The sequence below is a fragment of the Pseudarthrobacter sp. AG30 genome (assembly GCF_003116525.1).
In the GTDB taxonomy this organism is placed as follows: domain Bacteria; phylum Actinomycetota; class Actinomycetes; order Actinomycetales; family Micrococcaceae; genus Arthrobacter.
Window position 1 is genome coordinate 1 of record NZ_QEHL01000005.1, and the last position, 115,343, is coordinate 115,343.

Here is a 115,343-nt window from a genome sequence, read left to right on the forward strand (position 1 = left end):
TCCTACTACATATCGTCTAGCCTTGTCAGGCATACCCCTCCGGCGAATCGAGGCAGATATGCAGACAAACCCCAGGCTAAACATCAGGCAGGTCCCCTGGTCCAATCCCGTGGGCGCTGATCTTCGCCGCGCCCAGCAGGCCGAACTCGACGCCCGCTTTGGCCGGCCGGACCACGAACCCGGCCCGCCGCCGTCGGGCGCCGACTGCGCCGTCTTCCTGGTGGCCTATGACAAGGGCTCGGGACAGCCCGTGGGCTGCGGCGGGCTGCGGCTCCTGGACGGATCGACGGCGGAGATCAAAAGGCTCTACGTCCTGCCCTACACGCGCGGTTCGGGCGTCGCCAGCTCCATCCTGGCGGCCCTGGAGGCAGAGGCCTTCAAGCAGGGCATCACGCGCATCAAGGCGGAAGCCGGCTCGGCCCAGCCCGACGGAAGGAATTTCTACGAAAATTCCGGCTTTGAGGCGATTCCAAATTTTGGGCCCTATATCGGGGTGCAGCACTCTTACTGCTACGCCAAGAGCATCAACGCCCGCAGCGCCGCCCACACGGCCATGGCCTAGGACCGGCATGATCACCATGCAAGCCGTCCTCACCATCGAGGAGATCGCCTCCGTCAACCTGAACGCATCCGGCAAACCCGCACCGCACGGTTACACGGAGACCACCTACGACCGCAACCGGATCCCCACCCACCGCCTCACGGATACGCTGCAGCAGGACTGAGCCGGGCGGCGAGGTTGAGCAGGCGGTCCCGGAAGGGTTGGGCACCGTCCGCCAGAGCCACCTTCATCATCGCCGCGGACCCTAGGCTAAGGGCGCGCGTCCGCAGCCGGCGCTGCCGGTCGTAGGCGGCGAGCGCCTTTTCCCGCGGCAGGCTGTTCAGCAGATCCGCCAGGACCACGGCGTCCACCAGCGATTCACAGGCGCCCCGGCCGAGGTTGGGCGTCATGGCATGCGCCGCGTCCCCTACCAGCACCGCCGCACCGCTGACATAGGACCGCAATGGGGGCACAGTCCAGATCCTTTGGGCCAACGAAAGCTCCGGACTCGCGGCGGCCAGCACCTGCCGGATGGCGGGTGCGTGGTCCGCAAAGCGCCGCCTGGCCTGCGTGAGCGCCTCTTCCACGTCGATTCCCGTGGGGCCGAGCGTTGACCGCCAGCTCCCGTACCAGTTGGTTCCCCCGGGGGCGGCGGCAATGCCGAACAGGTCGCCCCGCCCCCAATACTCCCCCACCTCGCCGGCTTCTACCGGGGACGGAATGGTGCCGCGGACAGCGAGGGCGGAAGTCAGCCTGGCATCCGATGCAGTGCCCCACACTTCGCGGCGGACCACGCTGTGCACCCCGTCGGCACCCACCAGCAGCCCGTCCACCGGAGGCAATTGCCGCACATGGCAAGCCACCCTGCGGACGGTTCCGGGCACGGCTCCATTCAGCAGCCGCAACAGGTCCACCCGGGAAATGCCGAACAACTCCCCGCCCCGGACGGTGACCCAGGGCTTGCCTGCGGCATTGCGGATGGACCCGTTTCCCAGCACCGGGCTGACCGCACGCGCCCCGGCCAGGACCCCCACCCGCGCCAGCGCACGCTGCGCATTGGGCCACATGGCCAGCACGGCGCCCACCGTGGGCAGTTCGGGGCGCTTCTCGAATATGGACACGTCATAGCGTGAAGGGTCCAGGCTGGCCGCCAGGGCCAGGCCCGCGATGCCGCCGCCCACGATCGAGATCGCTTCCATGCAGGCAATTTTACTACTTTTGTAGTGGCATGGAAGAGGCACTTACACTGGGCGCATGCCTGACCGCCGCACGGAACTGATGGATGCCGCCCTGGGGGTGGTTGCGAACAAGGGAATGAAAGGCCTGACCCATCGCGCCGTCGACGCCGCCGCCGGACTCCCGGAAGGCACCACGTCCAACTACTTCCGGAGCCGGGCAGCCCTCGTGGAGGCCGCGCTGGACCGCCTCCTGCAGCTTGACGCCGGACTGCTGCGGGAGGCCGGTCCGGCCGGACCGCCGCCGGGCATTCCGGAACTGGCGGACCAGCTGGCCGCCATGGTGCTCGCCCTGGCCCGGCAGCACGCCGGCCTCACGCGGGCGCGGCTGGCCCTGTCGCTGGACCGGCCCGAGGCGGTGACCGCCGGCCACTACCTGCTGGTGGGCGGGTTGGAGCAGGCCCTGGATGGTTTGGGAGTGGCGGGCGCAGCAAGGCGGGCGCAGGACGTCGCCGACTACGCCGACGGCCTGTTGCTCCACCTGCTCACCGTCCGCCGGGACCAGCAGCCCGACGTGGCCGCAACCGCAGCGGCGATCCGCCGCCTGCTGGCCCCGTAAAGCGGGCCCGGCAGTCCGTCGTCGTCCTCCCTGGCCCCTAGGACGCGCCGGGCCAGCCTGTGTACGCCTCGGCAAGGTAGGCCATGCCGTGCCGCGATGAAACCACGGAATTCAGTTCGCCAAGCTGGCGGGCCCGGGAGAAGTCGTCGGCGTCCGCGGGGGTGTGCAGCATGGTGGTCATCCAGTACGAGAACTGCTGCGCCTTCCAGACCCGGTCCAGGGCGCGGTCGCTGTAGGTGTCCAGCAGGTGTCCCGATCCGGAGTTGTAGTGGCTGTCCAGCCCCTCGAAGAGGACCTTGACGTCGTTGATGGCCAGGTTCAGGCCCTTGGCTCCGGTGGGCGGCACAGTGTGTGCGGCATCCCCGGCGAGGAACAGGTTGCCGTGGCGCATGGGGGTGTGGACGAAGCTGCGGAACGGCAGGACCATCTTCTCGATGACCGGGCCCTCCTTGAGCTCGAAGCCGTTCCCGTTGACGCGGCTCCGGAATTCGGCCCAGATCCGGTCATCGTCCCACTCCGCCACGTTCTCCTTGGGATCACACTGGAAATACATCCGCTGGACCGTCTCCGTACGCTGGCTGATCAGGGCGAAGCCGTTGGCCGAGTTGGCGTAGATCAGTTCGTCGGAACTGCGGGGAGCCTCGGCCAGGATGCCGAACCATGCGAACGGGTACTCGTGGAAGTACCACTTGCGGTGGGCCTCCGGGATCTGGAACCGGCAGTGGCTGCGGGAGCCGTCGGCACCCACCAGGAAATCCGCCTGGATCTCGAATTCAACGCCTTCGGCGTCGGTAAACCAGACCTTCGGGCTGCCTTCCAGGTCATGGACGGAGGTGTCGGTGACGCTGAAGCGGACGTCGCCGCCGTCGTCCTTCCTCCGCGCGGCGAGGTCGAGGAAGACGTCCGTCTGCGGGTAGAGCCAGACGGACTCGCCCACGAGGTCCTTGAAGTCGACGCGGTGGCTCTCGCCATTGAACCGCAGTTCGATGCCATCGTGCCGGTCGCCCTCGCGCAGCACACGGTCCGAAACCCCGCTGTCCACCAGCAGATTCACAGTGCCGTGCTCCAGGATTCCGGCGCGGACGGTGTGGGCGATCTCCTCGTGGCTGCGGACCTCAATGACCGTTGACTCGATGCCTGCCTTCGCCAGGAGATGGGACAGCATCAGCCCTGCCGGACCGCCTCCCATGATGGCCACTTGGGTGGTGATGGTTTTTCGTGCCATGGCTGCGTCTCGCTTCGCTGCGGGTCCCGCCACGGGCGGCACCGGATCGTTTGTCTGCCATCAGTGTGGGGGAAGCCGGGTGACCGGCGTTACAGAAATTCCGTTGAATGGCTCAGGCGTCCGCAAGTTGCCGGGCGATGCCCCGGGCAGCCGTTTGCAGGGCCGGAACCAGAGCCTGCAGGCGCATCTCCTGCAGGGGCACCACGACACCCAGTGAGGCTACGGCCCGCTGCCGGCGGTCCAGCACGGGCACCGCGATTCCCCAGGTGCCCGCATCCACTACGCCTTTCAGTTGCGCAAAGCCCTGATGGGCGGCCTCGGCCAGCAGCGCCCGCACGTCGGCCGCAGCCAGCCTTCCCTCGGGATCGGTGAACTGGCCCAGGTACTCCTGCTGCATGGCCTTGTCCTGGTGGGCCATCAGTGCCAGTCCGGCGGACGAGATATGGATGGGCATCCTCCCCGCCACCTGGGCCCGGTTGGCCACCGAGCCGCGCCGTGACAGGCGCTCCACAAAGAGGGCCTCCCAGCCATCGAGCACTGCCAGGTTCACGTTTTGGTTCAGCACCTGCTGGATGTCCTCCATGAACGGCATGGCTGCCTGCCGGAGCGCCAGCGCCGGCGAGGCACGGTTCACCAGTTCCCACAGCCGGAGTCCAGGCCGCACCATCCCGCCGGGAGCAGTCTCCAGCAGTCCGTGACCTGCCAGCTGGCCCACCAGCCGGTGGGTAGTGGTCAGCGGAAGGCCTGCCCGGCCGGCAAGGTCAGACAACTGGAGGGCATTGACATCCTGGGGAAACGCGGAGATCAGCCGCACGATCCGGTCCACCACGGAGTCGCCGGACGGGGAGTTGGCCAGCGTGAACACCTGCTTCCATTGAATGGGAAAAGTTGTCCCAGATTACACCCGATAGTGATACAAACCTCACTGGGGATGCGGGCAATGCCGCGCACCCACGACCGGCAAAGCAGTCTGCCGCTCAAAACTCCTGGAAGATACACCGAGGTATTTCTATGTCATTTGCGCCATCCCAGCACCGTTCCACGTGGCCGGTCTGGCTTTGCTGGCTGGCCATGGTTCTGGACGGTTTTGACCTGGTGGTTTTGGGCACCGTCATTCCCACACTCATCAAGACCCATGACCTTGGCTTCGACGCGGTGGGCGCCACCTTGGCCGCCACAATCTCACTGGTGGGCGTTGGCGCCGGTGCCCTGTTCATCGCCCCGCTGTCCGACCGCTTTGGCCGGCGCCGCCTCCTGGTGGCCTGCGTCCTGTGGTTTTCGATCTTCACCATCGCCGTGGTGTTCGCACCCAACGTGGCGGTGTTCTGCGCCTTCCGGCTTCTTGCCGGGCTGGGACTGGGCGCCTGCCTCCCGGCCGCCTTGGCCTACATGAACGACTACGCCCCGGCAGGTACCGCCGGAAAGTCGACCACCCGGACCATGACCGGCTACCACGCCGGCGCTGTGGCCACGGCCTTCCTTGCCCTGCTGCTGATCCCGGACTGGCGGATGATGTTCATCGTGGGCGGACTCGCAGGCTTCGCCCTGGCACCCTTCCTGTGGTTCAAGCTCCCCGAAACCCTTCCCCCGGCTGAGGCAGGAACCGAACCGGCCGCAGCCCGCACCGGTTTCCGGGACCTGGCACGGAAGCCCTACCCACTGGTGGCGCTGGCCATCGCGGCGGCGTCCTTCATGGGGTTGCTCCTGGTCTACGGCCTGAACACCTGGCTTCCGCAGCTGATGGCCGGCGCCGGGTACACCGTCAGCACCGGCCTGGTCCTCCTGCTGGTCCTCAACGTGGGGGCCGTGGTGGGCCTGGTGATCGCAGGGATCCTGGCCGACAAGCACGGCACCAAGCGTGTGGTGCTGCTGTGGTTCGGACTCTCTGCGGTTTTCCTGGCTGTCCTGAGCGTCAAGATCCAGAATGAACTGCTGCTCAACGCGGCAGTCTTTGTCACCGGCGTGTTCGTCTTCAGCGCACAGGTACTGGTTTACGCATGGGTCAGCCAGCTGTTCCCGGCAACCCTCCGTGCTACAGCCCTCGGCTTCGCCGCCGGCGTGGGCCGGCTCGGCGCGATCATGGGCCCTGCCGTCACCGGCACGCTGGTGGCTGCCAACATCGCCTATCCCTGGGGCTTCTACGTCTTTGCGGCTGCTGCCGCGATTGCCGTGGTGGCGCTGGTGACGGTGCCGCACGCCATCGCTGCGGTCCGGGCAGAAGCGGTCCCGGAAGCATCAGCCACCGAACGTCCGTAACGCGTCACCGTCCGCCCCTGCCCCTGGTGCAGGGGCAGGCACAAGGCGGTCAGGCCGTCGTCGAACGCTGCCTGAGGCGGCGCCACGCGCCGGGCGCCAGCACCACGGCAATGCCGACGGCGGCACCGATGACGGTTTCGATGATGCGGTCGCGCAGCAAAAGGGTTGGCGATGCCGGCACCACCAGCAGCGTTGACACCAGCGCCAGGGGCGTAACGAACACCTGGGCCAGCAGGTACTGGCGGAGGATGAACATTTCGGCGCCGAACTGGCACAGCGCCATGACGAGCACGGTCTGCCAGGGTTGCAGGCCGAGCAGCAGGACGGCGGCCAGCACCGCGAGGCCCAGGACGGTGCCGATGATCCTTTGGATGCCCCGGCGGACCCGGTGCCGCGTGGAGTGGCCCACCAGGGGCACCACCGCCGCCACCATGGCCCAATAGTTGTGGCCGAATCCCAGGCGGCTGCCGGCCCACGTGGCCAGTGACCCGGCAAGTCCGGCGGCCACCAGGTAACCGAAGCCTTCAAGCCGGGCCGCACGCTTCTCTGCGGGGGTACGGCGGATCGGGGCCGGCCGGGTCCAGGGGGTCCGGCGGCTGGGAAGGATCCGGGCCGAGAAGCCGATGAGCAGGGCGAACACGGTGGTGAGGACGGCCACCAGCATCCCCTGCCACAGCGGCGGCTGGTTGGGAATGGAAGCGATGGCGGCAAAGGCGAAGATGTGGAAGAGGGACCCGGCGGGGCGAAGCCGCAACCAGGAGCTAGCCACCGAGCAGGCCCCGGCAACCAGGGTGGTGGCCAGGACCAGCAGCCAGGTGGTGGTGGCGCGGTCAAGACCCCAGGCGGATTCCATTCGTGCGGCGAGCGCCGCCAGGATGATCACCAGCAACATCAGCAGTCCGGCCCGCAACTGCAACACGAATCGGACCGCGTGCGGCTCGCCGCGGCCGTAGATGCCCGTGAACGCCCCGAAGGACGCGAAGATTGCCAGGTCCAGCCGGCCCAGGAGCACCAAGGTAATCAGCGGCACGAACACACCGACAGCGCACCTCAAGGCAGGATGGTGGTCCTTGTTGCCGGGACCAATGCTGAACATCTCGGCAAACAACTTCACGTGGGCAGCGCCTTCCTTGGGGGTGGATTCTGACGGGCGGCCGCGCTGACGTTCCTGATAAATCCTACGGTGCGGGACCCGGAAGGCCCCTGGCACGTTCCCATGAATGGAATCAGGAGGCAACGCGGCGGAAACAGCACCCGGTGATGCTTGAGTCATGAAGCGCCCTCCGCACAACACGCCCGCGGCCGACCTGAGCTGCGAGGTCTGCGGCCGGATGCCCGAGCCGCCCAAGGCGCGGCTCACCGTTGCCAACGTGGCCGTAATGCTGCCCATCGAGCTGCTGGTCCACGCCCTGGTGGTGGAGACCCACCTTCCCTACGTGGCCAAGGTCCTGGTGCTGACCCTGACGGCCACAGTCCTGGTGATTTGGGTGGCCGAACCGTCGGCGGCGAGGATCCTGCGCAGCTGGCTCCATGCGCCGGCACTGCGGCACCGCCGCCAGCTGGCGGCGGCCCCGTCGCTGTGGCGGGCACGGACACTGCTGGCGGACCAGCCCGGTTCGCTGCAGAGGATGACCCGGGCACTGGCCCGGCTGGATGCCAACATCCTGGGCCTGCACGTGCACCCCGCCCCGGCCGGCGTCCTGGACGAGTTCGTCCTCGCGGTCCCGGGCGAGGTGGGCGAGCGCGAGCTGCTGGCAGCCCTGCACGACGGCGGCGGCAGCCGTCCGCACGTATGGCCCACCACGTCCCTGGCCATGGCGGACGGGCAGACGAAGGCGCTCAGCCTCGCGGCGCGGATCGCTGCCGCGCCGGACGAACTCCCCTTGGCGGTGGCCGAGCTGCTGCATGCGCAGATCGTGCCGCCACAGGACGCCGGGTCACCGGCCGACGACGGGACGCGCCTGAAGATCCCCACGGCCTGGCAGGGGCCCATCACCTTTTCCCGGCCAGGTGAGCCGTTCACTCCGGCCGAATCCGCACGGGCCCACCGCCTCGCCGAGCTGGCCGAAACCCTGTCCCACCGCCCCGCGGGTTCCTCCCCCTAGCCGTCGAGACCGTGCGGGCACCAGTCACAATCCGTTCGGAGGAGCCGCGGAACGCTGTCGGGCAAAAAACCCTTGACAGTGGCGGGAGTCACTTCTAACTTTATTTTTGGGATCCCAAATTGGGATCCCAAAATCGAATCCTCCCCATTCGTGAACTTCCCCGTGAAGGAGAAGCTGTGTCCGTCCCAAACACTGAAACAACGGCGCCATCCGCCGAATCCGCATCCCAAACCACCCAGCCCCGAAAGGACGGACTGCAACGGCGCAGCTCCGTCCGGTGGCGGCTCTTCCTGCTGCTCCTGGTCCTCGTGTCCGTCAACTACATCGACCGCGGCTCCATCTCCGTGGCCTTGCCCATCATCCAAAAGGAATTCAACCTCGCCCCCGAACTGGTGGGCCTGCTGCTGTCCGCCTTCTTCTGGACCTACGCCCTGATGCAGGTTCCCGTGGGCTGGCTGATCGACAAGTTCGGCCCGCGCAAGGTCATGACCGCCTCCTGCATCGGCTGGGGCGCGGCCACGGCAGCGTCCGGCATGGCCGGCGGTTTCCTGAGCATGTTCATCGCCCGGCTTGGAATCGGCGTGACCGAGGCCGGCGTCATGCCGGCCGGGGGCAAGCTCAACGCCATCTGGATGCACCGGTCCGAACGCGGCCGCGGCGCCACCATCCTGGACGCCGGCGCACCCCTGGGTGCCGGGCTTGGCGGCATCATCATTGCCGGCCTCATTGCCACCACCGGCAGCTGGCGCTGGTCCTTCGTGATAGCCGGCGCCGCCACCGTCCTCATGGGACTCGCCGTCTGGTGGTACGTCCGGGACAACCCGCGGGAACACCGTGCCGTCAACGAAGCCGAAGCGTCCTACATCGAAGCCTCGCACGCCGCCGAGGACGCCGAAGCCACCCTGGACGGCAGCACGGGCAAACGCGGCCTCCTCCCGTACCTGAAGTTCCGCTCCTTCTGGGCCATGTGCCTGGGCTGGCTCGGATTCAACGGAGTCTTCTACGGCCTGCTGACCTGGGGGCCGCTGTACCTGGCCCAAGCCAAGGGCTTCGACCTGAAGACCATCGGCTGGTCCACCCTGGTGATCTTCGGCGCCGGGTTCGTCGGAGAAATCATCGGCGGCACCATCGCCGACAAATGGCGGGCCTCCGGCGCCTCCGCAAACCTGGTCATGCGCACCCTCCTGGGCATCTCCAGCGCCATCGTCGTAGCGGGTCTGGTAGGCGTCACCGTGGTCCCCGACGCCACCACCGCCGTCGTGCTGCTCTCCGTGGTCCTGTTCTTCCTGCGCTGGGTGGGCCTGTTCTGGAGCATTCCGTCCATCCTCGGCGGACGCACCAACGCCGGGGTCCTGGGCGGCGCCATGAACCTCAGTGGCAACATCTCCGGCTTCGTGACCCCCATCGTCGTCGGCCTGATCGTCGGGGCCACCGGCTCCTACACCTGGGCGCTGCTGTACTTTGTCGGTTCCGCGGTGATCATGGGCGCATCGGTCCTCACCCTGAACTACAACAAGCGGCTTCCTGTCTAAGCTGGCCCTCGCAGGGAAACTTGCAAACCACGCCCCCGCAGCCGGGAGCAGTGCCATACAAGAATCGAAAATGGAGCACCATGCTGACCGCAGAAGAGACCCAGGACAAGGACCGCCCCCTCCGCGAGACTGTCCGGGACACCCTCCGCACCCGCATTTTCGAAGGGCACTACGCTCCCGGCACGCGGCTGGTGGAACGCGACCTCGCCGCCGAATTCTCCGTGTCCCGCCTGCCGGTCCGCGAAGCCCTCCGCATGCTCCGGCAGGAAGGCCTCATCAGCGACCGCGGGGCCCGCGGGGCGGAAGTCAGCAGCCTCAGCCCCAAGGATGTTGAGGACCTCTTCGATGTCCGCCAGTCCCTCGAGGTGCTGGCCTGCCGGCTCGCCGCGCGCCGCGCCACCGCTGAAGACCTGGCCTACCTTAAGGGGCTGCTGGACAACGCAGAGGCTTTCCTTGCCAAGGGCGCGGTGATGGAAGCGCACCGCTCCAACAGCGAGTTCCACGACGCCATCACCGGGATTGCGGACAACAACTTCCTCAAATCGGCCCTGGAACCCCTGCAGGGCCGGATGCACTGGCTGTTCCGGCACGTCAGCGACCTGCCCGAACTGATCCGCGAACACCGGGAGCTCTACGCCGCCATTGCCAGCGGCGACCCCGACCGGGCGGCCGCCCAATCCGCCTCCCACATCGGAAAGTACCGGGAACAGTTCCCCGAGGACTTCCAGAAAACCGAACCAGAATTCCACCGGAAGAGAAAATGAAACTCCTGGTCATCAACCCCAACATCAGCGCCGACGTCACGGCCCTGATCGAATCCGAGGCGCACCGCTCCGCAGCCCCTGGCACCGAACTGCTGGTGCGGACCGCCGGCCACGGCGTCGAATACATCGAAACCCGGTTCGAAGCCCTCATCGCCGCCGGGGCCGTCGCCGAAATCGTCGCCGAGCACACCCGCCCCGGCGCGGACCCGGTTGACGCCATCGTGATGGCAGCCTTCGGCGACCCCGGCATGCCCGCCTTGAAGGAATTGGCGGACGTCCCGGTCATCGGCATCACCGAGGCCGCACTCTGCGCGGCGGCGCTGCAGGGCCACCGGTTCTCCATCATCGCCATCTCGGACCGGATCAAGCCCTGGTACCGCGAGTGCGTGGAACGCTTCGGGCTCGCCGGCCGGCTGGCCTCCATCCGTTCCATCAACGACTCCCTCACCAGCATCGGCTCGGTCCAGCAGGACTTCAAGGAAACCCTGCTGGCACTTAGCCGGCAGGCCGTGGCGGAGGACGGCGCCGACGTCGTCATCCTCGCCGGCGCCCCGCTGGCAGGACTCGCCCGCGACCTCAAGGGGCAGATCCCCGTGCCGGTGGTTGACGGCATCTCCGCCGGGATCCGCATGGCCGAGGCGGTGGCCGGGCTGCAGTCCGGATCGCACCGCGCCGGCGCGTTCGCCCCTCCCCCGGCGAAAGACCGAAAAGGCCTCTCCGGCAGCCTGGACGCAGCCCTTGCGGCCCGCCAGGAGCACGCCGGCGCGCCCCAGCCTGCCGCCTAAAGCCAGACACCATACCCACAAGGAGGACACCGATGTCCCACCAGCCAGAACTCGTCATTGCCAACGCCACAATCGTCAACAGCCATGGCCGCCAGGCCGCCCACATCGTGGTGCAGGAGGGCCGCATCGCCGCCCTCATCGACGTTGACCAGCCGGTCCCCGCCGCCGGCCGCACCATCGACGCCGCCGGCAAACTTGTCATCCCCGGCGGCGTTGACGGACACTGCCACGTCGCCCAGGTCACCGGACGCTTCCGTACCCTTGACGACTTCCGGACCACGTCCACCGCGGCACTGTGGGGCGGTACCACCACCATCATCGACTTCGGCATCCCCCGGGACGCCCAGGAGACCCCGCTCGCCGCCGCCCTGCACAAGAAGGAACTCGCCACCGAATCCCGGTGCGACGTCGCCCTCCACGGCGCGGTGGTCGCCTGGGACGAAACCATCCCCTGGCAGCTGGAGCAGCTTGCCGCCGAGGGCGTCCGCTCCGTGAAGATGTACACCACCAACCGCGGCACCACCATGGCTGACGGGGACACCATCCTGAAGGTCATGCGGGAGCTGGTCCGGCTGGACGGCCTGGCCTACATCCACGCCGAACACGATCCCATCATCGCCGACTGCACCGAACAGCAAGCCCAGGACGGCCGGATTGGGATCGAACACCTGCACCGGACACGCCCTGAGCTGGCCGAGGAGATCTCGGTGAAGGAAACCCTGGCCATGGCCGGATACACCGGCGCACCCGTGTACTTTGTCCATCAATCCACGCCCGGGGCGGTGGACCTGGTGAGCGAAGCCCGCTCCCGGGGACTGGAGACGTTCTCCGAGACCTGCCCGCACTACGTCACCTTGGACGACACTGTCTACGCGTCCGCCTTCCCGGAATGGTTCGCCTGCTGCCCGCCCATGCGCAGCCCGGAAACCGTGGCCGCGCTCAAGGAGCGGCTGGCGTCCGGGGCCATCCACACCATGTCCTCCGACCACTCCTGCTACGACCTGTCCCAGAAGCGCGAGCGCACCGATGACGTGCGCGCCATGCCGCACGGGCTGCCCGGCGTGGAGACCCGGATGCCGGTGACGTTCACCGCGATGACCTCCGCCGGTGCCTCCGTGGAGCAGTTCGTCGAGGCCTTCGCGGCCGGCCCTGCCCGCATCAACGCGGTCCCCGGCAAAGGCCGCATCGCCGAGGGATTCGACGCCGACCTGGTGGTTTTCGACCCCGCCGAGGAACGGACGGTGGATGGCGCCGCCTTGCACATGGGGACGGATTTCTCGCCCTTCGACGGACAGGCACTCACCGGCTGGCCCGCCGTCGTGGTTTCCAACGGCCGGGTGGTGCTGGACGCGGACGGCTTCCACGATCCCGGCCCCGCAGGCCGGTTCATCAACCGCAACGGCTTCCGCGAGCACCAGTCCCTTTCCGCCGGCGCGGCGCACGCCGCCGCCCTCTAGGAGTTCCCATGCCTGCATCCACACGTCCCCGCCGGATCGGCATGATCGTGCCGTCCTCCAACACCTGCCTGGAGCCGCAGACCTACCGGATCCTCGGTGGCCGCAGCGACGTCACGGTCCACTTCACCCGCATTCCCGTCACCCGGATCGCCCTGGACGACTCCGCCAACCGCCAGTTCGACCCCGCCGTCATGCGGGAGGCCGCACGGCTGCTGGCGACGGCGGACGTGGACGTCATCGCCTGGAACGGCACCTCGGGGTCGTGGCTGGGTTCGGCGCACGACCGGGAGCTGGCGGCGGAAATTACCGGCGCCACGGGCGTCCCGGCCACCACCTCCACGCTGGCCTACCTTGAGGCGTTCCGGGCCTTCGGCACTGAACGGATCGGCCTGTTCACGCCGTATACAGGCGATGTGAACCACCAGGTCATCGCCTCCTACGAGCGCGAAGGCATTAAGACCGTGGACCACCGGGCGCTCGGGCTCAGCAACAACGAGTCGTTCGCCAGGGTCACGGACGCGGAGATGCTGCCGGGATCGCGGGAACTCGCCGCCGCCGCGCCCGACGCCCTGGTGTACCTGTGCACCAACCTCTACGGCGCCAACATCACCGCCGAGATCGAGGAGAGCACCGGCGTCCCGGTCCTTGACTCCGTGGCGGTCACCCTCTGGCACGCCCTGAAACTGGCGGGTGCTCCGCTGCTGGACCCGCGCTGGGGCAGGCTCCTGGCCTAGCCGGCCTGACCCGCCGGGCGCTTACATCCGCAGGGTCAGGGCTCCGGGCTCGATGCTCATCAGCACGTGCTTGCCCTCACCCTCGTGGTCCCCGTCCAGTTGGTAGTCGTCCTTGTGCTCCAGGGTGATCTCAACCGTCTTGCCCTGGAAATACTCCACCGCCGTATCCCGGTTCCGGCCCTTGCCGATGATGCCGGCCAGCACGGACAGCCAGCCGAGCTTGCCGTGGTGGGGTGCCAGGACCGCGATGTCCAGCAGGCCGTCGTCGATCTTGGCGTCGGGGAAGATCTCCACGCCGCCCTGGACCTTGCCGCAGTTGCCCACCATCACGCTGCGCACGCCGCGGTGCATCACGGTCTTGCCGTCAATCGCCAGGGTGGCCTTCACGGGCTTTCCGGGCAGGTTCCGGATGCCGGCGTCCACGTAGGCCAGCCACCCCACCTTGTCCTTGAGGTCCTCGTTGGTGTCGCCCATGATGGTGGCGTCGTAGCCCAGGCCCGCCATGACCAGGAAGAGCTGGTCATGGTCCGGATCGCTCCGCTTGGCGCGGACCACGTCGATCTTCCGTTCGGCGCCGGTCAGGGCGCCGGCCATGGCGCCGTCGTAATCGGTCACGTCCATGCCCAGGTTGCGTGCCAGCAGGTTCCCGGTCCCCAGGGGGAGCAGGCCCATGGGCGTATCACCGCCGGCCAGGACCTCGGCGACGCAGCGCACGGTACCGTCGCCGCCGGCCGCGATGACGAGGTCCGCCCCTTGAGCCAGGGCTTCCTTTGCCTGCCCGACGCCGGGGTCCTCCTTGGTGGTCTCCAGCCAGATGGGCTCGCCCCAGCCGTTCTCGACGCAGTGCTTGGCCACCAGGCCGCGCACGTCGAAGTCCACCGGCTTGGCAGGATTGACAATGATGGCGGCACGTTTGGGCGAAGTGGAGCTGGCGTCAGTCATGGCGTCCTCTGGTGGGGTGGAAAGCAAGCAGGCTGTTGAGAGAAGAGTAACCCGAAGCGGCTGCAGTTCCGCGCCTACAGTGCCTTGACGGCGCCCAGCACCTGGGCCAGGGACTCCTTGGCGTCGCCGAACAGCAGGGACGTCTGCGGCTCGAACAGGAGTTCATTCTCGATGCCGGCGAACCCCGGGCGCATGGAACGCTTCAGGAACACCACCTGCCGCGCTTCCGCCACCTCCAGGATGGGCATCCCGTAGATCGGCGACCCGGAGGATGTCTTGGCCGCCGGGTTGACCACGTCATTGGCACCCACCACCAGGGCGACGTCGGTGGTCTTGAACTCCGGGTTGATCTCGCCCATTTCCTTGAGCGATTCGTAGGGAACGTTGGCTTCCGCCAGCAGCACGTTCATGTGGCCGGGCATGCGGCCGGCCACCGGGTGGATGGCGAAGTCCACCTGGATGCCCCGGGCTTCCAGGGCCAGCGCCAGTTCGGCGGCGGTGTGCTGCCCCTGCGCCACGGCCAGGCCGTAGCCGGGAACAATGATCACGCGCTGGGCGTAGCCCAGCAGGACCGCCACGTCCTCCGGCGAGGAGGATCGGACCGGACGCTCGCTCACTGCCGTGGATCCCGCCGTCGACCCTCCGCGGAAGGCGCCAAACAGGATGCCCGCGACGCTCCGGCCCATGGCCGCCGCCATGGCGCGGGTGAGGATGGTGCCCGAGGCGCCCACCAGCGTGCCGGCCACCACCAGCAGGACGTTGCCGAGCACCACGCCGGACGCCGCGACGGCCAGGCCGGTGAAGGCGTTGAGCAGCGAGATGACGATGGGCACGTCCGCGCCGCCCACGGGCAGGACCAGCAGGACGCCGGCGGCCAGGCCCAGGACCAGCAGCAGGACCGCAAGGGGCAGCGACCCGGAAACGACGACGGCGATGCCGGAGGCCACCGCCGCCAGCAGCACCACCGACATCACCACGGGCAGCCCGTAGAACACCACGGGCCGGGTGGTCATCAGCTCCTGCAGCTTGGCGAACGTGATGCCCGAGCCGGCGAACGAAACGGCCCCCACCAGGAGCGTGAAACCGATGGCCACGCGGACCCACGGTTCCCCCGCATGGCCCAGCTCGAGGAGGGCCACCAGCGCGGCAGCGCCGCCCCCCACCCCGTTGAACAGGGCCACCAGCTGCGGCATCTGCGTCATCCTGACCCGCCGCGCCACGGGAGCGGCGACGGCGGAGCCCACCACGATCGCGCCCAGGATCCACGGGATGTTCTCGAGCCGGGCGGACAGGAAGACGGTCACGACGGCGATCACGGCACCCAGGGCGCCCACCAGGTTTCCGCGGCGGGCGGTGCGCGGCGAGCTCAGTCCGCGCAGCGCCAGGATGAAGAAGACCGCTGCGGCCAGGTACAGCAGGGCGGTCCAGACGGGATCGAGGATGCTCATTTGCTGCCGCCCTTGGCTTGCCCGGCATCCTTTTTCGCATGGAACATGTGCAGCATCCGGTCCGTCACCACGAACCCGCCCACCAGGTTCGCGGTGGCGAGGACCACCGCGAGCAGTGCCACCGCCAGGACCCACGGGTCTGCCGCCTGGCCGGCCACGATGATGGCACCCACCAGGATGATCCCGTGGATGGCATTCGCGCCGGACATCAGCGGCGTGTGGAGGGTGCTGGAGACCTTGGACACCACCTCGAAGCCGACGAACACTGCCAGTACGGTAATGGTCAGCAGGGCTGTCCCGTCCATCAGAGTGCTCCGTCCTGCCGGGCCGTGGCGGCTGCGCCGGTCCGTGCGGCCAGCAATGCGGCGGTGGGCTGGTGCCGCACCACGCCGCCGTGGGTCAGGCAGGCTCCGGCCACCACTTCGTCGTCGAAATCCAGGGCCAGCGCGCCGTCCCGCACCATCAGGGCCAGCAGGTTGGCCACGTTCTTGGCGTACAGGCGGGAGGCGTCGGACGCCATCGCGGAGGCCGGGTCCTTCAGGCCCACCAGGGTAATCTGCCCGGACCCGTCAGCGGTGGGGATGGGGATGTCCTGGCCGGGCACGGATCCCTCCACGTTTCCGCCGGACTCCGCGGCGAGGTCGACGACGACCGATCCGGGGCGCATGCCCTGCACCATCTCGCGGGTCACCAGGAGGGGCGCGGGACGGCCCGGGACGGCCGCCGTCGTGATCAAAACGTCCGATTGGGCGACGTGCGGGGCCAGCAGCTGGCGCTGCCTGGTGCCGGCATCGGAGCTCAGCTGCCGCGCGTAGCCGCCGGCCGCTTCCGCGGTTTCAAGGTCCAGCCGGATGAAGGTGCCCCCCATGGAAGCCACCTCGTCAGCGGAGGCGGGCCGGATGTCGTTGGCGAACACCCGCGCCCCCAGCCGCTTTGCCGTCCCGATGGCCTGCAGTCCCGCCACGCCCGCTCCGAGGACCAGGACGCGCGCCGGCGGGATGGTCCCGGCGGCGGTCATGTACAGCGGGAAGAACCGCGGCAGCCGGATGGCCGCTTCGAGCACGCAGCGGTAGCCGGCCACCAGCGCCTGCGAGGTCAGCGCATCCATGGACTGGGCCCGGGAAATGCGGGGCACCAGCTCCAGGGCGAAGGAGGTGACGCCGTTGTCCGCGAGCGCCTGCACCGTGGGCAGTTCGGACGACGGCGACCCGAGCCCCACAGCCACCGCTTCCCGTTTCAAGGCGGCAGCGGTGTCCGGGTCCAGCGGTCGGACGTGGCCCAGGATGTCGAGGGCGCCGTGGTCCAGTTCCGCGACGATCTCCGCGCCCGCCTGCCGGTAGTCATGGTCGGAGTGGCCCGCGGCCGTCCCGGCCCCGGTTTCGAGCAGGACGTCCAGGCCCATTCCGGTCAACTGCCTGACGGTGTCGGGGGTGGCGGCCACGCGCCGCTCGCCCTCCCGGCGTTCCCGCGGAATGCCCAGTTTCACCCGCTGCCTCCTCTTCCTGAAGGGCGTGGCAGCGGCTCTGCTGCACGCAGTTGGCTTGAGTCTAGAGCCCTGCGCGCCGCGGCGGGAGTAGGGTGGCCGGCTTGGATGGCAAACAGTTACCTCGCGGCAGCGCCCGCCGACCCGCCGTAATCCAGGGCGATCCGCCGCGTGGCTTCCAGCAACTCGGGGAGGACTGTCGCCTCGATGTCCTGGCCTGCGGCTCGGCGCGTCTGCATTCACCCCGCTGCGTGAACTCGGCAACCCGGTCAGGTAGACCCCGGACTGCCCGGACCCGCAGCGAAAAGCGAGGCCGACGACGGGACGCAACTCCCGCCGTCGGCCTTACCTTTGCGGGCCGGACGCCCTACTGGCCGGCAGCACCGGTGGGCGCGGCGGTTGGCGCGGCAGCACCGTTGTTGCCGTTGCGGCGGCCCTGGCCGGGCGTTTGGGTGCCGGGGGTGTCGCCGGCACCGGCCCCGGCACGGCCGTTGGTTCCCTGGAAGTTGCCCACGTTTGTCCGGCCGGCCCGGGCGCCGAGGTCAAGCTGCTTCTGCACCATCGAGCCGCCGAAGAATCCGGCCACCACCAGCAGTACGCAGACCAGGACTTTCGTGGTGCGGCCGGGCGTGTACCGCTTCCTGGGAATGAAGGGTTCGTCGTCGGCGGGGACTTCGGCCGGCTGGTCCCGGAACGGCCCGTGGTCCTCGCCGGGGGCGGTCAGGGGAACGGGCAGCGCTTCGGTGGCTGCGTCGGTGTCCGGGGTGTATGGGCTGGAGCTGTTCACGGGTTTCCTATTCATAGCGGAGGGCATCGATGGGCCGCAGCTTCGCGGCCTTGTTGGCGGGGTAGACCCCAAAAACCAGTCCAATGACGGCTGACACCGCCAGGGACAGCCAGACTGTCCAGGCCTGCACCTCGGGCTGGACGCCGAGCACGGGGAACGCGCTGCCCGCGAAGCCGACGGCGATCCCGGCGACCCCGCCGATGACCGAAATCACCAGGGATTCGATCAGGAACTGCGTCACGATACTGCCCCGGGACGCGCCGATGGCCTTCCTGATGCCGATCTCCCGGGTCCGTTCCGTCACGGTGACCAGCATGATGTTCATGACGCCGATGCCGCCGACCAGGAGGCTGATGGCAGCCACCGCGCCCAGCAGGATGGTCAGTGTTTGGGTGGTGTTGGTGGCGGTGGTGAGTATCTGCGCCTGGTTGCGGACCTGGTAGTCCCGGTTGGTGGAGTCGACGTGGTGGCGGGCGTCCAGGATCATCTGGATCTCGTTTTGGGCTTGGTTCATGACGTCCGCGGAGGCCGCCTGCACCGTAATGGACGCGAGGGTGGGCGCATAGCCGGTGAACTTGTTCTGCGCGGCGGAGAACGGCACCACCACGATGTCGTCGGGATCGTTCAGGCCGGTGGACCCCTTGACCGCGAGCACGCCGGACACCGTGAAATTTTGGCCGTTCAGCTGGATGGTCTGGCCCACCGCGGAAGCGGTGGTGGCGCCGAAGAGATCACTGGCCACCGTATTTCCGATGACGGCCACCGGGTTCCCTGCCTGCTGGTCGGCTTCGGTGAAAGACGCCCCTGACGCCATGGCGCTGTTGGTGATATCGAAGTACGAGGACGTGGTCCCGAGGAAGCTGGCAACGGAGTGGGTGGCGCTGGTGTACGTTGCCGTGACGCCCTGCGCCTGGACGATCGGCGCCGTGCGGGCCACATCGGGGGCCAGGACTGCATCCGTGAGGGCGTGCTCGTCCTCGAGGGTGAGGTTGGTGCTGCGTGTACGGCTTGCCCCCGCCTGGCCGCCGGTACTGCGGCCGCCCACGCTGGTGGACCGGCTGACGGTGAGGACGTTGGTGCCCAGCTTGCCGATCTGGGCTTTGATGTTGTTGCTGGTCCCCGCACCGACCGCAAGCAGGATGATGACGGCGGCAATGCCGATCAGGATCCCCAGCGTGGTGAGGACGGAACGCATTTTGTTGGCGGCCACCCCGGACAGGGCGAAGCGCGCCGATTCGAGGAGGTTCACGGCGCCACCGCGAAGGTTCCTGCGGGTACCGGCTGCTGCCGGACATCGGAGACGATCCGGCCGTCCTGCATCCGCACCACCCTGCCGGCCCGCTCGGCGACATCCATTTCGTGCGTGATCATCACGATGGTCCGCCCGCTGGCGTGCAGGTTCCCGAAAAGGTCCAGGATCTCGGCCGAGGACCGCGAGTCCAGCGCCCCCGTGGGCTCATCGGCCAGCAGGAGGACGGGGTTGGTCACCAAGGCCCTCGCAATGGCCACGCGCTGCTGCTGGCCGCCGGAGAGCTGCGACGGCTTGTGGCCGGCGCGGCTGGACAACCCCACGGTATCGAGCATGGCCAGTGCGCGGCTGCGCCGCTCGTGGCGTCCCACCTTGGCGTAGGCGAGCGGCATGGCCACATTGTCCACCGCCCGGGTCCTGGAGATCAGGTTGAAGTTCTGGAACACGAAGCCGATCTTGCGGTTGCGGATCTGGGCCTGCTGGTACTCGTCCAGTTCCCGGGTATTGATGCCGTCCAGGTGGTAGCTTCCGGTGCTGGGCGCGTCGAGGCAGCCGATGATGTTCATCATCGTGGACTTCCCGGAACCCGAGGCTCCGATGATGGCCACGAAGTCGCCCCGCTCGATCGCGATGTCCACGGCGTCCAGCGCGCGCACCTCTGCCTCACCCTTGCCGTAGACCTTGCTGACGCCGGACAGTTCGATGACGGCTGCCACGGTCACTGGCCGCCGTTCCGGGTGCCGCCGCCGCGGGTGCCCGCGCCGCCCAGGCCGCCGGCGCCGAATCCGCCTCCGGTGGAGGTGCTGCCGCTGTCAAGCGTGCCGGAAATAGCCGGAAGCTCCACCTGGTCCCCGTCGGCCAGACCGGTCAGGACCTGGGTGCGCCCGTTGGCGCTGATCCCGGTGGTGACCGTCACCGGCGTCGGGGTGCCGTTCTTGAGGACGTTGACCGTTTGCCGGTTCCCCGTGGTGGTGATGGCGAGGCTGGGCACCACCAGGGCGTCGTCGGCCGTGGCGGTGGTGACCGAAATGTTGGCGCTCTGGCCCAGGCGCAGTCCGGCAGGCGGGTTGGCGATGGAGACCGTCACCGGATAGGTGACCACGCCGTTGGTGGTGCTTGAGGTCTGGGCTATGGAAACCACCTTGCCGGTGACGGGTGGGGCGGCAGGATCCTGGGCCAGGGCGGGGAAGGTGAACTGGGCCGTCTGGTCCGGCTTCATGCTGGTGACATCGGACTCGGAGAACCCGGCCACCACCTGCAGGTGGCCGGTGTCGCTGATGGTGACCAGGCCACTGCCGGAGCTTGACCCGGCGGAGGACGCTGCCCCGGAGGACGCGGACGTGGCCGCTCCGGTGCCCCCGCTGGCGGCGGACCCTGACGACGCTGCCGGGGACCCCGAGGAGGATCCCGTCAGCGCACCGGCCGTTGCGGTGACCGACGTGACGGTTCCGGTCACCGGCGAGGTCAGGTTGCACGCGGCGAGGTTCGCTTTGTCCGTCTCGACGGCGAGCTGGGCACTGGTGACATTGGTCCCCCCTGCCGAGGCCGCCGCGTTTTGGGCATTGCCCAGGGCAGTGGTGGCGGAGGCAACCTGCTGCTTGTCCTTGAGCTGTGTGGAGGCGGCTTGGTTCTGCGCCTGGGTCAGCGCGGCCTGGTCCTTGGCCAGCTGGTTCTGGGCCGCCGCCACAGGGTCCGTCCAGTTGGCAGGCTTCGGGGTGGGGGCGGGCACTGCCTGGGAGGCGGTCACGGCAGCGTTGTCGGCATCCACGGCTTTCTGGGCCGCGGCCACCGCAGCGGACTGCTGGGAGGAGTCCAGGCCGGCGGACTGCTGGGCGTTCACCAGGCTCTGGTTCGCCGATGCCACCTGCCCGGCGGCGGATACCTGCTGCTGGTTGGCCTGTGCCGTCACCGAATCCAGCTGGGCTTGGGCCGCGTTCAGGGCGTTCTGGGCGTTGGTGGGATCAATGGACACGAGCAACTGCCCGGCAGTCACCTGCTGGCCCAATGTCGCTGCCACCGATTGGATCACGCCGCTGCAGTTCTGGGCGCTGACCACCGTGGTGGTTTGCGGGGCGACATTACCCGAGGCTGTGGCCACCGAAGAAATGGCCGCCTTGCCCACCGTTACCGTGCGCGCGGCCGCCGACGGGGTGGTGGAGCCAGCCGCCGTGGCCGTGAGGTAGGTGCCTGCGCCGAGGGCGAGAATGACGGCGCCCAGGCCCAGGTTGATAACAAGGGATTTTGAGGTCATGGCTGGACCTTAAAAGGGGCACCTGAAGAAATGCCGTGAAAATGGTGGGAGCGGGGCGCTGGGGACCTTTTGTGTCGTCCCGCTCCGGGAGCGGCTGTGTGAGAATAGGCGGAATTTACACATCACCCATTTTGGGGGACCCATGTCAGAGCGCGCAGATTTCGATTCCACACCGTCCGGCCGGGAGGGTGGGCATGGAGCTCGACTACCGCAGTACGGCCAGACATCTTCCGACGCGTGGGTACCTCCTGCGGAGCATTTTCAGCCCCCGCTCCCGCAACCGGCCGCACGGGAAGATGTGGTGCGCGGGGCTGTCCATGCCCTTGCGGCCGTACCCGTTGGCGTAGTGGCGTGGCTGGTGCTGTGGAACATGGGCTGGGTGGCCTCCATCGTCGCGCTCATCGCCGCTTCCCTGGCTGCCCGGTTGTACGTCCTCGGAACAGGGGGACTGATCAGCCGGCGGGGCGCCTGGGTTGTTGCGGTCGTGACCGTTGGGACCGTGCTGCTGGCGTTTTGGGGCGGCATGCTGGTAGACGCGGCGAAGTTCCTTGGCGGCGGCTCTCCGCTGACAATGCTGGCGGATGCCGAAACCTGGGATCTCCTGTTCTTCAACCTGGCCACCAACCGCGAACTCGTTGACGGGTACGGCGGCGATTTCCTGATGGCCCTGCTGTTCAGCGGGCTGGGCTGCTTCTTCACGCTCCGCCGGCTGTTCGCACAGACCCGGACCAGCTAATTCCCTCTTAACCGCGGGCGGTGAGATCGGCGGAAATGAGTTTCGCCGTCGCCACGATTTCGCGTGCCACGGAAGCCAGGTAGGCGTCCCGGTCCGGTTTGGCGTCCACCGACTGGGCCTGCAGGGACACGTTGACCGCCGCGACCACCTTGGAACCGTCATAGACGGGGGCAGCCACGGACATCAGGCCCAGCTCAAGCTCCTGGTCCAGCAGGCACCAGCCTTGGGCCCGGACGGTCTCCAGCACGGCCAGCAGCTCCGGGACGCTGCCCAGGGCGCGGGGGGTGAGCGGCTTGACGTCGGCCGCCGCCAGGTAGGCCTTGAGGTCCGACGCCGGCAGGTGCGCCAGCAGGACGCGGCCCATCGACGTGGCGTACGCCGGGAAGCGGGTGCCCACCGTGATGCCGATGGTCATGATGCGGCGGGTGGTCACCCGGGCGATGTAGGCAATGTCCGTACCGTCCAGCACCGCGGCGGAGGTCGACTCGCCCAGCTTCAGGGAGAGCTCCTCGAGGTGCGGCTGGGCCAGCTGCGGCAGTGACAGCCCGGAAAGGTACGCGTATCCCAGCTGGAGCACCTTGGCCGTCAGCGCGAACGTCTTCCCGTCGGTCCGCACGTAGCCCAGTTCCACCAGGGTGTGCAGGAACCTGCGAGCGGTGGCCCGGGTCAGGCCGGTGCGGGACGCGACCTCGGTGAGCGTCATGACGGGACGCTCGGCGTCGAAGGCGCGGATCACGGCCAGGCCGCGGGCCAGCGACTGGACGTACTGGTCGCTGGCCTGCGGTGTGGCCTGGGTGTCTGTGCGGACGGCGTCGGTCATGGTTCCCAATCCTAGGGCTGTCCTCAGGCAGCCGCGGCCTTGAGGGGGACGGGGAGGAGTTCCTGGAGTTCTTCGAGGGTGCAGCCGAAGGTTTCGCGGACGGTGACGCCCTCGGGGCCGGTGAGGAAGACGCCCTTGTCGGTGTAGACGCGGGTGACGCAGCCGACGCCGGTGACCGGGTAGGTGCAGGCCTCGACGATTTTGGAGGCGCCATCGCGGGTGAGGAGGGTCATCATGACGAAGACGTCCTTCGCGCCGGTGGCCAGGTCCATGGCGCCGCCGACGGCGGGGATTGCCCCGGGTGCCCCGGTGTGCCAGTTGGCGAGGTCACCGGTGGCCGAGACCTGGAAGGCGCCCAGGACGCAGATGTCCAGGTGCCCGCCGCGCATGATCGCGAAGGAATCGGCGTGGTGGAAGTACGAGGCGCCGGGCAGTTCGGTGACCGGGATCTTGCCCGCGTTGATGAGGTCCTCGTCAATCTCCCCGCCCGTGGCTTCGGGTCCCATGCCGAGCATCCCGTTCTCGGTGTGGAGGGTGATGTTCTGTTCCTCGGTGAGGTAGTTGGACACCAGGGTGGGCTGGCCGATCCCGAGGTTCACGAACGAGCCCGGGGCGATGTCGCGGGCCACGAGCCGGGCCAGGTCATCACGGCCCAGGGGCGTCTCGGACGTCTTGATGCTGGTTTCGGTGAGGCTCATCTCAGGCCACCTTTTCTGCTGCGCTGCCGCTGCGGGCAACTTTTACCACGGTGTTGACGTAAATGCCGGGGGTGACCACGTTTTCCGGGTCCAGCCCGCCGGTGGGGACAATCTCGGAGACCTGGACGATGGTGTGCTTCGCCGCCGCGGCCATGATGGGGCCGAAGTTCCGGGCCGTCTTCCGGTACACCAGGTTGCCCTTCCCGTCCGCCTTCAGCGCCTTGATGAGGGCGACGTCGGCGTGGATGGGGGTCTCGAAGACCTGCCCACGGCCGTCGATGATGCGGGTTTCCTTACCCTCGGCCAGCATGGTGCCGTACCCGGTGGGCGTGAAGAACCCGCCGATCCCGGCCCCGGCGGCACGGATGCGTTCGGCCAGGTTGCCCTGAGGCACCAACTCCAGCTCAATCTCCCCGGCCTTGTACTTGGCATCGAAGTGCCACGAATCAGACTGCCGCGGGAAGGAGCAGATCATCTTCCGCACCCGGCCTTCCTTGATGAGCAGGGCCAAGCCCTGGTCGCCCTGGCCGGCGTTGTTGTTCACCACGGTCAGGTCCGTGGCCCCGCACTCCAGCAGCGCATCGATCAGTTCGAACGGCTGCCCGGCGTTGCCGAACCCGCCGATCATCACGGTGGAACCGTCCTTGATCCCGGCCACGGCCTCCTGGACCGAATCAACAAAAGTCAGCATTACTGGTCCTTTCCAGCGGTCACGTTCTCAAGTATCACGGCCAGGCCCTGGCCCACGCCGATGCAGATCGCGGCCACACCCCAGCGTTCGCCGGAGGCCTGCAGGGACCGGGCCAGGGTGCCCAGGATCCGGGTGCCGGAAGCACCCAGCGGGTGCCCCATGGCGATCGCCCCACCCTGCCGGTTCACGATTCCGGGGTCAATCCCCCAGGCATTGATGCAGGCCAGGGACTGCGCAGCAAAGGCTTCGTTAAGTTCGACGGCGCCCACCTGGTCCCAGCCGATCCCCGCCTTCGCGAGGGCCTTGTTCGCCGCCTCGACGGGTGCGTAGCCGAAGAACTGCGGATCGTTCGCGTGCGCGCCGCGGCCCGCGATCCGGGCCAGCGGGTCCAGCCCCAGCAGCCCGGCGGCCGCCTCGGACCCGATCCAGGCCGCGGAGGCGCCGTCGGACAGCGGGGATGCGTTCCCCGCAGTGACCGTGCCGTCCTCTGCCCGGAACACCGTCTTCAACCCGGCAAGTTTCTCGGCCGACGAACCGGCGCGGATCCCTTCGTCCCGCACCAGGTCCGTCCCGGGCACCGGGGCGACCAGGTTGTCGTAAAACCCCTCATCCCAGGCCGCGGCGGAGAGATTGTGCGAGGCAGCGGCGAACTCGTCCTGCGCCTCGCGGGTCACCCCGTACTTTTCGCGGAGCCGCTCGGTGGCCTCACCCAGGGAGATGGTCCACTCCTTCGGCATGGCCTTGTTCACCAGCCGCCACCCGAGGGTGGTGGAGGCCAGGGTCATGTCCCCGGCCGGGTAGGGCTTTTCCGTCTTGGGCAGCACCCACGGGGCACGGGACATCGACTCGGCCCCGCCCACGAGCATCAGGTCGGCGTCGCCGGCGTTGATTTGGCGGGACGCGATGATCGCCGCGTCCAGGGATGAACCGCAGAGCCTGTTGACCGTTGTGCCCGGGATGGACACCGGCAGCCCGGCCAGGAGGGTTCCCATCCGGGCGATGTTGCGGTTTTCCTCGCCCGCGCCGTTGGCGTTGCCGAACACCACCTCATCAATCCGCTCGGGATCAAGCCCGGGTGCCCGCTTCACGGATTCCTTGATCACGTGCGCGGCAAGGTCATCCGGCCGGACCCCGGCGAGGCCGGAACCGAACTTGCCGAAGGGGGTGCGCACGGCGTCGTACACAAATGCCTGGTTCATGACGGGGCATCCATTTCTTTGAAGACCTGCTGGGCAGTCTTGAAGGCGGTATTGGCGGAGGGAACTCCGCAGTAGATGGCGGTCTGCAGCAAAATTTCCTTGATTTCGTCCCTGCTGAGGCCGTTCCGAAGGGCGGCGCGGATGTGCATGGCCAGCTCCTCCCAGTGCCCGTGGGCCACCATGGCAGTGATGGTGACTGCGGAACGCATCTGCCGGGACAGTCCGGGCCGGGTCCAGATGCCGCCCCAGGCGATCCGGGTGATCATGTCCTGGAAGTCGTTGGTGAACTCATCTTTGTTGGCGTTGGCCCGGTCCACGTGCGCGTCGCCGAGCACTTCGCGCCGGACCACCATGCCGCCGTCGTAAATTTCCTGGCTGGTGGCGCCGGGCTGGACCACGCCGTGGCGCTCCAGGCCGGCGCGCTCGGCGGCGCTCATTTGGCGGCCTCCCGTGTTTCGGCCCAGCTGATCAGGCTGCGCATCAGGTCGGCCACGTGGGCGGGGGCTTCCGCGGGAGCGAGGTGCGAGATGCCTTCCACCGTCACGGCGGTGGCAGTGCCGCCCCCGGCGGTGATGCCGGTGGCCACTTCGTCCGCCATGTCCGGCGTGGCCACGGCGTCCAGCGCACCGGCAATGACCTGGGTGGGGACGGATATGCCGCCGAGTTCACCGCGCACGTCGAAGGCTGCCAGAGCTTCGCAGCAGAAAGCGTAGCTGAAGCGGTCGGCATCGCGCAGTGAATGCAGGAGCCGGCTGCTGAACTCCGGTTCGCGGTCCATGAAGCCGGGGGCGAACCACCGTTGGGCGGAGCCCTGGATCATCACGGGCGTGCCCTGGGTGCGGACCGTTTCGGCGCGCTCCAGCCAGGCTTCCGGGGTGCCGATCTTCGCGCCGCTGTTCTGTACGGAGAGGCTCTTGAGCCGTTCACCGTGCTGGATCCCGAGCTGCAGGCCCACCGCGCCGCCCAGGGAGACACCCGCGTAGTGGAACGCCTCGTCCGGGGCGATGGAATCCACCAGGTCCACAACGGCGTCAGCCAGGGCAGCGACGTCGAAGGGTTCCGTTGCGGCCGGTGAGACGCCGTGCCCGGGCAGGTCCCAGGCCACCACGTCGTAGTCGTTGCCGAGCAGGGACGCCGCCCGGTTCCAGAGGATGGATGATGTGCCCAGGGAAGGACCGACCACCAGCAGGGGGTGGTCACCCAAGGGTCGCTGGGGTGAGAGCAGCGCTGCTTTGACGGCCGGTTTAGCCACGGGAAGCTCCGTTCGCGTTGGGGGAAACATGGTCTGGGAAAGATGCCAGGATGCGGCGGGCAATCTCCGCCGCCTGGCCAAGGTAGCTGGCGGGGTCCAGAAGCTCTTCCAGCCGTGCGTCAGGAACGACGGCGGCGGGAACGGCTTCGCGGAGCAGCTTCCGGTAGGTGGCGGCCTGCCCAGCGGGGGGCTCCTGCAGCGTTTGGTCCACCACGTCCTGCAGTTGCTGCTTGCCGCTTCGGCCGTCCTTCTCCTCCAGCAGCGGAGCCACGGCAGCGTTCACGCCCTCGGCCAGCAGCAGCGGTCCGGCAAGGTCCAGGTTGCGGCGCATGGCGTCCGGGAAAACCCGCAGCCCTTCGGCAAGTTCGCGGATATGGCCGGCGGCCCCGAGGGTAAGGGCCAGCAGCTGCCGGAGAGCCGGCCACTCGGTGTGCCAGGCCCCGTCCGGGCGTTCGTCGTTGAAGGTGGCGGCGGCCAGGTGCAGCTGGGCAGCCAGTTGCGGTGCCTGCAGCGCGGCGCTGCGGACCAGGACGGACAGCACGGGGTTCTGTTTTTGCGGCATGGCGGAGGACACGCCGCGGCCGGCGGCCCGCGGCTCGGCCAGCTCGGCTACTTCCGGACGGCTCAGGAACAGGACGTCCGCGGCGATCTTGCCAAAGGCGTCCAGCACGGACGCCAGGGCGTGCCCCAGGGACGTGACGGCCAGGCGGTTGGTGTGCCAGGGAGCCGGCGCGGGGGCCAGGCCGAGCTGGGCTGCCAGGGCATCGGCCAAGGTAAACGGGGTGGCGGTGGAGCCCTCCGTCAGCACTGTTCCGGCAGCAAGCGTTCCCGCCGCCCCGCCGAACTGGACCGGGAACTCCAGGCCTTCCAGCTGCCGGCCTGCGGCGGCCACGCCCTGGAACCACTGCGCGGCCCGGAGCCCGAAGGTATACGGAAGCGAATGCTGCGTCAGGCTCCTGCCCACGCACAGCGTCTGCGCATGCTGCTCCGCCAGGGCGGCGAGCGCCGCCGCGGTGCCTTTCAGGTCGGCCAGCACGGCATGGACGGTGTTGCGGGCCACCAGCATCAGGGCGGTATCCAGCACGTCCTGGCTGGTCAGGGAGGTATGGACGGCTTTCCCGGCACCAATCCCGGCGCTGTCCAGCGCGGCCACCTTCTTCCGGAGGTCCGCCACCAGCGGAATGACCGGGTTGCCGCCGCCCTGGGCACGCAGCGCGATGTCGGCAAGGTCGTATCGCCCTGACTCGGCAGCGGAAGCCACGACGGCGGCAGAACCGCCAGGTGTCAGGCCGGCCCGTTGCAGTACGGCTGCCCAGCCCGATTCGACGGCGAGGATCGCCGCCAGCACTGCCCGGTCCCCCGTCAGCGCCGCCACCAACGGTGACGCTGATACGGGACTGAGCAGGCCGGCGTCGGCCTCTTCCGCGAAGGCGCGCAGATCTCCCGGGGCGGCGTTGGTCACTGGAAGTCCAGGAAGACCGTCTCGCCCTCGCCCTGGAGGCGGATGTCCCAGGTGAGGCCACCGTCAGGGTCGCGGCGGGCGATGAGCGTCTTGCGGCGCTCCGGATCCAGCGAGCTGAGCAGGGGATCCTTGGCCAGCGCCTCGGCGTCCTCAGGCAGGTAGATGCGGGTGAACAGCCGGTTGGTCAGGCCGCGGGCAAAGAGCGCCACGGAGATGAACGGCGCCGCGCCCGGTTTGGTGGGGCCGGGGTTGACCGTGGTGAACGTGAAAACGCCGGAGTTGCCCACGGCGCCGCGGCCCCACCCGGTGAAGGTGTAGCCGTCACGGACAAGGGAACCGGTGCGCTGGACGACGTTGCCCTTGGCATCGGGCTGCCAGATTTCCAGGATGGCGTCCGGGACGGTGTGGCCGGCACCGTCGTAAACGGTGCCCTGGAGGCGGATGGAGCCGGGCGAGCCGGGTGCCAGGAGCTCGTTGTCCTTCTCGAACGGAAGCGCATAGCCATAGAAGGGGCCAACGGTCTGGCCCGGGGTGGGAACAAGTTTGGTGCTCATTTTCCTACTCTCCTGCCTCGTCACTACTGTCGCCTGCTGTACCGAACGCTTCGTTTTCGGTCCAGGTCCGCTTGGGCCCGGTCAGGACGATGTCCCAGTTGTACCCCAGCGCCCATTCGGGCTCGGTGAGGCTGTGGTCGTAGGTGGCCACCAGCCGGTCGCGGGCGTCCTGGTCCACGATGGTCTGGTAGATCGGGTCCAGCGGGAAGAGCTGGTCGCCGGGGAAGTACATCTGGGTGATGATGCGCTGGGTGAACTCGGTGCCGAACAGCGAGAAGTGGATGTGCGCCGGGCGCCACGCGTTCAGGTGGTTCTTCCAGGGGTAGGCACCGGGCTTGATGGTAACGAACCGGTACGAGCCGTCCGGGCCCGTGATGCAGCGGCCGATGCCCGTGAAGTTGGGGTCGATCGGGGCCGGGTGCTGGTCACGCTTGTGGATGTACCGGCCTGAGGAGTTGGCCTGCCAGATCTCCACCAGCTGGCCCGCCACCGGACGGCCCTCGCCGTCCAGGACCTTGCCGGAGACGATGATCCGCTCACCCAGGGGTTCGCCGTTGTGCTGGATGGTCAGGTCGGACTCCAGGGCGTGCACGTCCTGGTGCCCGAACGCCGGCGAATACAGCTCAATGGTTTCGGGGTCGGCGTGCTGCAGGCTCTTGGTGGGGTGGCGCAGGATGCTGCTGCGGTACGGCGGGTAGTCCAGCCGCGGCTGGGTCTCAGGCAGGCCGCCGTCCTTCAATGCCCGCTGGTATGCCTCGCCGATGGCGTGGATCTCTGCGCTGAGGTCCGCCTGCGATTCGATGGCCTTGTCCAGTGGCTGGTGGGCAGCCTTCGGTTCGGCCGGGGGCACGAGTTCCTCCGACTCCAGCTCCGCGGTGATGTCTTCCGGCATGGCTGGCTCCTTTCTCATCTGTTGGGTTTGCAGTGTCTGTGGTCTGGGTTGGCTCACGTGCGGTGCAGTGAGTCGTACTGAACCGCGTGGCGCACCGGGGCGTTGGGGGCGCCGTAACCGTCGTAGCTGCCGCGGCGTTCCACCATTTCGAAGAACACGCTGCCCACGGTGGCGGTGTAGAAATGCAGGAATTCCCCGTCCGCGTCCCGGTCGAAGAGCAGGTTGAGTTCCTGCAGCGTGGCCAGGAATCCGGGTTCAAGGTCGAACCGGGCGTCCAGGTCCTCGTAGTAGTTGGCGGGGATCTGCAGGAACTCGAGGCCCTTGTCGCGCGCGGCGCGGGCCGTGGCCACGAGGTCGTCCACGGCGAAGGCGATGTGTTCCTGGTACGTTTTCTGGCCGTGCGCCTGCTGCACCGGGGCGAGGTTGAGCACCAGCCGCACCGCTCCGTTGGAGGTCTGCATGACCTGCGAGCGCACCAGGCCGCTGGGGCTGGGCACCTCGGCGAACGGCTGGGGCTCCAAGGCCAGGGCGCTGGTATAGAAGAGGACAGCCTCGTCGAAGTGCTGCCACGGCTGGGCGAGGTTGACGTGGTCAATCACGGCCCGGGCTCCCGCGGAGGGGTGTTCGAGGCCTTCGCCGAACTCGTGGGTCCAGGCGGCGGTGCCGTCCGGGCTGCCCTGGCAGAGGAAGATTTCGGTGGAGTCCGGGGCGGCGATGCCCTGGAAGACTTCCTCGTCCGCCTGGACCTTGCGGGCCACCACGGGGGCCTTGAGCTGCTGGGCCCGGGCCGAGGCAATCACGGGGGAATCGACGTCGAACCCCAGCGCGGCGATGGCGGGTTCGGCGTGCGAGGCCGCCTGTTCATTGATGATCACGCGGGCCTGGCCCATGCTCCAGAGCTGGACGTCCTTGGTGCGGTGCCGCCCCTCGAACGCGAAGCCGAGCTGGCCCAGGAGCTTCTCCAGCTGCGCGGTATCGTCCGCCTTGACCTCGGCGAAGTTGAACCCGGCCGGTTCGTTGACCTTGGGCAGGGTGGCCAGTTCCATGGGATACCGACGGCGGGGCGCGGCTCCGTTGCTTGGTGCGCCTTCGGTGCCGGCCGCGGGGGCGTCAGCGAGCCAGTTGGCGCTCTGTTCCTCCAGCCAGATCAGCGACCGCATGGCGTCGACGGCCGTGCGGTCAACGTCGGACTGCCGGAAGACGTCGTTGAAGACCTCCAGGGAAACCGGGCCGGTGTACCCGGCACGGACCACGTGGCCCATGAACTTGGCCAGCTCGAACTGCCCCTCGCCCGGGAAAACCCGGTAGTGGCGGCTCCAGGACAGCACGTCCATGGAGAGTTTGGGGGCGTCGGCCACCTGGACGAAAAAGATCTTCTCCGGGTTGAAGGCTTCGATGTGGGAGGTGTCCCAGTCCCGGGAGAGGATGTGGAAGGAGTCCAGGCAGGTCCCCAGGTTGGGGTGGTCCACGGTCTCCACCAGCCGGTAGGCGTGCTCGTAGTCGTTGACGTACTTGCCCCAGGCGAGTGCCTCGTACGCCACCTTGACGCCGTGGTCCCCGGCCAGCTGTGCCAACTCGGCGAGCTGTTCGGCACGCAGGCCGTCGTCGTCGATGGTGGCCGTGGCAACGTTGGAGCACACCAGGATGGTGTCCATGCCCAGGCGGGACATGAGCTTGAACTTCGCCTCCGCGCGCCGAAGGTTGGCCTTGAGCAGGTCCGGGGCGACGCCGTCGAAGTCCCGGAACGGCTGGTAAAGGTCCAGGCCGAGGCCAAGGTCGGCCGCCATTTTCTGCACGTCCTCCGGGCTGAGGGGCGACGTGACCAGGTCCTGCTCAAAAATCTCGATGCCGTCGAACCCGGCGATCGCGCAGGCCTGCATCTTTTCCTTCAGCGTCCCGGACAGGCAGACCGTGGCGATTCCCGTACGCATCAGGCTGCCACCTCCTCGGCGGCTACAAGCTCCAGGAAGTGTGCCCGCATCCGGTCCGGGTCCGCGTCCTGGCCGGTGAAGATCCGGAAGGCATCCGCTGCCTGTCCCACGGCCATCCGGCCGCCGTCCAGGACCTCGCAGCCCTTGGCGCGGGCCCCACGGACCAGTTCGGTCTCGATGGGACGGTAGACGATGTCCGCCACCCAGTGGCGTTGCTCCAGCAGGCCCAGGTCCAGCGGGAGGCCTGGGTGGGCGGCCATTCCCACGGGGGTGCAGTGCACCAGCCCGTCGGCCAGCGGCATCAGCCGCGGCAGGTCCGCCGGCGTGCCTGACGTGATGGTGCTGTCCGGGAAGAAGCCCTGCAGCTCGGCGGCCCGGGCAGCTGCCCGGGCAGGGTCCATGTCCACGAGGTCAAGGGTCCGCACGCCGGCGGTGAGCAGGGCATAGGCGACGGCGGATCCGGCGCCGCCGGCGCCCAGCTGCACGACGCGGTCCAGGCGGGCTCCGGGGAGGCCGGATGCCAGGGCGGCGGCGAAACCGGAGAAATCGGTGTTGTGCCCGATGAAGCGGCCGTCCCGGATGACCACGGTGTTGACGGCACCCAGGCGGCGGGCGTCCGGGGAGACCTCATCCAGGTGTTCCAGGACGAGCTGCTTGCACGGGTGGGTGATGTTCAGGCCGTTGAAGCCCAGGGTGCGTGCGCTCTGCAGGATGGTGCCGACGGATTCGCCGGACAAGCCCAGATCGAGGAGGTCAATGGGCCGGTAGAGGTAGCGCAGGCCCTGCACGTCCCCTTCGCGTTCATGCATGGGAGGGGTGAGTGATGGCGTGACGCCGTCTCCGACCAGTCCCACGAGGTAGGACTCAGTTCGATGACTCATCCGTGCAGCTCCTTTGGTAACGGCACCGGAGAGCTGCCTCCACGCGGGGAGCGGCTTGTCCGGTGACAGGGATTACAGTACAGCAGTTGTTCACCTTGCGCACTCTAGTTCGAGATACGAACATTTTGATGGCTTGCAGGGTTGGTTGGCGCGGCTCGAGGCGGTCAGCCGCGCTGGGGCAGGCGGTCAGCCAGCTCTGCGGCCGCCTCCTGCAGGACGGGAACGTGCGCCTCCAGCTCTTCAAGGCTGAGGCGGAACACGGGGACTGCCGTGGCCAATGAGGCGAAGGCGTGCCCTTGGCTGTTGAGCAGCGGGACGGCCACGGCGCGCATGCCGGCCTCATTCTCCTCGTCCATGACCGCGTAGCCGCGGCGGCGCACTTCGTCGATTTCCCTGCGGAAGGCATCGCGGTCCGTGATGGAACGTTCGGTGAGGGCTTCCAGCGGAAGCTCCAAGAGCAGCCGCTCGCGTTCCGCATCGTCGGCGAAAGCCACCAGGGCCTTCCCCACGGCAGTGGTGGAGAGTGAGCCCAGGTGGCCGGGGTCGCTGGTGACCCGGAAGATCTGCGGGCCGTCCACCTTGCTGACCGTCAGGTGGTGGAGGCCGTCGCGGACACTGAGGATGGTGGCCTCCCCCGTCCGCTCGGTCACCCGCCGCAGGATGGGCAGGGCGGTGCCGGCGAAGCCGTGATGGTTGGAGACCCGCTGGCCGAGCTGGAAGATCCGCAAGCCCAGGTGGTAGCGGCGGCCCTCCGGCTCATAATCAACGAAACCGTCGCGCGCCAGCGACCCCAGCAGCCTGTACGTTGTGCTGAACGGCAGCTCCGCGCGCCGCGAGATTTCGGCGGCGCTTGCACCGCGGGGTTCATCCCCCAGGAGGACCAGCAGGCTGAGGGCCTTGCCCACCATGTCCGGGCGCTCGGCCGCCTTGGTGGCGGCCTTGGGTTCGGGAGGCAGGGCATTGACGGGCGCTTGGTCGGGGACAGTCGGGCCGGGAACAGTGGATTCGTCGTCGGCCACTGTGGCTTGGTTCACACTCATGTTTCGATGTTGCCACAATGTGAGAGCTATTTCTAGATCGTGAGTATTTTCTTGACAAGTGACTGCGCTCACAGTCATAGTTTCTGTATCGCAAAAGTAGCTCTCACCATGTGGCTACGAATTGCCGGGTCTTTCCGGACTCCAGCCGCATCGCGCCGCCCGCACCCAGGCAGCGGCGGCTGCGACCACCAGATCCATCCGCGACAATGTCGTCACACCAAAGGAACACCATGAGCCAGACACTTCCGTCCGCCGGGGCGGGTGCCCTCACCTCCGGCGGGACGCCCAAGAAGGCAGCCCTTGCCAGCTTCCTCGGCAGCGCCGTCGAGTATTACGACTTCTTCATCTTCGGCTCCGCAGCCGCACTGATCTTTCCCAAGGTCTTCTTCCCCGACGCCGACACGAATGCCGCGATCATGTCCTTTGCGACCTTCGGCTTCGCCTACGTGGCCCGGCCGGTGGGCGCCATCATCCTGGGCCACTTCGGCGACCGCGTGGGCCGCCGCAAGGTACTGATGTTTACGCTGTTGCTGATGGGCGCCTCCACCTTCGTGATCGGCTGCCTGCCGGACTTCAAGACCGTCGGCTGGTGGGCTCCCGTCCTTCTGGTGCTCGCCCGCCTCTGCCAGGGCCTCTCGGCCGCAGGCGAGCAAGCCGGCGCCTCCTCCATGACGCTCGAGCACGCCCCGGACAACCGCCGCTCCTTCTTTACCTCATGGACCCTTACCGGCACCCAAGGCGGCCAAATCCTCGCCGCACTCGTCTTTATCCCCGTCCTGGCCCTGCCGGACGAGATCAAGTTCGGCATCGGCTGGCGCATCCCGTTCTGGCTCAGCGCCGTCGTGGTGGTTGTGGCGTTCCTGATCCGGCGCACCCTGCACGAACCGCCCGCCTTCGAAGAAGCCCGCAAGACCGCCCAGATCGCCAAGCTGCCCGTCGCCGACCTGCTCAAGGGCCACTGGCGCGACGTCCTCCGCGTCATCTGCTGCGCGTTCATCGCCGCCGTGTCCACAGTGTTCGGCACGCTTGCCATCAGCTACGCCAAGACCGTGGCCGGCGTCGACGGCACCACCACCCTGTGGCTCGTGGTGGGTGCAAACCTGGTGGCCCTGGGCACGCAGCCGCTCTTCGGGATGCTGGCGGACAAGATCGGCCGCAAGCCCGTCTTCATCTACGGCGCCGTGGCCAGCGCACTCCTCACCCCGGTGTTCCTGCTCAGCCTGGAGTCCGGCAGCATCCCCTTGATGTTCCTGGCCGCCATTGGCTACTTCTCCGGAGGCTACGCGGCAGCCAACGCCGTCTGGCCATCCTTCTACGCCGAGATGTTCAGCACCAAAGTCCGCTTCTCCGGCCTGGCCATCGGCACGCAGCTCGGCTTCCTGATGGCAGGCTTCGCCCCCGCCATCGTTGCGGCCATGGGCGGCATCCAGCCCGGCGGCTGGGTTCAGATCTCCGTCTTCACCGGCATCATCTGCGCCATCGCGGCCGTCTCGGCCCTGACTGCCAGGGAGTCCTTCCGCACCCCCACCAGGCTGCTGGGCGTGAAATAGGCGCCGAAAGCGTCACACCAGCCCGGTTTTAGAGCCGGAAAGCCCGCCATTCCCCCAAGGGCGGGCTTTCCTTTGATAATGGTGGGCTGCTTCCGCAGCAGTCTGCTACGGCCGGCCTGTCTCCAGCACCGAAGCGAGGTCGAAGTTCACCGGCTCCTCGAGCTGGGCGTAGGTACAGGATTCCGGGTCCCGGTCCGGGCGCCAGCGATTGAACTGCGCGGTGTGCCGGAACCTCTCGCCCTCCATGTGGTCGTAGCGGACTTCCACCACGAGCTCGGGCCGCAGGGGAATGAAGGACAGGTCCTTGCCGGCGCTCCAGCGGCTGCCCTCGGCGCTCCGCGGCGTCCGCTCACCCTCCTCCTGCTTGGCCCAGGCCCACGGGTGGTGGTCGAAGTCCGTCACCAGCGGCTGGAGCTCGTCGAACAATTCCTTGCGCCGCTTCATCGGGAAGGCGCCGATCACGCCCACGCTGGCCAGGCCGCCGTCGTCCTTGTACAAGCCCAGCAGCAGGGAACCGATGGCGTCGGGCCCGCTCTTGTGGAGCCGGTAGCCGGCCACCACGCAGTCAGCGGTCCGTTCGTGCTTGACCTTGAACATCACGCGCTTGTCAGGTTCGTAGCGGCCCTCCAGCCGCTTGGCCACGATACCGTCCAGGCCCGCCCCCTCGAACTGCTCAAACCACTGCGCGGCGGTGTCCTTGTCCGTAGTGGCTGCCGTCAGGTGGACGGGCGCGCTGCTGCCCGCGAGCGCCTTCTCCAGGGCTGCCCGCCGCTCCGAGAACGGCCGGCCGGTGTAGTCGTCATCACCCAGGGCCAGGAGGTCGAACGCCACGAAGGAGGCAGGTGTCTGCTGGGCCAGCAGCTTCACCCGGCTGGCGGCGGGGTGGATGCGCTGCTGCAGGGTATCGAAATCGAGCCGGTCTCCGGAGGCGCCCACCAGGATGATCTCGCCGTCCACCACGCAGCGGGGCGGCAGGTTCTCCTTCAGGGCGGCCACCAGTTCCGGGAAGTACCGGGTCATGGGTTTCTCATTGCGGCTGCCGATCTCGAGGTCGTCCCCATCCCTGAAGATGATGGACCGGAAGCCGTCCCATTTGGGCTCGTAGCTGAGGTCCCCGCCGCCTGGAATGCCATCGATGCCGCTGACGGCCTTGGCGAGCATGGGCGGGACGGGCGGCATCACGGGAAGTTCCATAGCGCCCATTCTTGCCCGGCCGCACCCCTCGACGGTAGGGCGGCACGGTTTCAGGCGGCCAAAAGCCAGACGATCAGCACCAGCACCGGCGCCGCGGCGGCAGTGGACAGCAGGATGGTTTCCCGTGCCACGGCCACGCCCCGGCCGTACTTGCTGGCAAACAGGAACACGTTCTGCGCCGAAGGAAGCGCCGCCATGAGCACCACGCCCAGGAGCATGTGATGGTCAAGGTTGAACAGAAAGCGTCCGACGACGAAGGCCACCACGGGCATCACCGCGGACTTCAGTGCCGTGGCAGTAAGGATTTCGGGGGTGTGGCCGGCACTTCGAAGCATGGTGGTTCCGCGCAGGGACATCCCGAATGCCAGCAGCACCACCGGGACGGCCGCCCCGCCCAGGAGCGTCAGCGGGGCCATCACCGGGGCCGGGAGCTCCACGTGCAACGCGGCCAGGACCACGCCCAGGAGCGAGGCGATGATCATGGGGTTCCGGAAGGGCTGGGTGAGCATCAGCCGGGGAGAGAACCGTCCCGCGGCGGAGAGGTCCAGCAGGGTGAGGACCAGCGGGGCGAACAGGAGCAGCTGGACCAGGAGCACGGGGGCCACAGGTGTGGCGTCCCCCAAGGCGTAGAGCGTGATGGGGATGCCAATGTTGTTGGCGTTGACATAGGACCCCGCCATCGCGCCGACGGCCGTCTCCGCAAGCGGCCGCGGAAACCAGATCCGGCTGGCTGCCACATACAGCAACGCGGTGGCGGCGGCCGTGATCACGGCCAGCGGTACGTAGGCGGAGAAGACCACTGACAGATCCGATTTCAACACCACCGTGAAGAGCAGCACCGGGTTGGTGATAAAGAAGGCGGTCCGGGTCAGTGCCATGATGGTGGGTTCGTCGCCCAGGCCGCAGCGCGCAGCAAGGTAGCCCACGGCGATGACGACGCCGATCACGGCGAGGCCGATGAGCACTCCGCCCATAGGAGGTACTTCCTTCCGGTCCCGCGCCTGCTGCCCGGTTTGGGACGAGTGGGACTACAAGTATCCAACTTATCGAACAAGTGGCCTTCGGTCGGCAGGCGTCCACGACGTGGGCTGCCGCACGCCGCGGACCGGCGGGTGTGAAAAAATCAACCATGCGCGCCATGCAACATTCCAGCAAACTCCAGAACGTCCGGTACGAACTCCGGGGACCGATCCTGCAGGCGGCCAAGAACATGGAGGCCGAGGGCCACCGGATCCTCAAGATGAACCTTGGGGACACCGCACCTTTCGGGCTGGAAGCGCCGGAGTCCGTGGTGGTGGACATGATCCACCACCTCCGCGGCGCCCAGGGCTACAGCGATTCCAAGGGTATCTTCACGGCGCGGACCGCCATCTCGCAGTACTACCAGACCCGGGGCCTGATGAACATCGGCGTCGAGGACATCGTGATCGGCAACGGCGTCAGCGAACTGATCAACATGTGCCTGCAGGCGTTCCTGGAAAACGGCGACGAAATCCTGGTCCCGGCACCGGATTATCCGCTGTGGACGGCCGCCGTGACCCTGACCGGCGGCAAGCCGGTGCACTACCTCTGCGACGAAGCGGAGAGCTGGTGGCCGGACATGGCCGATGTGGAAGCGAAGATCACTGCCCGCACCAAGGGCATCGTGATCATCAACCCGAACAACCCCACCGGCGCCGTCTACCCGCGCCACATCCTGGAGCAGTTCGCGGCATTGGCCCGGAAGCACAACCTGGTCCTGTTCTCTGACGAGATCTACGAAAAAGTGCTGTACGCGGATGCCCAGCACATCCATACCGCGGCGGTTGCCGAGGACATCTGCTGCCTGACGTTCAGCGGGCTGTCCAAGGCCTACCGGATGCCCGGCTACCGGGCCGGCTGGGTGGCCGTCACCGGGCCGCTGGCCGCTACCGCCGGGTACCGCGAAGCCCTGGAACTGCTCGCGTCGCTGCGCCTGTGCGCCAACGTACCCGCCCAACACGCCATCCAGACCTGCCTGGGCGGCTACCAGAGCATCGAGGCCCTGGTGAAGCCGGGCGGCCGGCTGCGGGAACAGCGCGACCTCGCCCACAAGCTGCTCACGGCCATCCCCGGCGTCACCTGCGTGCCGGCATCGGGCGCCATGTACCTCTTTCCCCGCCTGGATCCGGAGCTCTACCCCATTAAGAGCGACGAACAGTTCGTCCTGGACCTGCTCCGGGACCAAAAGATCCTGGTCTCCCACGGCTCGGCCTTCAACTGGCCCGCACCGGACCACTTCCGCTTCGTGATCCTCCCCTCGGTGCTGGACATCGAGGAAGCGGTCCGCCGGATCTCCAGCTTCCTGGCCGCCTACCGGGGCGGAACAGCGGCATGAAACCGCCGCGGCGCGAAGAACTAACCGCGCCCTAACCGCGAGGAAACCGGCACGCAACAATCCGCGCCCACACTGGTTAACGCAGGCAAGAGCCGGCACCAGCTCCAGCCAGGAGGCCCCGCGATGTTGAAGAAGGCGACCACGCATGTAACCAGAGTCCGCGCACTGGACCAGCTCCACCGCGGTGACGAAATCGAAGCCCGCCTCTCGGTGGGGCCCTCCTACGACGACGTGGTGATCCGCCGCGGCAGCGTCCAGGAAACCGCCCCCGGGATCGGCGTGGTCTGGATCCTGGACCGGATCACGGGGGTCCGGAAAGCCATCAATACGGACGAATGCAGCGTGTGGCGCGTGGCCTAGGCACCGGACGTTTGGCGGCGGGCGCAGTCAGTCAGGACTGCCCGCCGCCAGGCCGACCGGGCACTGCCGTTCAGCCGCCCGCCACCGACTGGATCACCAGGACCTCCTGGCCCGGCGCGACTTCAGTGTCCAGGCCCTGCTGCCGCCGCACCTCGTCGCCACCCACGTAGATGTTGACGAACCGCCGCAGCGCGCCGGTTTCGTCGCGGAGCCGCCGGCCCAGGATGGCGTAGTCGGCGGCCACCGAGTCAAGGAGTTTTCCCACCGTCACCGGCCCGTCGGCGGGTGCAGTCAGCACGGACTGCCCGCCGGCCAAGGGCTGCAGGACGCTGGGAAGCACCAACGAAATGTCAGGCACCGGCCACCACTGCCGCCCGCACGCACAGGACGTCCGGCAGGTGGGTGGCCACTTCCGTGAACGTTCCGCCCTCATCCGCACTCGCGTAAACGGTCCCTCCCCGGGTGCCGAAGTACACCCCTGCCGGCTCGGCGGTGTCCACCGACGCCGCGTCCCGGAGCACGCTGTTGTATTCCTTGTCCGGCAGGCCGGCATCGAGCCTCGTCCAGGTGTTCCCGGCATCGTCCGTCCGGTGCACGGCGAGCTGGCCCCCGGGCGGGATGCGTTCGCCGTCGGCCTTCAGCGGAACCACCCATGCCGTCCCCGCCCTGCGCGGGTGGGCCAGCATGACGAAGCCGAAATCGGCCGGCAGGCCCTCGGCGATGGAGTCCCAGCTCTCGGCATTGTTGTCCGTCCGGTAGACCCCGTGATGGTTTTGCGCGTAGAGGCGCCCGTCCACCACCGCGTCCGCCGCGATCTTGTGCACGCACTGGCCAAACTCGGGGTTGGGATCCGGCATGAAGTACGCGGAGATTCCCTTGTTGCGCGCTTCCCACGACGTGCCGCCGTCGAGCGAGCGGTAAACACCGCCGGTGCTCATGGCCACGTGGACGGTGTCCCCTCCGGGGTGGACCACGATCGAGTGCGCCGCCGCCCCGCCATAGCCGGCTCCCCATTCGCTGCGGTGGGGGTGGTCCCACAAACCGCGGTTCAGCTCGAAGTGCTCGCCGCCGTCCGTGGACTTCCACACCGAGATGGGTTCGGCTCCTGCCCACACCACACCGGGGCGTGACTCCGCATCCGGATAGATCTGCCAGACGCGCTCCAAGGCCGCGCCCGTATCTTCCGGGAACTTGATGGCCCCGTGCTCCGGCTCGGTCCAGGTGGCGCCGAGGTCATCGGAGTGCGCCACCGTGGGACCCCAGTGCGGGCTGCTGACTCCCACCATGATCCTGGTGCGGCCCTCCCTGGTATCGATCCCGATGCTGGGAATTTCTGCCATCAGGAAATGGGGCCCGGTGAAAGACCACTCCTGCCGGTCCTGGCTTGTGGCCAGCCAGAGTCCCTTTTTACTGCCGATCGCCAGGAGGAATGTTTGCGCCGTTGCCATGCGCACCATGCAACCACCCGAGGGATCAGCGCGCAATGGTTTCCAGGGTCCCGCAGGCGTTCAGTCCACGAACTCCGATTGGGTCTGGATGAAGTCCCAGTCGGCGGCGTTAAGGACGGCCGCCGGATTACCGGGGTGGGGTCCGCCGGCCTCCGCAATGCCCTGGAGTACCGGAAGCGGCAACTCCTCCGCATAGAGGTTTTCCCGGAGCCACTCTTTGCTTGCAAGGTCCAGGTCCAGCCACCACATGAAGATTTCCATGTTCACCTCCCTGCGTCACTTAAAACGTTAGGCGCGGCGCAGGTGGCGGACAAGGCTTTGCAGCGGAAGCAGGTGGGCCGTGCGGCTTTTAGGGTACCCGCAAGTAACCTGGCCGCCCCGGCCGCAGAAAAGACGAGTAGCCGCTACTCGCGACTGCCTTCGGGGGCGCCCCTAGCCTGAAAACTCACGCAAGCTGACCGTGCTGCTGGGGCCATTGGCGCCACCGCTGCCTTTCCCCACCATGGTCCGTTTCACACATATATATGGGGAGAAAACATGAAACGCACCTTAGCCACACTGGGGGTGATGGGGCTGGGCCTGCTCAGCGTCACAGCACCCGCCATGGCGGCCTCCGACCAGGTGGTGGTCTGCCATCAGGGAAGCGGCGGCCTGACGCCGTTGTCGTTCAACGTCAACGGGATTGGCGGTCACGACCAGCATGCACAAGACATCATCCCGCCAACGCCCAAACTTCCGCAGGGAAAGAACTGGACCAACGCAGGAAAGATCCTCTACGTCGCCAATTGCGCGCCGCTGCCCCCGGGCGAGGTCATCGATCCGCCCGTCGTCGTCGATCCTCCCGTGGTCACACCGCCGGTCGTGACACCGCCGGTCGTCGTCGATCCCCCCGTGGTGACCCCACCGGTCGTGACACCGCCGGTCGTCGTCGATCCCCCCGTGGTCACACCGCCGGTCGTCGATCCGCCCGTCGTCGTCGCTCAGCCCGTGGTGCAGCCGCCGGCCGCGGCTCCGGTGGTCAACCCGCCGGCCCCGGTCGTCGCTGCGGCCGCGCCGGCCCAGCCCGCTGCCGCCCAGCAGGTTGCCGCGTCCCCGCAGGCCGCAGCCCAGGCCGCTCCGGTGGCAGCCCCCGTCAGCGTGGGAACCAACCAGGGCTTCAACGCCCAGACGGCGGTTGACGCCCGGGACGGCGGCCCGGCATGGCTTGCCGGCGTGGGGGCACTGGCGGCCGCAGGAGCTGCGGTGGCAGTACGCCGCCGGTCCCGCTCCGTGAACAGCGCCGGCTAGCCGGGACAGGCCGCTCGCAGCGGCCCCGCGACAAGGAAGGCGTCCTGCCAGTGCCCGGCAGGACGCCTTCCTTCCACCACCGAACAACGCAGGAGGAGTGCCATGCCACAGGAACGGAGCCGGCATGCTGCCCGGGCCAGGCGGCCGTGGCGGCGCGTGAACCGGGGCGACCTTGCCATCCTCTCCTGCGGCGTGGTGGCCTTCCTGTCGTTCACCTTTGGCAGTCCGTTGTTCCCCCAAGGACACGCGGCGTCCCACACCGGCTCCGCGGTCACGGTCCCCATGACGCCAGGCGCCGTTCCGTCCGGCAGTGCGGCCGCCCCGATGGCGTCAACAGGCACGCCGGATGCCACGTCCGCCCCTGTCCAGGCGTCACCGGCCGCAATCCCGGGCTCGGCGGCCCCGGCAGGACCCCAGCTTCCGGCTGCGGCGCAACCCGTCCACATCCGCTACCCCTCCGCTGACTTCGATGTGGCCATCCATCCCCTGGACCTCGATGGCGCCGCCCAGTCCAGCCGGACCATCGAGCCGCCTGCCACCAAGGACGGCTACTGGCTGACACCGTTCGGAGTCCCGGGCAAAGGCTCCGGCAACACCACCTACGTGATCGGCCACAGCTGGGAGGGCGCGGACGCCCCTTTCAACCACCTCAGTTCAACGGCGGCCGTGGGCGACCGCTTTGAAGTGGAAACCGCTGCCGGCACCATCACCTACAAGGTGGACAGTGTCACCACCTACGTGAAGTCCACCCTGAAGGACAGCCCGGTCTGGGACATGGTGCCCAACCGGCTGGTCCTGATCAGTTGCTACACGGAAGATCCGTGGGGCAAGAATGTTGTGGTCACTGCCTACCCGGCAGCGGCCTAGCGCCGAAACCGGCAACAGCGCAGGGCGAACGACTCCGTGCGACAGGCCGAAGGTACCTGTTGACGCCGGACCCCGCGGGCGGACAATGGGCAGCATGACGTGGGAATACGCTGACGGCGCACCGCTGCTGGTGGGCGTTACGCCCGGACAGCACCCCGAGGTCCTCCAGACCGCCGCCAACCTTGCCGCCCGGCTGGCCGCGCCCCTGGTATGCGCTTACGTGGATGAGGCCAGCTACCTGGTCGAGTGGGACCCTGCCCGATCCGCCCACCGCCTCTCGCTGCACCCGGACGATGACAGCGACATCCGCGGCGTTGCAACCGAATTGAAGGCCCTGATCCGTGCTGCCGTGGACAAAGCGGCGTCCGGCGGCGGCGCGCCGGAGTGGTCGCTCCGCACGCTTGCCGGGGATCCGGCCCGCGCCCTGGGGCAGCTGGCCGCCGAACTGGACGCCCCGATGATCATCGTGGGAACCTCCGAGCGCGGCTTTTCGCACCGCCTTTCGGAGGCCCTCAGCGGCTCGGCGGGCACGTGGCTCAGCCATCACCAGAGCCGCCCCGTCCTGGTGGTCCCCTATCGGATGCCAGCCCATGAGGACGTACCGTGACCCGCGGATTCCAAAGGCAAACAGCCCGCCGGGTGACCGCCTAAAGTAAAGCGAAAGTAGTTATTCGCGTAGCTGGCGCGGTGCCCTACCAGCCAGTAAGCTGATTCAAGCAGGCCGGTTCCGCGGAAGTGGAAAACGGGAAACTGCCCAAATGCTGCTCCGGAGTGCGTATCCCCCAATAACGCACTCCGGAGCTTTTTTGTGCCCTTTCAGCAGCCGGCCACGCAGGAATCCAATCGGGGATTAATACCCCCACGGGGTACTTGCCAGATACCCCCACGGGGTATAGTTTTGGGTACATGAACCCTACCGAAGAAGCTGCCGCGGCGGTGGATACTGCCCGCCCGGCAGGCGATGAAACGCCCCAGCACGGGTACACGGGGAACAAGGAGGCCTACCTTCGGCGCCTGAAGCGCATCGAAGGCCAGGTCCGGGGCATCGCCCGCATGGTGGATGAAGACAAGTACTGCATCGACATCCTGACCCAGGTTTCCGCCGTCACCAAGGCCCTGCATGCCGTCAGCCTGGGCCTGGTCGAGGAACATATCGGCCATTGCGTGGTGGGCGCTGCCTCGGAACCGGACCCCGCCGCGCGCGCCGAGGCGATCGACGCCAAGGTGAAGGAAGCCGCCGACGCCATCGGCCGCCTGCTTCGCTGACCACAGAACCCCACCCCGGCTACCGCCGGCCAGAAAGAAGGAGCACGCCATGAGCACCACCTCCCCCGCCATCACCACCATCAGTGTCTCGGGCATGACCTGCGGCCACTGCGTATCCGCGGTCAGCGAAGAAATCGAAGCCCTGGACGGGGTCCAAGCCGTGAAGGTGGACCTCAACGCCGGCGGTATCTCCACCGTGACCATCACGTCCAGCGGCGGCCTCTCGCCCCAGGACCTCGGGGAGGCCGTGGCTGAGGCCGGCTACCTGATGGTCGCCAACGAGGCCTGAAAAACCCCTCCCATACCGGAAAGCGGACATGAGCCACCAAGAACTGCTGCACCCGCCGGGCACCCGCGTGGTGGAACTGGACATCCAGGGGATGACGTGCGCCTCCTGCGTCAACCGGGTGGAAAAGAAACTCGGCAAGCTCGACGGCGTGGCAGCCACGGTCAACCTCCCGCTGGAGCAGGCCTACGTGACGGCCCCGGACGGCATCACCGACGAGCAGCTGGTGGACACGGTCAACGCCGCAGGGTACACAGCGAGCGTCCGCGTGCCGCGCACGGCGGAACCCAGCGTCGAACACGCCGCCGCACAGCTTCGCCCCCGCCTCATCCTCGCCGCCGTCCTGACCGTTCCGGTCTTCCTGGTGAGCATGGTCCCGGCGTTCCAGTTCCCCAACTGGGGCTGGGCGGCGGCCCTGCTGTCGCTTCCCGTGGTTACCTGGGCGGCGTGGCCCTTCCACCGCGCGGCCGCAGTCAACGCCAGGCACCTGGCATCCACCATGGACACCCTGGTGTCGCTCGGCGTCGCCGCCGCCTACCTTTTCTCGGCCTGGCAGCTGGTGGCCGACCCCGGCATGACGGAGCACCCGGGCATGGAGGCCATGTCCGGCGGCCTGTACTTCGAGGTGGCGTCCGTGGTCACCACCTTCCTGCTCCTCGGCCGCTACTTGGAGGCCAACGCCAAGCACAAGGCCGGCGACGCGCTCCAGGCCTTGCTGAACCTGGGCGCCAAGGACGCCACGGTCCTGCGCGGCGGACGCGAACAGCAGATCCCCGCGGACCACCTGCAGGTGGGCGACGTCCTGGTGGTCCGCCCGGGCGAGAAGATCGCCACCGACGGCGTGGTCATCGAGGGCGATTCCGCCGTGGACACGTCGCTGGTCACGGGCGAGTCCGTCCCCGTGGAGGTGGCCCCGGACAGCCGCGTAACCGGCGCCACCATCAACACTTCCGGGCGTCTGCTGGTCCGGGCAACCCGGGTGGGATCTCAGACCACCCTGGCCCAGATGGCCCGCCTGGTATCCCAGGCCCAGACCGGCAAGGCACCTATTGCCCGCCTCGCGGACCGCATCAGCGCCGTCTTCGTTCCGGTGGTCCTGGCCATTGCCGCCCTCACGTTCGTGTTGTGGCTCCTGCTCGCCGGCCCGGACGCGGACGGCGGCCACCTTCGACAGGCCTTCACGGCGGCCGTCGCCGTGCTGGTGATTGCCTGCCCGTGCGCCCTGGGCCTGGCCACCCCGGTCGGCCTGCTGGCGGGCAGCGGCCGCGGAGCGCAGCTGGGCCTGTTGATCAAGGGCCCGCAGGTCCTGGAGGATACCCGCACCGTGGACACCATCCTGCTGGACAAGACCGGCACGGTCACCACCGGCGCCTTGGCCGTAGACGCCGTGCTGGCATTCCCCGGGTTCACCCGGGGTGGAATCCTCCGGCTCGCCGGCGCCGTCGAGGCCGCCTCCGAGCACCCGGTGGGCCGGGCCGTTGCGGCCGCGGCTTCCGCCCTGGATCCTGCAGGCACAACGGACGACGACGGCCTGCCGCCGGTGCAAGGGTTCAGTTCCGCCCCGGGCGGCGGGGTGTCCGGAACCGTGCAGGGCAGGTTTGTGTTGGCGGGGCGCAGCGGCTGGCTGGAGCAGAACGGCATCATCCTGGACCCCGCCCAGCAGGCAAACCTGATGGCCGCCGAGGAAAGCGGTGCCACGGCTGTTTGCGTCGCGGTGGACGGCATGCCGGCCGGAATCATCAGCCTCCGGGACACCGTCAAGGAAGGTTCCGCGGCCGCCGTCGCCCGGTTGAAGGCGCTGGGCCTGCGGCCCATCCTGCTGACCGGGGACAATGCCGCGGTCGCCGCCCGGGTGGCCGCCGCCGTCGGCATCGCCGCGGACGATGTCCACGCCGGCGTCCTGCCCGAAGGAAAGGTCGAAGCGGTGCGCAAACTCCAGGCCGGCGGTGCCACGGTGGCCATGGCCGGCGACGGCGTAAATGACGCCGCAGCCCTGGCGCAGGCGGATCTGGGGATTGCCATGGGGTCCGGAACCGACGTTGCCATCGAGGCCGCCGACCTGACCGTCATGGGCAGCGACCTGGCCCAAGTGGCGCAGGCCATCGAGCTGTCCCGGAAGACCCTGGCCACCATCAAGGCAAACCTGTTCTGGGCATTCTTCTACAACGCGGTGGGCATCCCGGTGGCGGCACTCGGCCTGCTCAACCCGATGATTGCCGGAGCCGCGATGGCCGCCAGCTCCGTCCTGGTGGTTGCCAACTCGCTGCGGTTGCGCAGCTTCGGAAAACCGGGGCAGTGAACCTTAGGCGGTACCGTACCGCACGGACGCGCGCGCCCTGGCCTTGGCCGCTTCGGCCTCACGGTCCTTCGGCGGCGCCTGCGTCACCAGGGCGTCGAGCAGGTGCTGCGTGATGTGCGCAATCTCGTGCACCGCATCGTCAAAGGCTTCCTGGTTGACCTTGGACGGTTTGGTGCTGCCGCTGATCTTGCGGACATACTGCAATGCGGCAGCATGGACTTCCTCCGACGTGGCGTGCGGTTCAAAGTTGTGAAGGGTTCGGATATTCCGGCACATACCGCCATGCTAGGCTCTTCGAACGCCTGGGATCGACCCCTTTTTTTACTGGATCCAGCCACGGCGCCATGGGGAGGCCTGCATGGGCAGGGCTGCCCATCGACACCGTTTTACGGACCGGGGTAGGTTTTAGGCAATGGATCTTCCGGATGAGCCGGGGGGCCGCTGGGGATGCCGACCAGGTTCGGATCCACGTTCTAACAAGGAGAAACTGATGGCTATTTGGGGTGCAGACGTTGAGCAGCTTCGCCAGCTCGGCAGCAAGCTTCAGGCAGGGGCGTCCGAGATCGAGACGCAGAAATCCACACTTACCAAACTTCTGCACGGGACCGACTGGAAGGGCCCGGACGCGGACAAGTTCAAGAGCGAATGGGATGGCCAGCACTCCACGCTGCTGACCAAGGTTGCCGAGGCCTTGAAAGAGGCCGGCAGCAAGGCCAAGCGCAATGCTGAGCAGCAGAGCCAGGCCTCGAACGGCTAATGCCTTGGGCGGCACGATGTGCCGCCCGGACGGCCCGGGCACCGCAAGGTGCCCGGGCCGTTGTCCTTTAAAGCATGGGTTCCCCTGGACGGCAGCGGCTACGGCACGGGTTCGACGTCGTTCGCGTGCTCCAGGGCCGACGCCGGCATGGGAGCTCCGGGCGCTTCCCCGGCCGCGGCCGCGGCGCGGAGCTCGTCGAGCCGCACCAGGATGACGCCGCCGACGATCAGCACGCCGCCCAGCAGCTGGATGGCGCCCGGGAGCTCGCCCAGCAGCAGCCACGCCCAGACGACGGCGAACAGCACCTCGGTCAGCGACACGAAAGATGCCACCTTGGAGCCCAGGGCCCGGGCCGCCATGATGCCTGAGGTGTAGGCCAGGACAGTGGCCAGCACCACCAAACCCGCCAGCGGCCCCCACCATGGCATGGTCCAGGGGCCCAGGCGGGTGTCCGCCGTGCTGAATGCCATGGGGAGCACGCCCGTGGCACCCGCCAGCCACATGACGGCTGCACCCACCAGGAGTCCGCCCGAGGCCAGGACGATGGGCGGCAGGGTGTCGTTTTCCTTTGCGGTGATGAAGAAGTAGATGGCCAGGCAGACGGCGGCCGCCATGCCCCACAGGACGCCTGCCAGATCAACCTTGACGGCGCCGGTGAGGTCAAGGACCAGTATCAGCCCGGCCAGGGAGAGCAGCGTCCCGACGGAGGTCAGCACCCGGGGGCGCCGCCGGCTTGCGGCCCAGAGCCATAGGACGATGATCACCGGGGCAAGGTATTCGAGCAGCAGCGCAACCCCGACGGACAGCCGGGCCACGGCGTTGAAGTAGAACAGCTGGCAGGCCGCAACCCCGATCAGCCCGAACAGCCCAATGGTGAGCCAGTTGTCTCGCAACTGGTGCCAGCGGCCCTTCAGCGCGGAGACTGCCGGCAGGGCAAGGATCAGCGCGGCGCCCGTCAGCCGGGCGGTGACGGCCGCCCCGGGGGACCAGCCTGTTTCGAGGAGCGCTTTGGCAAAGGACCCGGACAGGCCGAAGACAGCGGAGGAAAAAAGCGCGATGCCAAGCCCGGAGGCGAGGAAGCCGGGCCGCCTGAAGGGCGCTTGGGGGTGAGTGTGGTTCGTGGCGGCAGGCACCGTCGCCTCCTGTCAGGAGTAAAGTGGGGTAATGGTCATGACAGTACGCTTCCGCACTGTAAGGAGTCAACATGGTTTTCGCCCCTGACACGGAGGTGGCCCTCCGCACGGTGGTGAACCTCATCAATACGGCCGCGAATGGCAGGGAAGGGTTGGCCTCGGTCGGGGACCTGGACAGCTTCCTGGCGGCCGAGGGCTTTTCCGGGGCGAGGACACGGGACGCCGCGGAATTGCAGAGCGTCCGGCAGTTGCGGGGCTTACTGGCAGGGGTGTGGACAGCGGGCGAGGACGCCGCCGTGGACACCGTCAACCGGCTGTTGCGGGACGCCAACGCCCTCCCGCAGCTGATGAAGCACGACGGTTGGGACTGGCACCTGCATGCCACGGCTCCCGAGGCCCCGCTGGCGGACAGGATGAGCACCGAGGCGGCCATGGCCCTGGCGGATGTGATCCGCAGCAAGGAAATGGACCGCCTGCGGACATGCGAATCGGAGGACTGCGATGCTGCCGTCCTGGACCTGAGCCGGAACCGCTCCAAGCGGTACTGCGATACCGGCAACTGCGCCAACCGTGCGCACGTTGCCGCCTACCGTGCCAGGCAGGCAGCGGCGGGTTAGGCGTTCCGCCGCAGCGTTCCTATCCCTGGTGCCGGGTGCCGCCCGTGTCGTCCTCGGGGTCCTGGCTGGTGGGCGTACCGAAACCATGGCCGGGCTTGGGCGCGGAGCTGAGGTTCACGCCGGATCCCTTGCCGAGGTGTTCGGCGTTTTCCTTGTAGCTCATGGACAACATGGCGGCCACCACCAGGGTGACGATGAAGGCGATGCCGGCTGCGGTGAAGGCAAGATCGAAGCGGGGCGCGCGCGCACTGCCGCCGGAAGCGAAGATCAGCACGGCAACGAAAGCGACGACGGCCCAGAACGCCGAGAACATCAGCGGCCCCTTCACCGAGGTCCGCAGCTTGCGCGGTTTTCCTGGATGCTGGTCAGCCACTGTGGTTCCTCCCTGCAGGCGGCACGCGGCCGGCCTGGTTTCACGAATTGCGGTGTAGCACCAAAATTTCTACAACTAGTAGAAGGGCGCTCTTCCTAGTTTACGGCTTGACGGCACCGGCGCGGGCATCGTGGCGCAGCGTCAGGCCGGAAAGCACCCACAGCACACCCGAAATGATCGCGCCACCGCCGGCCACGCCCAGCAGCGCATGGGCACCAAGGTTGATGAAGAAGGGCAGCAGCACTGCCGTGCCAATCCCGATCGCCCCGGATGCGATCCAGTCCCGTGCCAGGACGTGCCGCCCCCGATGCCGCAGGCCGCACGCCAGCTCAAGAACCCCGGCCACGCCGAGACCCAAGGCGGCAATGACACCAAACAGCAGGTCGCTGTGCAGCAGGATCACCGCCACACCGGCGCCGGCAAGCGCCGACCCCGCTGCGGACAGCAGCTTGCCGGGAGCCGAGTTCCGGGCAAACCCGGCGGCCGGGATGGCTTGCAGGGACACGACGCCGGCGGCCAGCAGGTAGAGTCCTCCCGCCCAGCCCATGACCTCAACGGAGGGGGAGGTCCAGAAGACCGTTACGGCGCCGAACACCAGCGCCACCACGGAACGGAGCAGGATTGGCTTCCAGAGTTCAGGGCGGGGTGAGGTTCCGGGAACTGCGCCCGCGGGAGTCGATGGTTGCGTCACCGGTCCAGTTTAGTGGGGGCAGCTGGAAGGTAGAACCGGACCCCGCAGCCGATGTTCAGGCTGGACCAAGCACCATCCAGCGGTCTGAACGGGCGCGCAGTCCGAGGGTGACGGCGCGCGCCGCCATATAACCCAGGGCGAAAGCAGCCCACAGCCACCCCAGCCCGGCAGCGCCCGGGCCACCGGAGAGCGCCACCGCCGCCAGCAGCGGCAGGTAGGCAGCAAGGTTCACCACGCCGGCCAGCGCCAGGTAGCGGGCGTCGCCGGCACCGATCAGCACCCCGTCCAGGACGAAGACATATCCGGCGATGGGCTGGCCCGCGGCCAGCACCCACAGGGCAACGGCGAGCACCGACTGCACGCGGGCATCAGGGGTGAACAAGATCCCCACCCAGGGGGCCACCGCCGCGAGCAGCACGCCCGTCACCACCCCGAACCCCGCTCCCCAACGGACCATGGTCCTGGTCAACTCCCGGGCCTTGGCCGCATTGGAGGCGCCCAGTTCCTTGCCGATCAGCGCTTGGGCGGCAATGGCCAAGGCATCCAGCGCGAACGCCAGGAAGGAAAAGATGGTCATGGCCAACTGGTGCGCGGCAAGGTTGACCTCACCCTGCGCCGTCACCACCACCACGGTGGCCAGGATCGCCGCACGCAGGCTGAGGGTGCGCAGCATCAGCCAGGACCCGACGCGCGCCATGCTCCGGATGCCCCGCCAGCTGGGCACCAGGGGGACGCCCTGGCGGACCGCGTACCTGCGCACCATCACCAGGTAGACGGCGGCCATGGCCCATTGCGCCAGGCTGGTGCCCATCGCCGAACCCACCACGGACAACCCCAGCCCGTACACCAGCCACACATTCAGGACGATATTCACGCCGAACCCCGCGGTGGCCACCACCAGCGGCGTCCTGGTGTCCTGCAACCCGCGCAGCACACCGGTCCCGGCGAAGACCAGCAGCATGGCCACGAGTCCGGGCATGGACCAGCGGAAGTAGTCGATGGCGAAGCTGCGCACGCTGCCGTCGGCGCCGAGCAGGCCGATGAGCGGTTCCGCGGCGATGAATCCAGCCACGGCCAGCAGCAGGCCCAGCAGCAGCGCCAGCCAGGCGCCGTCGCGCCCGGCCGCCAAGGCCTTCCCCACCTGGCCCTGGCCAACGGCGCGGGCCACGGCGGGGGTGGTTGAGTAGGCAAGGAACACCATAAGTCCGACGACGGTCTGCAGCACCGCCGAGGCCAGGCCCACGCCTGCGAGCTGGGGAACGCCGAGGTGCCCTACGATGGCCGAATCCGCCAGCAGGAAGAGCGGCTCGGCAACCAGCGCTCCAAAGGCTGGCACGGCGAGGCGGAGTATCTCCCGGGAATGGCTCCGGGGAGGGGCCGTGGCGGCGGATGAGGGATCTGTTGGCACCGTGCCAGCTTAACCGGGCGCAATGACCCCGGAAGAGAACATGACAAAGACCACAATCGTCCGGATTTTGTTGACTCTTCAAGCATATGTGGGCAAGGGTGGAGTCCATGAACCAGTCACGACTGACCACAGTTGCCCTTACCGTCCTGCGTGTCATTCTGGGTTTCCTCTTCGCGGCCCACGGCTGGCAGAAGTTCAATGAATGGACCATCGCCGGCACCCAGGCCTCCTTCGCCAAGATGGGAGTCCCCGCTGCGGACGTCATGGCCCCGGCCGTCGCCGTCCTTGAACTGGCAGGCGGCGCAGCCCTGATCCTCGGTGTCCTCACCCGCGTGGTGGCCGCCCTCCTGGTCCTCGATATGCTCGGTGCACTCTTCCTGGTCCACGCTCCCGCAGGTGTCTTCGCGGCGAACGGAGGCTACGAACTGGTACTGCTCCTGGCCGCGGCAGCCTTCGCGCTGGCACTGGCCGGCCCCGGCCGGCTCTCCATTGACCGGGCGCTGTTCGGCCGGCGCACCTCACGGCTGGCCGTCCTGGCCTAGTCCGCTTCCGTCCCGAAACGCCTCACGGCGGCCGGCCACGCCATGGTGACCGGCCGCCGTCGGACGTTAAGCGGCGCTCCCCCGGGCGGCTGCACGCCGGCCCAGGCCGCTGCGGCGTGAACCGGCCGGTAACCTGGGCCCTCAGTATGATCGCAGCATGACTGAGACCGGCCACCCCAACTCCGTGACCCTCCGCTTCCTCGCCGCCCCCACCGATGTGGGGCACAGCGGCTCCGTGGACGCCGGCACGGTGCTCGAATGGGTGGACAAGGCCGCGTACGCGGCGGCCGTGGGCTGGGCCAAGTCCTACTGCGTGACCGCATACGTGGGAAACATCCACTTCGCCGACCCGGTCAACAGCGGCGACATGGTGGAGGTTGAAGCCACCATCGTCTACACCGGCCGCTCCTCGATGCATATCCGCACCGTGGTCTCATCCGGGGATCCGAAAGGCGGCCCGGCCACCATGCGCAGCCAGTGCATGGTGATCTTCGTAGCCGTAGGGGCGGACGGCAAACCCATCCCGGTGCCCCAGTTTGAGCCCGCCACCCCCGCCGAGGTTGAGCAGCGCGACCATGCGCTGGCAAGGATCAAGGTCCGCGAACAGATCGTGGAAGCCATGAACCACCAGGAATATACGGACGCCGGCACCGCCGAACGCGTCACGCTTCGGTTCATGGCCGCCCCCACCGACGTGAACTGGGGCGGCAAGGTCCACGGCGGCATCGTGATGAAGTGGATCGACGAGGCCGCCTACCTGTGTGCCTCACGCTACTGCGGCCGGGACACCGTGGCCGTCTTCTCCGGCGGCGTGCGCTTCTACCGGCCTTTGCTGATCGGCCACGTGGTGGAGGTGGAGGCCCGGCTGGTGTACACCGGCAACAAAGGCATGCACATTGCCGTCCACGTCCGTTCCGGCGACCCGAAGGGACGCGAACTTAGCCTCACCACCTACTGCCTCACCGTGATGGTGGCGCGCGACGATGACGGCAACTCCGTCCCCGTACCACCCTGGGTGCCGGTCAGCGCCGAAGACAAGCGGCTGCACGCCCACGCCCGCGAACTCCTGGAGATCCGGGGAACGGCGCCCGGAAACCGGCTGCCCAACCACCTGCTGGCCGGCACGGCTCCCGCAGCCACCGCCGCGAACGGAGCCTAGAAGCCGCCGCCCCCGGAGTCGCCCGCCATGTTGGCGAAGCGGGAGTAATGGCCCTGGAACGCCACCACGATGTCCTTGGTGGGGCCGTTACGGTGCTTGGCCACCAGGATGTCCGCCTCGCCCGCACGGGGTGATTCCTTGTCGTAGACATCCTCGCGGTGCAGCAGGATCACCATGTCGGCGTCCTGTTCGATGGAGCCTGACTCGCGGAGGTCAGAGACCATGGGCCGCTTGTCCTGGCGCTGTTCCGAGCCACGGTTCAGCTGGGACAGTGCGATCACGGGCACCTGGAGTTCCTTGGCGAGGAGTTTGAGCGCACGGGAAAACTCGGACACTTCCTGCTGGCGCGATTCCACCTTCTTGCCTGAGCTCATCAGCTGCAGGTAGTCGAGGATGACCAGCTTGAGGTCGTGCTGCTGCTTCAGGCGCCGGCACTTGGCCCTGATTTCCATCAGGGACATGTTGGGGCTGTCGTCGATGAACAGCGGGGCATCATTCATCCTGCCCATGGTGGTGGCGATCTTGGACCACTGCTCGTCCTTGATGGTTCCTTTGCGGAGGTCCTGCAGGCCAATGGTGGCCTCGGCGGACAGCAGGCGCATGGCGATCTCGTTCCGGCCCATTTCCAGGGAGAACATGACGGTGGACAGGTTGTTCTTGATGGCCGCGGACCGCGCGAAGTCCAGGGCGAAGGTTGATTTACCCACGGCGGGGCGGGCCGCGATGACGATCATCTGCCCCGGGTGGAGGCCGTGGGTCAGCTCATCGAGTTCGTAGAAGCCGGTAGGCACACCGGTCATGCCCTCGCCGCGGTGGCCGGACGCCTCGATTTCATCCACCGTGGATTCCATGACGTCCTTGAGGACCACGTAGTCTTCCGCGGTGCGGCGTTCCGCCACGGCGTAGACTTCGGCCTGCGCCTGGTTCACCAGGTCTTCCACTTCGCCGTCCGAGCCGTAGCCCAACTGGACGATCTTGGTGCCGGCGTTGACCAGCCGGCGCAGTACGGCCCGTTCGGCGACGATCTCGGCGTAGTACCCGGCGTTGGCCGCCGTGGGTACGGTCTGGATGAGCTCGTGCAGATAGGCAGGGCCGCCAATCCTGTTGATTTCGGCGCGTTTGGTCAGTTCGTCCGACACCGTGACGGCGTCCGCCGGTTCCCCGCGTCCGTAGAGGTCGATGATGGCCTCATAAATGGTCTCGTGGGCCGGGCGGTAGAAATCCTGGCCCCGGAGGATCTCCACGACATCAGCAATGGCGTCCTTGGACAACATCATGCCGCCCAGGACCGACTGTTCCGCGGGGATGTCCTGGGGAGGTTTCCGGCTCGCGTCCGATCCGCGGGTCGCTTCCACCGGGTCCAGATGCGCGATTGTCAAAGCTGCCGTCCTCCATTTGTGCCGGGCCAGGCGCCCGGTGATCCATCCTGTTTGCGGATCCGAAACAGAACCGCCACGCGTCCAGTACTACCCGGAAGCTCTGACAATGAGGTACCCGCGGGCCGGATGCCGCCTCCGGCCGGAAGTTATCCCCACTATCCACAGCTTTTCCACAGAGCGCCCGGAAAGGGCCATGGGAGAGGCTCTGGATCGCGGCGTACAGGCCTTGGCCTGGCCGTGAAAAACAGGTACCCCGCTACGGTAGCCGCCCCCGGTCCAGCGGCAAAGCCAGTACGCCGGAACTGCTGTGGATAACCTGTGCACTACGGGGCATAGCTTGTGCACAGCCTGTGGGGAAGTCTGTGGATACAGAATTTTTTTACCTCCTAAAAGCCCTCTGACCTGCGGAAACATCTTCACCAGCATGTGGAGTAAATATTTCTCTCCAGGAATTTCATCCACAGGTCCGCGCCCGCACCCGAAGGCCGGAACCGGCCTGGGGCCGGCCGCGACATGCCGGCATCCGCCTGCGTGGCGCTGCTCATATTCCCTTGGCGGAGCTTGACCGGCAGGGGAACGCTGCAGTATGCAGCACGGTGAATATTGCTGTGGATAACCGGGTTCTGGATTAAGCTCTAGGTATGGCCTTGGCTGGACGGACAGCCGGCAACGCAACCGCCTTGGCGACCGCCAGGAAGTACACAGAACGGCTCGTAAAAAATGGAATCCCTAGTGGTCCCGGTCCTTATCCTGCTCGCCGTCGTTGCGGGGGTCATCGTGACCTACCGCGCAGTCCGCGGGCGCAGGGCGTCAGGTGGAGGAGCCCCGTCCCGGCCGGCCGGCCCGGCACAGGACCAGGCGACGGAACTGGCCCGCGCCACTGCCGGCAAGTTGTCAGAAAGCGAACACCGTCGCTTGTACGCCATGATCGCGCAGGGGCAGCCGTTGGCCGCCATCAGGCTGTACCGGGAGGTCACGGGCGAGGGACTCCGGGCCTCGCGCGACGCCGTCGGCGCCCTGGCGGCACACCCCCAGCCCTACCGCCAGCAGGAGCCGGTAGAGGCTGTGCAGGAGGATGACGAGCCACAACGCTTCCCCTACCGCTACCGCGCCATCGCCAGCAAGGGCGACGTGACCCGTGAAGTGAGCAGCAATATGCTCAACGACGAAATCTACGGCCGGATCCGCTCCTTGGCCCGCAGCGGGGACACCGAGGCTGCCGTTACCGCCTTGACGCGCCACTCGGACATCTCCCCGGTCGAGGCCCGGGAATTCATCGCGCTGCTGGACGACTAGCGCGGTCCGGCGATTCCGGCCAGGAGTTGCTCGAAAGGCAGGGACTCCAGGGGTGCGGGCTTCCGGCCCGGCTGGGGACCCTCCAACAGCAGGGTAAATTCGGCGGCAGCGCGCTCAATGCGGTCGGCCAGCGACGAGCCACCCTCTTCCGCGGTTCCCCAGTCCTGGGGCCCGGCAAAGACTCCCGTGGCGGCCGTGCGGGTGCGCAGGTAGCTGAACAACGGGCGCAAGGCGTAATCCAGCACCATCTGGTGCCGGTCGGTACCTCCGGTGGCGCCCAGCAGGACAGCCTTGCCGTCCAGGGACTTGGGGTCCAGGACGTCGAAGAACGATTTGAAGAGGCCGCTGTAGGAGGCGCTGAAGACCGGCGTCACGGCGATGATCCCATCCGACGCCTCCACCCCGGCGATGACTTCCGCCAAGCGCGGTGCGGCGTATCCCGTGACGAAGTTGTTGGCGATGTCCACGGCGAGGTCCCGGAGTTCGACGACGTCGACCAGCACCTTGTGGCCGCCGGCGGTGAGCCGCCGCTCGGCAGCGGCCGCCAGCTGATCGGCCAGCAGCCGGCTGGACGACGGGACGCCAAGTCCGGCGGAGAGGACTGTGATACGGCGGGTTTCCATGGCATTCTCCTGGTGCTCGTTCATTCGATCATGCATGCATTTGCATCTATATCCCTGAACGGCGGTACCTCCTCATGTATTCCCGTGACCCGCATCAAAGCAGGACTGTGCCCTGGATGCAGGTAGTGGACTCTCCGCCCACCCACACATCGTCGTCCTCGGCGGTGACATGGACACGCCCTGCCCGGCCCAGGACGGTACCCTGTGCGGCGACGTAGCGCCGGGGTGCCCTGCCGCTACCAATAAGCCACTGGGCGGCCCCAGCGTTGAAGCTGCCCGTCACCGGATCCTCCACCATCGCATCACCCGGGATAAACGTCCGCACCTCAAAGTCGGCGTCCCCGCCGGACAGATGCGGCCCGATGACTCCGACCTTCAGGTTCCCCATGGCCACCGGATCCGGCACGAGCGCCATCACCTGGTCCGCAGACCCCAGCAGGACACCGATCCACTCCGGCCCATTCACCAGCCAGGATGCGTCCACGATGTCACCGGCCGGGATTCCCAGGGCGACAGCCAACTGGCGCCGAAGGGGCTCGTCCACGGCCTCAAAGCGGGTCAAGGGCGGTGCGGCGAACGCCAATCGGCCGGCGTCGCGCTTGATCCTGACCAGACCGGCACCGCACTCCTGGACCACGAAGCCGCTGGACTTCGGAACTCCGCCGGCCTGCAGCCAGGTATGTGCGGATCCCAGCGTGGGGTGCCCCGCGAACGGGAACTCCTCGCTCCCGGTGAAGATCCGGACGTTGTAGTCGGCGCGGGGATCCTCCGCGGGCAAGAGGAAGGTGGTTTCGGAGAGGTTGGTCCAGTTCGCGAAGTGCTGCATTGTTGCCGCGTCAAGACCGTGGGCATCGAGGACGACGGCGAGCGGGTTGCCGCGGTAGGCGTTGCCGGCGAAAACATCCACCTGGTGGAAAGGACGGCTGCTGGGTGTCGGGTTCACCGGAGCAGGTTACCACCGGCCCGCCGGGCGGACTGCCGGCCCTAGGAAGGGAGCAGCGGCAGGGCCATGGCGGCCAACGGAATGGCGGTGAGCACAGCACAAAAGCCAAGGTTGATCCACCGGTAGGTTGCGAGGATGGCGACAAATTCCCGAAGGAACGCGCTGGGGATAAAGTAGCCCGCCGTCCTGGCCCCGGTGACGTGGGCGCGCAGGCCCGCACGCCGGGTGAACATGGCCGCGCGAAACACGTGGTAGCTGCTGGTGACCACCGTGACGGGCGCGTCCGGCCGCTCCATCAGCGCGCGCGAAAAGTGCAGGTTCTCCATGGTGGTTGCTGCCCGGTCCTCCACGATGATCCTGTTGGCAGGAACACCCTGCGCCTGCAGGTAGCGGGCCATCGCTGTCCCTTCGGCGAGGAGTTCATCGGCTCCCTGCCCGCCGCTGGGAATCAGAGCCCTGATGGACCCGCCATGCTTGCCCCGGTACAGGCGCGCCGCCGCGTCAAGCCGGGCGGCCAGCAGGGGCGGAACCGAGCTGCCGGCCAGGCCGGAACCCAACACCACCACGTATTCGGGATGGCGGCGCGGCGGCAGGTGCGAGTAAATCAGCGAATAGACCAGATAGCTGACGAACACGAAGCCCACGTAGCCGGTCAGCAGGGCAGCCGCCGACGTGAGCGCCCTTAGCGCGGGTACGGCCGTCTGCAGGGCGGCCAGGACAAGGGGAACGGCCACCACGGCCAGCCCTGCCAGCAGGGACAGCAGGTTTGCCAGGCTGCGGCCTTCGCGGCGCAGCATGATGAGGCCGTTGAGGACAAGGAACACGGCCAGGATGGGCACTGAGAGGATGAGCAGGAGGCCCAAGGCCACGGTTATGAGGACAGGGACGGAATTGTTGGAGTTGTTGCCGGAGACCAGGAGGAGCCCAAGCCAGCCGATGACTGCCCCTGAGACGAGGAAGACTCCGTTCCGCAAGCGCCTCCGGTCGGTCGCGAAGCTGATGGCTGCGGCCAGCAGGAGGATGCAGCTGACGAAGAGGAACGGCAATGCTGGGTGACCTTCCGTGGAAACGGTGGATTGGTGCAGGCCAGGAACAGCGGCCCGCCCCCAAGCCTATGGCGCACGCGGCCGGCCGCTGGAAACCCCGGCAGTGACCTTGCACGCAAATGGCCCCCGCACCGGAATCCCGGGCGGGGGCCACTGAACTGCGGTGCGGAAACTACTTTCCGGCAACGACCTCAAGGTCGATGACAGCGGAAACATCCTCGTGCAGGCGGACGTTGGCCGTGTACGAACCGACAGACTTGATGTGGTTCGGCAGTTCAACGTTGCGCTTGTCGATGGCACCGAGGCCGGCGGCCTCGACTGCGGCAGCGACATCAGCAGGCTTGACGGTGCCGAAGAGACGACCGGACTCGCCGGCCTTCACCTCGAGCTTGACCTTCTTGGAGGACAGAGCCTGGGCCTGCGCCTGTGCAGCTTCAACAGAAGCGTGCGCACGGGCGGCGCGGGCAGCCTTGATGGACTCAACCTGCTTCTCGCCACCCTTGGTCCAGGTCAGGGCGAAGCCGCGGGGCAGCAGGAAGTTACGTGCGTAACCGTCCTTGACCTCGACAACATCGCCAGCAGCACCGAGACCGGTTACTTCGTGGGTCAGAATGAGCTTTGCCATGTTAGTTAATCCCTTCCTTAGCCGCGGCCAGCGCCGGAGTAAGGCAGCAGAGCAACTTCGCGGGCGTTCTTGATTGCCTGGGCGATCTTGCGCTGTTCCTGCACCGTGACGCCAGTGACGCGACGGGCGCGGATCTTTCCGCGGTCGGAGATGAACTTGCGCAGCAATGCTACGTCCTTGTAGTCGATGACAGTGATGTCAGCGGCCTTCAAGGGGTTGGACTTTGGTTTGGGCTTACGGAGTTCAGCCTTAGCCATCGTGGAGCTCCTATTCTAGGGAGCCCGTGGATATTGATCCACGGGATGGTGGTGGTCCGACGGCGGCAAAACCTTGGGTGCCTTGCGGCTCCCGGGCATTCCCGGCATCGGGCCGTTGTTTGGGTTTTAGAAGGGAGGTTCGGAATCGGGGCCGTTGCCCCAGCCGCCTGCATTGGACACGCCGGGCGTGGCCCAGGGATCGTCCTGTGCAGCCTGCTGGTTGCCGCCGCCCCAGCCTCCACCGGAGTTGCCGCCCTGGTTTCCACCAGGGTTGCCGCCTCCGAAGCCACCGCCGCCGTTGCCGCCGCCGAAGCCGCCCCCACCCTGTCCGCCGGAGCGCTGGGTGCGGTTGACCTTGGCGTTGGCGTAGCGCAGGCTGGGGCCGATTTCGTCGACCTCAAGCTCGATGACGGTGCGCTTTTCGCCTTCTTTTGTTTCGTAGGAACGGCTCTTCAAGCGGCCGGTGACGATCACGCGCATGCCCTTGGTCAGGGATTCGGCGACGTTCTCGGCAGCTTCACGCCAGACCGCGGCGCGGAGGAACAGGGTCTCCCCGTCCTTCCACTCGTTGGACTGTCGATCAAAGGTGCGGGGGGTGGAAGCGATGGTGAAGTTCGCTACTGCGGAACCGGACGGTGTGAACCGCAATTCCGGGTCATTGGTGAGGTTACCGATGACCGTAATGGTGGTCTCGCCTGCCATCTACTGCCTCCTTGTTCGATCCTGGGTGAAGAGTGCGTTCCTGCGGGGTAAAGAATGAATTTTGGTGCTGATTACTCAGCAACAACCTTCTGCTCTTCGGGGCGGGTGATCTTGGTGCGCATGATGGTCTCGTTAAGAGACAGCTGGCGGTCAAGTTCCTTGGCGGTTTCCGGCTTGGCGGTGAAATTCACCACGGCGTAGATACCTTCGGACTTCTTCTTGATCTCGTAAGCCAGACGGCGACGGCCCCAGATGTCAACCTTTTCGATGGTTCCACCATCGTTGGTGATGACGTTCAGGAACTTCTGAAGCGACGGCTCAACGGTACGCTCTTCGACCTCGGGGTCGATGATTACCATCAATTCGTAAGGACGCATATGTGAACCCACCTCCTTTGGGCTAAGCGGTTACGGCATTTCCGTAACAGGAGGTTCATTTGCGATTCCGCGCAGTGCCTTGCCACCAGTACGGAGGCAGGACGCAGCACAGACTTCAATATCCTAGTGCATCTGGACCTGATAGGCGATTCGCGCTTGACTCAAGGCTAGCCGCGTGATGTGGCAGGAGCAGCCTGACCGGACACGTATGTGGAAAACGCAGGAGCGTGCCGTTCGGCATTAGACGTCTATGCGGGTGCACCGCGGGACGCCACGCCCACCGCGCCGCTTCCGTTACCCAATTGTGATTCCGCAGGGATTTTCGTGTACGGTCTTCGGGTGGGCCGCCCCAGCCGGCCCCAATCCCGGAAGACGCCCAACTCTGCCGCTTCCGCGATCCCTCAGGTTCCAAGGCAGAGGCGGGGGACCCAAGTGTCACGGGCATGGCTCCCGCCTGCCCTCGGGGTGAAGCCGCGATCCGCGGCCGAATGGCAGCATTCGAACCCGACAGCTAACCCCGCCGGCGTTGAGAGGTAAATTCCCCATGCCCGCATCCCGCAAATTGAGCGCCAAACGCGCCCGCCGTCATCAGAATGAGACCCCATCGGCCGGGCTCCGTCAGTTCTTGACATCCAGAGATTCCCGCCGCCTGCCCTTGGCCGCCGGCCTGGCAGCAGCCGTCCTCGGCGCAGCCTCCCTTGGCCTCGGCGTCGCCAACGGCAATGAAGCTGCCGACGTATCCCGGGTGGCCAGCGCCGCCGGGGCCGGCAGCGAGGTACAGGTCCAGCCCACCCCGTCGGCCGCAGTCCAGTCCGCTCCGGCGCCCGCCCCGGCACCGGCAGCCGCACCCGCGCCCGCACCAGAGCAGGCTCCGTCCCAGGCGCCGGCTCCCGCGGCACCCGCCCCGGCACCGGCCGTTGCGGCTCCTGCACCGCAGCCCCCCATCGCCGTGGCACCAGCCTCGGCACCGCTGGCAAACAGCGGGACGCCCATGCCCGCAGGGGTCCCCGGAAACTGGACCATGACCTTCGCTGACGATTTCAACGGTTCAGGCCTGGACAGCGGTAAATGGTCCAACTGCTGGTTCTCCCCCAACTGCGGAACCATGAACAAGGTGGCCACCAGCCCAGCCAACGTCTCCGTGGCCAACGGCAACCTGGCCCTCAGCCTTGCCTCCTCGTCTTCCGGGTCCTTGGTCTCCACGAACCCGAAGGGTGGAGCGGGCACCGGGTACCAGTTCACCACCGGGTATGTCGAGGCCCGCATCAAGTTCCCCGGCAACGCCAACGGTCTCTATAACTGGCCCGCGTTCTGGACCACCGGGCAGTCCTGGCCGGCCACCGGCGAGAACGACATCGCGGAGGTCCTCCAGGGCAAGATGACCGTGAATTACCACTCCGGCTCCGGGTCACACAACCAGGGTGGCGTCGGCGGCAACTGGGCCAACGAATACCACACCTTCGGCTTGCACCGGATGGCCAACTCGTCGGACGTCTACTTCGACGGCGTGAAGGTCAAGTCCTACCCCACGGACGACGGAAACGCCCCGCAGTACATCGTGCTGAACGTCGGCGCTTCATCGACGAACCCGGTGTACGGCCCGCAGTCCCAACTCCTGGTGGACTACGTCCGCGCCTGGCAGTAGCCGGCCACGCGCCCCCTTGGAAAGGGCGACGGCGGGACTTCCCGCCGTCGCCCTTTTTGGCTTCCTGCGGTTCCCCACAAAGTTGCCCAGAGCAACCCTGCCACCCGAGTGTGATCCAGTACACTCTTGCAATGAAGCTCCTGTACGTGACGGAAAGCGTGCCAAACCGGGACCCGCAACTCGGTGATGGAAGCTCCATGATCCCGTACGAAGTGATCCTTCACCTTCCCGCGGATGTTGCCGTCACGCTGCTGACGTTTTCCGGCCCTGTCCCGGTTCCGGCGGAGCTCCGGGCCCGCTGCGAAACCGTCCACGAACTAGCCCCGCGGGACGACCCCGCCGCATTTGTCCGCTCCTTCGGCGGCCTCGCCGGCCTGGGAAAGCACCGGCGATCCACCCCGTCAGCGCGGGCAGCGGCAGCCACCCTGTCCGGCAGCAGTGAGGCCACCCTCATCCATGGCCCGCACGCCCTCTTCCTTTCGCATCATGTGGCCGGTCCCGTGGTGCTGCAAACGGTGGACCCTTGGTCCATCCGGGCCGCCATGGACACGGATATTGCCCGCTCCCTCCGGCCGGCCTACCGGCTGCGCGAGCACCTCGCCGAACGGGCGGAACGGTCGCTGCCCGCCAGGGCGCGGCTGCTGACCGTCGGGGCACAGGACGCTGCAGCCTGGTCCGCGAAGCTCGGCCGGTCCGTGAAAAGCATCCCCAACGGAACCAGCGTGGCCGCGGGGCCGCGTCCGGACCGGAAGGCGCCGGTAGTCTGCTTCGCGGGCAGCCTCAACTACGCCCCCAACGTGGACAGCGCCACGGTCCTGGCCACCCGTATCGCTCCCCTCGTGTGGCGGGAGGTCCCGGAGGCACGGTTCGTCATCGCCGGGCGGCAACCCACAGCGGCAGTCCAGGCGCTGGCCGGTCCACACATCGAAATCCTGGCCAACGTGCCCTCACTCCCGGATGTCTTCAACGGGGCCGACGTCGCCGTCTTCCCCGACGAACACGGCGTAGGCATCCGAAACTCCGTGCTTGAGGCCCTTGCCGCCGGGCTGCCTGTAGTGGCCTCCCCGGTGGCGGCACGTGAACTTCCGCCGCACCCGCTGCTCACCGTCGAGGCCGGCCAGGACGCGATGGTCCGCAAGGTCGTAGAACATCTCAGGGCACCCCGGCCGCCGCACGTAACCCCCGGCGGCCTACTGGACCAGGCCGCCGGCGCCGTCCGGTCCTGGGACACGGTGGCCGCGGAGTACTTGGTCGAAGTGCGGGCGGCCGTGGCCGCGTCATCCCCTGCCGGGGACTTATCCGGCACGTCAAGGCAACTGTGACCTACGCGCCCGGCGAGCTGGAACGCAGGGGAGTCCGGGGAGCCTTGTGGCAGGGGCTGGCCTTTGCCTCCGGGCGGATCATTGTGCTGGTCACCACCGTGGTGCTGGCCCGGCTCCTCTCTCCTGAAGAGTATGGCCTCGTAGCCCTGGCGCTGGTCCTCATGGCATACGCCGAGACCATCGCCGATGCCGGGGTGGGCCAGGCACTGGTGTATCTGCCCAAAACGAAGGTGATTGCCCGTTCAGCGCTCCTGCTCTCGGTGGCGCTGGGAACCGTACTGGCCCTGGCCGCCGTGCTCGCGGCCGATGCTGTGGAAGACCTCATCGGGCTCGACGGCGTGGCTCCCCTGGTGCAGGTTCTCGGCGTCTCCGTCCTGGCCACGGCCTGCGGCGCCGTTCCGGAAGCGATCATGCGCCGGGACCTGAAGTTCCGGCAACTCACCGCCGCTCCGGTGCTGCGTGCCGCGACCATGGGGACGGTGACCCTGTACCTGGCTTTCACCGGCCACGGCGCGTGGTCGCTCGCCGTCGGAACGGCCGCGGGCTCGGTGGCCTACGCTGCCACCTGCTGGTTCCTGGTCCGCCACGAGGCGCCGTGGCAACTCTGGCGCGTCAGCAGGAGTGCCCTGGGCGAGAACATCCGCTTTGGTGCTCCCGTTGCTGGGAGCACCATGCTGGCCAGGGCAATCTTCGACGTCGACTACCTGGTGATCGGGATCGTCCTGGGGGCCCATGCGCTGGGCCTGTACACGCTCGCCTTCCGGCTCCCGGAGGCCCTGATCCTCAACGTGTTCTTCGTGCTGTCCACCGTCCTGTTTCCGCTGTATACGCAAGTCGGCGGTGACCGGCAGCGACTGCGTGACGGGTACCTGAAAAGCGTCACGGTGCAGGCCCTGTACGGCATCACGGCAGGGGTGGGACTTGCCGTGGTGGCTCCGGTCCTGGTGCCGGTCCTGTTCGGGCAGCAGTGGGAGGAATCAGTGACGCCGCTGGTGTTCCTTGCCCTGTACGCGGCGGCTCGATCGCTGGGCGCCGGAGCGAATGACGTCTATAAAGCCCTGGGCAGGCCGGGGCTTTCCATCTGGATCTCCGTGGTCCGCCTGGTGGTCCTGCTCCCTGCGCTGGTCTTCGCCACGCGCTGGGGCATCGTTGGTGTCGCGTGTGCCCAGATGGTGGTGGCGGTGGTCTTCGCTTTTGGTATGCAGGCCGTAGCCGCCAGGGTCATGGGGACAAGGATGCGCCGCATGCTCCGCGCCGCGGCACCCGGCCTGGCGTGCGGGGCGGCCGTGGCCCTGGTGGGCCTGTTCAACCTGTCACGGCATGCGCTGGGACCGGTGCTGACGCTCGCCGTCATGGTTGTTGCCGGCGTGGGCCTGGTCTACGCTGTCCTGCGGTTCGGCTACCGGGACCTGCACGACGAGATCCTGGGGCTCTTCAAGCGCCGCCACGAACCCTCAGGTCCGGCACGCGACCACGCGTCCTGAGCCCGGCGGTTTCCCAAGGGCCGCTGTCGTTTCCCGGGCGCCGCCGAAAGGCCGGCGTGTCCCGGGCGGCGCCGTTTCCTAGGCGGCTGTGACGGCGTGGCGCCACAGCCAGTAGTCCCGGTCCGCCTGGAGTGCGGCACGAACCTTGTCCCTGCCCTGCGACGGATCGGCTTCCGTTTCCTGTGCCAGGCGGTCGGCGAGCGTTGCCGTGGACCGCGCCCAGGTGGTGATCACCAGCAGCGGCAGCAGCGAGGCCTCCACTCCCCGCGTGCCAAGGTGGCGCGAAAGCGGGTCCAGCGCCCAACCCCCGGGGCCAAATGCCTTGTCGAAGGCTGCGACCTGGGCGTCCCGGGCGAACGCCTGCTCGCTGGACTCACTGAGGTACTGGAGGTAGAACACCAGGTCGTGGCCGGGGACGCCGTCGGTCAGGGAGCGTTCCCAGTCCATGACCTGCAGGCCACTGCCGGGCTTGACCAGCAGGTTGGGGTGGCTCAGGTCGCCGTGCTCAATGACGGCCGGGAGCCGGGCGGCACGCAGGGGTTCGAGGAGTTCGTGGGTACGCTCAACCAGCTGGCCGGTTTGGGCGTCCGGTCCGGCCAGCCGCTCCAGGGCCGCCAGCGGGGCGGTGACGGCGCGCTGGTACCAGTCAGGGTTGTCCGTTGCAGCATGGGTGCAGGGCAGGGACCCCACAAAGCCCGTCCCGGCCGCGACGGCAGCCGGGAGGTCCGCGGCCACCTTCCGCGGATCCAGGGGAATACCCGTCAATGCCGTCTCGACCAGGACCGTGTACGGTCCCTCGTCGCGGATTCCCACCAGGCGTGGAACACCCGGGCTGTCGACGGCGGCTGAGAGCTGGTCCAGCATGGCGGCCTCACGCCTGACTCCGCTGCTGTCTCCGGGCTGGCGCGGGATCTTCACCACCAGGGCGGGTTCGCTTCCACGGGCCGGAAAAACCAGGGCCACCACGTGCCGGGAGGTGGTGAAGCGCGGGGTCAGCAGCAGCGTTTCCCACCCGCTGCCAAGGCCGTAGCGGTCAAGGGCGAATTCCTCGAAGTGCTCCCGGAGGAACTGGTCGACGAAGCTCATGGCCGGCCTCCCCCTTCCGGACGCCTGCCCGTGACGGTGCCCTCCGGAACCATGAGGTCGAAGACGTGAAGTGCCAGGGCCAGGTGGGCCGCGGCAGCTTTGAGCGCTCCAAACCGCACATCCTTCCGCAGCGCCAAGGTGTCACGGATGGCCACGCCCGACCGGACCGGAACCAGCCTGGCGGTGCGGTCACGGTTGGGGGCATTCCAGTAGAGGGTGACGTCCTGGTATCCGCGGCGCTCCAGTGTCCGCTTCCATCCCCGGAGCGTCCGGGGGCCGGAGCGCTGGAGCAACGAACGGCTGGCTTCCACGCAAATCCATCCCCCGGGTTCCAGCGCCAGGCCGGCGGCTTCCACGTGTCCGCGGCCCGGAGATGCCAGCAGCACCACGTCGCATGACGCGCCGGCCGGGCCGGCCAGGCGGACGGCCTCCGGGTCCAAGAGCCGCAGCGCCGCCTCCGTTTCCTGGCTCACCTGTCCGGCGAAACCAAGGTTGCGGGGCTGCAGGACCGGAATCAGGAATCGCCAGTCCAGGAGGCGCCAGAGGTGCAGGGCCAGGGCCTCTGCCGCGCCGGCGCCAGGAGCCGCCGGGGCCACCGGGGCCACACTTTCCTGCGCAGCAGGACTCCTGCCGTTACCGGGATTGCGACGTCGGGTGGCCGGTCGGGTGCCGGCAGGGCGGGACAACGTCTCCCAGACAATGCCGGTGGCCACCCGCTGGACGGCCGCCGCCGGCTGCGCCGCATCGACCACCCGGCCGCCGGGGAGGCGCCCGGCCAGCTTCAGGTAGTCCTGCCGCCAGGATTCCAGCAGCTCCGGGCTGTGTTCGCCTTTTCGCTCAAACATCACGGGGCCGGGTACATCCAGCACGAGGAGGACGTCCGGGGCCGGGATTACCGCCAGCGCGAGTGCGTTGCTCATCCCGGCCAGGGGTCCGCCGCCGGAGCCGCCCAGCAGCGCGTCGTACGCTACGCGGTCCATCAGCACTACCTTGCCCATGCGGCGGTAGAACCTGGCCAGTACTCCGCCGCGCACCAGCCGGTAGATCTTCTTCCCGGTCCGTCCGCCGGGGATCCGGCCTAGGACCTTGTCCCAGGGGCCGGCTCCCCACAGGCCCATGTAAACGTACTTGGTAGGCAGCGGAACGTCGGCGTGCAGGCCGTTGAGCAACGTGGTCTTCCCGGCTCCGTCCGGTGCCATGACGCCCAGCAGCGGAGTGTGCCCGCGGACTTGGGCCCCGGCATGCCTCAGCACCCTGTTGGCTCCCGCAATCAGGCGCGGGCTCAAGCCGCCGCGCCAAGCGGCACGCATGCGGGCCGCCGTCCCGGGAACGTCGTCGAACCGTCCGTCCAGGACCGATTCCACCATCTCGGCCACCAGCCCGGCACCCACCCGGCGCCTGACCGACTCCGCGATGCGCCCGCCGTCGGCCGCTGTCCTTGCTGCGGCACGCGCCAACGGGTGCCGCTCCGGGGAAATGCTGCCCTTGTCCATGAACAGGTGGAGCAGGAGCAGCCATGCCTGGTCGGCAGGGTCCGGCATCCAGTGCGTTCCGCGGCGCACCCTTCGGCGCAGGCAGCGGGCCGCCCACGGGGTGCGCCACTGCTGGTAGGGCCCGAACGCGAGGTCGGAGACGACATCGAGCTTGATCCAGGCCCCGTCATCCACCGCATAGTGGAAGTAGAACCTGTGGCTGCCGTGGCCCGGCGCCCGGACCCGGCAGAACCCCGCGGCAGCCAGCAGTCCATCCAGAACGGGCAAGACGCCTTTGTCCACAAGGATGTCCACGTCGCCGGCCGGCAGGGCGAGGTCATCTCCGCCGCGGAGCAGCAACCACGGCCAGCTGCACGCATCGAGGGCATCGAAGACCGCGGCCAGCCGGGGATGGACACGCAGGATTTCCGTCGCGGCACCACCGGCCGGCAGGTTGTTCAGGACGTCCACGGCGCCACCCTCCAATCGGTTGCCGGAGCCAACTCCGGGGGTACGGGGCAAAGGTGTTCGGGGGGCCTAGGGTGTGTAGGCATACTGCACCACCCAATCGACCTGGAGGTGTCCGGCAGTGCCGGGGGCGGGGAAGGTACTGGAGGCGTCGTCGGCCGTTTCCACCTGGAGCGTCCAGCGCATGGGGGTGTCCGGCACTCCCGCCGGCTTGGTGGTCTGGTCCACGAGCTTCCCGTCAAGGAACCACTGGACCAGGCCGGGACGCCATTCGATGGTGGCAACGTGCCACTGCCCCGGCCGGGCCGCCGAATAGCGCCTGTCACCGGGGTCGAACTGCATGCCGGTCGGCGTCCGGGTTCCCTTGATCGCGGAGTTTCCGTAGAGGGACCCGTCCAGGGCGCCCTCCGGCCAGTCGATCTCTCCCTCGTTCCAGTCGTCGCTGGCCGGCCAGAGGAGGAATGCCACCTTGTAGCCCGGAATGGAGTCGTACCTGAACCGGACGGAATACCTTCCGTAAGTCTGGCCCGAGTACCCGAACGGGATGACGCTGGCCACCCGCGGCCGGTTGTTCGAATAGTGGAGGTGGAAATCGAGGTAGCCGTCGTGGACCGACAAGACCTGGTCAGGGGTGTACGTTCCGAACCCTGAGGAATCGGAGAGTCCGTCGTAGCCGCGCATGTCCTGGCCGTAGACGCCGCCTACGGCCCCTGGTGCCGCAGCGACGTTGAAGTCCTGGACCATGGTCTGGCGCCAGGAGGGCAGGTCCCCGCGGGGCGCCCCGTTGACCTGCGATGAATCGGCATGCAGGGCCAGCAGGGCCGCCCCCACCAGGGAAAGGGACGTCACCGTGACCAGCGACAGTTGGTACACCCGGCCGCTAGTTGCCCCAGTCAGCACGGGAAACCTCATAGATACGCACCGACTTGTTCTCAAAGACAACCTGGGCGGCCTTGGATACGTCCAGGTCGTGCTCCAACGGGACCATGGCATCCTTGGAGAACTGCCGCAGGACACCGGTCGAGGTCCGCTGCTGGAGGTCGGAGACCACAACGAACAGCCGGTCCGAGGCCCGCAGGTTCGCTCCGGCCCGGGTCTTGTCCACATAGGCCACCATGTCGTCCCCGGTGAAGGGCTGGGTGGAACTGTGGAGCTTGGAGGCAACCGAAACCAACTGGCCGGTGCGGAGGTAGAAGGAATAGTGCGGGCCAATCAGGAGCGGCAGGTGGTAGTTGGTTTCCACCACCGCATCGCCCTTCCGGACGTTCGAATCGAGCCAGCGGCTGGCCGAAACATCCGCCGCAGGCACCCGGACGTTGGCCTCGTTCTGGAAATACACCGCGGTGAACATGACCGCCAGGACCGTGACCGCCGACGCTGCCCCTACCACCGTCCTCCTGGTGGGCACCCTGCCGGCCCAGAGGAACCACGCCGCGCCGATGGCCAGCCACGGAAGGGCAAACATGAACACGCGGAGCCTGCCTTCGCCGCCATAGGAGGTGCCGAAAAGCCCAAGGATCGGCGTTGCAGCCAGCGTCCCCACGATCAGGGTGGTGCGGATGTTGCCCAGGCGGATGTTGCGGATGAATCCAAGACCGGCCAGCAGTGCGGTGAACAAGGACAGGGCGAGCGCCTCGCGGGCCAGCCACCGACCGGAGAGAAGGGAGGGGCCGGGACTTCCGTTGGACGCCTTGTACCCGGCGTTGGCGAAGAAATCGAAGCCGCTCAAAAGGCCGTACTTGCCCGCCACGAAATCGACGTTGGGCAGGAGGTAGAGCAAAGCCATCAGCAGAAGTGCCGGTGCAACCCAGGCGGGCTTGAAGTAGCGGGTCAGGAACAGGGGGAAGAGCCCCAGGATGGCCAGGTAGGGAGTCAGCTGGTGGCTCATCACGATCATTGCCTGCAGGACAAGGACCGCAACGATGGCCAGCGCCTGCTGCAGGCCGCTGTACGTTGGGGGTTCATCCACCTTGGCCCCGGACTTGGAGAACCTGGCCGCCACCCGGCGCTCCAGCTTGAGTACCCAGCCGGCTGGTGTGCCGCGCAGGAACGTCAGGATCACCAGGCACATCGTCAGGTGCAGGGTGTAGGCAAAGGCCTGCGGTGAGTAGTAGTTCTGGTTGAGCCAGTTGGTGAGGGTGAACACCAGGGCGGCGGTCCAGTAGATCCGCGGGTTCCGGGTCAGGGCCCGGGCGATTGCGAGCACCAGCGCAACACTCATGAGCGCGAACACCGGTTCAGCCCAGCCTGCGTACGCCATGGGGTCCTGGTATCCGCTGGATTCGCCGAGGAAGGCGCTGAAGAGGAAAAACCCGGGCCAGCGGTTGTAGATATCGATGCTGGGATCGAAATGCCCGGTGGTCTGGATCAGGTCCGTGACGGCAATGTGTTTGTACGTCCACGGCAGCCGCGGGACGGCGGTCAGCAGCCCGGCAGAGGAGTACAACATCACCACCAGCCCGGTCAGGGAGGCTCCCGCGAGCCAGCCTGAATGCAGCCGCTGCCGCGAGATGCTCCAGATGCACAGGGCCACGACCAGCGCCAGCGCGGCGTACCAGGTCACCGGGAAGGCAGTCAGGAGCCCTAAGTCACCCAGGCGCGGGTTAGTCGCGGCAAGGGAGGCCACCCACATGCCCATGGCGGCCACCAGGACCAGCCACGGCGCATAGGTGCCGGGTTGCGGGCGGGGCAGCGGGGAGGAGGCAGCCCGGATCCGTTCCGGGCCGGGAACCAGGAGGGCGACGGCGGCTGCCAGCATGATCCCGACGGCGGCGGGCCGGGGATTCCAGAGTTGCAGCCAACCCATGGCCGCGGCGGTCAGGGCGAAGGCCGTAGCGCCGGCAACGACCGTGAATACCAGGCGGGCTGCCGGGTCCACACTGGGGAGCCACCGCACCAGCGCCCAGCCGGGCAGGACCAGGCAAGCCAGGAGTTTGGCGCCGGCGAAGGTCTCACCCCCGATGTCGAACAGGATCAGGGCCGCCGTCACGGTGCTCAACAAGGCCAGGGCGTAATCGGCGTATCCGGGCCTGCGCCGGCGCGACGTGCGGGAGTTCATGGGACCGGAGACGTCACCCCTGATAAGAAGCGCCATACTGTTTCAACTCCTGGGTTGGCTTGCCACTGGCGGAGGGTTTCTCCGCACCAGCACTGGGTGGACTGTGTTTGCTAACTGCCGGCTGTCCGGCGGGACTGCAGGTACTTGTAGGGGCCCACGGCCACGGCCAACATCTGCAGCCAGGCGAGCCTGGCCACCTGGGCTTCGAGGGAACCGTGGGCTGGTGGACCTTGGAGAGCCGGCCGGGCAGGGTGCTGGTGGGCCAGGTATTCCATCCCCACGCCCCAGCTCCTGGCCAGCGCCAGCCTGGCGGTGTGCGGGTCCATCATCACTTTCGTCATCCATGCGCCCAGCCCGGTGCCGTACCCGCGGGCCTGCACCCGGAGGTCTTCGAGTCCGTCCCGGTGGCGGTGCCACACGATCGCTGCCGGCTGGACCACCAGGGCATATCCGGCCAGGATGACCCGGGTGAACATGTCGATATCCTCGCCGCCGCCCGTGGGGGTGCCCACGCCCAAGGCCGGGTCGAATCCGCCGAGGGTGAGGGCGGCGTGGCGCTTCAGGGCGAAGTTCGCTCCGGTCCCGAAAGCCCCCGGGCTGAACGGGAACTTCGGCAGCCCCTCGGGCGGGTCTGCCAGGGAATAGACCCGCGGCACCAGGCTCCGCGACCAGCTCACCTTCGCATCGAAGTAGCCCTGGGTGGGGGTCCTGAGCTCCCCTGCCGGGACCAGGCCGGTGACGCAGGCCGCCTCGGGAGCGGCTTCGAACGCAGCGGCAATCTCCCACAACCAGGACCTGTCGACAACCACGTCGTCGTCCGTGAACGCCACCAGGCTTCCCCTGGCGTGTTCCAGGCCGGTGTTCCTGGCGTTGGACAGGCCGGGAGCGGGTTCGGTGACCAGGCGCACGCGCTTGTCCCTGAAGTCCCGGCGCACCAGTTCCTCCGTGTCGTGCGTCGCCGGTGCGTTGTCAACCACCACCACGTCGAAGCGGGGATAGTCGAGCGCAAGGATGGTCATCAGCGCCGCCCGCAGCTGCGGCGTGCGGTCCCTGGTGCACACCACTACTGTGATGTGCGGGGCCGTCACTGCCGGCGGGAATGAAGTGACACGTGGCAAGGCCGCCAAGGCGTCCTCGAATACAACCCGATCCACGATTCCCGACGGCGACGGCACGTCGACGAATCCCCGCACGACCCCCGACGCGCGCACCAACAGCCGTGCCCGTTCGTATCCGGCATGGTTCTCCAGTTCAAAGTGCGAGCAATCCGCAAGATCCTCCAGGTCCACTGACCCGATCCACCGGGCCCCCGGCCAGACCGGAGGCAACACGGACTCCATGGCGGGCACCAGGATCAGTGCTTCGCCCTGAAGCCCCTCAAGCACACGGCTGGCGCCCTCGCTCATTGCACTTCCCTCCACTGACCGCCGGCCGGAACCAGGGCGTCGTCCGCCTCATCGGGGCCCGTCCAGTGTTGGAGGCGGCGCCCTTGGAAGTACCCGGCCGCAGTGCAGGCAAGCACCGCAATCACGGCCCCCGCACGGCCCAGCCCGTCGGCGCTGCCGTCGCGGCCCCAGGAACGCAGCCCGGTGAACACCGCCCGCGGAAGGACGCTGCGCACGTACCGGCGCTCGGGCCCGAGGGCCCGTTTGTGGCCCACCAACTGGCTGACCTGGGCTTTGGAGAGCCCTTCGGACCAGGAGCGGGACATCATGTACCGCAACGTTCCGCGGGAGGCGGGGACGTGGTGGTGGACCAGCGCCGCCGGTTCGTACACGATGCGCGAGCCGGGCGACCCCATCTGGGAGCGGATGCAGATTTCGGTCTCCTCACAGCCCAGCGGCAAGGTGCCCTTGCGTCCCAGCGAGAGGTTGAATCCGCCTACTTGGCGCAGGACCTCGAGCCGGAAGGACATGTTGGCACCGATGACGTTGCGGACTTCGGAGGCCACCCGCGGCATGCCCCGGTGACTGCAGCCCACGATCCAATCAAGTTCCTCCGCGAAATAGCCCGGCCGGCCGGCCTCCCACAGCGGGACCACCTTGCCGCCCACGGCCAAAACGTCCGGATCGTCGTACAGCGCCACCAGGCGCTCGAGCCAGTCCGGCGCTGCCTCGGCATCGTCGTCAAGGAAGGCGACAATGTCCGACTCAGCGAGCCCGACGCCGGTATTGCGTGCCCCGGACAGACCGGCCTGCCCGGTGCTCTCCACCACGGTGACGTCGTCGACGATCTCGACCAGCCTCTCGTACAGGTCCTCGTTATGGTCAACCACCACCAGCACCTGGTCCGGGGCCAGGGTTTGCTGGCGCACCGACTCGATGACATCGAGCAACATCCCCCACCGCGCCGACGTGTACGCGCAGATCACCACCGTCACGGAAAGGGGTTTCATGCGATCAAGCATGGTGGCTCACCGCCGGAGTAAGGACGCTGTGCGGGTCCACGGGCAGGCGCGGGAAGCGGACGTTGGAGTAGGTGTACTTCACGCGGCGGAGGGCCTCGGGGCGTGCTCCGGCTGTGGGAGCCTCCCACACGGCGCATTCCCGGGCCAGGGTGTGCAGCACGCGCCACCCGTCGCGGAACGTCTGCAGGTTGGAGGCGCCGGAGATCCTGTCCAGCTCCAGGCTGGGGACCTCGGCGATCCGCAGTCCCGCCTTGGCGGCCCGGACGATGAGTTCGGTTTCGATTTCGAAACCGTCGGACTCAAGCTCCAGCACCTCCAGGCATTCGCGCCGGAAAGCGATGTAGCCGTAGCAGAGGTCCGAATAGTTGCTGTGCAGGACAGCGTTCGCAAGTCCCGTCAGTGCCCGGTTGCCGGCCTTCCGCAGCCGGGTCAGGTCTTCGGACCCGCCGCCGGTGACGTGCCGGGATCCCTTGACGAAATCGAAGTCGTGCTGGAGGGGCGCCACGAACCACCCGATCTCCTGCGGATCCATGCTGCCATCGGCATCCAGCATCACAATGATGTCCCCGCTGGCGGCCGCGAAGCCGGAACGAAGGGCCACGCCCTTTCCTTTCCGGGGTTCGTTGACCACCACGACGTCCGAGCGAAGCGCCTTGGCCACTTCGACGGTGTTGTCCTGCGAACGCCCGTCCACGATCACCACTTCATCGACGTAAGAGGGCATCCGGCGCAGAACCCAGGGAAGGTTCTTTTCCTCGTTCAACGTGGGAATAACAACGCTGATTGAAGCTTGTGGAAATAAGAGTCCCGGCTGGGAAAACAAAGCCGGCAGTTGGGGCGAAATCGACAATTGCCTCACCACTTCATGACAGTTCGGATTCTGGACAATGCCGCCGGCGGTTTCGCCGCGGCACATACGCTTGATCCGGTCATGGTCTGGTCGCTGATCCCCCAGCAACCCATCGCCAATCCTCTGGCCGTTCCCGGCAGACTACCCCCTACCTAATCCGGGTATCACGAGTAGTAGGTACTCACTTTTTACCCGGGGTTTACCCCCTGTTAGGCAAGTAGAGGGCTCGGTGTTTGCCGTTCCGATTAGGTATAGGGGATTACTGCGCGCCCGAAACCATTAGGTAGGGGGAGTGCAAAAACCCCCGTTTAGGTAAGCCACCTACATTGCCCACGGCGGCGTTCAGGCTTACGCTTCTCGGTACTTGGGGGCTTGAGCTCTTTGTTTCTGGGCCAACGGGCATACGTCCCCTGAACTTTTCCTCATGCCCCAGGAGTTCCCTTATGAAGCTCAGACACTTCCCCCATCGGATGGGCCAGGCCCTCGTCGTCGCACTCGTTCTCGCAGCTTCCATCCTCGGCGTACCCGGTGCCGCTGTGGCCGACACCGTTTACGGCACCCAAGGCATGGCCTACTCCGGGGTGGCGAACCCGCCCACATCGGACAAACCACAGAGCAAGTTGTGGTGGAACGACGGATCCTGGTGGGCGGACATGTGGAAGACCGGCACCGGATGGAGTATCTACCGGCTGGACCGGACCTCCAACAGCTGGGTGGATACCGGAGTCGTGAACGACACCCGGGGCAGCACCCTCGCGGATACGTTCTGGGACGGCACCCATCTGTTCATCGCCTCGCATGTGGTGACCGTCAGCACCGACGGCACTCCCAAGCCATCACTTTCCGGCCAGCCGGCAAAGCTTTACCGGTACAGCTATTCAGGCGGCAAGTACACGCTGGACAGCGGTTTTCCCACCACGATCACCAACAATTCAAGTGAATCCATGACGATCGATGCGGACTCCATCGGCGGAATCTGGGCGACGTGGACGCAGGTGGGCGGGAACTCGACGTCCGGCTTCACCAACACCGTCTACGTGAACTACTCCAGCAACAACGGCGCAACGTGGGGTACCCCGTTCGTCCTCCCGGTGGCCAGCCCCAACCCGGCGCCCGATGACATTTCGGCCGTGGTGGCATTCGGCGGCGGCCAGATCGGCGTCATGTGGAGCGACCAGCGGACCGACACGATGTGGTGGGCCACGCACGCCGACGGAAAGCCCGCCAACTCCAACTGGAAACTCCAGCCGGCAATCAGGGGCAACGGTCAGGCCGATGACCACCTGAACCTCAAGACCCTGCAGGCAGACACCTCGGGCCGGGTGTTCGCCGCAGTGAAGACGAGCCTCAATGACACGTCCTCCAACAAGACACTTCCGCAGCTGGTCCTGTTGGTCTTCAAGCCGGGCACCGGCGCCTTCACCCAGTCCACCATTGCCACCACCGGCGACTGCGTCTCCCGCCCACAGATCGTGCTGGACACCCAGAACAACCTGGTGCGGGCATTCCACACGGCACCGCCCACGTCGGTGTCCGGCTGCGCGTTCTCCGGCGTCGCCGGCAGCATCTACGAGAAGACCGCCTCCATGGACAATCCTGTCTTTGGATCGGGGCGCGGCACACCGATCATGCAGGCTGCGTCGTCGTCGAACATCAATGACGTCACCACCAGCAAGCAGAGCGTGAACAACACCACCGGGCTGGTGGTCATGGCCAGCGACAACGTGGCCAAGCGCTACTGGTTCTCCGACCGGCCCTTGGGCGGCACTCCGCCGCCGGCAGGGCAGGCGCCGGTGGCATCGTTCACCGCCAACCCCACCACGGGCACGGCGCCGCTGAACGTCACCTTCACGGACACGTCCACGAATACGCCCACGTCCTGGGCGTGGGACTTTGGCGACGGCGGCACGGCAACAATCCAGAATCCCGCCCATTCCTACGCGGCGGCCGGCACCTACACCGCCAAGCTCACGGCCACCAACAGCACGGGTTCGTCCTCCGCGACGGCCACTATCAGCGTCACCAGCACACCACCACCGCCGACATCCGGCGGGATCACGGTGGTGAACGCCAACACAGCGAACTCGGGCACCGCCGTGACCACGGCTTCGCTGGCAGTTCCCGCCGGTACTTCCGCCGGTGACGTCCTGGTTGCCGCCATCACCGTGGACCTCAATCCCGGCCTGACGGCGCCTGCCGGCTGGACCGCGATCGTCAACGGGCAGTCCATCAACAGTTCCTCCACCTCCGGAGCACGGGCTTACGCCTTCTACAAAGTGGTGGGCCCCGCCGACCCGGCCACCTATAACTGGACCCTCAGTTCAGCGGCAAAATGGGGTGGCGGCATCACGGCATACCGTGGAGTCAACAACACCGCGCCGCTGGACAGCCCGGTGGTGACGGCGGCTGACACCAGCTACTCCGCCACCAGCATCACGGTGGGCAGCATCACCACGGCCACCAACGGCGCCATGCTGATCGGCGGAGTGGGTTGCGACTGCAGCGCTCCGGTGGTCACCGCGCCATCGGGCTGGACCGAACGCTGGGAGGCCGCGGCCGGCCAGGTTGCCGAGCAGGCGGACAAACCGCAGGCGACGGCGGGGGCCAGCGGAACAGCCACCTGGACGTTGAGTGCCGCCCGCGCGATCGTTGCCTGGCGAACGGCGCTTAAGCCGGCCGCCTAGGCATACCCGACGAGCGATAAGGGAAGCGGTTCCGGGGATCCATACCGGCCCCGGGGCCGCTCCTTGCCGTTTGGCGAAATACAAAAAATTGCGAAGTAAATTTCGCACCAAATGCATACTGACGCATGCATTCTTGAGTAATTTCCGTGCCAAATCTTGATGAAATCCAGCGGTAACGCTGTGGTGTAATGGTTCATTCCGGGGCTATATTCACTCATACCGGATGAACCCGCGCTGGGGCGCGTGAATCAACCTTAAATTGGCAGTGCAAGAATGCGGTCTCCTTCTTCGACGAATGGGGAACGCCATGCCGCTAGTGGGCCGGAACAAAGAACTGGACCGAATCCTGTCCGTCGTCCGCGGACCCAAGGAAGCTGCCTTGGCGATAGCCGGCAACAGGGGCACGGGAAAATCAGCCCTGCTTGCAGAAATCCCCACCTTGTCCGACTACCGGACCGTCTTCATGGCTGCCAGCGCCGCCGAATCGGACTGGCCGCTGTCCGGACTGACGGCGCTCCTGAACAACATGGACGATCCGGTCCTCAACCGGATCGCCGACGATCTTCTCCGCGACACCGCCGGAGACCTGAACGTTCCCGCCGTGTCCGGCATGCTCCTGAACGGCCTGCACCAGCGTTCGTCGTCCCGGACCGTGATCGTGATCGACAACGCCGACCAGCTGGACCACAGCAGCCAGGAAGTCCTCGGGTTCCTGGCCCGCCGGCTCGCCGGCACCGACGTCGTCCTGGTCTTCGGACTGCGGGCGGACCTGCCCGAAGGCCCTTTCAGCGGCTTGCCCGTGCTGCAGCTTGGCCCGCTCACGTACAGCGACACCGTGCGGGTGCTCGAAAGCATCCCCACCAAGCGGACCACGACGGCGGCCGCCCATGCGGTGGCCGCAGCCACCCGCGGCAACCCCCTTGCCGCCGTCGAACTCTACAAGCAGCTCATGGACAGGCACGCTGAAGGAAAGTACGCCCTGCCCGTCCCGCTCGCATCGGTGGGAAGCTTTGACGCCGAGTACGCGTCAGCGGTGGGTGCGCTGACCCCCGGCGCCCGCGGCGTCCTGGACCTGCTGGCGCTGTCCTACCGCAGCGATATTTCCACGATCGAAAAGATCGACCACGACGTGTGGACCAGCGTGGACGAGCTCCTCAGCGCCGGCCTGGTCAAGCGCACCGGGCCGCACCTCGGGATTAGCGACCAATTGCTCAGGGGAGCCGTCTTCAACGCCATGACCCCTGCGGTGCGCACCGCCAACCACCGCGCCCTGGCGGAAGCAGCCAACAACACCGACCCCTACGCCCGCAGGTGGCACCTGAGTTTCACCGCACTGGAACGCAAGACCCCATTCCAGCTGCTCCGGCACGCCGTCGACCTGATCCGCGGCGGCGAGGTGGTTTTCGCAGTGGAGTACATCGAACGGGCACTGACCATCAATCCCTGGGAGGCCGAAACGGCGGCACGGCTCACCACGCTGGCGGAACTCCTGTTCAACCGGGGTGAATTTGTCTATGCCCGGCGCTACCTGGAATGGGCGCAGCGGGTGACCCGGAACCCGGCGCTGATCCTGCGGCTTACCGGCCTGTCCTTCGAGATCCAGTTCGCCCAGGGCGCCGCCGTGCGCTCCAGCATGGTGCTGCGCCTCGTGAAAGAGTTCGGCCAGCACGATCCCGCCTACGCGGCGAGCCTGCTGGCCATCGGAGCCCTCTACTACGCCGAGCGGTGGGAGTTGAAGGACGCGGCCGAACTCCTCCGGTGCGGCAGCGGCTTCAAAGGCTCCGCTTCCGCACAGTGCCTGGCTATTGCCGGCCGGGCCGCAACCCTCGTGGAATCCATCAGCGGCAACACCGCGAACCTTGCCTCCAAGTACGAGCAATCCGGCACCGCGCGGGTTGCCGGGCTCCTGGTCCAAGGCCGGGCACTGACCTACGCCGAGCACTATGAAAGCGCCCAGGAAGCTTTTGCCATGCTCCGGGGCTCGGCGGAACCCGGCCACGTCAACTGGCGCGAAACCGCAGCCCTGATGGCAGTCGACAACGAAATCAGGGCGGGGAACGTCCGCGCCGCAGTCACGCTGATCGACGACCTGGACCGCACCGAACCGGAGATCAAATACCACCGAGGGGTACGGCACTACTTCCGGGTCTGGCGCGCCTACGCCACGGGTGATGCCGCACGTGCCCAGGCGCACGCCGTCGAGGCCCACCGTTATGCGGGCACGGACAGCCACCCGGCCCTTACTGCCCAGCTCGCCGCATGCCAAGGGCATTTTGCCTTGCTGCGCGGTGACCTGGCGGAGTCCGTTGCCCAGTTGTCGCGGGCCGTCGAGATCGGCATGGGGTTCGGCAACCCCACCCTCCTGCGGTGCGAAGCCGATCTGGTGGAGGTGCTCATCCGCCTTGGCCGGCACCATGAGGCCACCCAGGCGCTAATGCGCCTCGAGGGCCGTTCCGCAGGGTTGCGTTCCCCCTGGCTGATGATGGTCGTAACCCGGAGCCGCGCCATGCTGGCCGACGGCGAACAATCGCTGCAGCTCTTCTCCCAGGCCCTCCATGGCCGGAACGGGCACATGCTGGAGCACGCCAGGACACTGATGTGCTACGCGGAGCGGCTCCACGCCTTTGGCAAGCTGCGCGACGCACGGGACGCCCTGCTCCGGGCAAAGGTGATGTTCGACGAGGCAGGAGCGGACGCCTGGACCCAGCACGTGGATGCCCTGCTCCTGGACGAACGCGTGGAACCGGTCCGGCAGCAGGGCAACCCGGCCTTGCTGATGCTCGCAGACCATGAGCGCTCATTGGCCAAAATGGTGGCCCGCGGCATGCGGAACAAGGAAATTGCGGCCACGCTGTATGTCTCTGTGCGCACTGTGGAAGTGCGCCTGACTGCCATCTACCGAAAGCTTGGTGTCGAGTCCCGGGCCCAGCTCACCGCCCTCGCGGCGGACAAGGGACCGGCCGCCAGGGAACCCTACGTGTTGCCCGTTTTGTAGGCGAAATTTCTTCAGTTGCGGTACCCGCAGTTTCCACAGCCTTCCCTCGCAAGACCCACAAAGGCCGCGCCGGCCTCCTTCAAAGCCGACTTTCCGCGGCTAGTTTTGCTTCACAGCCAGGGGACAGGCGCTACGACCGAGAGGGTGATCATGGCAGAGATACCAGTTGTCAGGACCCGACGTTCAGCCTTCGACTGGCTTGTTCCGCCCGCTGCTGCACAGCGGGCGGCAACACAGCAGCCGGTGGCAGGGGAAGCCGCAGGAACCCGGTTCCCCCTGCCACCGGCAGCCCCCTTTCTTCCCGCGGCACACGCCCGGCCCCGCAAGGCAACGGCAGCCTGGATCAACCGGCACACCAACCTCCTCCGGTCCGCTGACGCGCTGGTGGTCATGCTCTCCGCCTATGCCGGATTCCTGCTTTCCGAAGCGGGCTTCTCACCCGAGGGCCCAAGGGACGGCGGCGCCGCTGCCGCGGCCGCCGCGCTGACGGCAACCTGGCTGGCGGCGCTGGAGCTCTACCACACCAGGGATCCGAGGGTGCTTGGAATCGGCGCTGACGAGTACAAGCGGGTGGCCGCTGCCACGCTCCGCATCTTTGGCCTCCTGGCCCTCGCTGCCGTGATCTTTTCCATCCACGGTGCCAGCGCGTTCGTGACCGTGTCCCTTCCGCTGGGCCTGGCGGCCCTGACGCTCAACCGGCGGGCATTCCGCCGCCGCCTGACCGCCGAAAAGGCCAAGGGGCGCCACCTCTCCCGCGCCGTGGTGGTAGGCGAGCCGGAGGACGTCCGGTACGTGGTCCAGCAGGTCCGCAAGTCCGGGGCTGTCTACGAGATTCTCGGCGCCTGCCTTCCGGGGGCACGCCGCGGCGCAGGACTGCGGGTGGACGGCTGCACGGTGCCGGTCCTGTCCTCCACGGACGATATCGCCCGAACAGTCCGCTTGGTGGACGCTGACTCCGTGATCATCGCCGGCCCCCTGCCGGGCGGCAACCGGTTTATCCGCGAGCTTGGCTGGAAACTCGAGGAGTCCTCCGCGGAGCTGATCCTCGCAGCAACGCTGACCAATGTTGCCGGTCCCCGCATCCACTGGCGGCCGGTGGACGGCCTGCCCCTCATGCACGTGGACATCCCGCAGTACGGCGGGGCAAAACACGCCATGAAGCGAATCATGGACGTGGCCGCGGCGCTGGCGGCCCTCCTGGTGCTCTCACCGGTCCTCGCGGTGCTCGCGCTGATCGTGAAACGGGACAGTCCGGGGCCGGTCCTTTTCCGGCAGGCCCGGATAGGCAAGGACGGCCACGTCTTCGGGATGTACAAGTTCCGGTCCATGGTGGTCGACGCCGAGGCGCGGCTGGCGGGGTTGAACCAGCAAAACCAGGGTGCCGGGGTGCTCTTCAAGATGAAAGACGATCCCAGGGTGACCCGCTGCGGCCGCTGGATGCGCAAATACTCGCTCGACGAGCTCCCCCAGCTCTGGAACGTGGTGCTGGGCGACATGAGCATGGTGGGTCCCCGGCCGCCGCTGGACCGGGAAGTCAGCGGCTACGAGCGCCACACCCACCGCCGGCTGCTGATCAAGCCGGGTATCACCGGCCTCTGGCAGATCAACGGCCGCTCGGACCTTCCGTGGGAGGAAGCGGTCCGGCTGGACCTCTACTACGTCGAAAACTGGTCCCTTGCCGGTGACCTCCTGATTCTTTGGCGGACGTTCCGGGCTGTCGTCCGGCCGTCCGGCGCTTACTGACACACTCACAAATGGGAAGACAATGACATGAGAAAATTCGGCAGTCCCTTCCACTCCGCCAACCACCCGCAACCTGCACCGAAACTCCGCATCGCCGTCGTCGGAGCCGGCTACTGGGGTCCCAACCTGGCGCGCAACCTCCAGGCAAGCCCGGACTGGGACCTGGTGGCCATCTGCGACCTGGACATCGACCGGGCCCGCAAGCTGGCGGACACGCTGGGGCAGATACCCTGCGTCGAGTCCATGGACGAGCTCCTGGACAGCTTCGACGTCGATGCCGTGGCAATCGCGACGCCGGCGCGAACACACCATGGCGCGGTCATGACGGCGTTGCGCGCCGGAAAGCACGTCCTGGTGGAAAAGCCGTTGGCGGACAGCAGGGAACACGGGCTGGAGATGGTGGCCGAAGCGCGGGCGAACGGCCTGGTCCTGATGGCGGACCACACCTACTGCTACACCCCGGCGGTGCTGAAGATGCAGGAGCTGGTGCAGTCCGGATCCCTGGGCGAGATCCTGTTCGTGGACTCGACCCGGATCAACCTGGGCCTGGTGCAGCCCGACGTCGACGTTTTCTGGGACCTCGCCCCGCACGACTTGTCCATCCTGGACTTCGTCCTCCCGGGCGGCCTCAACCCCGCCGAAGTCTCGGCGTTCGGGGCGGACCCGCTGGGGACCGGCCGCGACTGCGTGGGCCACCTGAACTTCCGGCTCCCCAACGATGCCACCGCTCACGTGCACGTGAACTGGCTCAGTCCCACCAAAATCCGCCAGATGGTGATCGGCGGATCCTTGCGGACGCTGGTGTGGGACGACCTGAACCCCCAGCAACGGCTCAGCGTCTACGACCGCGGGGTGAGTTTGGACCGGCAGCCGAGAACGGCCGGCGAGAAGGCGTCCACCGCCGTCTCCTACCGTTTGGGGGACACGTGGTCCCCGGCGCTGCCCGAACGTGAGGCCCTCGGCCAGGTGGTGCAGGAACTCGCCTCCTGCATCCGCACCGGACGGCAGGCACGGACAGGCGGCGCCTCCGGGCTCCGGGTGTTGTCCGTCCTCGAAGCGGTCACCCGCAGCCTGACCCTGGACGGCCGGTCCACCCCCGTGGCGGGTGCCGCGATGGCCGGCACCGGCGCGGAACTGGAGGGAGCCCGGTGAGCACCCTGGAGGGCGCCAACGTCCTGGTCACCGGCGGAGCCGGCACCATCGGCTCCACCCTGGTGGACGCCCTGCTGGCCGCGGGAGTGCGCCATATCGACGTCCTGGACAACCTGGTCCGCGGTAGGCTGGACAACCTCTCCGGCGCCCTGGCCACCGGGCAGGTCGGACTGGTGCGGGGCAGCATCCAGGACCGTGACCTGGTCCATGACCTCACCCGAGGCAAGGACCTGGTATTCCACCAGGCGGCCATCCGGATCACCCAATGCGCCGAGGAACCCCGGCTGGCTTTGGAAGTGCTGGTGGACGGCACTTTCAATGTCCTGGAGGCCGCCGCGGAACACAAGGTGGCCAAGCTCGTGGCCGCCTCCAGTGCGTCGGTCTACGGGATGGCCGAGGAGTTCCCGACCACGGAACGGCACCACCACGCCAACAACGACACGTTCTACGGCGCTGCCAAGTCCTTCAACGAAGGGATGGCCCGGAGCTTCCGTGCCATGACGGGCCTGGACTACGTGATGCTGCGCTATTTCAACGTCTACGGGCCGCGAATGGACGTCCACGGCCTGTACACCGAGGTCCTGGTGCGGTGGATGGAACGGATCATGGACGGGCAGCCGCCGCTGATCTTCGGCGACGGACTCCAGACCATGGACTTCATCCACACGGCGGACGTGGCCCGAGCCAACGTGCTGGCCGCGGGCAGCAGCATTGCCGAAGGCACCTACAACGTGGCCAGCGGGACGGAAACCAGCCTGCTGGACATGGCCCGCACCCTGCTGCGGGTCATGGGCTCGGACCTCAGCGTCGAGCACGGCCCCGCACGGCAGGTGAACAGCGTGGTGCGCCGGCTGGCCGACACGTCCGCGGCCGCCCGCGACCTTGGCTTCAAAGCGGAAGTGGAACTCGACGAAGGACTGCGCCAACTCGTCAGCTGGTGGATGCCGCTGCGCAACGAAATCGCCGCCACACGGAAAGTTGGTGCCTGATGACTGCCGAACCAGTCCTCGCCCGGATCAATGTCATGAAGCCTTGGCTCGGCGACGAGGAGGCACGGGCCCTGGCCGAGGTGGTGGCCTCCGGCTGGGTGGCGCAGGGGCCCAAGGTCAAGGAGTTCGAGTCCCGGTTCGCGGAGTACCAGGGTGTCCGCCATGCGGTGGCCACGTCCAGTTGCACCACCGCCCTGCACCTCGCCCTGGTGGTGGCCGGAATCGGACCCGGGGATGATGTTGTGGTGCCCTCCCTGTCCTTCATTGCCACGGCCAACGCGGTGACCTACGTCGGTGCCAGGCCGGTGTTCTGCGACGTGGATCCGGCCACCGGCAACGTGACGGCGGAAACCCTCCACGCGGCCCTCACCCTGGACACCAGGGCCGTGATTGTGGTGGACCAGGGCGGCGTGCCGCTGGACCTGGACCCCATCCGCGAACTCTGCGACCGGCACGAGATCATGGTGATCGAGGACGCCGCCTGCGCAGTGGGGTCGATGTATAAGGGCAGGCCGGTGGGTGCGGGCGCGGATGTGGCCGTGTGGTCCTTCCATCCGCGCAAGATCCTCACCACCGGTGAGGGCGGCATGCTCACCACCAACCGGGCAGATTGGGCGGCCAGGGCCAGGACCCTGCGGGAGCACTCGATGAGCGTGTCCGCCGCCGACCGGCACGGATCGCTCCTGGCCCCGCCGGAGGTGTACCTGGAAGTCGGGTTCAACTACCGGATGACGGACCTGCAGGCCGCCGTCGGAATCGTCCAGCTGGGCCGGCTGCCGGAGGTGCTGGAGCGGCGGCGGAGCATCGCGGCGCGCTACGTGGCCGGCCTTTCCCGGGTGCCGGGCCTCCGGCTGGTATCGGACCCGCCCTACGGCACCACGAACTTCCAGTCGTTCTGGGTGGAGGTGCTGCCCAGCTTCGGGACCACGCGGGACGGGCTGATGGAACTGCTGGCGGACGCCGGGATCTCTGCACGGCGGGGCATCATGGCCGCGCACCGCCAGCCGGCCTACCGGTGGCGGAACGCGGGCGGCTCCCTGTTGCAACAAACCGAGCGGCTCAACGACAGGACCCTGATCCTTCCCGTCTACCACGAACTGGACGACGAAGGGCTGGACCGGATCATCGGCACCATCCGGGGCGCGGCTGCAGGATACGCGCGTGAGTGAGCTGATCCTGATAGCTGCCAGTGGCCTGGCCCGCGAAGTCCTGGCGATGGTGCGCAGCAGCGGCCAATATGACGTCGTCGGCCTGCTGGACGACGACAAAGAGATGGCGGGCGTCACCGTGGACGGGGCACCCGTCCTTGGGACCATCGATGACGCCGCGAAGTACACGCACGCGTTCGTCCTGGTATGCATTGGTTCCGGCAGGATCCGGGAATCCGTCGTGGAGCGGCTGACGGCCATGGGCCTCACGGAGGCACGCTACGCGACGGCGATCGACCCCTCGGTCCAGTACCCGGAAGGATGCCGGGTGGGCAGGGGAAGCATCCTGCTCCGCAACGTCACGCTCACCGCCTCCGTCACCCTGGGAGCGCACGTGGTGGCCATGCCCTCGGTGACCTTCACGCACGACGACGACGTGGCCGACTTCGCGACGTTCGCCGCGGGTGTGTCGCTGGGCGGCGGAGTCCGGATTGGCCGGGCAGCCTACGTGGGAATGAACGCCAGCGTGCGCGAACGCACTTCAGTGGGCGCCTACGCCACCGTGGGGATGGGAGCGGCAGTGCTGAGCAACGTGCCTGACGGACAGACGTGGGTTGGGGTGCCGGCCCACGAAATTGACGGCGAAAGATTCAGTGTTGGGGGTATTTCATGAATTCCGACGTGGATGTGCAGGCAGTCCCGCTGGTGGACCTGGCAGCACAGCAGGCTGAGATCCATGACGAGGTGATGGCCGAACTGGACACAGTCATGAGTTCGGCGTCCTTCATTGGCGGCCCGGCCGTTGCGTCGTTCGAGGCGGCGTACGCCGCTTTCCTGGGCGCACGGCACTGCGCCGGCGTTGCCAACGGAACGGATGCGCTGGAACTTGCCCTGCGTGCCGGGGGCGTGCGGCCGGGCGGGGAAGTCATCCTGCCGGCCAATACCTTCATCGCCACGGCCGAGGCGGTCAGCCGGATCGGGGCAGTCCCGGTGCCTGTCGACGTCGACCCTTCCTTCCTCCTGATCGATCCCGACGCCGCCGCGGCCGCCGTAACCTCCCGCACGCAGGCGATCGTGCCGGTGCACCTGTTCGGGCAAACCGCCTTCGTGGAAAAACTGATCCCCGTTGCAGACTCCTGCGGCGCGGTGATCATCGAGGATGCCGCGCAGTCCCAGGGCGCAACACGGTTCGGCCGGCACGCGGGCACTTGGGGCCTTGCCGCCGGGACCAGCTTCTACCCCGGCAAGAACCTTGGCGCCGCCGGGGACGCGGGAGCCGTGCTGACATCCGACCCCGGCGTGGATGCCCAGGTCAGGTTGTTGGGGGCGCACGGGAGTTCGGTGAAGTACCGGCACGACGCCATCGGCTTCAACTCGCGCCTGGACACCGTCCAGGCGGTCGTCCTGAAAGCGAAGCTGGCGAGGTTGCAGGGCTGGAACCTGCGGCGCAGGGCTGCGGCGGAACGCTATGCGGCGTTGCTGGCGGATGTGCCGGGTGTCGAGCTGCCGCAGGAGGCACCGGGGAACGCGGATGTGTGGCACCTGTACGTGGTGCGTGTCCGGCACCGGGACGCTGTCCTTGAGTCGTTGCACGCGGCGGGGATCCAGGCGGGAATCCACTACCCGGTTCCGGTGCACCGCAGCGGGGCGTACGCGGGCCGGACATCCGGTTCATTCCCCGTGGCCGAGGATGCTGCCGGGCGCATCCTGTCCCTCCCGCTGTTCCCGCATATCACTGCCGAACAGCAGGAACGGGTTGCTGGGGCGTTGTCATGCGCAGTGACGAAGCAGTAGTCCGTTGAGGCCGTCCGTGCGGGGAAGGCGATGAAGCGCCCCGGCCTGGCATCCGTACAGGAGGCCGGGCACCAACCCACCGGCTCGCAGAATGCGTCCGGCGCCACCTCCGCACTGGGCTGGAGCCTGCTGAATACTGCGGTGGCCAGGTTCGGCACGCTGGGAATCGGAATCGTCCTGGCCCGCCTGCTGGGGCCCGACTCGTACGGCAGCTTCGCGGTGGCCATGGTGGCGCTGCTGGCGGTCCTGACCATCAACGAACTGGGGGTCAGCCTCGCGATCGTGAGGTGGCCGGAGGATCCCGCACGGATCGCACCCACCGTGACCACTATCTCGATCCTCTCCAGTGCGGTGCTTTGCGGGGCCGGCCTTGCCGCAGCCCCCTGGTTCGCGGACCGCATGGGCGACCCCGGTGCCACCGACGTGGTCCGGGTCATGGTGTGCTGCGTCCTGGTCAGCGGGGTGGTCGCCACACCGGCAGCGCTGATGCAGCGGGCCTTTGACCAAAAGACGAAGATGCTGATCGACCAGGTGAATGTCTGGGTGGGTGCCATCGTTTCAATCTGCCTGGTGTTGGCCGGCATGGGCGCAATGAGCCTGGCGGTGGGCCGGCTCGCGGGGACGGTGGCCGGGGGCCTGCTCTTCGTCCTCAGGTCGCCGCTTCCCCTGCGGCTGGGCCTCGACCGCACCGTCCTGATGCCGTTGCTGCGGTTCGGGCTGCCCCTGGCAGGGACCAGCATCATCGTCTTCTGCGTCGGCTACCTGGACCAACTGGTGACGGGCAGTACGCTCGGTCCGGTCATGCTGGGGATGTACGTCTTGGCCTTTAACCTGTCGAGCTGGCCGGTGACCATGTTCTCCCAGCCGCTGCGAAGCGTGGCTCCGGTCGTGCTGGCCCGGCTGCAGCATGACCCCGAAAGGATGCGCTCCACAGTCACCGCCCTGATCGGGGTGATGTCCTGCGTTGTCTTCCCTGCTGTCACGTTCCTGGCGGCAGAGTCCGAAACCGTCGTCCGGATTGTGTACGGCGACGTCTGGGCGGGGGCAAGCGCCGCCCTGTTTTGGCTTGCCATGGTGGCCGGGTTCCGGATCCTCTTCGAGTTGATCTACGACTACCTGGTGGTTGCGGGAATGACAGGGTCCATCATGTCCATCCAGGTGTGCTGGCTGGTGGCCCTGGTACCGGCCCTGTTCCTTGGCACCGGCGCCGGCATCGCCGGGGTGGCCATGGCCCAATTCTTCGTCGTCGCCGCCCTGGTCCTGCCCTTGTATCTTTGGCGGTTGCGGGCAGTGGGTGTCCCGCCTCTCGGGGTGATCCGGCAACTGCTGCTGCCCTCGGCCGCTTCGGCAGCGTTGCTGGCCGCCTCTGCCCTCCTCGGCCGGATGGACTTCGGTGTCCCCTGGGCACTCCTGCTCTCCGGGGCAGCAGCCGGCTCCGTCACCGCTGGCCTGCTCTGGTTCAAGCGGGCCGACGTTGCCACGTTGAAGAAATTGGGAAGGAGCGGGGGCCTTGCAGGGCATCAGCGGTAACAGGGACACCTTTGAACGCCTGGTGGCGGTCGCCGGCCGCCTGGCAGCAGCCGGACGGTGGGAGCAGGCGGCGGTGCAGGCACAGCTTGCCGCCCGTTTCGCCTGGACCGACCACACCGGGTATTTCGGCCACCAGGGACTCGAAGAAGTCCTGGGGATGCTCCGGTCCTCCATCCCACAGCCTCCGCCCCCGGCGCCGGGAAAGCCGGCCGGGCGCCTTGTGGTCCACGTGGCCACCCAGCTGTACGGGACCGGCGGCCATACCCAGAGCATTGCGCACTGGATCCGCCAGGATCCTGGCTCGCGGCACCACGTTGTCCTCACCCGCCAAGGCAGCACCGAATGTCCAGCCAAGATTGCCGCGTGCCTGCCGGATCCCCGTGACCTGGTCCTCCTGGACCGCCGGCCCGGGGGGCTCATGAGAAGGGCGGGAGCATTGCGCCGGGTCATCGCTCCGGCCGACGTCGTCGTTGTGCATGCGCATCCACACGACGTCGTCCCCTCCCTTGCGTTGGGTGTCCCCGGAGCGCCTCCGGCTGTCTACGTCAACCACGCTGACCACGTCTTTTGGCAGGGAACCTCGGCGGCCGCCGTCGTCCTTTGCCTGCGGGCAAGCGGCCGGGAGCTGACCGTCCGCCGCCGCGGGGTTGATGCCGGCCGCTGTGTGGTGGCCAACCGGCCCCTCGAACTTGCGCCTGCCGGGCCTGCGGAGGAATCGAATGAACTGGCCGCGCGGACCGGATGGGGCATCCCGGCGACGGATTTCGTCGTGGTGTCCGCCGCGGCAGGCAGCAAATACGATCCCGTTGGCCCGGACTCGCTGATAGGCCTCTTCCGGTCCTTCCTGCTCCGGCGCCCGGATGCACACTTCCTCGTGGCCGGCCCGTCCCCCACCGGAGCCTGGGCTGCCGCGGCGGCTGCCACCAATGGAAGGATCCGGGCCGTCGGGCGGCTTGCCAACATCTCGTCGCTTCTGTCCATCGCCGATGCCTACGTTGACTCGTTTCCCTTCGCTTCGTTGACCTCAATGTTGGAGGCCGGTGCCCACGGGCTGCCGCTGGTGACATACAGGGGCCATCCGGCCGAATGTGCGGTCCTTGGCTCGGATTCACCAGGCCTCGATGACCTCCTCCTCACGCCCTCGACTCCGGCGGGTTTCGTCTCAACCCTGGCGGACCTGGCAGATTCGGTGTCCACCAGGACGGCTCGGGGCTCGGCCACCCGCAGGGCAATCGTTGAAGGTCACAGCCCCTCAGCCTGGCGGGAGACAGCGGAGCGCGTCTACACCGAGGCCGCCCTGGCGCGAAGCGGACCGATCGCACCGGGACCCACTCCTTGGGCGGACGGACCCCTGGACCAGCTGGTGGGGCTGGTGCAGCAGGAGACCGGCTTCGCCGGCCTGGATGCGGCCTGGGCTGACATACTGCCCTTCCTCGGAACGGCCCAGCGCATCAGGCAGTGGACGGCCTGGCGGAAGTCACCCCATGTGGGCCTGGCACAGTTGGTACCGGACCACAGCCGCGCGTGGGTTTCGGACTCACGCAGGCGCCTTAGCCAACCTTCATAGCGAGGGGCGTCGAGCGGGGGGTGCGGTAGTGTTCGCCGGCCGCATCAACCGCCGGGCCGGTGAGCAGCCATGGCCCTGTATTTTCGTGGAATCCCAGGATGACCTTCCGGCCCGACAGGGCGCCGACCACTTCGCCGGCAGTGTCAAAGCTGATGTTGGTCACGGCGACGGTGACGTCCGGACCTTGGGCGCGCACCAGGGCAGCGACGGCCCGCTCGTCCGCTGCAAGGAAACGGAACCGGACGCCTCGCCGCCCCAGCTCCAGGGGCTCGCCCAGTTCATGCCCTCCGGGTCCGCCGGGGAGCACATTGATCACGGTGGCAGCGCCTGCGCCCGCTGCGGCACAGATGTCGTCAATGTCGCGGCGCAGGTCACCCAGGACCGTGACGGGGCGCAGCGGGGCTTTATTCCGGAGCTTGTGCGCCGATACCGATTCCCGGAGCCACCGGTACCGCCACTTCTGCGAGTCCACCAGGCCGGAGAGGAGGGAGGGTACGTGGCGCCGTTGCTGCACTGTCCCGCACGTCGTCACGATCGGCAACTGGTTGGGATACGCCCCGGCGATCCACTGGTGCGCCTCGGCCAGCCGGTCAAGATTGATGGTGAGGCTGTTGTGGGTCAGGGGGATGTTGGCTACCCCCACGCGGTGGCCGGTAGACCGGAGCCGGGCTCCGTATTCCACGGCATAGGCGTGCCAGGACAGGTCCGGCTCCTCGCTGAGCGGCTGCCGGAGGATGTGGTCCCGCCGCACCATGAACAAGACTTCATCCAGGCTGTCCACGTCCGCCAGCCCGGATTCCTGATGGCCGGATAACACGATGCGGTCGCGGATCCGCCCCACGAGGCGGCCCTCCCCGGTCATCCCGGTTGCGCCCACCATTCCCAGGGAAAGATCTGCCATCAATGCGGCGGCGATCTTCTCCAAAGCCGGGATGGAGTGCAGGAAAACGTCCTGGTGGACAAAGACCACCACATCGTTCCGCGCCGAGGCAGCACCATGGTTCAATGCCGCTCCGGCGGAGGAAAATTGCCGTGCCGTATTGTCGATGGGCAGGTACTCGAGGTCCACGGCGCATGGGAGGCCGGCCTCGACGGAAGCCGTGAGGCACTCCTGGAGCACTGCCGGGTTGTTGAAGACGCAGACGACAGAGACCGGGACTCGCCCCTCCCGGTCAGCGTTTGACGGGGACATCAGAGCGTCGCTCCTCGAAGGAAAGGTCCTCCAGCCCAGGCTGTGGCAACAGGAGCGGCGGCTCATCAACCGCATACCTTGCGGGCTTCCGGTCCTTCACCGCCCGCGCCGCCACGACACTGCCGCCACCAGGTTCGCCGTCCTGTTGCTCGTTCGCAACTGCGGCCGGTTCGGCGTGGCGGTCGGCGGAGCGCCTGCGCCGGGACACAGGCTTGCCCCTGTCCGCGGCGTCCTTCCGGGCAGCCCGCGAATTCTCCAGCATCCTGGCGATCGAAACAGCGCCGAACAGGAGGATGACGCCGCCAATCAGCACCACGATCATCGACCGGAGCCGGCTGGAGAATTGCTCTGTCGCTTTGCTCGGGGGATCAATCTGGAGGGCCGTGAAGAGGTAGCGGTCATCGGCCCCGTTGACTTTCTGCGCATCCCGCAGTTTGGCGGTGAGATGCTGGCCCAAGGCTTCTGCCGTCGTGATGGCCAGCTGCGGGCTGGGGCCCGTGGCCTCCATCCTGATGAGCTGGCCCGCCCCCGTGGTGGCCGGCAGGGTCACCGTGTAGTCGGGTGACAAGCCGGCGGCCTTAAGCGAGTCAACGACGTCGGTTGAGCTCAACTTTGTCGCCATCACCTGGGTGATCAGGGAGCTGTCCGCCGAGCGCAGGTAGGGGTTGTCCGAGTTTGCGGCGGCGACGGCGGGATCGGTGCGCATTTCTTCCACGCTGGGCACGCGGGGCGTCACCAGGACGTACACCGTCGACGCCATGTAGCTCCGGGGCGCGAAGAAGAAGACGTAGGCTGCCGCAGCAAGGGTGAGCACCAGGACGGTAATCATCGAAACCTTGTGGCGCCACAGGATTTTAAGAACCGAGACGGGAGTCATGGGAGCCTTTCAGATTCTGCAAGGCTGGCGCCTTGTTCCTTGGTAGTTGGGCCAAGTGCCCGCCGTTCGCCGGCGACGAGCAACCAGACCGTCCCGGAGAGCCCGACGCATATCGGGTACACGAGTGCCAGGACGGGGAAGCCCAGCGAGTCAAAGGCGGCTGACGCCGGGGCGGCCACCAGGCAGGCGGCGGCGACTGCGGCCGCAAGTGTCTTCAAGCGTTCCTCTTTGGCGTTGAAGGCCGCCAGCCAGGCCGCTATCCCGGGTACCACCATGTACAGCAGGAGTGCAAGGAACCCCGGCACTCCCAGTTCGACGATGGTTTTCAGGTACTGGTTATCCAGGACCTCAATGGCGTTCCTTGTCAGGTACGCCCCGGGACCTATTCCAAGCCATGGCCGGGCCGAGACCATGGCTTCCACCCTGGGGTAGTCCTCAAGCCGTGCGGTGATGGAAGGATCGGCCGTCCCCGCGGTGACGGAACCAAACAGCGTTGCGACAAATCCGGGAACCGCCAGGAAGAGCACTGTGGCAGCGCCGGCGAACCCCAGGACCGTCCACTGCCTGGACCTGGAAGGAAGGAACGGAAGGAAGACCAGCGCCACGGTCAGGACACCCAGGACCGCCGAGCGGGAAATCGTGGCGGCGATCGCGAATACAATGAAGCCCGTCCCCGTCCAGTGCATCCAGGCGCGGCCCGACTTGTCGTACAGTGCGCGCCACAGCGAGAGCGGAAGGAGCATCGAGGCGATGACCCCCAGCTCGATGGGATGGAAGGTGCTGCCGGCCACCCGGAGGAAGCTTCCGCGTTCCTGGAACGGCTGGTTCCCGCCGTTGTCCTTGAACCCGGGCAAGACCCCTTGGAACCAGGCCATGGGGTCCACATGGGTGGTGAACTGGATTGCCGCCACCATGCTGCAGAACACGGCACCGCGCAGGAGCGCACGCACCAGCATCATCGCCGCGTCCACGGTCCGCGTTGTCTCAGTGGTTACGAGCACCAGGCCGGACGAGGCGACCATCAACAACATCCAGCGGTCAGCACTCGCGCGTGTCGCATCCGTCGTGCTCCCGCTGATACCCACGTACATCGCGGCGTAGGAGGCACACGACACCGCGAAAAGGGCTGCCAGCGCGAAGCGTCCGGGGTGCTCGCGGTCGATGGTCCTGTGCAGGCCGAGCATGACTGACGTCACCCACAGCGCGAAAACCAGCAACGCAAGAATGTGGGCCACATAGCCGGCGGCACCCAGCGGTTCCAGAACGAGGTTGGAGGGGAAAACGAAACAGGCTACCGCCGTCACCCGCAGGAGCAGCGGTGGCTTTTGCTCGTCGCCGTCAACGCGCAGGGGTGTGTCCAGTCGGACTTCCGGACCCAGCGCGGATGGAGCTGGCAGATGCTTTCCCACATCCCCCCAATCTTCCTGCCGGGGTTGAAATACCCTTATACACGCAATGTTCAGGGTGATAGCGTAGCTCCAAAATCATTGCTTGTCGCCGCTTATTTCCCTTTTATCCAGTATGACATTTGACCCATGATTTTACGACAGGAATTGGCATGAAAAACCTGTTCGAAGCACCTGGAAAAACCGCCCGGGACATGCGCAATTCCACAAAACTCATCAAGAAAACCGCAATTCTATTGACTTGCCTTTTAGGAACGTCATGCATGTCGTCAAGCGCCTTCTCCGCGTCCTCAGGATCGGCTCAAGATCCGCTTCCTGAAGGGGTCAGCGTCCAGGGGATTGACGGCGGCCCGGGCTTCTACGGGAAGTTCTCGCCGACCCTGCCGGCCGAGCCGAGCTTCTTTCCCCTGGGCGTGTGGTTCGAAAGCGTCCTGCAGGAAGCGGATATCGCCGCGGACCGCGGTGCCGGCCTGAACACCTACGTGCAGCTCACTGATGACTCGAATGTGGAGCTGGTGCGGGGCAGCGGCCTTCATGCGCTCCCCTCCACAGTGGTCCCCGGCGCTTCCGGGTTCGTCGTCTCCGATGAAGTGGACATGTGGGCGGGCGGGGGAAACTCCTCGTGGACCGGCAAGTCCCAAGGTGAAGGTGTGATCTGCGAGCCTGTGGCCTCCGAATGCGGTTTCACCGTCCAGGAAGCGCTGGTGAAACTCTTCCCGCCCCGGGCGTTGCTCTATTCCAATTACGGCAAGGGCGTAACGTTCCAACTCAAGAATCCGCAGGCCGCGCAATTCGTCAACAGCTACCAGGACGTCGTCTCCGCGGACAACTACTGGTTTACGGATCCCTATATCTGCAGCCATGTCGAAGGCGGGGCAGTTTTCGCGGATGGGCGGGATCTCACTGACGCGGAATGCCGCACCGGGGCCCACTACGGCTGGACGGTTGACCGGGTACGGTCCCTGGTCCAGCCCGCCGGCTCCAAACCGGTCTGGGCGTTTGTCGAGGTGGGCCACCCATTTTCCGAAAGTGATTCACTCACCATCAGTCCCGCCCAGCTTCGGTCCGCCGTATGGAGCAGCATCATCCACGGCGCCCGGGGAATCGTCTATTTCAACCACAATTTTGGCGGCCAGTGCCAGTCCCAGCATGTGCTCCGGGATGAATGCGGCACCGCGATCCGTCCAACGGTAGCCGCCGTGAACAAGCTCATCACCACCCTCGCTCCGGCGCTGAACACGGGTTCGGTAACGGGGCTCGTGACCGCAAACAGCAAGGACGTTGATTTCGCCGTGAAAGCCAATGCGGGCCACTTCTATGTTTTGGCGGCAGCCACGCGTCCCGGGCCCCAGTCGGTGACCTTCTCTGTTCGGTGCGGCGGCCCGGACCAGGCAGAAGTGCTGGATGAAAACCGTTCGGTGCCCGTGTCGAACCACGCCTTTACGGACTCCTTCAGCGACGCCAATGCGGTACACATCTACCGCCTCAACGGAGGCAACACCTGCGGCCTTGGCTGAGGCCCCCCCCTTTCCCGGCCCTTGTGAAGGTCGACCTCGTGGAAGACGACTGCGCAGGCCAAGCATCATGTCCCGCCCATCCCGCCCCTGGCACGGGTGGGGCCCGCGACGCTGGATTGCGTCGCGGGCCCCTGCGGCTGCCCCGCCGGTTGTCCCCGGCTGCTAGGGGGTGGTGACTTCCACATCCACCCAGTAGTTGGTGGCGTTCCAGGTGTTGCTCGGGAACCCTCCGGCGCCGTAGGCATAGACGCCGTTGGGACCGCTGGTGCCGTCAGCCAAACCGTGGAGGATGCCGCTGTCCGCCGACTTGCCGGCAAAGAAGGCGCCGTCTGCCGAGTAATACCCATTGGGCGCCAGGTACGAGACCACGTAGACCGTGTTGGCGCTGATAGGAATCGGCGTCGCGAACGTTGCCCGCTGCCATCCGGACGCGCCCTCATTGGTGAACGTGACCGAGCCCAGCAGTTGGCCTCCTGAGGTCCAGAGCTTGCCAACGTGCGTACCCGTGTTCTGCGGTCCCTTATAGAAACGGACCGCCGTGACGGTGGCGTTGGTGTCCGAGGTGAACTTCATGCCCAGTTCCACCGATGAGTTGTCCTGGGCGGTGACCGTGGATGGAACCGCGGTGGGAGCGAAGACGCTGCACGGGCAGCCGGCCGTTGGCTGCGGAGCCGTGGTGAACGACCAGGTATAGGGGGCTGCCATGGCCTGTCCGTTGCTTCCCTTGGCACCCGAAACCGTGGCCGTGAAGGTTGTGCTGTAGGCCAGCGCAGTGGCGGGGGTGAACACCGAGGTGTTGGTCAGCGTGTCATAGCTGAGGGTCCCGGGTACGTTGGCGTTTGCAGCATCCTTGACGTTGAAGACCACGGTGCTGGGGTCAACGGCCCTGTCGTAGGTCGCCTTCACCGTGCTGGTGGTGGCCACGTTGGTGGCACCGGCAGCCGGTGAGGTGGATGACACCGTGGGCACGCTGACCGACGCCGACCCGTTCAGCACCACATCCACCCAGTAGTTGGCGTTGTTGTAGCTGCTGGAGGGGAACGCGGAGGTGCCGTAACGGTACACGCCGTTGAGTCCGTCCACCCCGCTGGCCAGGCCGTGAAGCGGATAGTTGTCCACGCCTTTGGTGAAGAAAGCTCCGTCCGCCGAATAGTGCCCGTTGGGTGCGTAGTACGAAACGATGTACGTCGTGTTCGCCTGGATGGCCACGGGTGTGGAGAAGTTTGCCTGCTGCCAACCGGACCCCGACTCTCCGGTAAAGGTCACGCTGGCCAGCAACTGCCCTCCGCTGGTCCAGAGCTTTCCGGTGTGCGTGCCGGTGTTTGCGGAACTCTTGTAGAAGCGGACGCCGGTGACGTTCCCGGCAATATCCGAACGGAATTTCATCCCAAGTTCCACCGACGATCCGTCCGGCTGGTCAATGGTCCCGGGCAGGGCGTTCGCGGCAAACACGCTGCAGGGGCAATTGGCCGTGGGTTGGGCCACCGTAGTGAAGGTCCAACTGTAGGGCGCGGTCATGACCTGTCCCGCCGCATTCGTCGCCCCGCTGACGGTCGCCGTGTAGGTGGTGTTGTAGGCCAGTGCTGAGCCCGGCGTGAACGTCACGGTGGTCCCCGAGTAGCTGCTGGTACCCGTCACGCTGGTGGTTCCGGCCTGGAGGGTGAAGGTAATGCTGTTGGCGGTAACCACCTGGTTGAACGTCGCGCTTGGTGCCGTATTGACGCCAATCGCCGTCGCCTTGTCTGCCGGCAGCGTTGACGTCACGGCGGGCGGGACAGGTGCTGTGGCGGTGGTAAAGGTCCACGAGTAAGGGCTTGCCATCGCTTGGCCGGAACTGTTCGTGGCACCACTGACCGTAGCCGTGTAGGTGGTGTTGTACGCGAGCGGGCTGCCGGGCGCAAAGGTGGAGGTGTTGGTCGCGGAGCTGTAGCTGGTTGTACCGGGCACTGAGTTCAGGGACGGATCCAGCACGCTGAAGACCACCGAGGTGGGCACCACTGCCTGGTTGAACGTCGCTGACGGGGTCACGGAGATGGGCACGCCCGTGGCCTGGTTTGCCGGCGATGTGCTGCTGACCGCCGGAGCGGGAGGTGGTGCCCCGGTTGTGAACGTCCAGGTGTAGGGGCTCGCCATTGCTTGGCCGGCCGCATTGGTGGCGCCGCTGACGGTCGCCGTGTACGTGGTGTTGTACGCCAGCGCGGCGGAAGGGGTGAAGGTGACTGTGCCCGAGCTGTAGGCGGCGTTGCCTGCCACTGCCGTGTTGTCAGGCTTCTTCAGCGTGAAGGTGATGCTGCCCGCTGTTACGGCCTGGTTGAAGGTAGCCGACGGCGCCTTGGTGATTGCGACGTTGGTGGCTGCATTGGCCGGGTCGGTCGAAGAGACTGCCGGCGGCACTGATGCCGACGGAACGAACTTGACGTCCACCCAATAGTTCTCGGCGTTGTAGGAGGACTGGGGAAAGACGCTGCTGGCCCCGTAGGTGTAGACGCCGTTGCCGGAGCTGGGGGTGTTCCTCAGGCCATGCAGCACGCCGCTGTCAAGGGACGAGTGTCCGGCCGGCATGGGCGACGGGTTGGGATACATGAAGCCTGCGGCCTGCGCATAGTGCCCTTGGGGGGCGAAGTAGGAGACCACATAGGTGGTGTTTGCGGTGATGGCCACTGGTGTGGCGAAGTTGACCGTTTGCCAGCCGGTTGCCGTCTCGTTGGTGAAGGTTGCCGTGGCCAGCCGGGCTCCGCCCGATGTCCACAAGCTGCCGACGTGCGTTCCCTTGTTCAGGCTTGACTTGTAGAAGGAGACGCCGGTGACGGTTCCTGCCGCCTGGGCGGTGAACTTCATCCCGACTTCCACGCTTCCGCCGTCGCCGGAATCGGGCGTGTCGGGGATCATGCTGGACCCGAAGATGGAACACGGGCAGGAAACGTTGACCGCAGCCCCGGATCCTGGCACCTCGGTGTTCCCCGAGTCGTCGGTGGCTCGGGTCTTCACGGTCACTGCCGGGCTGCCGTGCACTGTCCAGGTGTAGGACCAGCTGGTGGTCCCGGTGGCCGGGCGCCACGTGGTTCCACCGTCGGTGGATACTTCGACGCCGGCCACTACCCCGCCGGCGTCGGAGGCCGTTCCCGAGATGGTGACGCTGGAGCCGTCGGCAAGGGTCTGGCCGTTTAGCCCGGATGTGATGGTCGAAACAGGGGCGCTGGTGTCGGTGGACTTTGCCGCCGCTACCAGCCCCGTCATCAGGGTAACCGGCTGGACACCCATGTCGGCGAACAGGTTGACGGTGGCCTGCTGCATGTTTTTGTCGGGGGTACTCGTGGGGATGGTGAAGTTGTCCAGGCCGTAGGCCCATTGGACCGTGCCGGCACCGAAGACAAGTGCGCCGCTGGGGGCGCGGTACATGATCAGGTTGTGTGTTTGGCTGGAAGCAGCAGTGGTGCTGCCGTAGTCAGTGAATGCCTCAGGCACCGAAACAGTGGTTGAGGACAATTTGAATGCGCCGGCAGGACGGAATCCGTTGTCGGCGTCGATGTCCCACTCGTAACCGAGCGTGTCCAGGCCGCTTCCGAGCGTGAGTGATTGGGTTCCCGTCAGTTTGGCGGCCGCAGTGTTGCGCCACAGCCGCATGCCCGCGTATTGCGCGGGGACTTTGATGTCCGCGGAGCCGGAGTTGACCAGGAAGAACTGTCCGGTCAGCGAGTTCTCGGGGTTTCCGCCACCGGTGGACGTGCCGAAGCGCGGGTCGCGCCAGGTCCCGGTCCATTCCACCGGGTCTACGGGCGTGTTGTAGTGGGTGTCCTTGTATGAGACCAGTGTGCGCCCGGAGGTCTGGCTGCCATCGATCGAGGCCTCCCAGCGGGTGCGCCAGAATGCCTCGTTGCCGCTGAAGAAGGCCAGGTTGACGCCTGCGTTCCGGGCGGCTTCCACGTTGCTGCGCTGTGTTCCGCTCCAGTACTCATCGTGTCCGGAGGACATGAACATTTTGTGGTTGAGCAGCAGCGGGCCTCGCGTCGCCGTGTCCAGGCCGCTGATGTAGCTGACGTCGTAGCCGTTCGCCTCCAGGAAGCGGATCATCGGGTATTCGGTGTCCATGAGCCAGCTGTGGCCTTGGTCGCCCGTGGAAAGGAACGGCCTGTTGTAGGACACCTTGAATGCTGACTTGTAGGCCTGTGGATTGCCGGTGGGGCATGCCACCGTGCATTGGTAGAGGCTGTTGCCGCCGTAAGTGTTGTAGGCCTGCCACGTTGTGTCGGACGTCTGCACCACGATGCCGCTCTTTCCCGCATCGTTGCGGACTACGAACGGAATCATGCTGTCCCCGCCGGTATCGTTGCGGACCAGGTGGGCGAAGTACACGCCCGAGACTGCGGATGCCGGGACGGTCCACGACGCGGAAACCCCCCAGTTTCCGCAGTCGACGAGGCCCGTCCCGGACTGGGTCAGGCAGGCGGGCTGGGATTGCGGCAGTTTGGCCGTTAGTGGGATGCTGGCGGCGATCTTGCGGGCCCCGTTCCCCTGGTAGTAGCCGAACCGAAGAATGTCGATGTGGTAGGCGCTGGCGGTGGTCTTGATCTTGAAGCTGATGGATTCGCCCTGGTTGACGCTCATCGCCGTTCCGAAGCCCTGGATGGACGAGTCGCCGGATCCGGAAACCTCCCAGTCCGAGGACGGGGTGCCGGGCAGTGAGTTTTCACAGGCGACGGCGCTGGCAACGGGGGGCGTGCAGGCATCGGCGTGGGCCGCCGGAGCCTGGTAAAGAGTGGAACTGAAAGACAGCATCGCGGCGATAAGGAACAATACGGAAAAACTTGCTGCCGCACGCAGCCTGCTTTCGACGGGCTTTGATTTTGCAAACACTTTAACTCCATTTCGAGACGTGAATAGCGCCAGGTGCCTGCACTACCCGGATCAAGGAATAGGCGGCTGTTGAGGAATGCGGGGATTAAATTCGGTCCTTAATTCAGGGAATTTATCCCCAACCCACTCCCCAGGAATGCAATTCATAATTGCGGCTGCTGTCATCCCGCTCCCACGCGGTGTTTTTTCGGCGCCGGGCCGCACGGCCCGCAAGCGCGAAGGCGGCATAGACGGCGGCATCCACCGCGGAGCCGGGACCCTTGATTGAATGCGCCAGTTGCCTGGCCGTGCGTCCCGTCTGCGTGCCCGGAACATCGCGGAGTTCGTTGTTCCCGCGATATACGCGCCTCAGGGTGGCGAGCAGGGCCTTTCCGGTTCGTGGCGTGCGGACTGTCACCGGCGGGCAGGCGATGACTTCTTTTTCGGAGGCGTCGAACAATCGGTCGATGTAACAGTCGTCGGCCGTGACGGGCGGAAATTCACCAAACCGTTCATGCCCTTTGCGGCTCAGGCCGTAAACGCCGGCACCCCACATCGATGCCGATGCCTGGGGCAGCCGGTTGCGTGCCCGGTAGTAGGCGCGGACCGGCCAGGAGGCGCCCGCTGTGTCATAGGTGAAGGCGGGGCGGGCGCAAAGGGGCCCGCCGTCGTCGGACAATGCCTCCAAGGTGGCACGCAGGGCGGCCGGCGGCACCTCGATATCGGCGTCAACGTACAGCCGCGGCCACCCGCAGGCGGCTTGGTCGCCGGCGTTGAGGGCAGCGGTCTTGGACGCGGCCTCCACGGAGACAACCCGGACGCCCGGCACGGAACCGGCCACGGCTTCAGTTCCGTCGGTGCAACCGTTGCAGGCAACCACCACGTCCACCTTCCCGCTCGCGATGGGTGCGGTGAGTGCTGCCAGCGTCCGCCCGAGGACCGGGGCCTCGTTGTGTGCTGGAATGATGACCGTCCCGGAGGGGAAATCCCCTTCCTGGCCGGGGCCACCCGGGTAGGCGACGGCGTGCGGCAGGTCGGCCCATCGTGACTCCCTGGCGATCAGTCCCAGGATTCCCCGGTGGGCGGGCAGCGGTGCCCGCAGCAGGGCAGAAAGTACGACGGCGGCACGGAAGATTCGTGCGTAGCTTCCGTGATGGAATTTTCGGACATAGCGGATCCTGTTCGCCCCCATGAGGGCATCCAGGGACGGTGAGCTCCCGGACCCGCCGCGGGAATGGACCATGGCTGCAAGGGGCTCGAACCAGACGTCGGCCTTGAGCTCGCGGACACGGTGCAGGTAGTCCGTCTCCTCCGAGTACAGGAAGTAGGACTCGTCCCAGCCGCCGACCTGTTTCGCGATGTCGGAGCGGATCAGCAGCGCGGCGCCGGTGGCCCAATCCACCTTGTGCGGGTGGGCGTAGCTTTCGGCGTCGAAGTCCATTTCGGTCAGCCATCCGGGGCGTCCTCGGAACCTGCTTCCGAGGAGGGCGTCGCCCAGCGCGCGCGAGATGCTCGGTTCCCTGCGCAGCGAGGGGTAGACGCTTCCGTCGTCGTCTCGCAACAAGGGGACCACCACTCCCGCGCCGGTGCCCGCCATGGATTTCCGCAGGGCCATCACCGCGCCGGGGCAGAGTCTAAGGTCCGGGTTGAGGACCAGGTACGAATCCGCACTTCCCGCCTTCGCGCAGGCCGCATTGATGCCGCCCGCGTACCCGAGGTTCCCGCCGGTGGGGAAGGCGGCCACGCCTGGAAACTCCTGCAGGCAGGAAAGGGTCTCCGGGTTCGGCGAGTTGTCCGCAACCACTACCTTGATGGACTGTTCCCGGGTCTGCAGCCGGAGGCTCTCCAGCAGCCCGCAGACGTCCGCGCCGTTGTTGTAGGTCACCACCAGAGCGGCAACATCGGCGTGCTGGTCGGTCGGGGTGAAGTCCCCTGCCGTGGTGCCGGCCCGCCGGGTGGGACCGGAAGCGGGTCGAGGGGCGGGGCCTGTGCTTGGCCCGGGCGCGACGTTGGCACTGTGCCGGCGGAGCTTCAGGTAGGCTTCGGGCCCCTCCACGACGTACCGTTTGGCGAGCCGTCGTGGCTCCATGGCCAGCCGCCACGCCCATTCAAGGCCCATGGTGCTGACCTGCCGGGGCGCACGGCGTATGTGGCCGGCGAGGAAATCGATGACCGCCCCGAACGCCAGCAGGACCTTCGCCCCGGTCTGCGGCCCGTACTCCCCGATCCAGAGTTCCTGCCGTGGTTTGCCCAAACAGACCACCAGGATGTCCACTCCGGCGGCCCGGATGTCTGCACACAGTTCCGTGACGGCGGTGGCATCACCCAGCATTTGGCGGGACGGCGCCCACCAGCCGGCCACGCGCAGGGTGGGGCGCTCCGCTTCGATCCGCGTGGCAACCAATTCCTGGGCTTCCGGGCTCCCACCCAGGAAACCGACGGTCCGTCCTTGTGCAGCGGCGTCATCGAGGATGTGGCCGATCAGGTCACTTCCTGCGAGGCGGGGCCACCGTTGGCCGGTGAGTTCCGTCGCCTTGGCCACCAAGGGGGCGCCGTCCAGCAACGTCAGCCACTCCAACTGCGGGATCTCCAGCGTTCCTTCCCAGCGGCCGCCGGTCCCGAAGTGGTTGACGTGGTCCAGGTTCGCGGAGAGCACACCCAGGGGGGTCTCGGGGGCACCCGCGGCTCGTTCCATGATGGCTGCCAGGGCGTCCTCACGGCTCATCAGGTCGACCCTGACGCCACCCAGCGTGACAGCCCGCTGCAGCGGGCCCTCGAGGGCCGTTGTTCCCCGCGGTGTCACCAACCCGGCCATCCCCATTTTGTGGATGCGGCGGGGCAGGCGCCCAAGTGCAGATGTCATTCCGGCTCCATGGTCACAGCGCAGGAGCACGTCGGCTGGAAAAGGGGTCTGCACTCCCCGTTTCAGCCTCGCGCCGGTCACCCGGCACGGCACCTGTCGCATCTGTCAGTGGTCGACGGATGCCATCGTTGGCAGGACTGCGAGGACCTGGTGTCCGGCCCGGAACCGTGGGCCGGACACCCAACGGCATCCGTGTGTCCCCACCGTAGGCCGGGGAAACCCCCTAGCCGGAGTCCGGCAGGCTACCTATGTGGGTACCCGCACGAACCTTTGTGGTGCCACAAATTGCCTGGCTAGGCCGGGGTGCGGAAGAACAGCTCCGAGACGGCGGCGAGGCGGAGGGGATCCTCCACTCCGCACAACTCCCGTGCGGAATGCATGGACAGCAACGGCAAGCCCACGTCCACGGTCCGGATGCCCAGCCTTGTGGCGGTGAGGGGTCCGATGGTGGAACCGCAGGGCACCACGTTGTTGGAGACGAATTCCTGGTACGGCACGCCCGCTTCGCCGCAAAGCCTGGCCCAGAAGGCCGCGCCAAACGCATCCGTGGCGTAGCGCTGGTTGGCGTTGATCTTCAGGAGCGGTCCCCCGTTGAGCACGGGGTGGTTGGCGGGGTCGTGCCGCTCGGCGTAGTTGGGGTGGACCGCGTGCCCGGCGTCGGCTGACAGGCAGAACGACGCCGCGAGGGCCTGCCGCCGTTGGCTCACCGTCGCACCCAGGCCGTCGGAGATGCGCACCAGCACGTCTTCAAGGATGGGTCCGCAGGCACCGGAGCGGGAGTTGGAGCCGATTTCCTCGTGGTCGAACGCTGCGAGCACGGCAATGGGTCCCCCGGCCGTGCCGGACGCAGCATGCGCGGCCAGGGCCGCAAGCCCGGCGTGCGTGGCCGACAGGTTGTCCAGCCGCCCGGATGCGAAGAACTCCCCCTTGCCCCCAAAAACCGCAGGCGCCTGCGTGTCCGCAATGACGACGTCGTACCCGCCAATGCCGGCAGGATCAACGGAGGCGCCGTCAACGGACGCGGCCAGGACGCTCAACAGGTCCGCATCGGTGGGGTTTCCCAGCCCCCACACCGGGTTCATATGGCGCTGCTTGTCCAGGGTAAGCCCGTCATTCACTGCCCGGTCCAGGTGGATAGCCAGCTGCGGGAAGCGGAGCAGCGGCCCGGTGGCGGCCAGGTGTTGCGTGCCATCGAGCATCACCAGCCGGCCGGCGAGCCGGAGCTCCCGGTCCAGCCAGGAGTTGAGCAGGGGCCCGCCGTAGATTTCCACCCCGGCCTGGAGCCAGCCGTGGGCGCCGGTGGTGGGCTTCGGCTTGAGCTTGAAGGACGGCGAGTCGGTGTGGGCGCCAAGGATATTGAAGCCGGTGGCGGGTCCGGCTCCTTCGGGAACCACCCAGGCGATCAGGGCGCCGTCGCGGATCATGAAGAAGGAGCCGGGCCCGCCCTCCCACGGCTGCAGCTCGTCCAGGCGGAGGAAGCCGGCTTCCTCCAGCCTCCGGCCGCCCTCGTGGGCAGCATGGAAGCTCGACGGCGATGCGCTGACAAAGGCGCCAAGGTCCTGGATGTGGTCTGCGGCAGAGGAAGTCAAAGGCATGGTCCCGAGTCTAATGCGGCCTACTCCACCGGCGCTGCGGCCTCGGATGCCCTTGCCGGTTCCGCTGCCATGGCCGCGTCCTTGCGCCGGTAGCGCAGCACGCCCACAGCAACCACCACCACCGCCAACGCGATGGAGAGCAACAGTGATTCGCGGGTCGATTCCACGATCACCATGCCGATAAGCAGGGCCACGATGCTGATGATTGCTGCCCAGGTGAGGTAGGGGAACAGCCACATCTTCAGCTGGAGGTCCTGTGCGGCGGCACCCATCCGGCGGCGGAGGATCAGCTGCGACACGGAGATGACCAGCCAGACGAAGAGGGCGATGGCACCGGAAGTGTTGACCAGGAACAGGAACACCGTGTCCGGTGCGATGTAGTTCAGGCCCACCGTGATGAAGCCGACCACCGTGGAAGCGAGCACGGCGGCGGCGGGAACTCCGCGCCGGGAGATCCTCGTCCAGGAGCGCGGGGCGTCACCGCGGGTGGAGAGCGAGAACAGCATGCGGCTTGCGGTGTACAGCCCGGAGTTGAGGCAGGACAGGACGGAGGTCAGGACCACGACGTCCATGATGGTGCCGGCACCGGGGATGCCGAACAGTTCGATGACCGCAACGTACGGGCTCTTGGCGACGGACGCAGAGTTCCAGGGGAGCAGGGTGACCACCACGGCGATGGAACCGATGTAGAACACCAGGATGCGCCAGACGGTTGACTTCACGGCCTTCTTGACGGCGTCCACGGGGTTTTCGGATTCGCCGGCGGCGATCGTGGCGATCTCGGCGCCGAAGAAGGAGAAGACGACCACCAGGATGCCGGCCAGGACGGCGCCCGGACCGTTGGGCATGAATCCGCCGTTGTTGAGCAGGTTGCTCAGGCCGGGGGCCGGGACGCCGGGGACCAGGCCCAGGATGGCGGCGGCGCCGAAGACCAGGAAGAGGACGATCGCGGCCACCTTGATGGAGGCGAACCAGAATTCGAACTCGCCGTAGGACTTCACCGAGCCGAGGTTGGTCAAGGTCAGCAGCACCATGAGGACCAGGGCCCAGACCCACTGGTCGATGCCCGGCACCCACCGGTGCATGATGGCCGCACCGGCGGTGGCCTCGATGCCCAGGACGATAATCCAGAACCAGGCATAGAGCCAGCCGATGCTGAACCCTGCCCAGCGGCCCAGGGCCTTGTCCGCATAGGTCGAGAAAGAGCCCGTTTCCGGGTTGGCTGCGGCCATTTCACCCAGCATGCGCATCACCAGGATGACCACGAGGCCGGCGGCTGCGTACGCGACAAGGATGCCCGGGCCGGCCTGCTGGATCGCGGCCCCCGAGCCGACGAAGAGCCCTGCACCGATCACGCCGGCTATGGCGATCATGGACAGGTGCCTGGGTTTCAGGGACTTTGAGAGTTGCTGGTCAGCATGCATGGAAGTGCCGTCCTGTTGGGAAATTGCAGAGGTTGTGCGACGTTCATTGGTGCACCGCGGCGGACCGTGTGGTGCACCACATCGTCGTTTCACCCTAGGTCCGCCATTATGCGCCTTGCTTTGTGCACTCCAACAGATCTGGTTGCGCCTAACAGGACGGCACTCCAAGCAGGAACCATGATGGGCAAATAATGTTTCCCACCAGGCACTTTTGTAATGTGCCGGAAACCACGCGCCGGCCACCGGCGCAGGATATCCCTCCTACACGTCCCGGCGCTTCAGCAGGACGGCGGCGATCAGCACGGGGATCACCACCCAGGCGCCCAGGACCAAGGCCGCCTGCCACGTTTCGAGGGTGTCCGGCACGTGCTGGGCGGCGGTCAGCGGCTCAACCGTGTTGCCGGGCAGGTATTTCCGGGCCTCCTTGAAGAAGTCGCCGGGAATGAGCTGGAAAGCGATGGGTGCCACGAAGAAGATGCCCACCAGGCTCATGATGCCGCCGGCCGAGTTCCGAAGCAGCGTGCCCAGGGCCATGCCGATCGCGGCCACGGCTGCAACGTAGATGCTGTTGACCAGGAGCAGTTTCACGGATTCGGAACTTGCCAGGTCCAGCTTCAGTCCGTAGTTGTCCAGGATGGGAACCGCCACCAGTCCGGCCACCCAGGTGGAGAGGGCCGTGACCGCGAAGGAGACCACCATGACCACCACCAGTTTGGCAGTGAACGCAGGCAGCCTCTTGGGCACTGCCGCGAACGTGGACCGCGCCATGCCGGTGGTGAATTCCGAGCTCATCAAGAGCACGCCCAGGGACCCAAGGATCAGCTGGGCGAAGGCGATCCCCGAGGTGGGCACGCTGATCGCGAGGTCCCCGCCTTGGGAGGCCGCCCGCACGGCCGCCTGCGGATCCCGCGATGCCGCGTTGGCGAACTGGCCGGTGCCCCATGCGGACAGCGCACCAAAGCCCACCATCACAACCGCCGTGGCGGCGAGCAGGATCAGCGTTGAGAGCAGGCTCCGGAACTTGATGAGTTCCGAGTTGAGCACCCGAAAGAACGTGGGGCCCGGCAGGGACCCTCCGTGGCCGTGGCTGTGGCCTGCGGACGATGATGCCGGTTCGGGCGAAGCCGTGGATTCTGTGGTCATGGCGCTCATTATTTGCTTACCTCCGCGGCGGGCAGGGAGTGGTATTCGACGTCGTCTTTGGTCAGTTCCATGTACGCTTCCTCGAGGCTGGCCGTCAGGGGGGTGAGTTCATAGACCATGACCTGGTTTTCCAGGGCTGCCGCGGCGATTGCCTTCGGTTCGAGGCCGGTCACTTCCAGCATTTCCCGTTCCGGGACCTCGATCGAGGCGCCGCGGCCGGCCAGCAGCTGCCGCAGCCGGTCCGGCTGGTCCGTGCGGACGCGGACGCGGGCCTGGCCCTTGCCGGTAATGATGTCGCGGATGGGCGCATCGGCGATCACCCGGCCGCGGCCGATGACGATGAGGTGGTCGGCGGTCTGGGCCATCTCGCTCATGAGGTGGCTGGAGAGGAACACGGTGCGTCCCTGCCCGGCGAGGTAACGGACCAGGTTCCGCACCCAGACCACGCCTTCCGGGTCCAGCCCGTTGACGGGTTCGTCCAGGATCAAGGTCTGCGGGTCGCCGAGCAACGCCGCAGCGATGCCCAGCCGCTGGCCCATGCCCAGTGAGAAGCCGCCGGCTTTCTTTCGCGCCACCGCGTCGAGGCCGGTCATCTCGATCACTTCGTGCACCCGGGATTTGGGAATACCGTGTGTGGCGGCCATGGCCAGCAGGTGGTTGTACGCGCTGCGGCTGGTATGGACCGCTTTCGCATCCAGCAGGGCGCCCACCTGCCGCAGCGGAGCCGTGTGCTTGACGTAGGGGAGGCCGTTCACTGTGACCGATCCCGATGTCGGCCGGTCCAGTCCCATGATCATGCGCATCGTGGTGGACTTTCCTGCCCCGTTCGGGCCCAGGAATCCTGTGACTTGCCCTGCCCTGACGGTGAAGCTGACACCGGCCACGGCGGTCTTCGCCCCGTACACCTTTGTCAGCCCGTTTGCCTCGATCATGAATTTTCCTTTTGACGGCAGCGCGTGGCTGCAGATGGCGTTCTGTGGGAGTTCACTCCCTACGCTAACGGGGCCACCGCCGCATTTCGCCCTGCTCAGGGATGATTCAGGGGAGAATCAGGGTTGCTCCGGACCAAAGCCTTCCCTGTTCAGGGGCGTGGGGAGTAGTACGTCAGCGCGTTGCGCCGCACTGAATAAGCGACCCGGCGCACTCCGGCCAGTGCCTCACCGTCCACGGCAAGGGCCATGGGTGCGCCGTCGGCATCAATGGTGACCGTGGAGGCCTCGCGCAGGTGCGTGATCCTGGAACTTGCCACCGTTCCGGTCAGGACGGCCCAGAGCAGCCGCACGCGGGCGAACGACTCGTCGGCGGTGATCAGCCTGACGTCCAGTACGCCGTCGTCCATGACGGGCCGGATGAGCGGCGCGTGGTCCCGGGGGTAGTAGCGGCCCCGTCCAAGGTAGGCGATCCACACCTTGTGCCGGACACCGTCGACGGAAAGAGTGATGGGGGTTCCCGCGGCGAACGTGCGGAACATGGCCACGACGCCGGCCAGCGGCTTTCCAAGCGCGGGTTGCAGGTGCTCCCGGCGACGTACGAGATTGGGATAGAGGCCCACACTGGACGTGTTGAGCATGACCAGCTCGGACACTTCGGGATGGCCCGCGAGGCCACGCTCCGCGGTCACCAGGCCGATGTCCGCCAGTGCGGCCTCACCCTTGGTCGCCGCTTTCACGGCGTCCTTGAGGTTTCCGATCCCCGCGTCCCGCGCAAAGTGGTTGAGGGTTCCCCCGGGCAGAACCAGCAGGGGCAGGGAGCGGTCGACGGCGGCAGCAGCCGCGGCGCCGACGGTTCCGTCGCCGCCCCACACACCCAGGGCAAGGGTCCCGGGGACGTCCGCGGTCGCGTTGATCTGCTGCACGAGGTCATCGTCCGGCTGCACGACGTTTATATGTGCCTTAGGGAATACATCTTTGAGGGCGGCGGCCGTTTCCACCTTGAAGGATCCACCCAGGGTGTTGACCACGATGCTGAGGCCTTCCCCACCGGGCAGCCCAGGAGCCTCGGTCCACGTCCGGGCCGTCTGCGGAATGGGCGGCCGGACCGGCCACCAGTGCCGGGTCACCAGGGCGGCGCCCGCACCGAGGGCCGAACCGAAGATGACGTCCGAAGGCCAGTGCGCACCGGTGTGGACCCTCGAGTAGGCCACACCAAGGGCCGCGGGCGCCAAGGCAGCGCCAAGGGCGGGCTGGACCAGGCCGGCGCCCACCGCGAAGGCGACGGCGGACGCTGAATGCCCCGAAGGCATGGAGGAACTCTGGGGCTGGGGGTGGACGAAGCGGAACACCGGGAGATTTTCCGGCTTCGGCCGGGTCCGGGGGAGCAGGGTCTTGAACACCATGTTCGTAACGGCCGAGGCGACGCCCTGGGCGATCAGCCCGTGGACGGCAGCGCGCCGGGATTTGCCGGGGAACAGCGCAAGGACGGCTGCGATACCGATCCAGAGCTTTCCCTGGTTCGCTGAGGCCGAGAGCCGTCGGAAGAACACGTCGTGGCTGCCGCCGGGAAGGTTAGAAACATGCTGGAGAAGGAATCTGTCGATGCGGCTGGGCCAACTCCGCCGGCGGTGCCTGGTGCTTTGCATGTGATCACCCTAAACCCCTGCCGCTTTAGCATTCGGTTCCACGCCCTTGCCTGCGCGGCGGCCCCGGATCCTGTCAGGGCTCCTTGGTGTCCTCCAGCCGCAGGGGCCTGGCGGCACCGGCCAGCAGCAGTGCCACGAGGACCGGTGCCATGATCGCCAGCAGCGCGGTGTGGATGCCGGTGAGGTCGCCGAGGTACCCGAGCAGCGGCGGGCCGGCCAGGAACGATATATAACCCAAAGTGGATACAACGGATACGCGTGCTGCCGAATGCCTGGGGTCGTCGGAGGCTGCTGACATCCCCATCGGGAAAGCCAGCGCTGCGCCGACGCCCCACAGTGCCGCACCGATACCGGCCAGCCAGATGTTCGGCGCCAGGACGAAAAGGCCCAGCCCGGCGGCTGCGGCCGCCATGCTGGCCCGCAGCACGGCCACCCGGCCGTACTTGTCGATCACCCGGCCGCCGAGGAAGCGCATTGCTGTCATGGCAAGGACAAAGAGGGCAAACATGAGTGCGCCCGTGGACTCCGAGGTGGCCAGGCCGTCCACGGAGGCTTTGGCGATCCAATCGTTGCCGGCCCCCTCGGTGAGGGTGGCTCCCAGGACCACGACGCCGATCAGCAACGTCCTGCTGTCCCGCCATGCCGAGGGGCCCTTGGCAGGTTCGGGTTCCCCGGGCGTGGCTGCCGTGGAAATGTGGGGGAGGAAGAAGCGCGGCGCGGTCAGGGCCACCAGCACCACCACACCGGCAATGACCATCAGGTGCAGGGGAAGGTCCACGCCCAGGCTGGACAGGCCGGCGCCAACCAGTGCGCCTACGAACGCACCACCGCTGAAGGCAGCGTGGAATTGCGGCATGACAGTCCGGCGGAGTTTGTGTTCTACGTCCGCGCCTTCGATGTTTTGCGCAACATCCCACAGGCCGATACCGATTCCGAAGAAGAACAGCGAGACCGCGGTTCCGGGTATGGAGGTGGCCGAGAGCGCCAGGGCGATGCCGATGCCCGCGGCGGCCGCCAGCAGGCCGGCGAAGCGGACCGTGTTCGCCGTTCCGATCCGGCCTACCACCATGCCCGCTGTGGGGAGCGCCAAAAGCGACCCGACGGCCGTGCAGAGCAGCAGCGTGCCCATCTGGCCGGAGGTGATGTGCAGCGTCTGCGTGACGGCCGGGATCCGTGCAGCCCAGCTGGCGAACACCAGTCCATTAATGCCAAAGACCACGAACGTGGCCGCGGCCGCCGCTTTCAGTCCAACGTGCTGTTCGGTGCCGGCGTTGGTGCTCATACGTTCACTACTTCCACAGAGTATTGGTCGAGTTGGGCTTGTTCCTGGCCACTGAATTTCCGGTCGGTGACAATCACGTCAACCCGGTCCAGGCCGCCGATAAGGACCCTCGCGTGCGCCTGCCATTTAGCCGCCGATGCGGCAACCACCACCCGCGCCGACGCGTCCAGGCCGGCCCTCTTGACCGCGGCATCGTCCAGGTCGTGGGCCAGGAGGCCGTCAGTAAAGTCAACGGCACAGGGGGTGAGCACGGCGGTATCAAAACGCAACGACCTGATGTTGGACTCCGCCAGGGGTCCGCGGAAACAGAGCTCACCGGGCACCAGGCTCCCTCCTGGCAGCAACAGTGCAGGCCGGGAGCCTGCGGCAGTGTCCCCGCCGGCGGCCGCATTGAGTCCGGGCAGGGACATCGGCATCAAGGTCAGTTCCCGGCCGGTCACGGCACGGGCCACCTCGGTTGCCGTGCTCCCGCTGTCCAGCCACACATGTTCGCGTTCCAGCAGCAGCCCGGCGACGGCGGCGGCGATGCGCCTCTTGGCGTCCCGGTCCTCCAGCTCCCGGAGCCCGTACCCTGGGTGCTGCCCTTGCCCGATCAGGCTCCTGGCTCCGCCGTGGATCCGACGGAGGACGCCGTTGCCTGCCAGCGCTTCAAGGTCGCGACGGATCGTGGCCCCGGAAGCATCGCAGGCCAGCATCAGTTCTTCGACGCTCACCTCGGCCTGCCGCCGGAGGATTTCGGCAATAGTCCTGTGCCGCTCATCCGTCTTCATGATCAAATGCTATCAATTGATGATCATTTGCTCATTAGACTGCTCACCGACTCCTCAGCGTGCGCGTTCCACCCGCTGTTCGTCCCAGACCGGTTCCGCTGATTCGTACACCTTCCCGTCCGATCCGAACACCAGGAACCGGTCGAACGTCCGAGCGAACCAGCGGTCATGGGTGACGGCAAGGACCGTGCCCTCAAAGTGGTCAATGGCGCGCTCCAGCGCCTCGGCGGAGTGCAGGTCCAGGTTGTCCGTTGGCTCGTCCAACAGCAGCAGGGTGGCTCCGCTGAGCTGCAGGAGCAGGATCTGGAAACGCGCCTGCTGGCCGCCGGACAGCGACTCGTACTTTTGCTCGGACTGTCCCGCCAGGCCATAGCCGTCCAGGGCGCCGGCGGCCGCCTCCCGCCCCAGCCCCGAACGGTGTTCGTCACCGCGGTGCAGGATTTCCAGGAGCGTCTTGCCCAGGAGATCCGGCCGGACATGGGTTTGGGCAAAGAACCCGGGCCGGATCCGCGCACCGAGCTTGACGGTCCCTTCGTGCGGGACCTCGGCGATTTCCACATCGGAGACCGGCAGGTGTTCCCGCTCGGGATCGGTGCCGCCGGTGGCGAGCAGCCGCAGGAAGTGGCTCTTGCCGGAGCCGTTGGAGCCGAGCACGCCGACCCGGTCGCCGAACCAGACCTCGGTGGAGAAGGGCTTCATCAGGCCGGTCAGTTCCAGCCGTTCGGCAACGATGGCGCGCTTGGCGGTTCGTCCGCCTTTGAGCCGCATCTGGACGTTCTGTTCGATCGGCAGTGCCTCCGGCGGACCCACTTCGAGGAACTTTGCCAGCCGGGTCTGGGCGGCGTGGTAGCGGTTGGCCATGTCAGAGCGGAACGCGGCCTTGTTCTTGTACATGTTGACGAGTTCCTTGAGCTTGATGTGCTCCTCGTCCCAGCGCTTCCGCAATTCCTCGAACCGGGCGTTCCGGTCCGCGCGGGCCTCCACGTACGATTCGAATCCACCGCCGTGGATCCATGCTGCGGCTCCGTTGATCCCCGGCTCCAGGGTGACAATGCGCCCGGCGGCGTTGTTCAGCAGCTCGCGGTCGTGGCTGATGAAGAAGACGGTCTTCCTTGACTCGTTCAGCTTCTCCTCGAGCCAGCGTTTGCCCGGCACGTCAAGGTAGTTGTCCGGCTCGTCCAGGAGGAGGAGGTCGTCCGGGCCTGCGAACAGTGCTTCCAGCACCAGGCGTTTCTGCTCGCCGCCGGAAAGGGTCGACGCCGGGCGGTGCTGTGCGCGGTCAAACGGCAGTCCCAGCGCGGCCATGCAGACCTCGTCCCAGACGGTCTCGACGTCGTAGCCTCCGGCGTCCCCCCAGTCCACGATGGCCTGGGCGTACCGCATCTGGGTGGGCTCGTCGTCGTGCTCCATCATGGCCAGCTCGGCATCATCCACCTCGCGCGCAGCGGCCGCCAAAGCCGGGGGAGCAGCGGACACCAGGAGGTCCCGGACTGTTGAACCGTCACGGACCTGCCCCACGAACTGGCGCATGATGCCCATGTTCCCGGACCGCCCGATGACGCCCTCATCCGGGACCAGGTCTCCGGCGATGATCCGGAAAAGCGTGGTCTTTCCTGTGCCGTTGGGCCCGATCAAGGCGGTCTTGGTACCGTCCGGGACCTTGAAGGTGACTCCGTTCAGGAGCTGGGTGCCGTCGGAGAGGAAGTAGTCGATGCCGGAAACGTCAATATGGGCCACGCCGTCAATCCTCCCACGGCGGAGCCTAGCCGGCGGCGGTGAGGAACTGCTTCAGCAGCGGACCCGAGGTGGTGGCGCCCAGGCCGCCGTCTTCCACGAAGACGGCCACCGCCAGGTCCCCGTGGACGGCCACGATCCACGCGTGCGTCTTGGGCGGGTTCTCGGTGCCGAATTCGGCGGTTCCGGTCTTCGCCCCTACCGGTGCCCCGGGGACGCTGGACAGGAAGCCTGCATGCCCGGAAGTAACCACGGCGCGCATCATGTCAGCCAGCGATGCCGCCTCCGCTGCCGTGATCGGTTTGTCCGATGCCGTGGACGGCGCCTCGGCCGTCGCCGTGGCAGTCGGTGCGGCGGCCGGGGCAGTGGACCCGGCGGTGGTTCCCGCAGCGGGGGCAGCGGCATCGGGGTTGAGGACCAGCTGCGCCGAAACGGGGGCGCCCTTGGCAACAGAGCCGGCCATGATCGCAGCAGCCAGGGGGGAGAGCAAAACCTTGCCCTGGCCAATCATGGAGGCCGCGTGTTCGGTGCCCTGGGCCTGCCCCGGCACGGAACCCAAGAACGCTTCCGCCCCGAGTTTCGGCGCTTCCACCGCGACGCCCATGGAGGTGGCCGCGGCTTCGAGCTGACTCTGCGATACCGAGTCGCGCTGGGAAATGAAGGCGGTATTGCAGGAGTGCGCAAAGGCGTCCCGGAGGGTCACCGCGCCAAGGGAGGTCGCGGGGTAGCCCTCGGAGTTCTTGAAGGTGCGCCCGTCTACTGTGAGGGTGGGGGTGCACTGGACGGTGGAATCGGGATTCATGCCGTTGCGGAACATGGCCAGGGAATCCACCATCTTGAAGATCGAGCCCGGGGCGTACTGGCCCAGCATGGCCGTGTTGTAGCCGTTGCTGCCCGGGCCGGAGGCCGCGGCGAGTACGGCGCCGGTGGAGGGCCGAAGCGCCACGATGGCCGACGCCGGGCCCACACCCTCCAGGGTGGACTCAGCCAGGGTCTGGAGGCGCGGATCGAGGGTGGTCTTCAACGGCGTACCGGGCTTGGGTGCCACCTCGAAAAGGACGCGCCTGGGGTCGGTGCCGGCGGACTGGATCTGTTCGCGCGTCAGGTCGGCCCGCTGCGCCCGGATGACCACGGCATCTGATCCTCGGAGCTGTGCGTCGTACTGCTGCTGGAGCCCGCCGATGCCCGTGACATCCCCTGCGTCCAGGGCGCCTTCGGATGCATCGATCTGTTCCGCGGTGGCTTCGCCGACCGAACCGAGCACGGCGCGGGCAAACGTCCTGCTGGGAGCCAGCGGCATGGACGCGGGGATGCCGCGCGCTCCGGGGATCGCCTGGATCTGTTGATCCGAGATGGTCCTGCCTTCTTCACGCAGCGTGATGGCAGGGACAAAAGCCTGTGCACCGGCAGCCTTGACCTGTTGCGCATACGCCGCCGGGTCCACTCCCACCAGCGCGGCCAGCTTGCCGGCGGAATCGGAGGGGTCTGCGGCGCCCAGTTGCGGCTTGTCGATACCGACATTAACCACGGGACGGTAGGTGACCAAGGGTACGTCGCCGGCACCAAGGATGTCGGCACGCTGGGGGGACTGGGAGCCCTTGGTGACAATTTCACTGTCCGTCAGGCCGGGTGCCAGGAGGGCCGGGTCCCACACCGTCAGCCACTTGTCCCCTGACTTCTTGAAGTTCGCCGAGCTGGTGTACTTCCATTCGGCGTCGCCGAACTTCCAGGTATAGCTCAGCGGCGCGGACGCTTTATCGCCGTCGAGGGTGAGTCCGCCTGCCTGGACCTCGGGCTTCTGCGGATCCAAGGCAGCGAAGACCTGGTGCAGCTGGTCGTTGGCCGCGGCGGCGTCCTTGCCGTCAAAGGCCACCGAGCCAACGTCAAGCGATGAGACCGCGCCGGCCAACTGCTGGGCCGCGGCTTCGGCCCCGCTCTTACCGTCGTCGCAGGCCACCAGGGAGGTACCCAGGACGAGCGCAGCTACGGCAAGCGAAAGTTTTGTTGATTTCCCCATGCGGCCATTATCCCCCGCCCCGGCACCGTGCTGTGCCGTGCCGTCGCGGGCCAGGAGGTTGTGGCGGGTCCTGCCGGCCGGCAGAACCTAGCCGAGGGAAAGGTCCGGAACCGGCAGCCGGAAAATGTCCTTCAGGGCGTACGTAGCCGCGTGCATCCCGGGCATTCCCGTGACACCCGGGCCCGGTGGCGTTGAGGATGAGCAGAGGTAGACGCCCAGCAGAGGTGTCCGCCACGGGACGGGGGACGCCACGGGCCTTTGGACCAGGCCGCGCACGTCCATGACTCCGGCGCTGAAGTCGCCGCCAACGTAGTTGCGGTTGTACTGCGCCAGCTGCGCCGCCGTAATGGCGTGCGATTCCACCACGA

At 67.1% G+C, this 115,343-nt stretch carries 102 protein-coding genes, 1 pseudogene and 1 riboswitch (1 of these 104 running past the window's edge); of the genes and pseudogenes, 39 read left to right on the top strand and 64 right to left on the bottom strand.

The window, feature by feature from the left end; genetic code table 11:
• Nucleotides 1-58 precede the first annotated feature (58 nt).
• The gene (locus DC347_RS06080) at nt 59-562 is read left to right on the top strand and encodes a GNAT family N-acetyltransferase (RefSeq protein WP_109044787.1); all 504 of its coding nucleotides are present in this window, start codon (nt 59-61) and stop codon (nt 560-562) included.
• Nucleotides 563-569: 7 nt separating this feature from the next.
• Nucleotides 570-725, top strand: a pseudogene (locus DC347_RS06085) (acyl-CoA thioesterase); the annotation flags it as partial.
• Here DC347_RS06085 and DC347_RS06090 read toward each other — a convergent pair.
• Entirely contained in the window at nt 700-1,740 is a 1,041-nt protein-coding gene (locus tag DC347_RS06090; RefSeq protein WP_109044788.1) for an FAD-dependent monooxygenase, read from the bottom strand. The pseudogene DC347_RS06085 and the gene DC347_RS06090 sit on opposite strands and share 26 nt — an antisense overlap.
• Nucleotides 1,741-1,795: 55 nt before the next feature.
• Here DC347_RS06090 and DC347_RS06095 point away from each other — a divergent pair, with 55 nt between their 5' ends.
• The gene (locus DC347_RS06095) at nt 1,796-2,335 is read left to right on the top strand and encodes a TetR/AcrR family transcriptional regulator (protein ID WP_018763706.1); all 540 of its coding nucleotides are present in this window, start codon (nt 1,796-1,798) and stop codon (nt 2,333-2,335) included.
• Between the two features lie 37 nt (nt 2,336-2,372).
• Here the strand turns inward: DC347_RS06095 and DC347_RS06100 are convergent, their stop codons facing one another.
• On the bottom strand, nt 2,373-3,560 hold the full coding sequence (locus DC347_RS06100; RefSeq protein WP_109044789.1) for a 4-hydroxybenzoate 3-monooxygenase: 1,188 nt from the start codon (nt 3,558-3,560) through the stop codon (nt 2,373-2,375).
• A 112-nt stretch (nt 3,561-3,672) separates the two neighbouring features.
• Nucleotides 3,673-4,416, bottom strand: a complete 744-nt coding sequence (locus tag DC347_RS06105) for an IclR family transcriptional regulator (RefSeq protein WP_109044861.1) — start codon at nt 4,414-4,416, stop codon at nt 3,673-3,675.
• Between the two features lie 155 nt (nt 4,417-4,571).
• Here DC347_RS06105 and DC347_RS06110 point away from each other — a divergent pair, with 155 nt between their 5' ends.
• Nucleotides 4,572-5,816: an aromatic acid/H+ symport family MFS transporter gene (locus tag DC347_RS06110; RefSeq protein ID WP_240617706.1), complete on the top strand. Its 1,245-nt coding sequence runs from the start codon at nt 4,572-4,574 to the stop codon at nt 5,814-5,816.
• Nucleotides 5,817-5,865: 49 nt separating this feature from the next.
• Here DC347_RS06110 and DC347_RS06115 read toward each other — a convergent pair whose 3' ends face one another.
• Nucleotides 5,866-6,930 carry an FUSC family protein gene (locus DC347_RS06115; protein ID WP_109044790.1) on the bottom strand — a complete coding sequence of 355 codons (1,065 nt, stop codon included), beginning with the start codon at nt 6,928-6,930 and terminating at the stop codon, nt 5,866-5,868.
• A gap of 157 nt (nt 6,931-7,087) precedes the next feature.
• Between DC347_RS06115 and DC347_RS06120 the strand changes: the two genes are divergently transcribed.
• The 6 genes from DC347_RS06120 (at nt 7,088) to DC347_RS06145 (ending at nt 13,193) form a co-directional block, all read left to right on the top strand.
• The gene (locus DC347_RS06120; RefSeq protein WP_109044791.1) at nt 7,088-7,921 is read left to right on the top strand and encodes an amino acid-binding protein; all 834 of its coding nucleotides are present in this window, start codon (nt 7,088-7,090) and stop codon (nt 7,919-7,921) included.
• Nucleotides 7,922-8,097: 176 nt separating this feature from the next.
• The gene (locus DC347_RS06125; protein ID WP_018762922.1) at nt 8,098-9,453 is read left to right on the top strand and encodes an MFS transporter; all 1,356 of its coding nucleotides are present in this window, start codon (nt 8,098-8,100) and stop codon (nt 9,451-9,453) included.
• A gap of 80 nt (nt 9,454-9,533) precedes the next feature.
• Nucleotides 9,534-10,217 carry a GntR family transcriptional regulator gene (locus tag DC347_RS06130; RefSeq protein WP_109044792.1) on the top strand — a complete coding sequence of 228 codons (684 nt, stop codon included), beginning with the start codon at nt 9,534-9,536 and terminating at the stop codon, nt 10,215-10,217.
• Entirely contained in the window at nt 10,214-11,002 is a 789-nt protein-coding gene (locus DC347_RS06135; protein ID WP_109044793.1) for an aspartate/glutamate racemase family protein, read from the top strand. Before DC347_RS06130 ends, DC347_RS06135 begins: the two co-directional genes overlap by 4 nt.
• A gap of 32 nt (nt 11,003-11,034) precedes the next feature.
• Nucleotides 11,035-12,459, top strand: a complete 1,425-nt coding sequence (locus DC347_RS06140) for an amidohydrolase family protein (RefSeq protein ID WP_109044794.1) — start codon at nt 11,035-11,037, stop codon at nt 12,457-12,459.
• Between the two features lie 8 nt (nt 12,460-12,467).
• Nucleotides 12,468-13,193 carry an aspartate/glutamate racemase family protein gene (locus DC347_RS06145; protein ID WP_109044795.1) on the top strand — a complete coding sequence of 242 codons (726 nt, stop codon included), beginning with the start codon at nt 12,468-12,470 and terminating at the stop codon, nt 13,191-13,193.
• A gap of 21 nt (nt 13,194-13,214) precedes the next feature.
• Here DC347_RS06145 and DC347_RS06150 read toward each other — a convergent pair whose 3' ends face one another.
• From DC347_RS06150 to DC347_RS06185, 8 genes are all read right to left on the bottom strand, one after another.
• Entirely contained in the window at nt 13,215-14,135 is a 921-nt protein-coding gene (locus tag DC347_RS06150; protein WP_109044796.1) for a diacylglycerol kinase family protein, read from the bottom strand.
• 74 nt (nt 14,136-14,209) lie between these two features.
• Nucleotides 14,210-15,583, bottom strand: coding sequence for an NAD(P)(+) transhydrogenase (Re/Si-specific) subunit beta (locus DC347_RS06155; protein WP_109044797.1), 1,374 nt, complete (start codon nt 15,581-15,583; stop codon nt 14,210-14,212).
• Nucleotides 15,580-15,888, bottom strand: coding sequence for an NAD(P) transhydrogenase subunit alpha (locus tag DC347_RS06160; RefSeq protein ID WP_018762915.1), 309 nt, complete (start codon nt 15,886-15,888; stop codon nt 15,580-15,582). The genes DC347_RS06155 and DC347_RS06160 overlap by 4 nt, the downstream gene beginning before the upstream one ends.
• Entirely contained in the window at nt 15,888-17,069 is a 1,182-nt protein-coding gene (locus DC347_RS06165; RefSeq protein WP_109044798.1) for a Re/Si-specific NAD(P)(+) transhydrogenase subunit alpha, read from the bottom strand. The genes DC347_RS06160 and DC347_RS06165 overlap by 1 nt, the downstream gene beginning before the upstream one ends.
• A gap of 364 nt (nt 17,070-17,433) precedes the next feature.
• A complete protein-coding gene (locus DC347_RS06170) occupies nt 17,434-17,853 on the bottom strand; it encodes a hypothetical protein (RefSeq protein ID WP_018762912.1) in 420 nt (139 codons plus the stop codon).
• Between the two features lie 7 nt (nt 17,854-17,860).
• Nucleotides 17,861-19,102 carry an ABC transporter permease gene (locus DC347_RS06175; protein WP_109044799.1) on the bottom strand — a complete coding sequence of 414 codons (1,242 nt, stop codon included), beginning with the start codon at nt 19,100-19,102 and terminating at the stop codon, nt 17,861-17,863.
• Nucleotides 19,099-19,824, bottom strand: coding sequence for an ABC transporter ATP-binding protein (locus DC347_RS06180; RefSeq protein ID WP_018762910.1), 726 nt, complete (start codon nt 19,822-19,824; stop codon nt 19,099-19,101). The genes DC347_RS06175 and DC347_RS06180 overlap by 4 nt, the downstream gene beginning before the upstream one ends.
• Complete coding sequence (locus tag DC347_RS06185; RefSeq protein ID WP_109044800.1) at nt 19,821-21,353, bottom strand: efflux RND transporter periplasmic adaptor subunit; 1,533 nt, start codon at nt 21,351-21,353, stop codon at nt 19,821-19,823. Before DC347_RS06185 ends, DC347_RS06180 begins: the two co-directional genes overlap by 4 nt.
• Nucleotides 21,354-21,654: 301 nt before the next feature.
• Here DC347_RS06185 and DC347_RS06190 point away from each other — a divergent pair, with 301 nt between their 5' ends.
• On the top strand, nt 21,655-22,089 hold the full coding sequence (locus DC347_RS06190) for a hypothetical protein (RefSeq protein ID WP_109044801.1): 435 nt from the start codon (nt 21,655-21,657) through the stop codon (nt 22,087-22,089).
• A 7-nt stretch (nt 22,090-22,096) separates the two neighbouring features.
• On the opposite strand, the gene DC347_RS06195 is transcribed toward DC347_RS06190, so the two are convergent.
• The 12 genes from DC347_RS06195 to DC347_RS06250 form a co-directional block, all read right to left on the bottom strand.
• Nucleotides 22,097-22,909, bottom strand: a complete 813-nt coding sequence (locus DC347_RS06195; protein ID WP_109044802.1) for an IclR family transcriptional regulator C-terminal domain-containing protein — start codon at nt 22,907-22,909, stop codon at nt 22,097-22,099.
• A 23-nt stretch (nt 22,910-22,932) separates the two neighbouring features.
• A complete protein-coding gene (locus DC347_RS06200; protein ID WP_109044803.1) occupies nt 22,933-23,607 on the bottom strand; it encodes a 3-oxoacid CoA-transferase subunit B in 675 nt (224 codons plus the stop codon).
• A 1-nt stretch (nt 23,608) separates the two neighbouring features.
• Nucleotides 23,609-24,298 (bottom strand): 3-oxoacid CoA-transferase subunit A, encoded by a 690-nt coding sequence (locus DC347_RS06205; protein WP_109044804.1) that lies wholly within the window; start codon nt 24,296-24,298, stop codon nt 23,609-23,611.
• Nucleotides 24,298-25,497: a thiolase family protein gene (locus DC347_RS06210; protein ID WP_109044805.1), complete on the bottom strand. Its 1,200-nt coding sequence runs from the start codon at nt 25,495-25,497 to the stop codon at nt 24,298-24,300. Before DC347_RS06210 ends, DC347_RS06205 begins: the two co-directional genes overlap by 1 nt.
• Entirely contained in the window at nt 25,494-25,934 is a 441-nt protein-coding gene (gene pcaC, locus DC347_RS06215) for a 4-carboxymuconolactone decarboxylase (protein ID WP_018762903.1), read from the bottom strand. Before pcaC ends, DC347_RS06210 begins: the two co-directional genes overlap by 4 nt.
• Nucleotides 25,931-26,749 (bottom strand): alpha/beta fold hydrolase, encoded by an 819-nt coding sequence (locus DC347_RS06220; RefSeq protein WP_109044806.1) that lies wholly within the window; start codon nt 26,747-26,749, stop codon nt 25,931-25,933. Before DC347_RS06220 ends, pcaC begins: the two co-directional genes overlap by 4 nt.
• Nucleotides 26,742-28,211 carry a lyase family protein gene (locus DC347_RS06225; protein WP_109044807.1) on the bottom strand — a complete coding sequence of 490 codons (1,470 nt, stop codon included), beginning with the start codon at nt 28,209-28,211 and terminating at the stop codon, nt 26,742-26,744. Before DC347_RS06225 ends, DC347_RS06220 begins: the two co-directional genes overlap by 8 nt.
• On the bottom strand, nt 28,208-28,765 hold the full coding sequence (pcaG, locus tag DC347_RS06230) for a protocatechuate 3,4-dioxygenase subunit alpha (protein WP_109044808.1): 558 nt from the start codon (nt 28,763-28,765) through the stop codon (nt 28,208-28,210). Before pcaG ends, DC347_RS06225 begins: the two co-directional genes overlap by 4 nt.
• A 4-nt stretch (nt 28,766-28,769) precedes the next feature.
• A complete protein-coding gene (gene pcaH, locus DC347_RS06235) occupies nt 28,770-29,657 on the bottom strand; it encodes a protocatechuate 3,4-dioxygenase subunit beta (RefSeq protein WP_109044809.1) in 888 nt (295 codons plus the stop codon).
• Between the two features lie 53 nt (nt 29,658-29,710).
• Nucleotides 29,711-31,588 carry a bifunctional sugar phosphate isomerase/epimerase/4-hydroxyphenylpyruvate dioxygenase family protein gene (locus tag DC347_RS06240; RefSeq protein ID WP_109044810.1) on the bottom strand — a complete coding sequence of 626 codons (1,878 nt, stop codon included), beginning with the start codon at nt 31,586-31,588 and terminating at the stop codon, nt 29,711-29,713.
• Complete coding sequence (locus DC347_RS06245; RefSeq protein WP_026264911.1) at nt 31,588-32,469, bottom strand: shikimate dehydrogenase; 882 nt, start codon at nt 32,467-32,469, stop codon at nt 31,588-31,590. The genes DC347_RS06240 and DC347_RS06245 overlap by 1 nt, the downstream gene beginning before the upstream one ends.
• 164 nt (nt 32,470-32,633) lie before the next feature.
• Nucleotides 32,634-33,509, bottom strand: coding sequence for an IclR family transcriptional regulator (locus DC347_RS06250; RefSeq protein ID WP_206073891.1), 876 nt, complete (start codon nt 33,507-33,509; stop codon nt 32,634-32,636).
• 230 nt (nt 33,510-33,739) lie between these two features.
• On the opposite strand from DC347_RS06250, the gene DC347_RS06255 reads away from it, so the two are divergent.
• Nucleotides 33,740-35,059 carry an MFS transporter gene (locus DC347_RS06255; RefSeq protein ID WP_109044811.1) on the top strand — a complete coding sequence of 440 codons (1,320 nt, stop codon included), beginning with the start codon at nt 33,740-33,742 and terminating at the stop codon, nt 35,057-35,059.
• A gap of 105 nt (nt 35,060-35,164) precedes the next feature.
• Here DC347_RS06255 and DC347_RS06260 read toward each other — a convergent pair whose 3' ends face one another.
• Together DC347_RS06260 and DC347_RS06265 are read right to left on the bottom strand one after the other, a co-directional pair.
• Nucleotides 35,165-36,253, bottom strand: coding sequence for an ATP-dependent DNA ligase (locus DC347_RS06260; RefSeq protein WP_109044812.1), 1,089 nt, complete (start codon nt 36,251-36,253; stop codon nt 35,165-35,167).
• 50 nt (nt 36,254-36,303) lie between these two features.
• Complete coding sequence (locus tag DC347_RS06265) at nt 36,304-37,227, bottom strand: AEC family transporter (RefSeq protein ID WP_018762893.1); 924 nt, start codon at nt 37,225-37,227, stop codon at nt 36,304-36,306.
• Nucleotides 37,228-37,382: 155 nt separating this feature from the next.
• Between DC347_RS06265 and DC347_RS06270 the strand changes: the two genes are divergently transcribed.
• Together DC347_RS06270 and DC347_RS06275 are read left to right on the top strand one after the other, a co-directional pair.
• On the top strand, nt 37,383-38,609 hold the full coding sequence (locus DC347_RS06270; RefSeq protein WP_109044813.1) for a pyridoxal phosphate-dependent aminotransferase: 1,227 nt from the start codon (nt 37,383-37,385) through the stop codon (nt 38,607-38,609).
• Between the two features lie 123 nt (nt 38,610-38,732).
• A complete protein-coding gene (locus DC347_RS06275; RefSeq protein WP_018762891.1) occupies nt 38,733-38,969 on the top strand; it encodes a hypothetical protein in 237 nt (78 codons plus the stop codon).
• A gap of 70 nt (nt 38,970-39,039) precedes the next feature.
• On the opposite strand, the gene DC347_RS06280 is transcribed toward DC347_RS06275, so the two are convergent.
• From DC347_RS06280 to DC347_RS06290, 3 genes are read right to left on the bottom strand one after another with little or no spacing between them, the layout of a single operon-like run.
• On the bottom strand, nt 39,040-39,327 hold the full coding sequence (locus DC347_RS06280; protein WP_026264908.1) for a MoaD/ThiS family protein: 288 nt from the start codon (nt 39,325-39,327) through the stop codon (nt 39,040-39,042).
• Nucleotides 39,320-40,426 (bottom strand): glycosyl hydrolase, encoded by a 1,107-nt coding sequence (locus DC347_RS06285; RefSeq protein ID WP_109044814.1) that lies wholly within the window; start codon nt 40,424-40,426, stop codon nt 39,320-39,322. Before DC347_RS06285 ends, DC347_RS06280 begins: the two co-directional genes overlap by 8 nt.
• A gap of 51 nt (nt 40,427-40,477) precedes the next feature.
• Complete coding sequence (locus DC347_RS06290) at nt 40,478-40,678, bottom strand: hypothetical protein (RefSeq protein WP_018762888.1); 201 nt, start codon at nt 40,676-40,678, stop codon at nt 40,478-40,480.
• 276 nt (nt 40,679-40,954) lie between these two features.
• Between DC347_RS06290 and DC347_RS21795 the strand changes: the two genes are divergently transcribed.
• From DC347_RS21795 to DC347_RS06320, 6 genes are all read left to right on the top strand, one after another.
• Nucleotides 40,955-41,704 carry a hypothetical protein gene (locus DC347_RS21795; protein WP_240617707.1) on the top strand — a complete coding sequence of 250 codons (750 nt, stop codon included), beginning with the start codon at nt 40,955-40,957 and terminating at the stop codon, nt 41,702-41,704.
• Between the two features lie 102 nt (nt 41,705-41,806).
• A complete protein-coding gene (locus DC347_RS06300) occupies nt 41,807-42,571 on the top strand; it encodes a class F sortase (RefSeq protein ID WP_018762886.1) in 765 nt (254 codons plus the stop codon).
• 94 nt (nt 42,572-42,665) lie between these two features.
• Nucleotides 42,666-43,178, top strand: coding sequence for a universal stress protein (locus DC347_RS06305; protein ID WP_109044863.1), 513 nt, complete (start codon nt 42,666-42,668; stop codon nt 43,176-43,178).
• A gap of 299 nt (nt 43,179-43,477) precedes the next feature.
• On the top strand, nt 43,478-43,837 hold the full coding sequence (locus DC347_RS06310) for a metal-sensitive transcriptional regulator (RefSeq protein ID WP_018762884.1): 360 nt from the start codon (nt 43,478-43,480) through the stop codon (nt 43,835-43,837).
• A gap of 49 nt (nt 43,838-43,886) precedes the next feature.
• Nucleotides 43,887-44,126 carry a heavy-metal-associated domain-containing protein gene (locus tag DC347_RS06315; protein WP_018762883.1) on the top strand — a complete coding sequence of 80 codons (240 nt, stop codon included), beginning with the start codon at nt 43,887-43,889 and terminating at the stop codon, nt 44,124-44,126.
• 28 nt (nt 44,127-44,154) lie between these two features.
• Entirely contained in the window at nt 44,155-46,422 is a 2,268-nt protein-coding gene (locus DC347_RS06320; RefSeq protein ID WP_109044815.1) for a cation-translocating P-type ATPase, read from the top strand.
• Nucleotides 46,423-46,425: 3 nt separating this feature from the next.
• Here DC347_RS06320 and DC347_RS06325 read toward each other — a convergent pair whose 3' ends face one another.
• The gene (locus DC347_RS06325; RefSeq protein WP_018762881.1) at nt 46,426-46,698 is read right to left on the bottom strand and encodes a DUF2277 domain-containing protein; all 273 of its coding nucleotides are present in this window, start codon (nt 46,696-46,698) and stop codon (nt 46,426-46,428) included.
• Nucleotides 46,699-46,912: 214 nt separating this feature from the next.
• Between DC347_RS06325 and DC347_RS06330 the strand changes: the two genes are divergently transcribed.
• Nucleotides 46,913-47,179 carry a WXG100 family type VII secretion target gene (locus DC347_RS06330; RefSeq protein ID WP_018762880.1) on the top strand — a complete coding sequence of 89 codons (267 nt, stop codon included), beginning with the start codon at nt 46,913-46,915 and terminating at the stop codon, nt 47,177-47,179.
• Between the two features lie 98 nt (nt 47,180-47,277).
• Here DC347_RS06330 and DC347_RS06335 read toward each other — a convergent pair whose 3' ends face one another.
• On the bottom strand, nt 47,278-48,312 hold the full coding sequence (locus DC347_RS06335; protein ID WP_109044816.1) for a DMT family transporter: 1,035 nt from the start codon (nt 48,310-48,312) through the stop codon (nt 47,278-47,280).
• A gap of 71 nt (nt 48,313-48,383) precedes the next feature.
• Here DC347_RS06335 and DC347_RS06340 point away from each other — a divergent pair, with 71 nt between their 5' ends.
• Nucleotides 48,384-48,929, top strand: coding sequence for a CGNR zinc finger domain-containing protein (locus DC347_RS06340; protein WP_109044817.1), 546 nt, complete (start codon nt 48,384-48,386; stop codon nt 48,927-48,929).
• A gap of 19 nt (nt 48,930-48,948) precedes the next feature.
• On the opposite strand, the gene DC347_RS06345 is transcribed toward DC347_RS06340, so the two are convergent.
• From DC347_RS06345 to DC347_RS06355, 3 genes are all read right to left on the bottom strand, one after another.
• Entirely contained in the window at nt 48,949-49,302 is a 354-nt protein-coding gene (locus DC347_RS06345) for a hypothetical protein (protein ID WP_018762877.1), read from the bottom strand.
• A gap of 100 nt (nt 49,303-49,402) precedes the next feature.
• Nucleotides 49,403-49,993, bottom strand: coding sequence for a hypothetical protein (locus tag DC347_RS06350; protein ID WP_026264905.1), 591 nt, complete (start codon nt 49,991-49,993; stop codon nt 49,403-49,405).
• 55 nt (nt 49,994-50,048) lie between these two features.
• On the bottom strand, nt 50,049-51,329 hold the full coding sequence (locus tag DC347_RS06355; RefSeq protein ID WP_240617708.1) for an MATE family efflux transporter: 1,281 nt from the start codon (nt 51,327-51,329) through the stop codon (nt 50,049-50,051).
• A 179-nt stretch (nt 51,330-51,508) separates the two neighbouring features.
• Here DC347_RS06355 and DC347_RS06360 point away from each other — a divergent pair, with 179 nt between their 5' ends.
• Both DC347_RS06360 and DC347_RS06365 read left to right on the top strand, forming a co-directional pair.
• Nucleotides 51,509-51,943 carry a DoxX family protein gene (locus DC347_RS06360; protein WP_109044864.1) on the top strand — a complete coding sequence of 145 codons (435 nt, stop codon included), beginning with the start codon at nt 51,509-51,511 and terminating at the stop codon, nt 51,941-51,943.
• Nucleotides 51,944-52,100: 157 nt separating this feature from the next.
• Nucleotides 52,101-53,102 (top strand): acyl-CoA thioesterase, encoded by a 1,002-nt coding sequence (locus tag DC347_RS06365; protein WP_018762873.1) that lies wholly within the window; start codon nt 52,101-52,103, stop codon nt 53,100-53,102.
• On the opposite strand, the gene dnaB is transcribed toward DC347_RS06365, so the two are convergent.
• Entirely contained in the window at nt 53,099-54,481 is a 1,383-nt protein-coding gene (gene dnaB / locus DC347_RS06370; protein WP_109044819.1) for a replicative DNA helicase, read from the bottom strand. The genes DC347_RS06365 and dnaB overlap by 4 nt on opposite strands.
• 720 nt (nt 54,482-55,201) lie before the next feature.
• Between dnaB and DC347_RS06375 the strand changes: the two genes are divergently transcribed.
• Nucleotides 55,202-55,777: a hypothetical protein gene (locus DC347_RS06375; RefSeq protein ID WP_109044820.1), complete on the top strand. Its 576-nt coding sequence runs from the start codon at nt 55,202-55,204 to the stop codon at nt 55,775-55,777.
• On the opposite strand, the gene DC347_RS06380 is transcribed toward DC347_RS06375, so the two are convergent.
• From DC347_RS06380 to rpsF, 7 genes are all read right to left on the bottom strand, one after another.
• Nucleotides 55,774-56,400 (bottom strand): FMN reductase, encoded by a 627-nt coding sequence (locus DC347_RS06380; protein WP_109044865.1) that lies wholly within the window; start codon nt 56,398-56,400, stop codon nt 55,774-55,776. The two genes, DC347_RS06375 and DC347_RS06380, sit on opposite strands and share 4 nt — an antisense overlap.
• A gap of 94 nt (nt 56,401-56,494) precedes the next feature.
• Nucleotides 56,495-57,343: a PhzF family phenazine biosynthesis protein gene (locus DC347_RS06385; protein WP_109044821.1), complete on the bottom strand. Its 849-nt coding sequence runs from the start codon at nt 57,341-57,343 to the stop codon at nt 56,495-56,497.
• A gap of 41 nt (nt 57,344-57,384) precedes the next feature.
• Complete coding sequence (locus DC347_RS06390; RefSeq protein ID WP_109044822.1) at nt 57,385-58,389, bottom strand: YdcF family protein; 1,005 nt, start codon at nt 58,387-58,389, stop codon at nt 57,385-57,387.
• A 172-nt stretch (nt 58,390-58,561) separates the two neighbouring features.
• Entirely contained in the window at nt 58,562-59,014 is a 453-nt protein-coding gene (rplI, locus tag DC347_RS06395) for a 50S ribosomal protein L9 (protein WP_018762867.1), read from the bottom strand.
• 17 nt (nt 59,015-59,031) lie between these two features.
• Nucleotides 59,032-59,271 carry a 30S ribosomal protein S18 gene (rpsR, locus tag DC347_RS06400; protein ID WP_003800144.1) on the bottom strand — a complete coding sequence of 80 codons (240 nt, stop codon included), beginning with the start codon at nt 59,269-59,271 and terminating at the stop codon, nt 59,032-59,034.
• A gap of 126 nt (nt 59,272-59,397) precedes the next feature.
• Entirely contained in the window at nt 59,398-59,973 is a 576-nt protein-coding gene (locus DC347_RS06405; RefSeq protein WP_018762866.1) for a single-stranded DNA-binding protein, read from the bottom strand.
• Nucleotides 59,974-60,044: 71 nt separating this feature from the next.
• Nucleotides 60,045-60,350: a 30S ribosomal protein S6 gene (rpsF, locus tag DC347_RS06410; protein ID WP_013602900.1), complete on the bottom strand. Its 306-nt coding sequence runs from the start codon at nt 60,348-60,350 to the stop codon at nt 60,045-60,047.
• A gap of 363 nt (nt 60,351-60,713) precedes the next feature.
• A riboswitch (cyclic di-AMP (ydaO/yuaA leader) is annotated at nt 60,714-60,890 on the top strand.
• Nucleotides 60,891-60,975: 85 nt separating this feature from the next.
• Here rpsF and DC347_RS06415 point away from each other — a divergent pair.
• The 3 genes from DC347_RS06415 (at nt 60,976) to DC347_RS06425 (ending at nt 64,801) form a co-directional block, all read left to right on the top strand.
• Nucleotides 60,976-61,995 (top strand): family 16 glycosylhydrolase, encoded by a 1,020-nt coding sequence (locus tag DC347_RS06415; protein ID WP_133247074.1) that lies wholly within the window; start codon nt 60,976-60,978, stop codon nt 61,993-61,995.
• Nucleotides 61,996-62,126: 131 nt separating this feature from the next.
• Nucleotides 62,127-63,317: a glycosyltransferase gene (locus tag DC347_RS06420; RefSeq protein ID WP_109044823.1), complete on the top strand. Its 1,191-nt coding sequence runs from the start codon at nt 62,127-62,129 to the stop codon at nt 63,315-63,317.
• Complete coding sequence (locus tag DC347_RS06425) at nt 63,314-64,801, top strand: lipopolysaccharide biosynthesis protein (protein WP_165837986.1); 1,488 nt, start codon at nt 63,314-63,316, stop codon at nt 64,799-64,801. Before DC347_RS06420 ends, DC347_RS06425 begins: the two co-directional genes overlap by 4 nt.
• A 78-nt stretch (nt 64,802-64,879) precedes the next feature.
• Here DC347_RS06425 and DC347_RS06430 read toward each other — a convergent pair whose 3' ends face one another.
• From DC347_RS06430 to DC347_RS06455, 7 genes are all read right to left on the bottom strand, one after another.
• Complete coding sequence (locus DC347_RS06430) at nt 64,880-65,887, bottom strand: aminoglycoside phosphotransferase family protein (protein WP_018762862.1); 1,008 nt, start codon at nt 65,885-65,887, stop codon at nt 64,880-64,882.
• The gene (locus DC347_RS06435) at nt 65,884-67,830 is read right to left on the bottom strand and encodes a hypothetical protein (protein ID WP_109044825.1); all 1,947 of its coding nucleotides are present in this window, start codon (nt 67,828-67,830) and stop codon (nt 65,884-65,886) included. Before DC347_RS06435 ends, DC347_RS06430 begins: the two co-directional genes overlap by 4 nt.
• A 66-nt stretch (nt 67,831-67,896) precedes the next feature.
• Nucleotides 67,897-68,727 (bottom strand): glycoside hydrolase family 16 protein, encoded by an 831-nt coding sequence (locus DC347_RS06440; protein WP_165837987.1) that lies wholly within the window; start codon nt 68,725-68,727, stop codon nt 67,897-67,899.
• Nucleotides 68,708-70,921: a hypothetical protein gene (locus DC347_RS21625; RefSeq protein WP_165837988.1), complete on the bottom strand. Its 2,214-nt coding sequence runs from the start codon at nt 70,919-70,921 to the stop codon at nt 68,708-68,710. Before DC347_RS21625 ends, DC347_RS06440 begins: the two co-directional genes overlap by 20 nt.
• 74 nt (nt 70,922-70,995) lie before the next feature.
• A complete protein-coding gene (locus DC347_RS06445; protein ID WP_018762859.1) occupies nt 70,996-72,291 on the bottom strand; it encodes a glycosyltransferase family 2 protein in 1,296 nt (431 codons plus the stop codon).
• Complete coding sequence (locus DC347_RS06450; RefSeq protein WP_018762858.1) at nt 72,288-73,280, bottom strand: glycosyltransferase; 993 nt, start codon at nt 73,278-73,280, stop codon at nt 72,288-72,290. The genes DC347_RS06445 and DC347_RS06450 overlap by 4 nt, the downstream gene beginning before the upstream one ends.
• A 4-nt stretch (nt 73,281-73,284) precedes the next feature.
• Nucleotides 73,285-74,154: a glycosyltransferase family 2 protein gene (locus tag DC347_RS06455; RefSeq protein WP_347876407.1), complete on the bottom strand. Its 870-nt coding sequence runs from the start codon at nt 74,152-74,154 to the stop codon at nt 73,285-73,287.
• Between the two features lie 431 nt (nt 74,155-74,585).
• Here DC347_RS06455 and DC347_RS06460 point away from each other — a divergent pair, with 431 nt between their 5' ends.
• The 10 genes from DC347_RS06460 to DC347_RS06505 all read left to right on the top strand — a co-directional run bounded on the left by DC347_RS06460 (nt 74,586) and on the right by DC347_RS06505 (nt 89,744).
• Complete coding sequence (locus DC347_RS06460) at nt 74,586-76,826, top strand: PKD domain-containing protein (RefSeq protein WP_206073892.1); 2,241 nt, start codon at nt 74,586-74,588, stop codon at nt 76,824-76,826.
• Between the two features lie 307 nt (nt 76,827-77,133).
• A complete protein-coding gene (locus tag DC347_RS06465; RefSeq protein ID WP_165837990.1) occupies nt 77,134-79,821 on the top strand; it encodes an AAA family ATPase in 2,688 nt (895 codons plus the stop codon).
• Between the two features lie 150 nt (nt 79,822-79,971).
• Nucleotides 79,972-81,564, top strand: coding sequence for a sugar transferase (locus DC347_RS06470; protein WP_240617710.1), 1,593 nt, complete (start codon nt 79,972-79,974; stop codon nt 81,562-81,564).
• A gap of 27 nt (nt 81,565-81,591) precedes the next feature.
• Entirely contained in the window at nt 81,592-82,716 is a 1,125-nt protein-coding gene (locus DC347_RS06475) for a Gfo/Idh/MocA family protein (RefSeq protein ID WP_018762853.1), read from the top strand.
• Nucleotides 82,713-83,705, top strand: a complete 993-nt coding sequence (locus DC347_RS06480) for an NAD-dependent epimerase/dehydratase family protein (protein WP_018762852.1) — start codon at nt 82,713-82,715, stop codon at nt 83,703-83,705. The genes DC347_RS06475 and DC347_RS06480 overlap by 4 nt, the downstream gene beginning before the upstream one ends.
• Nucleotides 83,705-84,874, top strand: a complete 1,170-nt coding sequence (locus DC347_RS06485; protein WP_018762851.1) for a DegT/DnrJ/EryC1/StrS aminotransferase family protein — start codon at nt 83,705-83,707, stop codon at nt 84,872-84,874. Before DC347_RS06480 ends, DC347_RS06485 begins: the two co-directional genes overlap by 1 nt.
• Nucleotides 84,867-85,526, top strand: coding sequence for an acetyltransferase (locus tag DC347_RS06490; protein WP_109044830.1), 660 nt, complete (start codon nt 84,867-84,869; stop codon nt 85,524-85,526). Before DC347_RS06485 ends, DC347_RS06490 begins: the two co-directional genes overlap by 8 nt.
• The gene (locus DC347_RS06495; RefSeq protein WP_018762849.1) at nt 85,523-86,647 is read left to right on the top strand and encodes a DegT/DnrJ/EryC1/StrS aminotransferase family protein; all 1,125 of its coding nucleotides are present in this window, start codon (nt 85,523-85,525) and stop codon (nt 86,645-86,647) included. The genes DC347_RS06490 and DC347_RS06495 overlap by 4 nt, the downstream gene beginning before the upstream one ends.
• Nucleotides 86,648-86,677: 30 nt before the next feature.
• Nucleotides 86,678-88,177 carry a lipopolysaccharide biosynthesis protein gene (locus DC347_RS06500; protein WP_109044831.1) on the top strand — a complete coding sequence of 500 codons (1,500 nt, stop codon included), beginning with the start codon at nt 86,678-86,680 and terminating at the stop codon, nt 88,175-88,177.
• Nucleotides 88,158-89,744 (top strand): glycosyltransferase, encoded by a 1,587-nt coding sequence (locus DC347_RS06505; RefSeq protein ID WP_109044832.1) that lies wholly within the window; start codon nt 88,158-88,160, stop codon nt 89,742-89,744. The genes DC347_RS06500 and DC347_RS06505 overlap by 20 nt, the downstream gene beginning before the upstream one ends.
• Here DC347_RS06505 and DC347_RS06510 read toward each other — a convergent pair.
• Genes DC347_RS06510 through DC347_RS06520 form a run of 3 tightly spaced genes read right to left on the bottom strand, consistent with a single transcriptional unit; the run spans nt 89,728 to nt 93,222 of the window.
• Complete coding sequence (locus DC347_RS06510; protein WP_165837991.1) at nt 89,728-90,936, bottom strand: glycosyltransferase; 1,209 nt, start codon at nt 90,934-90,936, stop codon at nt 89,728-89,730. The two genes, DC347_RS06505 and DC347_RS06510, sit on opposite strands and share 17 nt — an antisense overlap.
• Nucleotides 90,917-91,813, bottom strand: a complete 897-nt coding sequence (locus DC347_RS06515; protein ID WP_018762845.1) for a hypothetical protein — start codon at nt 91,811-91,813, stop codon at nt 90,917-90,919. The genes DC347_RS06510 and DC347_RS06515 overlap by 20 nt, the downstream gene beginning before the upstream one ends.
• A complete protein-coding gene (locus DC347_RS06520) occupies nt 91,810-93,222 on the bottom strand; it encodes an O-antigen ligase (protein ID WP_018762844.1) in 1,413 nt (470 codons plus the stop codon). The genes DC347_RS06515 and DC347_RS06520 overlap by 4 nt, the downstream gene beginning before the upstream one ends.
• A gap of 260 nt (nt 93,223-93,482) precedes the next feature.
• On the opposite strand from DC347_RS06520, the gene DC347_RS06525 reads away from it, so the two are divergent.
• Complete coding sequence (locus DC347_RS06525) at nt 93,483-94,736, top strand: hypothetical protein (RefSeq protein ID WP_018762843.1); 1,254 nt, start codon at nt 93,483-93,485, stop codon at nt 94,734-94,736.
• 162 nt (nt 94,737-94,898) lie between these two features.
• Here the strand turns inward: DC347_RS06525 and DC347_RS06530 are convergent, their stop codons facing one another.
• From DC347_RS06530 to DC347_RS06585, 12 genes are all read right to left on the bottom strand, one after another.
• On the bottom strand, nt 94,899-99,590 hold the full coding sequence (locus DC347_RS06530) for a DUF4082 domain-containing protein (RefSeq protein WP_109044834.1): 4,692 nt from the start codon (nt 99,588-99,590) through the stop codon (nt 94,899-94,901).
• Between the two features lie 112 nt (nt 99,591-99,702).
• Nucleotides 99,703-102,432 (bottom strand): WecB/TagA/CpsF family glycosyltransferase, encoded by a 2,730-nt coding sequence (locus tag DC347_RS06535; protein WP_109044835.1) that lies wholly within the window; start codon nt 102,430-102,432, stop codon nt 99,703-99,705.
• A gap of 293 nt (nt 102,433-102,725) precedes the next feature.
• Nucleotides 102,726-104,027, bottom strand: coding sequence for a M18 family aminopeptidase (locus DC347_RS06540; protein ID WP_109044836.1), 1,302 nt, complete (start codon nt 104,025-104,027; stop codon nt 102,726-102,728).
• Between the two features lie 20 nt (nt 104,028-104,047).
• A complete protein-coding gene (locus DC347_RS06545; protein ID WP_018762839.1) occupies nt 104,048-105,451 on the bottom strand; it encodes an amino acid permease in 1,404 nt (467 codons plus the stop codon).
• A 261-nt stretch (nt 105,452-105,712) separates the two neighbouring features.
• A complete protein-coding gene (locus DC347_RS06550; protein WP_231369906.1) occupies nt 105,713-106,603 on the bottom strand; it encodes an ABC transporter permease in 891 nt (296 codons plus the stop codon).
• A complete protein-coding gene (locus DC347_RS06555) occupies nt 106,603-107,526 on the bottom strand; it encodes an ABC transporter ATP-binding protein (RefSeq protein ID WP_109044837.1) in 924 nt (307 codons plus the stop codon). The genes DC347_RS06550 and DC347_RS06555 overlap by 1 nt, the downstream gene beginning before the upstream one ends.
• Before the next feature lie 149 nt (nt 107,527-107,675).
• Nucleotides 107,676-109,172, bottom strand: a complete 1,497-nt coding sequence (locus DC347_RS06560) for a bifunctional phosphatase PAP2/diacylglycerol kinase family protein (protein WP_026264886.1) — start codon at nt 109,170-109,172, stop codon at nt 107,676-107,678.
• A 73-nt stretch (nt 109,173-109,245) separates the two neighbouring features.
• Entirely contained in the window at nt 109,246-110,454 is a 1,209-nt protein-coding gene (locus DC347_RS06565) for an MFS transporter (RefSeq protein ID WP_109044838.1), read from the bottom strand.
• The gene (locus DC347_RS06570; RefSeq protein ID WP_026264885.1) at nt 110,451-111,224 is read right to left on the bottom strand and encodes a DeoR/GlpR family DNA-binding transcription regulator; all 774 of its coding nucleotides are present in this window, start codon (nt 111,222-111,224) and stop codon (nt 110,451-110,453) included. The genes DC347_RS06565 and DC347_RS06570 overlap by 4 nt, the downstream gene beginning before the upstream one ends.
• Before the next feature lie 54 nt (nt 111,225-111,278).
• Entirely contained in the window at nt 111,279-112,961 is a 1,683-nt protein-coding gene (locus DC347_RS06575) for an ABC-F family ATP-binding cassette domain-containing protein (protein WP_109044839.1), read from the bottom strand.
• 25 nt (nt 112,962-112,986) lie between these two features.
• Complete coding sequence (locus DC347_RS06580) at nt 112,987-114,975, bottom strand: penicillin-binding transpeptidase domain-containing protein (protein WP_018762832.1); 1,989 nt, start codon at nt 114,973-114,975, stop codon at nt 112,987-112,989.
• An 87-nt stretch (nt 114,976-115,062) separates the two neighbouring features.
• On the bottom strand, nt 115,063-115,343 hold the 3' end of the coding sequence (locus tag DC347_RS06585) for an NAD(P)/FAD-dependent oxidoreductase (RefSeq protein ID WP_109044840.1). 1,162 nt of this gene lie beyond the right edge of the window; only the last 281 of its 1,443 coding nucleotides appear in the window; the start codon falls outside the window, past its right edge — the gene reads right to left on this strand; it ends in the stop codon at nt 115,063-115,065.

Excerpts from the sequence above, each read along its gene's own strand:
- DC347_RS06080 (WP_109044787.1), top strand. The coding sequence starts at position 59 with ATGCAGACAAACCCCAGGCTAAACATCAGGCAGGTCCCCTGGTCCAAT.
- DC347_RS06090 (WP_109044788.1), bottom strand. The coding sequence starts at position 1,740 with ATGGAAGCGATCTCGATCGTGGGCGGCGGCATCGCGGGCCTGGCCCTG.
- DC347_RS06095 (WP_018763706.1), top strand. The coding sequence starts at position 1,796 with ATGCCTGACCGCCGCACGGAACTGATGGATGCCGCCCTGGGGGTGGTT.
- DC347_RS06100 (WP_109044789.1), bottom strand. The coding sequence starts at position 3,560 with ATGGCACGAAAAACCATCACCACCCAAGTGGCCATCATGGGAGGCGGT.
- DC347_RS06110 (WP_240617706.1), top strand. The coding sequence starts at position 4,572 with ATGTCATTTGCGCCATCCCAGCACCGTTCCACGTGGCCGGTCTGGCTT.
- DC347_RS06120 (WP_109044791.1), top strand. The coding sequence starts at position 7,088 with ATGAAGCGCCCTCCGCACAACACGCCCGCGGCCGACCTGAGCTGCGAG.
- DC347_RS06130 (WP_109044792.1), top strand. The coding sequence starts at position 9,534 with ATGCTGACCGCAGAAGAGACCCAGGACAAGGACCGCCCCCTCCGCGAG.
- DC347_RS06135 (WP_109044793.1), top strand. The coding sequence starts at position 10,214 with ATGAAACTCCTGGTCATCAACCCCAACATCAGCGCCGACGTCACGGCC.
- DC347_RS06140 (WP_109044794.1), top strand. The coding sequence starts at position 11,035 with ATGTCCCACCAGCCAGAACTCGTCATTGCCAACGCCACAATCGTCAAC.
- DC347_RS06145 (WP_109044795.1), top strand. The coding sequence starts at position 12,468 with ATGCCTGCATCCACACGTCCCCGCCGGATCGGCATGATCGTGCCGTCC.
- DC347_RS06150 (WP_109044796.1), bottom strand. The coding sequence starts at position 14,135 with ATGACTGACGCCAGCTCCACTTCGCCCAAACGTGCCGCCATCATTGTC.
- DC347_RS06155 (WP_109044797.1), bottom strand. The coding sequence starts at position 15,583 with ATGAGCATCCTCGATCCCGTCTGGACCGCCCTGCTGTACCTGGCCGCA.
- DC347_RS06160 (WP_018762915.1), bottom strand. The coding sequence starts at position 15,888 with ATGGACGGGACAGCCCTGCTGACCATTACCGTACTGGCAGTGTTCGTC.
- DC347_RS06185 (WP_109044800.1), bottom strand. The coding sequence starts at position 21,353 with ATGACCTCAAAATCCCTTGTTATCAACCTGGGCCTGGGCGCCGTCATT.
- DC347_RS06195 (WP_109044802.1), bottom strand. The coding sequence starts at position 22,909 with ATGACCGACGCCGTCCGCACAGACACCCAGGCCACACCGCAGGCCAGC.
- DC347_RS06200 (WP_109044803.1), bottom strand. The coding sequence starts at position 23,607 with ATGAGCCTCACCGAAACCAGCATCAAGACGTCCGAGACGCCCCTGGGC.
- DC347_RS06205 (WP_109044804.1), bottom strand. The coding sequence starts at position 24,298 with ATGCTGACTTTTGTTGATTCGGTCCAGGAGGCCGTGGCCGGGATCAAG.
- DC347_RS06210 (WP_109044805.1), bottom strand. The coding sequence starts at position 25,497 with ATGAACCAGGCATTTGTGTACGACGCCGTGCGCACCCCCTTCGGCAAG.
- pcaC (WP_018762903.1), bottom strand. The coding sequence starts at position 25,934 with ATGAGCGCCGCCGAGCGCGCCGGCCTGGAGCGCCACGGCGTGGTCCAG.
- pcaG (WP_109044808.1), bottom strand. The coding sequence starts at position 28,765 with ATGAGCACCAAACTTGTTCCCACCCCGGGCCAGACCGTTGGCCCCTTC.
- pcaH (WP_109044809.1), bottom strand. The coding sequence starts at position 29,657 with ATGCCGGAAGACATCACCGCGGAGCTGGAGTCGGAGGAACTCGTGCCC.
- DC347_RS06240 (WP_109044810.1), bottom strand. The coding sequence starts at position 31,588 with ATGCGTACGGGAATCGCCACGGTCTGCCTGTCCGGGACGCTGAAGGAA.
- DC347_RS06245 (WP_026264911.1), bottom strand. The coding sequence starts at position 32,469 with ATGAGTCATCGAACTGAGTCCTACCTCGTGGGACTGGTCGGAGACGGC.
- DC347_RS06250 (WP_206073891.1), bottom strand. The coding sequence starts at position 33,509 with ATGAGTGTGAACCAAGCCACAGTGGCCGACGACGAATCCACTGTTCCC.
- DC347_RS06255 (WP_109044811.1), top strand. The coding sequence starts at position 33,740 with ATGAGCCAGACACTTCCGTCCGCCGGGGCGGGTGCCCTCACCTCCGGC.
- DC347_RS06260 (WP_109044812.1), bottom strand. The coding sequence starts at position 36,253 with ATGGAACTTCCCGTGATGCCGCCCGTCCCGCCCATGCTCGCCAAGGCC.
- DC347_RS06265 (WP_018762893.1), bottom strand. The coding sequence starts at position 37,227 with ATGGGCGGAGTGCTCATCGGCCTCGCCGTGATCGGCGTCGTCATCGCC.
- DC347_RS06270 (WP_109044813.1), top strand. The coding sequence starts at position 37,383 with ATGCGCGCCATGCAACATTCCAGCAAACTCCAGAACGTCCGGTACGAA.
- DC347_RS06275 (WP_018762891.1), top strand. The coding sequence starts at position 38,733 with ATGTTGAAGAAGGCGACCACGCATGTAACCAGAGTCCGCGCACTGGAC.
- DC347_RS06285 (WP_109044814.1), bottom strand. The coding sequence starts at position 40,426 with ATGGTGCGCATGGCAACGGCGCAAACATTCCTCCTGGCGATCGGCAGT.
- DC347_RS06290 (WP_018762888.1), bottom strand. The coding sequence starts at position 40,678 with ATGGAAATCTTCATGTGGTGGCTGGACCTGGACCTTGCAAGCAAAGAG.
- DC347_RS21795 (WP_240617707.1), top strand. The coding sequence starts at position 40,955 with ATGAAACGCACCTTAGCCACACTGGGGGTGATGGGGCTGGGCCTGCTC.
- DC347_RS06300 (WP_018762886.1), top strand. The coding sequence starts at position 41,807 with ATGCCACAGGAACGGAGCCGGCATGCTGCCCGGGCCAGGCGGCCGTGG.
- DC347_RS06305 (WP_109044863.1), top strand. The coding sequence starts at position 42,666 with ATGACGTGGGAATACGCTGACGGCGCACCGCTGCTGGTGGGCGTTACG.
- DC347_RS06310 (WP_018762884.1), top strand. The coding sequence starts at position 43,478 with ATGAACCCTACCGAAGAAGCTGCCGCGGCGGTGGATACTGCCCGCCCG.
- DC347_RS06315 (WP_018762883.1), top strand. The coding sequence starts at position 43,887 with ATGAGCACCACCTCCCCCGCCATCACCACCATCAGTGTCTCGGGCATG.
- DC347_RS06320 (WP_109044815.1), top strand. The coding sequence starts at position 44,155 with ATGAGCCACCAAGAACTGCTGCACCCGCCGGGCACCCGCGTGGTGGAA.
- DC347_RS06325 (WP_018762881.1), bottom strand. The coding sequence starts at position 46,698 with ATGTGCCGGAATATCCGAACCCTTCACAACTTTGAACCGCACGCCACG.
- DC347_RS06330 (WP_018762880.1), top strand. The coding sequence starts at position 46,913 with ATGGCTATTTGGGGTGCAGACGTTGAGCAGCTTCGCCAGCTCGGCAGC.
- DC347_RS06340 (WP_109044817.1), top strand. The coding sequence starts at position 48,384 with ATGGTTTTCGCCCCTGACACGGAGGTGGCCCTCCGCACGGTGGTGAAC.
- DC347_RS06360 (WP_109044864.1), top strand. The coding sequence starts at position 51,509 with ATGAACCAGTCACGACTGACCACAGTTGCCCTTACCGTCCTGCGTGTC.
- DC347_RS06365 (WP_018762873.1), top strand. The coding sequence starts at position 52,101 with ATGACTGAGACCGGCCACCCCAACTCCGTGACCCTCCGCTTCCTCGCC.
- DC347_RS06375 (WP_109044820.1), top strand. The coding sequence starts at position 55,202 with ATGGAATCCCTAGTGGTCCCGGTCCTTATCCTGCTCGCCGTCGTTGCG.
- DC347_RS06380 (WP_109044865.1), bottom strand. The coding sequence starts at position 56,400 with ATGGAAACCCGCCGTATCACAGTCCTCTCCGCCGGACTTGGCGTCCCG.
- rplI (WP_018762867.1), bottom strand. The coding sequence starts at position 59,014 with ATGGCAAAGCTCATTCTGACCCACGAAGTAACCGGTCTCGGTGCTGCT.
- rpsR (WP_003800144.1), bottom strand. The coding sequence starts at position 59,271 with ATGGCTAAGGCTGAACTCCGTAAGCCCAAACCAAAGTCCAACCCCTTG.
- DC347_RS06405 (WP_018762866.1), bottom strand. The coding sequence starts at position 59,973 with ATGGCAGGCGAGACCACCATTACGGTCATCGGTAACCTCACCAATGAC.
- rpsF (WP_013602900.1), bottom strand. The coding sequence starts at position 60,350 with ATGCGTCCTTACGAATTGATGGTAATCATCGACCCCGAGGTCGAAGAG.
- DC347_RS06420 (WP_109044823.1), top strand. The coding sequence starts at position 62,127 with ATGAAGCTCCTGTACGTGACGGAAAGCGTGCCAAACCGGGACCCGCAA.
- DC347_RS06430 (WP_018762862.1), bottom strand. The coding sequence starts at position 65,887 with ATGAGCTTCGTCGACCAGTTCCTCCGGGAGCACTTCGAGGAATTCGCC.
- DC347_RS21625 (WP_165837988.1), bottom strand. The coding sequence starts at position 70,921 with ATGGCGCTTCTTATCAGGGGTGACGTCTCCGGTCCCATGAACTCCCGC.
- DC347_RS06445 (WP_018762859.1), bottom strand. The coding sequence starts at position 72,291 with ATGAGCGAGGGCGCCAGCCGTGTGCTTGAGGGGCTTCAGGGCGAAGCA.
- DC347_RS06450 (WP_018762858.1), bottom strand. The coding sequence starts at position 73,280 with ATGAAACCCCTTTCCGTGACGGTGGTGATCTGCGCGTACACGTCGGCG.
- DC347_RS06460 (WP_206073892.1), top strand. The coding sequence starts at position 74,586 with ATGAAGCTCAGACACTTCCCCCATCGGATGGGCCAGGCCCTCGTCGTC.
- DC347_RS06465 (WP_165837990.1), top strand. The coding sequence starts at position 77,134 with ATGCCGCTAGTGGGCCGGAACAAAGAACTGGACCGAATCCTGTCCGTC.
- DC347_RS06470 (WP_240617710.1), top strand. The coding sequence starts at position 79,972 with ATGGCAGAGATACCAGTTGTCAGGACCCGACGTTCAGCCTTCGACTGG.
- DC347_RS06475 (WP_018762853.1), top strand. The coding sequence starts at position 81,592 with ATGAGAAAATTCGGCAGTCCCTTCCACTCCGCCAACCACCCGCAACCT.
- DC347_RS06485 (WP_018762851.1), top strand. The coding sequence starts at position 83,705 with ATGACTGCCGAACCAGTCCTCGCCCGGATCAATGTCATGAAGCCTTGG.
- DC347_RS06495 (WP_018762849.1), top strand. The coding sequence starts at position 85,523 with ATGAATTCCGACGTGGATGTGCAGGCAGTCCCGCTGGTGGACCTGGCA.
- DC347_RS06500 (WP_109044831.1), top strand. The coding sequence starts at position 86,678 with ATGAAGCGCCCCGGCCTGGCATCCGTACAGGAGGCCGGGCACCAACCC.
- DC347_RS06510 (WP_165837991.1), bottom strand. The coding sequence starts at position 90,936 with ATGTCCCCGTCAAACGCTGACCGGGAGGGGCGAGTCCCGGTCTCTGTC.
- DC347_RS06515 (WP_018762845.1), bottom strand. The coding sequence starts at position 91,813 with ATGACTCCCGTCTCGGTTCTTAAAATCCTGTGGCGCCACAAGGTTTCG.
- DC347_RS06525 (WP_018762843.1), top strand. The coding sequence starts at position 93,483 with ATGTCGTCAAGCGCCTTCTCCGCGTCCTCAGGATCGGCTCAAGATCCG.
- DC347_RS06535 (WP_109044835.1), bottom strand. The coding sequence starts at position 102,432 with ATGACATCTGCACTTGGGCGCCTGCCCCGCCGCATCCACAAAATGGGG.
- DC347_RS06540 (WP_109044836.1), bottom strand. The coding sequence starts at position 104,027 with ATGCCTTTGACTTCCTCTGCCGCAGACCACATCCAGGACCTTGGCGCC.
- DC347_RS06545 (WP_018762839.1), bottom strand. The coding sequence starts at position 105,451 with ATGCATGCTGACCAGCAACTCTCAAAGTCCCTGAAACCCAGGCACCTG.
- DC347_RS06550 (WP_231369906.1), bottom strand. The coding sequence starts at position 106,603 with ATGAGCGCCATGACCACAGAATCCACGGCTTCGCCCGAACCGGCATCA.
- DC347_RS06555 (WP_109044837.1), bottom strand. The coding sequence starts at position 107,526 with ATGATCGAGGCAAACGGGCTGACAAAGGTGTACGGGGCGAAGACCGCC.
- DC347_RS06560 (WP_026264886.1), bottom strand. The coding sequence starts at position 109,172 with ATGCAAAGCACCAGGCACCGCCGGCGGAGTTGGCCCAGCCGCATCGAC.
- DC347_RS06565 (WP_109044838.1), bottom strand. The coding sequence starts at position 110,454 with ATGAGCACCAACGCCGGCACCGAACAGCACGTTGGACTGAAAGCGGCG.
- DC347_RS06570 (WP_026264885.1), bottom strand. The coding sequence starts at position 111,224 with ATGAAGACGGATGAGCGGCACAGGACTATTGCCGAAATCCTCCGGCGG.
- DC347_RS06580 (WP_018762832.1), bottom strand. The coding sequence starts at position 114,975 with ATGGGGAAATCAACAAAACTTTCGCTTGCCGTAGCTGCGCTCGTCCTG.